Origin of the sequence: Methylobacterium iners (assembly GCF_022179305.1) — a bacterium.
GTDB lineage: Bacteria > Pseudomonadota > Alphaproteobacteria > Rhizobiales > Beijerinckiaceae > Methylobacterium > Methylobacterium iners.
This window is the reverse complement of record NZ_BPQP01000020.1, coordinates 1-112,006: the sequence shown is the minus strand read 5'-3', so window position 1 is coordinate 112,006 and position 112,006 is coordinate 1. Positions and strand designations below refer to the sequence as shown.

The 112,006-nt window shown below is 68.8% G+C and carries 100 protein-coding genes, 1 other RNA gene and 5 pseudogenes (1 of these 106 cut by a window edge); 45 read left to right on the top strand and 61 right to left on the bottom strand.

What is annotated here, in order from left to right; translation table 11 throughout:
* Window positions 1–95, top strand: partial view of a ubiquinol-cytochrome C chaperone family protein gene (locus MFF55_RS07495; protein ID WP_238243454.1) — the 3' end only. 463 nt of this gene lie to the left of the window's left edge; only the last 95 of its 558 coding nucleotides appear in the window; its start codon lies beyond the left edge, outside the window; the stop codon is at window positions 93–95.
* Window positions 92–598 (top strand): YceD family protein, encoded by a 507-nt coding sequence (locus MFF55_RS07490; RefSeq protein ID WP_238243453.1) that lies wholly within the window; start codon window positions 92–94, stop codon window positions 596–598. The genes MFF55_RS07495 and MFF55_RS07490 overlap by 4 nt, the downstream gene beginning before the upstream one ends.
* Window positions 599–658: 60 nt before the next feature.
* Here MFF55_RS07490 and MFF55_RS07485 read toward each other — a convergent pair whose 3' ends face one another.
* The 4 genes from MFF55_RS07485 to MFF55_RS07470 all read right to left on the bottom strand — a co-directional run bounded on the left by MFF55_RS07485 (window position 659) and on the right by MFF55_RS07470 (window position 5,538).
* Window positions 659–2,806 (bottom strand): sodium-translocating pyrophosphatase, encoded by a 2,148-nt coding sequence (locus MFF55_RS07485; protein ID WP_238243452.1) that lies wholly within the window; start codon window positions 2,804–2,806, stop codon window positions 659–661.
* Between the two features lie 413 nt (window positions 2,807–3,219).
* Window positions 3,220–5,046, bottom strand: a complete 1,827-nt coding sequence (locus MFF55_RS07480) for a DNA polymerase III subunit gamma/tau (protein WP_238243451.1) — start codon at window positions 5,044–5,046, stop codon at window positions 3,220–3,222.
* Between the two features lie 69 nt (window positions 5,047–5,115).
* Window positions 5,116–5,212, bottom strand: an RNA gene (gene ffs / locus MFF55_RS07475) — signal recognition particle sRNA small type.
* A 62-nt stretch (window positions 5,213–5,274) separates the two neighbouring features.
* Window positions 5,275–5,538, bottom strand: a complete 264-nt coding sequence (locus MFF55_RS07470; RefSeq protein ID WP_238243450.1) for a PepSY domain-containing protein — start codon at window positions 5,536–5,538, stop codon at window positions 5,275–5,277.
* A 145-nt stretch (window positions 5,539–5,683) separates the two neighbouring features.
* On the opposite strand from MFF55_RS07470, the gene MFF55_RS07465 reads away from it, so the two are divergent.
* The 3 genes from MFF55_RS07465 (at window position 5,684) to MFF55_RS07455 (ending at window position 6,649) form a co-directional block, all read left to right on the top strand.
* Window positions 5,684–5,857: a hypothetical protein gene (locus MFF55_RS07465; RefSeq protein WP_238243449.1), complete on the top strand. Its 174-nt coding sequence runs from the start codon at window positions 5,684–5,686 to the stop codon at window positions 5,855–5,857.
* Between the two features lie 27 nt (window positions 5,858–5,884).
* A complete protein-coding gene (locus MFF55_RS07460) occupies window positions 5,885–6,346 on the top strand; it encodes an Arm DNA-binding domain-containing protein (protein WP_306421393.1) in 462 nt (153 codons plus the stop codon).
* A 63-nt stretch (window positions 6,347–6,409) separates the two neighbouring features.
* On the top strand, window positions 6,410–6,649 hold the full coding sequence (locus MFF55_RS07455; protein WP_238243448.1) for a DUF6894 family protein: 240 nt from the start codon (window positions 6,410–6,412) through the stop codon (window positions 6,647–6,649).
* A 988-nt stretch (window positions 6,650–7,637) separates the two neighbouring features.
* Here MFF55_RS07455 and MFF55_RS07450 read toward each other — a convergent pair.
* Complete coding sequence (locus MFF55_RS07450; RefSeq protein ID WP_238243447.1) at window positions 7,638–7,826, bottom strand: hypothetical protein; 189 nt, start codon at window positions 7,824–7,826, stop codon at window positions 7,638–7,640.
* A gap of 127 nt (window positions 7,827–7,953) precedes the next feature.
* Between MFF55_RS07450 and MFF55_RS27100 the strand changes: the two are divergent.
* From MFF55_RS27100 to MFF55_RS07440, 3 genes and pseudogenes are all read left to right on the top strand, one after another.
* Window positions 7,954–8,181 (top strand): annotated as a pseudogene (locus tag MFF55_RS27100) (LexA family protein); the annotation flags it as partial.
* A 79-nt stretch (window positions 8,182–8,260) separates the two neighbouring features.
* Window positions 8,261–8,419, top strand: coding sequence for a hypothetical protein (locus MFF55_RS27095; protein ID WP_373874746.1), 159 nt, complete (start codon window positions 8,261–8,263; stop codon window positions 8,417–8,419).
* A gap of 48 nt (window positions 8,420–8,467) precedes the next feature.
* Window positions 8,468–8,638, top strand: a pseudogene (locus tag MFF55_RS07440) (transposase); the annotation flags it as partial.
* Window positions 8,639–8,684: 46 nt separating this feature from the next.
* Here the strand turns inward: MFF55_RS07440 and MFF55_RS07435 are convergent.
* The 3 genes from MFF55_RS07435 to MFF55_RS07425 form a co-directional block, all read right to left on the bottom strand.
* Window positions 8,685–9,932 (bottom strand): calcium-binding protein, encoded by a 1,248-nt coding sequence (locus tag MFF55_RS07435; RefSeq protein ID WP_238243446.1) that lies wholly within the window; start codon window positions 9,930–9,932, stop codon window positions 8,685–8,687.
* Between the two features lie 593 nt (window positions 9,933–10,525).
* A complete protein-coding gene (locus MFF55_RS07430) occupies window positions 10,526–10,738 on the bottom strand; it encodes a hypothetical protein (protein WP_238243445.1) in 213 nt (70 codons plus the stop codon).
* 194 nt (window positions 10,739–10,932) lie between these two features.
* Window positions 10,933–11,502: a Ros/MucR family transcriptional regulator gene (locus MFF55_RS07425; RefSeq protein ID WP_238243444.1), complete on the bottom strand. Its 570-nt coding sequence runs from the start codon at window positions 11,500–11,502 to the stop codon at window positions 10,933–10,935.
* 194 nt (window positions 11,503–11,696) lie between these two features.
* On the opposite strand from MFF55_RS07425, the gene MFF55_RS07420 reads away from it, so the two are divergent.
* On the top strand, window positions 11,697–11,972 hold the full coding sequence (locus tag MFF55_RS07420; protein WP_238243443.1) for a DUF5334 family protein: 276 nt from the start codon (window positions 11,697–11,699) through the stop codon (window positions 11,970–11,972).
* A 114-nt stretch (window positions 11,973–12,086) separates the two neighbouring features.
* Window positions 12,087–13,052, top strand: a pseudogene (locus tag MFF55_RS07415) (YifB family Mg chelatase-like AAA ATPase); the annotation flags it as partial.
* A 381-nt stretch (window positions 13,053–13,433) separates the two neighbouring features.
* On the opposite strand, the gene MFF55_RS26750 reads toward MFF55_RS07415, so the two are convergent.
* The 4 genes and pseudogenes from MFF55_RS26750 to MFF55_RS07400 form a co-directional block, all read right to left on the bottom strand.
* Entirely contained in the window at window positions 13,434–14,207 is a 774-nt protein-coding gene (locus tag MFF55_RS26750) for a sensor histidine kinase (protein ID WP_283206709.1), read from the bottom strand.
* 219 nt (window positions 14,208–14,426) lie between these two features.
* Window positions 14,427–15,893: pseudogene (locus MFF55_RS26745) on the bottom strand (PAS domain-containing protein); the annotation flags it as partial.
* 12 nt (window positions 15,894–15,905) lie between these two features.
* The gene (locus MFF55_RS07405) at window positions 15,906–16,817 is read right to left on the bottom strand and encodes a GAF and PAS domain-containing protein (RefSeq protein ID WP_238243442.1); all 912 of its coding nucleotides are present in this window, start codon (window positions 16,815–16,817) and stop codon (window positions 15,906–15,908) included.
* Between the two features lie 406 nt (window positions 16,818–17,223).
* A complete protein-coding gene (locus tag MFF55_RS07400) occupies window positions 17,224–18,807 on the bottom strand; it encodes a PAS domain-containing hybrid sensor histidine kinase/response regulator family protein (protein WP_238243441.1) in 1,584 nt (527 codons plus the stop codon).
* 245 nt (window positions 18,808–19,052) lie between these two features.
* Between MFF55_RS07400 and MFF55_RS07395 the strand changes: the two genes are divergently transcribed.
* Together MFF55_RS07395 and MFF55_RS07390 are read left to right on the top strand one after the other, a co-directional pair.
* Complete coding sequence (locus MFF55_RS07395; protein WP_238243440.1) at window positions 19,053–19,598, top strand: lipocalin-like domain-containing protein; 546 nt, start codon at window positions 19,053–19,055, stop codon at window positions 19,596–19,598.
* Window positions 19,599–19,628: 30 nt separating this feature from the next.
* Window positions 19,629–20,222, top strand: a pseudogene (locus tag MFF55_RS07390) (magnesium chelatase subunit ChlI family protein); the annotation flags it as partial.
* Between the two features lie 21 nt (window positions 20,223–20,243).
* On the opposite strand, the gene MFF55_RS07385 reads toward MFF55_RS07390, so the two are convergent.
* Complete coding sequence (locus MFF55_RS07385; protein WP_238243439.1) at window positions 20,244–21,665, bottom strand: mannose-1-phosphate guanylyltransferase/mannose-6-phosphate isomerase; 1,422 nt, start codon at window positions 21,663–21,665, stop codon at window positions 20,244–20,246.
* A gap of 31 nt (window positions 21,666–21,696) precedes the next feature.
* Window positions 21,697–23,862, bottom strand: coding sequence for a methylmalonyl-CoA mutase (gene scpA, locus MFF55_RS07380; protein WP_238243438.1), 2,166 nt, complete (start codon window positions 23,860–23,862; stop codon window positions 21,697–21,699).
* Between the two features lie 91 nt (window positions 23,863–23,953).
* On the opposite strand from scpA, the gene MFF55_RS07375 reads away from it, so the two are divergent.
* The gene (locus MFF55_RS07375; protein WP_238243437.1) at window positions 23,954–24,172 is read left to right on the top strand and encodes a hypothetical protein; all 219 of its coding nucleotides are present in this window, start codon (window positions 23,954–23,956) and stop codon (window positions 24,170–24,172) included.
* A 24-nt stretch (window positions 24,173–24,196) separates the two neighbouring features.
* Here the strand turns inward: MFF55_RS07375 and MFF55_RS07370 are convergent, their stop codons facing one another.
* Together MFF55_RS07370 and MFF55_RS07365 are read right to left on the bottom strand one after the other, a co-directional pair.
* Complete coding sequence (locus MFF55_RS07370) at window positions 24,197–25,273, bottom strand: quinone-dependent dihydroorotate dehydrogenase (protein ID WP_238243488.1); 1,077 nt, start codon at window positions 25,271–25,273, stop codon at window positions 24,197–24,199.
* Window positions 25,274–25,275: 2 nt separating this feature from the next.
* Window positions 25,276–25,632 carry a DUF952 domain-containing protein gene (locus MFF55_RS07365; RefSeq protein ID WP_238243436.1) on the bottom strand — a complete coding sequence of 119 codons (357 nt, stop codon included), beginning with the start codon at window positions 25,630–25,632 and terminating at the stop codon, window positions 25,276–25,278.
* A gap of 148 nt (window positions 25,633–25,780) precedes the next feature.
* On the opposite strand from MFF55_RS07365, the gene MFF55_RS07360 reads away from it, so the two are divergent.
* The 3 genes from MFF55_RS07360 to MFF55_RS07350 all read left to right on the top strand — a co-directional run bounded on the left by MFF55_RS07360 (window position 25,781) and on the right by MFF55_RS07350 (window position 28,721).
* On the top strand, window positions 25,781–26,413 hold the full coding sequence (locus MFF55_RS07360) for a S24 family peptidase (protein WP_238243435.1): 633 nt from the start codon (window positions 25,781–25,783) through the stop codon (window positions 26,411–26,413).
* An 84-nt stretch (window positions 26,414–26,497) separates the two neighbouring features.
* Window positions 26,498–27,616, top strand: a complete 1,119-nt coding sequence (locus tag MFF55_RS07355) for an ATP-binding protein (protein WP_238243434.1) — start codon at window positions 26,498–26,500, stop codon at window positions 27,614–27,616.
* Window positions 27,617–27,746: 130 nt separating this feature from the next.
* Window positions 27,747–28,721 carry a TIM44-like domain-containing protein gene (locus MFF55_RS07350; protein WP_238243433.1) on the top strand — a complete coding sequence of 325 codons (975 nt, stop codon included), beginning with the start codon at window positions 27,747–27,749 and terminating at the stop codon, window positions 28,719–28,721.
* 381 nt (window positions 28,722–29,102) lie between these two features.
* On the opposite strand, the gene rsmA is transcribed toward MFF55_RS07350, so the two are convergent.
* The 5 genes from rsmA to lptF form a co-directional block, all read right to left on the bottom strand.
* A complete protein-coding gene (gene rsmA / locus MFF55_RS07345; RefSeq protein ID WP_238243432.1) occupies window positions 29,103–29,936 on the bottom strand; it encodes a 16S rRNA (adenine(1518)-N(6)/adenine(1519)-N(6))-dimethyltransferase RsmA in 834 nt (277 codons plus the stop codon).
* Between the two features lie 151 nt (window positions 29,937–30,087).
* A complete protein-coding gene (gene pdxA / locus MFF55_RS07340) occupies window positions 30,088–31,107 on the bottom strand; it encodes a 4-hydroxythreonine-4-phosphate dehydrogenase PdxA (protein ID WP_238243431.1) in 1,020 nt (339 codons plus the stop codon).
* Window positions 31,108–31,139: 32 nt separating this feature from the next.
* Window positions 31,140–33,800: an LPS-assembly protein LptD gene (gene lptD, locus MFF55_RS07335; protein ID WP_238243430.1), complete on the bottom strand. Its 2,661-nt coding sequence runs from the start codon at window positions 33,798–33,800 to the stop codon at window positions 31,140–31,142.
* Window positions 33,800–34,888 carry an LPS export ABC transporter permease LptG gene (lptG, locus tag MFF55_RS07330; RefSeq protein ID WP_238243429.1) on the bottom strand — a complete coding sequence of 363 codons (1,089 nt, stop codon included), beginning with the start codon at window positions 34,886–34,888 and terminating at the stop codon, window positions 33,800–33,802. Before lptG ends, lptD begins: the two co-directional genes overlap by 1 nt.
* Window positions 34,889–34,891: 3 nt before the next feature.
* Window positions 34,892–36,061: an LPS export ABC transporter permease LptF gene (lptF, locus tag MFF55_RS07325; RefSeq protein ID WP_238243428.1), complete on the bottom strand. Its 1,170-nt coding sequence runs from the start codon at window positions 36,059–36,061 to the stop codon at window positions 34,892–34,894.
* 187 nt (window positions 36,062–36,248) lie between these two features.
* Here lptF and MFF55_RS07320 point away from each other — a divergent pair, with 187 nt between their 5' ends.
* The 4 genes from MFF55_RS07320 (at window position 36,249) to msrP (ending at window position 41,514) form a co-directional block, all read left to right on the top strand.
* A complete protein-coding gene (locus MFF55_RS07320; RefSeq protein ID WP_238243427.1) occupies window positions 36,249–37,745 on the top strand; it encodes a leucyl aminopeptidase in 1,497 nt (498 codons plus the stop codon).
* Window positions 37,746–37,950: 205 nt separating this feature from the next.
* Complete coding sequence (locus tag MFF55_RS07315) at window positions 37,951–38,682, top strand: hypothetical protein (protein WP_238243426.1); 732 nt, start codon at window positions 37,951–37,953, stop codon at window positions 38,680–38,682.
* A 62-nt stretch (window positions 38,683–38,744) separates the two neighbouring features.
* The gene (locus MFF55_RS07310; protein ID WP_238243425.1) at window positions 38,745–40,439 is read left to right on the top strand and encodes an AMP-binding protein; all 1,695 of its coding nucleotides are present in this window, start codon (window positions 38,745–38,747) and stop codon (window positions 40,437–40,439) included.
* 118 nt (window positions 40,440–40,557) lie between these two features.
* Entirely contained in the window at window positions 40,558–41,514 is a 957-nt protein-coding gene (msrP, locus tag MFF55_RS07305; RefSeq protein ID WP_238243424.1) for a protein-methionine-sulfoxide reductase catalytic subunit MsrP, read from the top strand.
* Between the two features lie 6 nt (window positions 41,515–41,520).
* On the opposite strand, the gene MFF55_RS07300 is transcribed toward msrP, so the two are convergent.
* From MFF55_RS07300 to MFF55_RS07260, 9 genes are all read right to left on the bottom strand, one after another.
* Entirely contained in the window at window positions 41,521–41,823 is a 303-nt protein-coding gene (locus tag MFF55_RS07300) for a BrnA antitoxin family protein (RefSeq protein ID WP_238243423.1), read from the bottom strand.
* On the bottom strand, window positions 41,783–42,052 hold the full coding sequence (locus tag MFF55_RS07295) for a BrnT family toxin (RefSeq protein ID WP_238243422.1): 270 nt from the start codon (window positions 42,050–42,052) through the stop codon (window positions 41,783–41,785). The genes MFF55_RS07300 and MFF55_RS07295 overlap by 41 nt, the downstream gene beginning before the upstream one ends.
* Before the next feature lie 24 nt (window positions 42,053–42,076).
* Window positions 42,077–42,967 carry a LysR family transcriptional regulator gene (locus MFF55_RS07290; protein WP_238243421.1) on the bottom strand — a complete coding sequence of 297 codons (891 nt, stop codon included), beginning with the start codon at window positions 42,965–42,967 and terminating at the stop codon, window positions 42,077–42,079.
* A gap of 141 nt (window positions 42,968–43,108) precedes the next feature.
* Window positions 43,109–44,083 (bottom strand): thioredoxin-disulfide reductase, encoded by a 975-nt coding sequence (gene trxB, locus MFF55_RS07285; protein WP_238243420.1) that lies wholly within the window; start codon window positions 44,081–44,083, stop codon window positions 43,109–43,111.
* Between the two features lie 14 nt (window positions 44,084–44,097).
* Window positions 44,098–45,087: a mitochondrial fission ELM1 family protein gene (locus tag MFF55_RS07280; RefSeq protein ID WP_238243419.1), complete on the bottom strand. Its 990-nt coding sequence runs from the start codon at window positions 45,085–45,087 to the stop codon at window positions 44,098–44,100.
* A gap of 25 nt (window positions 45,088–45,112) precedes the next feature.
* A complete protein-coding gene (locus MFF55_RS07275) occupies window positions 45,113–45,613 on the bottom strand; it encodes a hypothetical protein (RefSeq protein ID WP_238243418.1) in 501 nt (166 codons plus the stop codon).
* Between the two features lie 11 nt (window positions 45,614–45,624).
* Window positions 45,625–46,101 (bottom strand): transcription elongation factor GreA, encoded by a 477-nt coding sequence (greA, locus tag MFF55_RS07270; protein ID WP_238243487.1) that lies wholly within the window; start codon window positions 46,099–46,101, stop codon window positions 45,625–45,627.
* Between the two features lie 126 nt (window positions 46,102–46,227).
* The gene (gene carB / locus MFF55_RS07265; protein WP_238243417.1) at window positions 46,228–49,701 is read right to left on the bottom strand and encodes a carbamoyl-phosphate synthase large subunit; all 3,474 of its coding nucleotides are present in this window, start codon (window positions 49,699–49,701) and stop codon (window positions 46,228–46,230) included.
* 149 nt (window positions 49,702–49,850) lie between these two features.
* The gene (locus tag MFF55_RS07260; RefSeq protein ID WP_238243416.1) at window positions 49,851–50,759 is read right to left on the bottom strand and encodes a DMT family transporter; all 909 of its coding nucleotides are present in this window, start codon (window positions 50,757–50,759) and stop codon (window positions 49,851–49,853) included.
* Window positions 50,760–51,053: 294 nt separating this feature from the next.
* Between MFF55_RS07260 and MFF55_RS07255 the strand changes: the two genes are divergently transcribed.
* The 4 genes from MFF55_RS07255 to MFF55_RS07240 are packed head-to-tail and all read left to right on the top strand — an operon-like array spanning window position 51,054 to window position 53,815.
* Window positions 51,054–51,644 carry a DUF1285 domain-containing protein gene (locus MFF55_RS07255; RefSeq protein ID WP_238243415.1) on the top strand — a complete coding sequence of 197 codons (591 nt, stop codon included), beginning with the start codon at window positions 51,054–51,056 and terminating at the stop codon, window positions 51,642–51,644.
* Window positions 51,641–52,267, top strand: a complete 627-nt coding sequence (locus tag MFF55_RS07250) for a CoA pyrophosphatase (protein ID WP_238243414.1) — start codon at window positions 51,641–51,643, stop codon at window positions 52,265–52,267. The genes MFF55_RS07255 and MFF55_RS07250 overlap by 4 nt, the downstream gene beginning before the upstream one ends.
* A 31-nt stretch (window positions 52,268–52,298) precedes the next feature.
* Window positions 52,299–52,556: a DUF6111 family protein gene (locus tag MFF55_RS07245; RefSeq protein ID WP_238243413.1), complete on the top strand. Its 258-nt coding sequence runs from the start codon at window positions 52,299–52,301 to the stop codon at window positions 52,554–52,556.
* Window positions 52,553–53,815 carry a CCA tRNA nucleotidyltransferase gene (locus tag MFF55_RS07240; RefSeq protein ID WP_238243412.1) on the top strand — a complete coding sequence of 421 codons (1,263 nt, stop codon included), beginning with the start codon at window positions 52,553–52,555 and terminating at the stop codon, window positions 53,813–53,815. Before MFF55_RS07245 ends, MFF55_RS07240 begins: the two co-directional genes overlap by 4 nt.
* An 11-nt stretch (window positions 53,816–53,826) precedes the next feature.
* Here MFF55_RS07240 and MFF55_RS07235 read toward each other — a convergent pair whose 3' ends face one another.
* From MFF55_RS07235 to MFF55_RS07210, 6 genes are all read right to left on the bottom strand, one after another.
* Window positions 53,827–54,783 carry a DMT family transporter gene (locus MFF55_RS07235; RefSeq protein WP_373874744.1) on the bottom strand — a complete coding sequence of 319 codons (957 nt, stop codon included), beginning with the start codon at window positions 54,781–54,783 and terminating at the stop codon, window positions 53,827–53,829.
* Window positions 54,784–54,934: 151 nt separating this feature from the next.
* Window positions 54,935–55,336: an ATP synthase F1 subunit epsilon gene (atpC, locus tag MFF55_RS07230; RefSeq protein WP_238243411.1), complete on the bottom strand. Its 402-nt coding sequence runs from the start codon at window positions 55,334–55,336 to the stop codon at window positions 54,935–54,937.
* 73 nt (window positions 55,337–55,409) lie between these two features.
* Window positions 55,410–56,870 (bottom strand): F0F1 ATP synthase subunit beta, encoded by a 1,461-nt coding sequence (atpD, locus tag MFF55_RS07225; protein ID WP_238243410.1) that lies wholly within the window; start codon window positions 56,868–56,870, stop codon window positions 55,410–55,412.
* A gap of 23 nt (window positions 56,871–56,893) precedes the next feature.
* Entirely contained in the window at window positions 56,894–57,781 is an 888-nt protein-coding gene (locus MFF55_RS07220; RefSeq protein ID WP_238243409.1) for a F0F1 ATP synthase subunit gamma, read from the bottom strand.
* 153 nt (window positions 57,782–57,934) lie between these two features.
* Window positions 57,935–59,464, bottom strand: a complete 1,530-nt coding sequence (gene atpA / locus MFF55_RS07215) for a F0F1 ATP synthase subunit alpha (protein ID WP_238243408.1) — start codon at window positions 59,462–59,464, stop codon at window positions 57,935–57,937.
* Between the two features lie 69 nt (window positions 59,465–59,533).
* The gene (locus MFF55_RS07210; RefSeq protein WP_238243407.1) at window positions 59,534–60,106 is read right to left on the bottom strand and encodes a F0F1 ATP synthase subunit delta; all 573 of its coding nucleotides are present in this window, start codon (window positions 60,104–60,106) and stop codon (window positions 59,534–59,536) included.
* 769 nt (window positions 60,107–60,875) lie between these two features.
* Here MFF55_RS07210 and MFF55_RS07205 point away from each other — a divergent pair.
* Together MFF55_RS07205 and MFF55_RS07200 are read left to right on the top strand one after the other, a co-directional pair.
* Window positions 60,876–63,611, top strand: a complete 2,736-nt coding sequence (locus tag MFF55_RS07205; RefSeq protein WP_238243406.1) for an Rne/Rng family ribonuclease — start codon at window positions 60,876–60,878, stop codon at window positions 63,609–63,611.
* Between the two features lie 439 nt (window positions 63,612–64,050).
* A complete protein-coding gene (locus MFF55_RS07200; RefSeq protein ID WP_238243405.1) occupies window positions 64,051–65,034 on the top strand; it encodes a TorF family putative porin in 984 nt (327 codons plus the stop codon).
* Between the two features lie 54 nt (window positions 65,035–65,088).
* On the opposite strand, the gene MFF55_RS07195 is transcribed toward MFF55_RS07200, so the two are convergent.
* Window positions 65,089–66,285, bottom strand: coding sequence for a pyridoxal phosphate-dependent aminotransferase (locus MFF55_RS07195; RefSeq protein ID WP_238243404.1), 1,197 nt, complete (start codon window positions 66,283–66,285; stop codon window positions 65,089–65,091).
* A 167-nt stretch (window positions 66,286–66,452) separates the two neighbouring features.
* On the opposite strand from MFF55_RS07195, the gene MFF55_RS07190 reads away from it, so the two are divergent.
* From MFF55_RS07190 to aat, 7 genes are all read left to right on the top strand, one after another.
* On the top strand, window positions 66,453–66,761 hold the full coding sequence (locus MFF55_RS07190) for a hypothetical protein (RefSeq protein ID WP_238243403.1): 309 nt from the start codon (window positions 66,453–66,455) through the stop codon (window positions 66,759–66,761).
* A 159-nt stretch (window positions 66,762–66,920) separates the two neighbouring features.
* Window positions 66,921–67,706, top strand: coding sequence for a DsbA family protein (locus MFF55_RS07185; RefSeq protein ID WP_238243402.1), 786 nt, complete (start codon window positions 66,921–66,923; stop codon window positions 67,704–67,706).
* Between the two features lie 64 nt (window positions 67,707–67,770).
* The gene (gene aroQ, locus MFF55_RS07180) at window positions 67,771–68,256 is read left to right on the top strand and encodes a type II 3-dehydroquinate dehydratase (RefSeq protein ID WP_238243401.1); all 486 of its coding nucleotides are present in this window, start codon (window positions 67,771–67,773) and stop codon (window positions 68,254–68,256) included.
* A gap of 4 nt (window positions 68,257–68,260) precedes the next feature.
* On the top strand, window positions 68,261–68,743 hold the full coding sequence (gene accB / locus MFF55_RS07175) for an acetyl-CoA carboxylase biotin carboxyl carrier protein (protein WP_238243400.1): 483 nt from the start codon (window positions 68,261–68,263) through the stop codon (window positions 68,741–68,743).
* A gap of 10 nt (window positions 68,744–68,753) precedes the next feature.
* Window positions 68,754–70,109, top strand: coding sequence for an acetyl-CoA carboxylase biotin carboxylase subunit (gene accC / locus MFF55_RS07170; protein ID WP_238243399.1), 1,356 nt, complete (start codon window positions 68,754–68,756; stop codon window positions 70,107–70,109).
* Between the two features lie 130 nt (window positions 70,110–70,239).
* Entirely contained in the window at window positions 70,240–70,539 is a 300-nt protein-coding gene (locus MFF55_RS07165) for a hypothetical protein (protein ID WP_238243398.1), read from the top strand.
* 133 nt (window positions 70,540–70,672) lie between these two features.
* On the top strand, window positions 70,673–71,356 hold the full coding sequence (gene aat, locus MFF55_RS07160; protein ID WP_238243397.1) for a leucyl/phenylalanyl-tRNA--protein transferase: 684 nt from the start codon (window positions 70,673–70,675) through the stop codon (window positions 71,354–71,356).
* Between the two features lie 6 nt (window positions 71,357–71,362).
* Here the strand turns inward: aat and MFF55_RS07155 are convergent, their stop codons facing one another.
* The 3 genes from MFF55_RS07155 to MFF55_RS07145 form a co-directional block, all read right to left on the bottom strand.
* Entirely contained in the window at window positions 71,363–71,995 is a 633-nt protein-coding gene (locus MFF55_RS07155; RefSeq protein WP_238243396.1) for a LysE family translocator, read from the bottom strand.
* An 8-nt stretch (window positions 71,996–72,003) separates the two neighbouring features.
* Complete coding sequence (locus MFF55_RS07150; RefSeq protein ID WP_238243395.1) at window positions 72,004–72,663, bottom strand: DUF2155 domain-containing protein; 660 nt, start codon at window positions 72,661–72,663, stop codon at window positions 72,004–72,006.
* 92 nt (window positions 72,664–72,755) lie between these two features.
* A complete protein-coding gene (locus tag MFF55_RS07145; protein ID WP_238243394.1) occupies window positions 72,756–73,661 on the bottom strand; it encodes a LysR family transcriptional regulator in 906 nt (301 codons plus the stop codon).
* 122 nt (window positions 73,662–73,783) lie between these two features.
* Here MFF55_RS07145 and MFF55_RS07140 point away from each other — a divergent pair, with 122 nt between their 5' ends.
* On the top strand, window positions 73,784–74,755 hold the full coding sequence (locus MFF55_RS07140) for an alpha/beta fold hydrolase (protein WP_238243393.1): 972 nt from the start codon (window positions 73,784–73,786) through the stop codon (window positions 74,753–74,755).
* Between the two features lie 26 nt (window positions 74,756–74,781).
* Window positions 74,782–75,333 (top strand): pyridoxamine 5'-phosphate oxidase family protein, encoded by a 552-nt coding sequence (locus MFF55_RS07135; protein WP_238243392.1) that lies wholly within the window; start codon window positions 74,782–74,784, stop codon window positions 75,331–75,333.
* On the opposite strand, the gene MFF55_RS07130 is transcribed toward MFF55_RS07135, so the two are convergent.
* Window positions 75,334–75,747, bottom strand: a complete 414-nt coding sequence (locus tag MFF55_RS07130) for an NADH:ubiquinone oxidoreductase subunit NDUFA12 (RefSeq protein ID WP_238243391.1) — start codon at window positions 75,745–75,747, stop codon at window positions 75,334–75,336.
* 511 nt (window positions 75,748–76,258) lie between these two features.
* On the opposite strand from MFF55_RS07130, the gene MFF55_RS07125 reads away from it, so the two are divergent.
* Window positions 76,259–79,972, top strand: a complete 3,714-nt coding sequence (locus tag MFF55_RS07125) for a vitamin B12-dependent ribonucleotide reductase (RefSeq protein WP_238243390.1) — start codon at window positions 76,259–76,261, stop codon at window positions 79,970–79,972.
* Between the two features lie 64 nt (window positions 79,973–80,036).
* On the opposite strand, the gene MFF55_RS07120 is transcribed toward MFF55_RS07125, so the two are convergent.
* Entirely contained in the window at window positions 80,037–80,777 is a 741-nt protein-coding gene (locus MFF55_RS07120) for a superoxide dismutase (RefSeq protein WP_238243389.1), read from the bottom strand.
* A gap of 193 nt (window positions 80,778–80,970) precedes the next feature.
* On the bottom strand, window positions 80,971–82,137 hold the full coding sequence (locus MFF55_RS07115) for a hypothetical protein (protein WP_238243388.1): 1,167 nt from the start codon (window positions 82,135–82,137) through the stop codon (window positions 80,971–80,973).
* 93 nt (window positions 82,138–82,230) lie between these two features.
* Here MFF55_RS07115 and MFF55_RS07110 point away from each other — a divergent pair, with 93 nt between their 5' ends.
* The 3 genes from MFF55_RS07110 (at window position 82,231) to der (ending at window position 85,004) form a co-directional block, all read left to right on the top strand.
* On the top strand, window positions 82,231–82,839 hold the full coding sequence (locus MFF55_RS07110) for an NnrU family protein (RefSeq protein ID WP_238243387.1): 609 nt from the start codon (window positions 82,231–82,233) through the stop codon (window positions 82,837–82,839).
* Between the two features lie 87 nt (window positions 82,840–82,926).
* On the top strand, window positions 82,927–83,637 hold the full coding sequence (locus MFF55_RS07105; RefSeq protein ID WP_238243386.1) for a tetratricopeptide repeat protein: 711 nt from the start codon (window positions 82,927–82,929) through the stop codon (window positions 83,635–83,637).
* 23 nt (window positions 83,638–83,660) lie between these two features.
* Window positions 83,661–85,004: a ribosome biogenesis GTPase Der gene (gene der, locus MFF55_RS07100; RefSeq protein ID WP_238243385.1), complete on the top strand. Its 1,344-nt coding sequence runs from the start codon at window positions 83,661–83,663 to the stop codon at window positions 85,002–85,004.
* 1 nt (window position 85,005) lies between these two features.
* Here the strand turns inward: der and MFF55_RS07095 are convergent, their stop codons facing one another.
* From MFF55_RS07095 to MFF55_RS07075, 5 genes are all read right to left on the bottom strand, one after another.
* Window positions 85,006–86,130: a carboxylate-amine ligase gene (locus tag MFF55_RS07095; RefSeq protein WP_238243384.1), complete on the bottom strand. Its 1,125-nt coding sequence runs from the start codon at window positions 86,128–86,130 to the stop codon at window positions 85,006–85,008.
* An 84-nt stretch (window positions 86,131–86,214) separates the two neighbouring features.
* Window positions 86,215–86,625 (bottom strand): dihydrofolate reductase, encoded by a 411-nt coding sequence (locus MFF55_RS07090; protein WP_238243383.1) that lies wholly within the window; start codon window positions 86,623–86,625, stop codon window positions 86,215–86,217.
* Window positions 86,622–87,416 carry an SDR family NAD(P)-dependent oxidoreductase gene (locus MFF55_RS07085; protein ID WP_238243382.1) on the bottom strand — a complete coding sequence of 265 codons (795 nt, stop codon included), beginning with the start codon at window positions 87,414–87,416 and terminating at the stop codon, window positions 86,622–86,624. Before MFF55_RS07085 ends, MFF55_RS07090 begins: the two co-directional genes overlap by 4 nt.
* Window positions 87,417–87,423: 7 nt before the next feature.
* On the bottom strand, window positions 87,424–88,908 hold the full coding sequence (gene purF, locus MFF55_RS07080; RefSeq protein ID WP_238243381.1) for an amidophosphoribosyltransferase: 1,485 nt from the start codon (window positions 88,906–88,908) through the stop codon (window positions 87,424–87,426).
* A gap of 102 nt (window positions 88,909–89,010) precedes the next feature.
* Complete coding sequence (locus MFF55_RS07075) at window positions 89,011–89,625, bottom strand: CvpA family protein (protein WP_238243380.1); 615 nt, start codon at window positions 89,623–89,625, stop codon at window positions 89,011–89,013.
* A gap of 176 nt (window positions 89,626–89,801) precedes the next feature.
* On the opposite strand from MFF55_RS07075, the gene MFF55_RS07070 reads away from it, so the two are divergent.
* Window positions 89,802–90,488, top strand: a complete 687-nt coding sequence (locus tag MFF55_RS07070) for a queuosine precursor transporter (protein WP_238243379.1) — start codon at window positions 89,802–89,804, stop codon at window positions 90,486–90,488.
* 6 nt (window positions 90,489–90,494) lie between these two features.
* Here MFF55_RS07070 and radA read toward each other — a convergent pair whose 3' ends face one another.
* The 8 genes from radA to MFF55_RS07030 all read right to left on the bottom strand — a co-directional run bounded on the left by radA (window position 90,495) and on the right by MFF55_RS07030 (window position 99,336).
* Entirely contained in the window at window positions 90,495–91,922 is a 1,428-nt protein-coding gene (gene radA / locus MFF55_RS07065; RefSeq protein WP_238243378.1) for a DNA repair protein RadA, read from the bottom strand.
* Window positions 91,923–91,956: 34 nt separating this feature from the next.
* Window positions 91,957–93,069, bottom strand: a complete 1,113-nt coding sequence (gene alr, locus MFF55_RS07060) for an alanine racemase (protein WP_238243485.1) — start codon at window positions 93,067–93,069, stop codon at window positions 91,957–91,959.
* A 152-nt stretch (window positions 93,070–93,221) separates the two neighbouring features.
* Window positions 93,222–94,709, bottom strand: a complete 1,488-nt coding sequence (locus MFF55_RS07055; RefSeq protein WP_238243377.1) for a replicative DNA helicase — start codon at window positions 94,707–94,709, stop codon at window positions 93,222–93,224.
* Between the two features lie 249 nt (window positions 94,710–94,958).
* Window positions 94,959–95,525, bottom strand: a complete 567-nt coding sequence (rplI, locus tag MFF55_RS07050; RefSeq protein ID WP_238243376.1) for a 50S ribosomal protein L9 — start codon at window positions 95,523–95,525, stop codon at window positions 94,959–94,961.
* Between the two features lie 61 nt (window positions 95,526–95,586).
* Window positions 95,587–96,609 (bottom strand): DUF2232 domain-containing protein, encoded by a 1,023-nt coding sequence (locus tag MFF55_RS07045; RefSeq protein ID WP_238243375.1) that lies wholly within the window; start codon window positions 96,607–96,609, stop codon window positions 95,587–95,589.
* A gap of 239 nt (window positions 96,610–96,848) precedes the next feature.
* Window positions 96,849–97,136 carry a 30S ribosomal protein S18 gene (gene rpsR, locus MFF55_RS07040; protein WP_056173092.1) on the bottom strand — a complete coding sequence of 96 codons (288 nt, stop codon included), beginning with the start codon at window positions 97,134–97,136 and terminating at the stop codon, window positions 96,849–96,851.
* A 3-nt stretch (window positions 97,137–97,139) separates the two neighbouring features.
* Entirely contained in the window at window positions 97,140–97,589 is a 450-nt protein-coding gene (rpsF, locus tag MFF55_RS07035) for a 30S ribosomal protein S6 (protein WP_238243374.1), read from the bottom strand.
* Window positions 97,590–98,034: 445 nt separating this feature from the next.
* A complete protein-coding gene (locus MFF55_RS07030; protein ID WP_238243373.1) occupies window positions 98,035–99,336 on the bottom strand; it encodes an MFS transporter in 1,302 nt (433 codons plus the stop codon).
* 235 nt (window positions 99,337–99,571) lie between these two features.
* Between MFF55_RS07030 and MFF55_RS07025 the strand changes: the two genes are divergently transcribed.
* The 3 genes from MFF55_RS07025 (at window position 99,572) to MFF55_RS07015 (ending at window position 104,360) form a co-directional block, all read left to right on the top strand.
* Entirely contained in the window at window positions 99,572–101,590 is a 2,019-nt protein-coding gene (locus MFF55_RS07025) for a pseudouridine synthase (RefSeq protein ID WP_238243372.1), read from the top strand.
* On the top strand, window positions 101,587–102,150 hold the full coding sequence (gene rsmD / locus MFF55_RS07020) for a 16S rRNA (guanine(966)-N(2))-methyltransferase RsmD (RefSeq protein ID WP_238243371.1): 564 nt from the start codon (window positions 101,587–101,589) through the stop codon (window positions 102,148–102,150). Before MFF55_RS07025 ends, rsmD begins: the two co-directional genes overlap by 4 nt.
* 77 nt (window positions 102,151–102,227) lie before the next feature.
* Entirely contained in the window at window positions 102,228–104,360 is a 2,133-nt protein-coding gene (locus MFF55_RS07015) for a molybdopterin-containing oxidoreductase family protein (RefSeq protein ID WP_238243370.1), read from the top strand.
* 83 nt (window positions 104,361–104,443) lie between these two features.
* On the opposite strand, the gene mutL is transcribed toward MFF55_RS07015, so the two are convergent.
* Window positions 104,444–106,342, bottom strand: coding sequence for a DNA mismatch repair endonuclease MutL (mutL, locus tag MFF55_RS07010; RefSeq protein ID WP_238243369.1), 1,899 nt, complete (start codon window positions 106,340–106,342; stop codon window positions 104,444–104,446).
* A gap of 220 nt (window positions 106,343–106,562) precedes the next feature.
* On the opposite strand from mutL, the gene MFF55_RS07005 reads away from it, so the two are divergent.
* Window positions 106,563–107,636, top strand: a complete 1,074-nt coding sequence (locus tag MFF55_RS07005) for a glycosyltransferase family 61 protein (RefSeq protein ID WP_238243368.1) — start codon at window positions 106,563–106,565, stop codon at window positions 107,634–107,636.
* On the opposite strand, the gene MFF55_RS07000 is transcribed toward MFF55_RS07005, so the two are convergent.
* A complete protein-coding gene (locus MFF55_RS07000) occupies window positions 107,613–108,620 on the bottom strand; it encodes a KpsF/GutQ family sugar-phosphate isomerase (RefSeq protein WP_238243484.1) in 1,008 nt (335 codons plus the stop codon). The genes MFF55_RS07005 and MFF55_RS07000 overlap by 24 nt on opposite strands.
* Window positions 108,621–108,848: 228 nt before the next feature.
* On the opposite strand from MFF55_RS07000, the gene MFF55_RS06995 reads away from it, so the two are divergent.
* A complete protein-coding gene (locus MFF55_RS06995) occupies window positions 108,849–110,552 on the top strand; it encodes an outer membrane beta-barrel protein (RefSeq protein ID WP_238243367.1) in 1,704 nt (567 codons plus the stop codon).
* Between the two features lie 46 nt (window positions 110,553–110,598).
* On the opposite strand, the gene MFF55_RS06990 is transcribed toward MFF55_RS06995, so the two are convergent.
* The 3 genes from MFF55_RS06990 to MFF55_RS06980 form a co-directional block, all read right to left on the bottom strand.
* Window positions 110,599–111,177 (bottom strand): AprI/Inh family metalloprotease inhibitor, encoded by a 579-nt coding sequence (locus MFF55_RS06990; protein ID WP_238243366.1) that lies wholly within the window; start codon window positions 111,175–111,177, stop codon window positions 110,599–110,601.
* 160 nt (window positions 111,178–111,337) lie between these two features.
* On the bottom strand, window positions 111,338–111,712 hold the full coding sequence (locus MFF55_RS06985; protein ID WP_238243365.1) for a helix-turn-helix domain-containing protein: 375 nt from the start codon (window positions 111,710–111,712) through the stop codon (window positions 111,338–111,340).
* A 31-nt stretch (window positions 111,713–111,743) separates the two neighbouring features.
* On the bottom strand, window positions 111,744–112,006 hold a 263-nt coding region (locus MFF55_RS06980), incomplete at its 5' end, for a type II toxin-antitoxin system RelE family toxin (protein WP_306421390.1).

Here is a 112,006-nt window from a genome sequence, read left to right as displayed (position 1 = left end):
CGAGCCTTGCCGGGGCCGATCTCGATCGATTGTTGGGGGAGGGGCCGCGCTTCCCCGCACCCGAAGCCTTCGCCGAACCGGAGGTCCGACCATGAGGACGAACGAAACCTTCCCCCTGTCGCGGCCGATTAGCGTCGAGCGCCTGCGCCGCGACGGCACGCCGGTGACCGTCGAGGCGACGCCGGCCGAGTGCGCGGCGCTGGCCGCGGACTTCAAGATTCCTGCGGTGCGCGACCTCGTCGGCCGCTTCACGGCGCAAGGCTCCTCGACCCGGCTCGAGGTCACCGGCACGGTCAGCGCCGTGGTGACGCAGATCTGCACGGTCACGCTCGAGCCCTTCGAAAGCGAGCTCGTCGAGCCCGTGGAGGCCGCGTTCACGGATACGGACGTGCTCGAGGGCACCGATGCCGAGGAGGCCGACGTGCCCGACCCCATCGTCGGCGGCCGCATCGATTTCGGGGCGCTGACCGCGGAGTTCCTGTCGCTGGGGCTCGACCCCTATCCGCGCAAGCCCGGCGTTGCCTTCGAGCCCCTGATCGAGGATGCCGAGGAGCCGCCGCTCGCCGTGTTGCGCAAGCTCAGGCCGGATGAGGGGTAGCGCCCCTCTCCCCGCATGCGGGGAGATGGGGATGTGCACAAAACGATCGGCCGGTCGGTCTCAGCTATGGGCCAGCACCGCCAGCAGCAGCAGGGCGATGATGTTGGTGATCTTGATCGCCGGGTTCACGGCGGGGCCCGCCGTGTCCTTGTAGGGGTCGCCGACGGTGTCGCCGGTCACGGCCGCCTTGTGGGCCTCCGAGCCCTTGCCGCCGTGGTGGCCGTCCTCGATGTACTTCTTGGCGTTGTCCCAGGCGCCGCCGCCCGAGGTCATCGAGATCGCGACGTAGAGACCCGTCAGGATGACGCCGAGCAGCATCGCGCCGACGGCGGCGAAGGCCTGGCCCTTGCCCGCGATCGGCAGGATCACGAAGAACAGCACGATCGGCGAGAGCACCGGCAGCAGCGAGGGCACGATCATCTCCTTGATCGCGGCCCGGGTCAGCATGTCGACGGCCCGGGCGTAGTTCGGCCGCACGGTCCCCTTCATGATGCCCGGCTCCTCGCGGAACTGGCGCCGGACCTCCTCGACGACGGCGCCCGCCGCCCGGCCGACCGCCGTCATGGCCATGCCGCCGAACAGGAACGGGATCAGGCCGCCGAGTATCAGACCGACCACGACGTAGGGGTTCATCAGCGAGAAATCGACGGTGACGCCCTGGAAGAAGCGGTACTGCGTCGGGCTCGCGTTGGTGATGAAGTAGCTCAGGTCCGAGGTGTAGGCGGCGAACAGCACCAGGGCGCCGAGGCCCGCCGAGCCGATGGCGTAGCCCTTGGTGACGGCCTTGGTGGTGTTGCCCACCGCGTCCAGCGCGTCCGTGGACTTGCGGACCTCCGAGGGCAGACCCGCCATCTCGGCGATGCCGCCCGCGTTGTCGGTCACCGGGCCGAAGGCGTCGAGGGCCACGATGAAGCCCGCGAGCGCCAGCATGGCCGTCACCGCGATGGCGATGCCGAACAGCCCCGCCAGCGCGTAGGTGGAGATGATGCCGGCCACGATCACCAGGGCCGGGAGCGCCGTCGATTCCAGCGAGATCGCCAGGCCCTGGATCACGTTGGTGCCGTGGCCGGTCACCGAGGCGTCGGCGATGGACTTCACCGGCCGGAAGTTCGTGCCGGTGTAGTACTCGGTGATCACCACGATGAGCGCCGTGATCACGAGGCCGATGACGGCGCAGCCGAGCAGGCCGGCCGAGGTGAAGCTGACCCCGGCATTGGTCTTGAACACGGTGTCGAAGCCGCCGAACAGGGCGTAGTTGACGGCGGCGATGGCACCCACCGAGAGCACGCCCGCGGTGATGAGCCCCTTGTAGAGCGCGCCCATGATCGACTGGTTGGCCCCGAGCCGGACGGCGTAGGTGCCGGCGATCGAGGTGAGGATGCAGGCCGAGCCGATGGCCAGCGGGTAGAGCAGCATCGCTTCGAGCACGTTGCGCCCGCCGACCTCGGTCTGGCCGGCGAAGAAGATCGCGGCGAGCACCATCGTGGCGACCACGGTCACGGCGTAGGTCTCGAACAGGTCGGCCGCCATGCCGGCGCAATCGCCGACATTGTCGCCCACGTTGTCGGCGATGGTGGCGGGGTTGCGCGGGTCGTCCTCCGGAATCCCGGCCTCGACCTTGCCGACGAGGTCGCCGCCGACATCCGCGCCCTTGGTGAAGATGCCGCCGCCGAGACGGGCGAAGATCGAGATCAGCGAGGCGCCGAAGCCGAGCGCCACGAGGGCGTCGATGACGTCGCGGCTCGCGGGCGCGAGGCCGGCGACCCGGGTGAGATAGGCGTAGTAGAGGGCGACGCCGAGCAGCGCGAGACCGGCGACCAGCATCCCGGTCACGGCACCGGACTTGAAGGCGACGTCGAGGCCGGCGCCGAGCGAGGTCGAGGCGGCCTGGGCGGTGCGGACGTTGGCGCGCACCGAGACGTTCATGCCGATGAAGCCGGCCATGCCGGAGAGCACCGCGCCGATCAGGAAGCCGATCGCGACCTTGACCCCGAGGAAGTAGGCGAGAGCGGCGAACAGCACCACGCCGACGACGCCGATGGTGATGTATTGCCGGCGCAGATAGGCCTGGGCGCCCTCGGCGATCGCGCCCGCGATCTCCTGCATGCGGGCGGTCCCGGCGTCGCGTTTCATCACGTCGCGGATCGTGACGATTCCGTAGGCGACGGCGCAGAGCCCGCCCAGGACAATCAACAACAATGCGGTCATTCTACCGTCCTTGGGCTGTTTCGTGATTATCGAGCTCGGCCGGACGGCCGCTGGCGGCCGCCGGTCATGGGACGAAGCGCTCGGCTTTGGCATTCCTCCCCGGAAATGCGTGCTCTGATTGCCAAACTTCCGTTCCCAGCGCAAACGTTCATGGGAACTGCCAACCGCGAATATTTCCGCATTGCAGCATAGACGGCCGGCAAGCCTTTCGCCTTCTTCCCATCCGGTCCTTCCCCGGACGGGTGGAGCGCCAGCGGAACCCGATCCGGGGCCCAGCATAGGAAGCCGCGAAGCGCCCGCACCCTGATGTCATTCATTCCGAGCCGCTGACGCGGCAGGCCGGTGGCCGGGTCCCGGATCGCCTTCCGCTGATGCTGCAGGCGTCCGGGAAAGGGCGGCGGAGACAGCCTGGTTCAGGCGTCCTCTTCGCTCGTCGGCTCGGTGCCGGGCACCGCCTCGGCCGCATCCGCGCCGGCGGCCTTGTCGCGGACGTCCACGATCTGGGCACCGGGAAAGCGCTGCAGCACTTCCCTCACCAGGGGATGCGCCGCCGCGTCCTCGTGCCGGCTCGCCTGCGCGGCGCGGGACGTCGCCTCGAGAGTCGGCGCGCCGTGCTCCTGCGACAGGGCGACGATCCAGCGACGCCCGGTCCAGGCGTCGAGCGCTCGGGCGAGGTCGTTGGCGAGGCTGGGGCGCCCGCTCTCCGCGAGCCGAAGCTCGATGTGGCCCTCCTCGAAGCGGACGAGGTGGACCTCGCGCTCCAGCGCCATCTTCAGGCCGATGTCGCGACGGGCGTCGGCGAGCGCCACCACGTCCGCAAACTGCGTCAGCCGCGGGCCGGCCGCCTCCACGGGCGCCGGCGCCACGCTCGGCTGCGGAGGGCCGCCGCTCGTCCGGACGAGGGCGGGGCGGGGCGGCGGGACGGTGGCTTGAGGCGCGGCGGCGGGGTCGGGCAGCGCGCCGACGGGGAGGGCCGGGGCGGAGACCAGCGCCGGCGCGCCGGCGGTCGCCAAGGCCTCGCCCTTCAGCTGCCGCAGGGCCTCGTCGGGCGTGGGCAGGTCGGCGGCGTAGGCGAGGCGAACGAAAACCATCTCGGCGGCGGCGAGCGGCCGCGTCGCGGTCTGCACCTCCGGGATCGCCTTGAGCAGGATCTGCCAGGCCCGCGACAGGACGCGAACCGAGAGCTTGCCGGCGAACTCGGCTCCCCGCCGACGCTCGGCCTCGCTCAAGGTGGGATCGGCCGCGGCCGCCTCCGGCACCAGCTTCAGCCGCGTCACGAGGTGGCAGAACCCGGCGAGGTCCGAGAGGATGACGGCCGGGTCGGCCCCGGATTCGTACTGGCTGCGCAGCTCCGCGAAGGCCTTGGGGATGTCACCCCGCATCGCCGCCTCGAACAGGTCGACGATGCGCCCCCGATCGGCGAGGCCCAGCATGTCGCGCACGCTGGCGGCGCTGACGAGGCCAGCGCCGTGGGCGATGGCCTGATCGAGGAGCGAGAGCGCGTCGCGCACCGACCCTTCCGCCGCGCGCACGATGGCGGCGAGCGCCTCGTCCTCGGCGCTCACGCCTTCGGCCGCGCAGATGCGGGCAAGGTGGGCCGACAGCGTCGCGGCCTCGACCCGGCGCAGGTCGAAGCGCTGGCAGCGCGACAGGATCGTCACCGGAACCTTCCGGATCTCGGTGGTCGCGAACACGAACTTCGCGTGGGGGGGCGGCTCCTCCAGCGTCTTCAGGAAGGCGTTGAAGGCCTTCTCCGAGAGCATGTGGACCTCGTCGACGATGTAGACCTTGTAGCGAGCCGAGACCGGCGAGTAGCGGATGCCGTCGATGATGGCCCGGACGTCCTCGATGCCGGTATGGGAGGCCGCATCCATCTCCAGCACGTCCATGTGCCGGGACTCGATGATCGCCTGGCAGTGTCGCCCGAGCTCGGGCATCGCGATGGTCGGGCCGGTATCGGGATGCCCGTCGCGGGCGTAGTTGAGGCCGCGGGCCAGGATGCGCGCCGTCGTGGTCTTGCCGACCCCGCGCACGCCCGTGAGCATCCAGGCCTGGGGAATCCGATTGGCGGCGAACGCGTTGGCCAGTGTCCGCACCATCGCGGACTGGCCGATCAGGTCGTCGAAATCCTTGGGCCGGTACTTGCGGGCGAGCACGCGATAGGGCGTCGCCGCATCGGGTGGCGGGGCAAAGCCGGGAAGGCCCGGCGCGTCGCTGGGAGTGCCGGTGCTCGCGTCCATGCCGCCCTGGATGCCGGTCCGCTGCCCTGTCCGGGCGTCGTCCCCTCGCCGGCCCGGTGGCGCGATCGAGGTGGGAGGCTGGACGAAGACCCGTTCGGTCTCGTTAGGGCTGCTTCCTTCCGGACCTGACCCGGTTGGCGAGTGAAACGTCCCTCGCCAACCTCCCGCGGGTTATATGGCCGGCGCGTCCGGCGAACGCAAGCGCCGACCTCGCGGCCTGTCCGGGCGCTACTCGGCCTTGCGCTTGGTGATGGCGAAGGTCTTCGGGTCGAGCTCGAGGTCGAACTGCTTGCCGCTCGCGTCGATGGCGTCCTCGATCTCGATCTCGTCGGATTCCACCTCGATCGACTTCCACTTGGTGAAGCCCTCCTTCTTGAGGGCGGCCTCGATCTTGGTCTGCTCGTCGGGCGTCGGAGCGCGGTCGGCGAAGGCGGAACCGGTGAGGGCGAGGCCGAGGGCGAGGGCCGAGAGGCCGATCTTGGCGATGGTCATGGAAATCTCCTGTGCGGGACGTCGCGGCGACCGAACGGGCGGAAGCGCGCAGGGTTCCCGCAGCCTTATCGGCGAGACGCACGCCTCGGTTGTCAGGATTAGGGCTACGCTTTACCCTCGATGGCGGCTGGGAGTCGGAACGTCGATGGTCACGCGCGTCGCCACCGTCGCCTTCGAGGGGATAGGGGAAGCACATTACCGCGATTTTCCCGGCTGCGCTGCTGTTTACAAGCGTCTGAAAAACCAGCAGTTTCGAGTTGCTCGGCTGCGATCGAGGTTCCTGGTGAATGGCCGGGTTTCCCTCCTGCTGCTTCCGTAGTGCTTCCGCGGAAGCGGGGAGGGCAGATTGGCGAAGCTGACGAAGCGGGTTGTCGAAGCGGCTGAGCCGCAGGGCAAGGACTACTTCCTGTGGTGTGACGAGCTCCCTGGCTTCGGTCTGCGTGTATTCGCGTCCGGCCGGCGCAGCTACCTTGTCCAATACCGCAATGCCGGTCGGACCCGCCGCGTCACGATCGGCCTGCACGGTCCCGTCACGGCTGAGCAAGCCCGCAAGGATGCGCTCTCGCTGCTCGGGCAGGTCGCGAGGGGCGATGATCCCGCGGAGGATAAAGCGACTCGGCGCAAATCGCTTACGGTTGAACAGCTCTGCGACCAGTACCTCGAGGCGGCGGACGCCGGCCTCGTGCTGGGCCGCGGACGCAAGCCCAAGAGCTCCCATCTCAGCCTGCCCGGCACTGACACGAAGGAATGCTTCCGTTCAATGGCCCCGCAGGCCATGCCCCCTACTAAAGTTCAATGTCGGACGTGAGTCCGCATCTGCGACTACTTAGAGGCTGTCAGATATTAGCCGATATGCCCTGGGGAGCCACGGGTGTCGCAGCGCTTCTATTTCGATCTTGAGAAGGGTCTTCAGACCATTCGAGACTACAAGGGCGTCGAGGCCCGCGACCGCTATGAGGCGATCAACGAAGCTACAGCGGTGCTCGAAAAGATGCGCAAGATTGGCGTGCTTCCTAGGAATGAGGAAGGCTGGCTCTTGTCTATCAAGGACACCAGCAGGGTCACGCTGATTAGGCTGCCGGTGATGCCGCGCGTCCCGGCAACGGCGTGATGTCTAAGACCGCCCGGCTCGCGCCGCGGCGGGCTTTTTGCTCTTTTGTCGCCCAGGCATGTCATCGCGCGGAGTTGATCCGCCTCAACTATGAGGCGGCTCACAATCCAATTGCCCTCGATTATCCTATGTGAAACTACTTAGGTAATCCCACCGGAGCGTGGGGTGGAAACGCTTCTCACGTGAGGGTCTGATGCTCGTCGGCATCGCCTATTTGGCATGTTTTGCCCTCGTTCTCGAGCTGGTGCATCGCGCGCCCGAGGCTCCAACGGACGAATCCAGCTAGCCAAACAGGTAGCTGACTAGGCTCACGACACCCCAGACTAGCAGCCCACACCATGCTGCCGTGAGAATGCCGCCGCTCAGGAGCACGAGTGGTGTAACAAGATCGCGCTTGGGACGTGGGACATGTTCCATGTCACCGTGAACTTGGACGGCTTCGTCGCGCTGCATGACGAGTGCCTCCACTGTGATGCCGGGCAGGAATACCAAACGCCAGCACAGGGTTCCGTGCAATCCAACACACTGAGCAGATGCGGTGGGAAGGTCTCAAGCTGCCTTCGCCATCGTCATCTTGGAAAATTTCTGGTAGCAGCCTGAGGCTTGGCCGCAACTGGGAGGATTGCTACGCGTTGGTAGTCGATCAGCACAAGCCGAAGGGCCGGAGCATGATCATCGCCTACCTACCTGTCACGTTCCTAGGCGCACTTGGTAGCGCTGCGCTGATGTGGCCGAATGGAGTGCTACAGGCGGCGGTTGCTGCTCCACTCGGTGGGAGTTTAGCTACAGTCGCCCTTGCAGCTTGGTTCGTTTTGCGCAGCTCCGCTCCACCAATTCGGCGAGCCCCAAATCGGAATATCAGAGCGCACTTCTCACCGACGTGGACGGCTGTAGCCCACCGCTGATCCTTCTCAGCCGTCTGCTCTCGCGCCAGAGCACACCCGGCCTCCGACAGGAACCATGCGGTCTCTCCCGGCCGATGCCACTTTCAGCGCGCCGGCCCTTCTTCAACGAGGCCGCGCGCGACCAGCACCGGCATCGCAGACGGATAGGCGCCGCGGCGCAGGCCGAGCGGGTGAAGGGCGCAGGCGCGCAACGCCTCGAGGTGTCGGCCCCGGACGGGCCCCTGCTCGACGTCCGGCGCCCCTCCTCGAAACCGGTGCCGTGCTCTGGCCATCCACAACTCTTCACATGGTCGGAAATCCAGAGCCAGGCGCATCGTTGACCGGAGCGCGGCTTACAGTCTGTTCTCTCTCTCTCTCTCTCTCTCTCTCTCTCTCTCCGTTCTATAAGAGGGAGATGTCATGGGCATCCATCAGGTCAGGGAATTGGTCGTGGACAGCGGCGGTCTCGTCCGCATCCCGATCGTTGGTCATGCGGTCTGCGCCGACTTTCCGTCACCGGCCGATGACTTCCTGGAAGGCGCGCTTGATCTACCGCGCTGGCTCGCGCCGAACCCGCCGGCCTCGTTCCTGCTGAACGTCTCCGGCGAATCGATGATCGACGTCGGCATCCACGATCGCGACGTCATGCTGGTCGACCACAGCCTCAAGACCAGGCCTGGGAGCTTCTTGGTGGTGTGTCGATGGTCAGTTCAGCCTCAAGCGGCTGGTGCTGGACGGCAACCGGCTGAAGCTCGCCTTCGCAAACCGCACGATGCCGGCCTACGCCGTCGAGGAGTACGCCGAGGTCGATCTCTGGGGCGTGGTCCGCTTCAACATGCGCTGGCACGTGGCGCGTGGCGCTCGTGACAAGTTCGCGAGAGGATGAGGGTGGCTGTTGTTTACTCCTTCACCAGCTGGGCCAGCAGGATTCCCGGTGGACGGCTTCATCTACGGGCTACGAAACAGGATCGAACGCGGCATCGGTCAGCTCAAGAGCGCACGACGCGTCGCGACGCGCTACAACAAGACCGCGTCGAGCTTCCTCGGCTTCGTCCAACTCACCGCCATCCGCCTCTCGCTTAGACACTACGTCAACATAGCCTAATCGACATTCCAATTCACTTCAAGTGCTTGAAATGTTGGGCACACTCTTAGAAAAGAAGACCTGAGGAGGATTGCAAATCGTTCAGTGTAGCATAGCTGTAGAAGGTCACGCCTTGCTCTGTCTGTTCGTCTACAAGCTGAAGATGCGAGAAGACACCGGTATTTGAGAAGACCTTCAGGCTGCTCGTAGGTCCAGCATCCGTCTCACCCTCAAAGGTCGGCAACACAAATCGATCACTACTGTCAGCTCTGATCCGCCCGTCTCCATTGGGATCGCTTATGAGCGAGGTTGTAATAATTCGATCTCCAATACCGAACCCACGGATGACATCGGCACCAGCCGGAATGCCAAGTGCAGTGTCAAAGAAAAATGAGTCTGCTCCGGCTGTTCCAATAAAGAGATTATTGGCACCAGTACCTTGGATGGACCCAGCAGGAGCTAGATTTCCTCCTGCAAACTCAATCACCTCAATGTTTCTGAGCTGATCGACGCCATCTGATAGCCCCGTCGTCGTATGAGCGACAGAAACAGCAGCCTCTGCTACCGACGTTCCGGGTTGACGGGTAAAGACATAGTCAGCACGTGAACCACTTAAGACGAAAGTGTCAACACCGGACCCACCATCTACCTTATCATTTCCGCCTCCACCGATCAGACGATCATTTCCGGCCTCGCCTCGCAGGTTATTGCTTGTGCTATCGCCGGTAATGACGTTGGCAAGTTCATTGCCAGTTCCAAGTACAGGTCCGACGAGCGTAAGATTCTCAATATAATCGGGCAACGTGTAAGCAACTGAAGAAATTACAACATCAATTCCGCCAGCGTCTCGATCAAAATTCACAAAAGGACCATCAGGATCGTTAGGCCCGGGTATAATGATCAAGCCTTCGCTCACATCGGTGTTGGCGTTGGTAACGTAGTACGTGTCATCGCCTGCACCGCCCCGGAAGCGATCCGGACCCTTGTCGTAGAACACGTCGTCACCAGCACTTCCGAACACGTAGTCGAAGAGGTCGGATCCCTTGACTGTAAATCCATCTTGCGCAAAACCAAATACTCTATTCTCGAAAATGACGTTACGTAGTGTGCTGATCTCCTCGAGAGTCTTACCTAGAAGCTCGTCATACTGAAAGTAAGTTCTAACCTCTCTATAAAGAACACTATAATCCGGCAAATCAAAACGTATCAATCCGTCTTCTGGAAATGCATCTTGTGTGTATGGCTCACTTCCATCAATAAGCACCAAATTATCTAGATTTAATGGCTTACTGTCGTCTAGCAGATTCAAAATCATGGCAATTACCCCATATCTGCTGCATCGAGCCGGCCGCATTATCGGCGCCACAGAAGATAGCCGTTAATCGACCATTAAGAAAGGCTTATCTCCTATCACGAGCACGGCAAAGCTTTCGGTATGAACAGTCTCGGCAGGATCATTGGCCCAACTCTCAAGCAAAAGCCACGACCTGTCCCGCCGTTGCGGGTTGATCCGCTTCGTGCGCGAGGGTTCGCTAGGGTTTGCCTCTGAGGGTCGTTCAGGCGGCGTGATGCTGCACGTAATGAAGCTGCCATCCACCTCTGGATCAGACACTTCGTCAACAGTGCCTAGGAAAAGCTCATCACTTCACCGGCCGGGCCAGCAGGATCGCCGAACGCACGGCAGCGCGGCGCGAGGCAAGCTTTCTCTCCGGCTCGGCTGCCATCTCGCTCGCGAACAGGCTGGCAGTGACGGTTGCTACGACATCGACACCGTTGCCTTCTCCTATCAAGACCAGGGGGTCGTGGGGTCCGCAAAGTTGGCATCGATCGCTGCATCGAGGTCGGCGTCAGTGATGCTCTTCGCCTTGTAGAGCTCGCCGAAGGTCGCCCCGGACTTCTCGGCCATCGCTACTGCATCCCCTGCAACCTGCCCATCAGCCCCGTATCCCAAGCCAGTGCCACGACACCGCCGAAGGTCACTGGCGGCCCACCGTCGATGCTGTAGGTGTCGGCAGGATCCGCGAGCTTCTGGACGATCCGGCCGGCGATGCGCAGCGCGCTGATCGCCTCGGCAAGGAGGGAGCGGGCGGCATGGGGTAGAGGAAGGTTGTCCGGCAGCATAGCCGGGCGAAACTAACGTGGGTTTATGAGCACGAAGTGAAGGCGCGAAGCAGCCCCTGCTCCTGAACGCTCAGATTGGGATGCCCTCAGGCACACCCGGCACGTCGCGCCGATAGTGCGTCCGCTGGAACAGGATGCGGTTGCGCACACTCGATTTCGAGTGCGGGTCAGGCAGGAAGCCTGACCCGACAACCTCACTCGGCAGCAACAGCCTTGCTCGCTCGACCGCGCTTCTTCGGTGCTGAAGCCGAAGGGCTAGCAACATTGGTTGTGCGCCGACCGCCGCGTGCCTTGGGCGCGTCAGTCACAGTCTCAGCCACGTCAGCACTCTTCGGCGCAGCCTCCTGACGCGCACGACCAAGCCCAATGCTGCGAGCGAGCTCGGAGCGTCGCGCCGAGTAGCCGGGAGCTGACATAGGGTAGTCGTTCGGCAAACCATACTTGATCCGATAGTCGTGCGGCGTGAGACCTCGCCCCGTGAGATGGCGCTTCAGCGACTTGTAGGACTTGCCATCCTCGAAGCTGATCAGCCCCTCATCGCTGATCGACTTCTTGATCTGCGCTGGGGTGGCCTTCGTCACGGGCTCCTGAGCAGGCGCGCTCGGCTTGCCGAGGCCGAGCAACCCTGAGTGAACGGACACGATGAGGTCGGCCAGACCTGAGGCAGGGACCGAGTTGTTGGAGACGTAAGCAGCGACGATCTGAGTTGTTAGCTCGACCGTGTCATCCTGCTCAACGGGTTGCGTTTCGATAGTGTCTGTCATCTAGGCCTTCCTTTGCTGACTGTCTAAAGCAGTCAGCGCGGCGCCATCCAAGATCAAGTACCCTGCTCAATTTTATCTTCAGCAAACTTGTCGCAGGTATCGGAGGTAGCATTTTCACTGAACACTCAGGAAAACTTGAGGTGTTCAATTCATGAGATCTGGCGCGGCGGCTCTGCAGCCGATAGCTTGCCCAGATGACCCGCATTGCTTCCACACTCGCATTAGCGCTTCTCACATGGCCGGCAGCGGCCTGGGATGGCACCGACGGTTCGACGGGCAATACGGTCGAGATCGAAAAGGGCCAGACTGTTCGGCGGGGTCGCGAAGTCGAGTTCTTTGACTACGGGGCTGGGGCCTACCGAAGCATCGACGTAGACAGCATACGCCAACGCGGTCGGAGCGTTGAGATCGAAGGCACCGACAGCGCGGGCAACTCGGTTACTCTCGAGATGGACGGTAATGGCGATTGAGCCACACGGAAGTGTCGCAGCTAGCGCTTCCGCTTCGCTTCCGCAGTAACTCATTATCCACCTAAGATATTGATAACTAACACTTAATCAAAGAACACCGTCGCCTTCGAGGGGATCGAGGCGCGCGCCGTCGACGTCCAGGTGCAGATCGCGCCGGGCGCCGTCGCCTTCATGCTGGTCGGGCTGCCGGACAAGGCGGTGGCGGAGTCGCGCGAGCGGGTCCGCGCGGCCCTGATCGCCTCCGGGCTGGCCCTGCCGGCCAAGCGCATCACCGTGAACCTGGCGCCGGCCGACCTGCCCAAGGAAGGCTCGCATTACGACCTTCCTATCGCGCTCGCGGTGATGGGGGCGATCGGGGCGCTGCCGGCCGACGCGCTCGCCGGCTATTGCGTGCTCGGCGAACTCGCCCTCGACGGCACCATCACGCCCGTCGCCGGCGTGCTGCCGGCCGCGATGGCAGCCAACGCCCGGGGCCTCGGCCTGATCTGCCCCGCCGCGACGGGGCCGGAGGCGGCCTGGGCGGGCGGCGACATGGACGTGCTCGCGCCCCGCTCGCTCATCCAACTCGCCAATCACTTCAAGGGCAGCCAGGTCATGGCCCGGCCCGAGCCCGCCGTCGCGGCCGCTACCGGTCCCCTGCCGGACCTGCGCGACATCAAGGGTCAGGAGGGCGCCAAGCGCGCCCTCGAGATCGCGGCGGCCGGCGGTCACAATCTCCTCTTCAACGGCCCGCCCGGTGCCGGCAAATCGATGCTGGCGGCCCGCCTCCCGTCGATCCTGCCACCCTTGAGCCCGCGCGAGCTCCTCGAGGTCTCGATGATCCAGTCGGTGGCGGGCGAGCTCAAGGAGGGGGCGCTCTCGAACCGGCGACCCTTCCGCCAGCCGCACCATTCCGCCTCGATGGCCGCCCTCGTCGGCGGCGGCATCAATGCGCGGCCGGGCGAGGCCTCACTGGCCCATGGCGGCGTGCTCTTCCTCGACGAGCTGCCGGAATTCTCAGCCCAGGTGCTCGATTCCCTGCGCCAGCCGATGGAAACGGGCGAGGTCATGATCGCCCGGGCCAATCCGAGAAAGACCTACTGAGGCGTAACAAGTCTTTGATCTTGAATATGAATTCATCGACTGCGTTGTGAGGCCGGGAGCACCTCCCCGCACCTGCAACGTCCTTTTGAACGTCCCTACGACGATCCCGGCATACGTCTGCCCCGAGACGATCCATCCTGATGATCGGGCCTCAGGAGGGAAGAGCAGGTTCGCACCCACGATGAGCCAGGGAATCGGCCCAAGTGGCCAGTGATGGCGTTAGGTCCGAAGTCATCGGCGAGCGTCGGACTGCGAGGAGCCGAAGCGTACGCGAGGATCAGAGCAGGCCAGCGACGCCGATAGGATGACCATCGCAGATGGGAAGCCTCGGGGTAGTTGGTCAGACCAATAAACGAACGTCCGGCCGAGCTACCTTCTTCAATGTGTTTGCGGCATCAAGGCTGTTAGGCGCACACGAACGCCTTCCTCCGCATAGGTCACCTCGACCTGTCCACCCAATTGCCGACCAAGCACTCGCTGCAACAGCACCGAACCAAACCCCTTCCGCGTCGGTTCTTGCACAAGCGGACCGTCGTGCTCCTCCCAAATCAGCGTCAGCAACCGCTCTCCGCTGGTGGCCCGGTCTAGCGTCCAAGCCACATGGACATGACCGGTCGGCAACGAGAAAGCCCCGTACTTGGCCGCGTTGGTGGTGAGTTCATGCGCAGCCATGCTGATTGCCAATGCCGCTTCGGAGGGCAGGTGAAGGTCAGGCCCCTCAAGCCTCACCCTGTGTCCGATCTCGTCGTCGTAAGGTGACAACTCTGCCAGGAGGATGTCCCTGAGCGCAGCCCCTCCCCACTGATCGTCAATTAGTAGCGTGTGAGTTTTTGCCAGAGAAGCGATCCGGTCCATCACGGACTGCTGAAACTCAGCGATAGTGGTCGCGTAGCGTGCGGTGGACGAAACCAGCGCCTGCACAATGGCGAGGGTGTTCTTGACCCGGTGGTGGAGTTCGCGTGTGACGAGCACCTGTTGCTCCTCCAACCGCTTACGCTCGCTGATGTCCAATGACACCAATGCAAGTCGTGGCCGGTTAGATGATCCTCGTGGCAACGGGGTATAGGTGCCAAGATAGTGGTGGACCACTCCGTCTCTCTCAAATGGATACTCTAAGACAGTGGGCTCGGGTTTGGCGTAGCACTCGCGCATGAAACCAAGCCAATGCGCGACAGCCTCAGGGTTCGTGCCGAGTTCGCTGAGGCGCGTACCTTGCATCTCAGTCACGCTACGTCCGAAGAGTCCAGCGTTGCGCGCGTTGGCCATGACATAGAGCACATCGTCGCCCAGCAGTTCGACAACGCCTGTGTACAAGCCCGCAGACTGGAAGATGCCTGACAGTAGAGCTTCGCGGTCACGCAAGTCGGCCTCGGCCTGCTTCAGCGCCGTCAGGTCTACGACATAAGCAGCGGCATCCTCACCGCTCGCCCCGACGCGCTTCACCATCGATGCCCCGATCAGGATCGGGACACGGCGGCCGTCCTTGGCGATGTACTCCTTCTCGAACTGCTCAGCGACACCAAGCGTGGTCAGTTGGTGTACCGCCTCATCGTCCTTGCCTGTCCACTCGGGCGGAGTCATGCCCCGCCACGGAACCTTTCCTTGCGCAAACTCATCCGCGCTGTAGCCAAGCAGGCGCTGAATCGCTGGGTTGCCGTAGGAGTAGCCACCTTCCAGATCGCCAATGGCAATACCGATAGGGCTGGCCTCGATCAGCTTGCGGAAACGCGCTTCGCCCTGACGTGCTGCCTCTTCCGCCCGCTTCTCCTTGTCGATGTCCACGATGGCGACCAAACCGCCCGTGATCTGTCCTTCAGCATTTCGGATCGGAGCACCGGTAATCCTGACCCAGGCATACGTGCCGTCGCCCCGCTGATACAGGTACTCATCCCCCGCTGTGACCTCGCCCGAGGTCAAGGCACGCGACAGCGGGTACTCGTGACCCTCGACCTGCCGACCATCCGGGTGGAAGGCGACCCATTCCTTGTAGCTTGCCATATCCGGTGATGGCAGGACCGGGTGACGGAAGATCGTCTCCACCTGCGGGTTCCCATCCAGAATACGACCGGAAGGGGCCTCGGCAATGACAATACCTACGGGCACCGTCTTGAAGATGGCATCCAGTCGAGCGCGTTCTGCGGCAAGGGCGCGTTCTGTCTGCTTGCGGGCGGTTATGTCCCGGAAGATGCCCGCTACACCGAGTGCCCGCCCATCGGGAGCCGTGATCCATGTAGCCGTGATCGACACATCCAGAAGGCGGCCGTCCTTGGAGCGGCGGACGCTCTCGACTTCGGCTTTGCCATTTGCTTTGACGAGATCGAAAACCCCGGTCTGGTTCTCTAGCGCGGCCAGTCCGTCCTGCGGCAAGAGCAGATCGACCGGAGCGCCTATGACCTCGCCGCGCGTGTAGCCGAACAGCGTTTCGGCACCTTCATTCCATGTCTGGATACGACCACCCTCTGGGTCGAAACTGATGATGGCATCGGTTGACGAGGATACGATGGCCGCCAGACGTGCGCTTGCCTCTTCAGCTTGCTTGCGTTCGTGGATGTCGAGAGCGATGCCCACCCACTGCTCAACGCGACCCTCTGCGCTCCTGATCGGCAGGGCGCGTGAGATGAACCAGCGATAAGCGCCATCAGACGCACGGCGAAAGGGTATCTCGCACTCAAATGTCTCGTCATGCTGCGCCGCATGCTTCCAGACGGCAAGGACCTGCTCGCGATGGTCAGGGTGGACCACCGCTACCCAACCATCCCCGTTTGTGTCGCCCGGCTCCAAGCCGGTGTAATCGTGCCAATACGCATTGCAGTACGTGATCGCGCCCCTGGCATCGCTGAACCAGACAGCTTATGGGGAGACATCGATCAGAGTGTCGAAGCGTGCTTCGCTTTCGCTCAGCGCACCCTGTGCTGATTTGAGATCATGGATGTCTGTACAGGTGCCGTACCACCGTGTGACATGTCCAAGGCTATCGCGCACGGGCTGGGCTCGTCCAAGTACCCATCGGTACTCACCGGAGCGATGCCGCAGACGATACTCGATGTGGTAAGGCTCACCTGAGGCCAAGCAGTGCCGCCAGACGCTCCAAGCCTTCTCCTGATCGTCAGGGTGGAACATGCCGTTCCACGCCTCGCCATCCGTTGAGCCTTCCGGGACCCCCGTGAACTCATACCAGCGTTGATTGTAGAAGTCGTGGAAGCCATCCGGGCGGGTTGACCAGACCATCTGGTCGATGCTGTCGGAGATGGCACGGAATTTCTGCTCACTCTCGGCAAGTTCAGCCTCGCGCATCGCCAAGCGGCGAACGAGCCGCTTCTGCTCAAGCTGCGCCATCACCTGTCTAGCTAGGGAGAGCAACCCCTCACCCTGTGCCTCCGTTAGACCTTCTGCTCGGGGTCGATGGTCGAGGACACAGACGGTGCCGAGGGGCAGGCCTTCAGAGGTCTCCAGAAGTGCGCCTGCATAGAAGCGCAGATGCGGCTTGCCTGTAACGAGCGGATTGGACGCGAAGCGTTCATCCTGCGTTGTATCAGGGATGACGAACAGGTCCTTCTGAAGCAATGCATGGGCACAAATAGAGAGGTCGATAGGCGTCTCGCGAAGACCCAGACCTACTTCATCTTTGAACCATTGCCGGGTGCTCTCGACAAAGTTGATGACTGCTATAGGCGCAGCGCAAACCTGAGCAGCAAGCTTGGCGAGATCGTCGAAGGCAAGCTCAGGCGGGGTGTCGAGGATGTTATAGTCACGCAGGGCCATGAGGCGGTCCGCCTGTAGCCAAGTTGCTTCAGTGCTACACCTCTGCGGGGGATGCCCAGCGATACTCATTTCGTTTACTGCCGTAGAAGGTGCCGAGTGGTGTCGGCCTGAAGCGATTCGCGCGAGCGCAGCATATGTTAAATCGTATCGCGAGGATTGGGGCGCAATTAAGTTGCGCAAAACACGAAAGGTCCGCGCTTGGCGGCGCTGAGCGACCGCGCAAATACAACCAGTGGCTGAGGCTATTGTTTTGAGGGTACGCCGCCATAGTTTTCGATGCGAGCGAAGGTGGGAAATCCGAAAAAGAGCCAGGGCGCGGAAGACCTATTGGATGTCGGTAAGTGGTTGATGTTAAAGGCGAGCCTATGCCTTTATTGCCCCATTCTGAATTTAACCAGCTACTCGGTCATGAAACTGGTCGAGTGAGCGGGACGACATTGCCCTGCGAGGGAGAGCGGGTCGCTGGTAAAGCGGTTCGCTCGACAGCGAGCATGAGCGCTGCGGGCTCGTAAGGCTTCGAGATCAGCGGGAAGCCTTCCTTCAACGCAATCGCCGCCTGATCGCTATAGCCTGTTGCCAGGAGTACAGGCAGCGTAGGCCAACGGCTCCGCACGCGCTTGGCGAGATCGTACCCGTTCATGCCCCCCGGCATCACAAGATCGGACAAGATCAGATCGAACGGCTCTCCCGAGTCGAGCACGTGAAGAGCCTCCGATGCGTTGCCCGCACTCACGACCGTATGGCGGCGCTCGGCCATCATGGAGGCAGCGACTTCCGCGACCTCGGCGTTGTCCTCGACCAGTAGAACATGAAGCGGATGCACGACCTCGCTGGGCTGGCGGCCAGTCTCGGCAGCCTCGGTGCCTTGCGCGCTCGTGCGAGGCAGCGAGATCGTGAAGGTCGTGCCGTGACCGACCTCGCTCGTCACGCGCACTGATCCATCCGACTGCTGGGCGAACGCGTAGACCTGCGGCAGACCCAGCCCGGTGCCTTTCCCCACATCCTTCGTGCTGAAGAATGGCTCGAAGGCGCGGGCGAGAACGTCTGGCGGCATGCCGTGTCCGGTATCGCTCACCGCAATCGCCACGCACTGTGCATGGTCGCCAACGGGTGCGGTGACGTTCTCCGTCCGAATGCGAAATTGCCCACCTTTGGGCATGGCGTCACGCGCGTTCACTGCGAGGTTAATGAGCGCGATTTGCAACTGCGATGGATCGACCTCGACGGGCCAGAGTCCTTCCGCAAGGTCGAACATGATATGGATGTCGCCTCGCAGCGACTGCTTCAGCATATCGTCCATCCCAAGGATCAGCCGGTTCACGTCCACCACCTCGGGCTGAAGGGTGTGGCGGCGGCCGAAGGCGAGTAGTTGCTGCGTGAGCTTACGCCCCTGCTCGACGGCTCGCATTGCGTTGTCGATCAGTCTCGGCCGACGCTCCTCGGGTGCGCGACGCAGGAGATCGAGATTGCCGAGCACGACAGTCAGCAGGTTGTTGAAGTCGTGCGCGATCCCGGAACTCAAGCCCCCAAGCGCCTCCATCTTCTGCGCCTGGAACAAAGAGGCGCGCGCCTTCTCCAGGGCCTGCTGCCCATTCTGGCGCTCGGTGATGTCCCGCGTGATCTTGGCAAAACCGACAAGCTCGCCGGTCTCGCTGCGGATCGCATCGATCACGACGCTGGCCCAGAAGCGAGTGCCGTCCTTGCGCACTCGCCAACCTTCTGCCTCGTACTTGCCCTCCCGCACCGCTGTCTCAAGCGCTCGGCCCGGAACACCTGTGGCGCGATCCTCTTCGGTGTAGAAGCGCGAGAAGTGCTGTCCGAGAATTTCCGCCTCGACGTAGCCTTTGAACCGTTCAGCGCCTGGGTTCCAGCTTGTGACGATGCCCGTGGGATCGAGCATGTAGATGGCGTAATCCGTGACCGCCTGGACCAAGAGCCGGAATCGTTGTTCGTCCATATGGCCGACTTGGAGTCGGGTGTCTGAAGACATGCCTGTCCCTCTTATTGCTGCTCGACTGTAGCAGAGGACGGCCCGATGAAGTCGCCTTAATCGTCGTGTTCGTCAGCATAGCGAACTCTTTGGAGGAGACGAATCAAATATCCTCGGGATGACAAGCGCTGGCAGAGTTTTCGCCAAATGACGGTGGGCATTAGCGAAGAATTCAGTGGCAACAATCCGCGATCTGCGCTCAGATTCCCCTCTGAGATTCATCCTGCGAATCAGAGGAGGCCCATATGAGAGTATTGGCAGCATTTATCGCGTTCTGCATGGCGGTACCCTCGGCCTACGCAATCGAGACGAAGGACTTGATCGGCAATTGGCGACTTGTAACTGCCACTCGACTGCTCGTGGATTCCAACGAAGTGATCAATGCTTATGGTGGTCCGAAACCAACCGGCTGGCTGAATTACAGTCCAGATGGCCGAGTGATGGTAGTTATTGCTCATGAAGGGCGAAAGAAGCCGGTATCGAATGATAAAATGACTGATGAAGATCGTATTGGATTGCACAAAAGCTTAGTCGCATATGCTGGAACATTCTCATTCGATGGTAAAAATGTAACACACAATATTGATACGTCTTGGAATGAAGTTTGGTCAGGAACTTCTCAAGTAAGAAATGCAGAGTATAAAGATAACAAGCTAATTATTTCGACTCCTCCATTTCGTTTTAACGTCGACGGCAAAATGAGCGTTGTCACTCTGACTTATGAAAAAACATCCGTGAATACTGAGCTAGGAGGCTGGCCGCGTTCTGTAGGATCACCTCCGAACATGTAGGGACGACAGAAGAGCGTCGCGGTAGGACTACCCCTGAGGAACCGAAGGTGGGAAATCGAAAAAACAGTCAACCACCGGATCACCTATCCGGCCCGGCTCCAGCTGGTGGCCGCGATGAATCCCTGCCGCTGCGGCCAGGCGCTCGAACCCGGCTATGCCTGCCGGCGCGGGCCGAACGAGCGCTGCGTGGCGCAGTACGGCGCCCGGATCTCAGGGCCGCTCCTCGACCGGATCGACCTGCGCATCGAGGTCGGCGCGGTGACCGCGGCCGACCTCATCCTGCCGCCGCCGACGGAAGGGTCGGCCGAGACGGCGGCGCGGGTGGCCGCGGCGCGCGAGATCCAGACCCGGCGCTTCGCCGCCCGCGGCCTCACGGGCGTGATCACCAACGCGACCTGTCCGGCCACCGTGATCGAGGAGGTCGCGGCACCCGATGCCGACGGCACGCGGCTCATCCGCGACGCGGCCGAGGCGATGCGGCTCTCGGCGCGCGGCTTCCACCGCACCCTGCGGGTCGCACGCACGCTGGCCGATCTCGACGGGACGGAGCGGGTCGGGCGCCTCCACCTCGCCGAGGCCCTGTCCTATCGCGGACGCGCGGAGCGGCCCGTCGCGATGGTCTGAGGCGCCGCGCCCGCCGTCCGCCTAGCGTCCGTAGATATCTTCGGTTCGGACGATGTCGTCCTCGCCGGTGTAGGAGCCGACCTGGACCTCGATCAGCTCGAGCGGGATCCGGCCCGGGTTGGCGAGCCGGTGCATCGACCCGATCGGCAGGTAGATCGCCTCGTTCTCGTGCACCAGCGACACGGCACCGTCCAGCGTCACCTCGGCGGTGCCCCGCACCACCACCCAGTGCTCGGCCCGGTGGAAGTGCTTCTGCAGCGACAAGCGCCCGCCCGGCGTGACCTGGATGCGCTTGACCTGGAAGCGCTCGCCGAGGTCGATGCGTTGGTACCAGCCCCAGGGGCGGTACATGCGCCGATGCGCGTCCGCCTCCGGGTGCCCGGCCGCGCGCAGCTGCGCCACCAGCTCCTTGACCTGGCCCGAGCGCGCCTTGGAGGCCACCAGCACCGCGTCGGGCGTGGTCACCACCACCACGTCGTCCAGCCCCACCACCGTGGTCAGCCCCTCGCCCTCGCTGTGCACCAGGCTGTTCGTCGTCTCCACAAGCTCGACCCGGCCGCGCACGGCGTTGCCCTGCGCGTCTCGCCCCAGCACGCCCCAGACCGCGTCCCAGGTGCCGACATCCGACCAGGCGAAGGAGACCGGCAGCACGCCGGCGAGCTCGGTCCGCTCCATGACGGCGTAGTCGATCGAGGTCTTGGGCGCCTGCCCGAACGCAGCCGCGTCGAGCCGCACGAAGTCGAGGTCGCGCGTGGCATGCTCCAGCGCGGCCTCAGCGGCGTCGAGCACCGCGGGGACGTGGCGGCGCAGCTCCGCGAGCATCACGTCGGCGCGAAACAGGAAGTAGCCGGCGTTCCACAGCGCGCCCTCGGCGATCAGGTCGTGAGCGCCCTCAGCATTCGGCTTCTCGACGAAGCGCGCGACGGCGTAGGCGCCGGGCACGCCCTCGAGGGCGGGCCCGCGCCGGATGTAGCCGTAATCGGTGGCGGGCTTGGTCGGCGCGATGCCCAGCGTCATGATCTGACCGGCCCGCGCGCCGATCGCGGCGGCGCGTGCGGCGGCGGCGAAGGCGGGCGCGTCCTCGATGACGTGGTCGGCGGCCAGGATCAGGACCACGGCCTGGGGGTCGCGAGCGGCCGCGTGCAGGGCGGCGACCGCCACGGCGGCGGCCGAGTCGCGCCGCTCGGGCTCGAGCAGGATGTCGGCGCCGACGCCGACCTGGGCGAGTTGCTCGGCGACGATGAAGCGGGCGTCCGCTGCCGTGATCACGGTGGGACGGGCGAAGGTGGAGGCGTCCGTGACCCGCTCCACCGTCGCCTGGAAGGTTGAGCCTCTCGCATCCACCAGCGCCGTGAACTGCTTGGGCATGCTCTCCCGCGACGCAGGCCACAGCCGCGTGCCCGACCCACCACACAAGATGATCGGATAGATCTGATCCGCCACGCTGCTATGCTCCATCTCTTCGCCGACGGCTCTATTCCGCCGCTTGGCGGGCGACGTAGCCCAGGCGCTCGTTGAGCTCGCCGATGAGCCTCACCGCGGCCTCCGCGATCACCGTGCCGGGCGGGAAGATCGCCGAGGCGCCGGCCTCGTACAGCGCCGGGTAGTCGCCCGGCGGAATGACGCCGCCGATCACGATCATCACGTCGTCGCGGCCGGCCTCGGTCAGGGCCGCCTTCAGCTCCGGCACCAGGGTGAGATGGCCGGCGGCCAGGGACGAGACGCCGACGATGTGGACGTCGTTCTCCACCGCCTGGCGCGCCGCCTCCGCCGGCGTGGCGAAGAGCGGCCCGATATCGACGTCGAAGCCGAGATCGGCGAAGGCCGAGGCGATCACCTTCTGGCCGCGATCGTGCCCGTCCTGGCCCATCTTGGCGACGAGGATGCGCGGGCGCCGGCCATCGGCCTCCTCGAACGCCTCCACGAGCTTGCGCACGGTCTCGACCACCGGGGACATGCCGCCCACCTCCCGCTTGTACACGCCCGAGATCGAGCGGATCTCGGCCCGGTGCCGGCCCCAGGCCCGCTCCAGCGCCTCGGAAATCTCGCCGACCGTGGCCTTGGCCCGAGCAGCGTTCACGGCCAGCTCCAGGAGGTTGCCCTCGCCGTCGGCGGCCTTGGTCAGGGCGGCCAGCGCCGCGTCGACGTCGGCCTGGCTGCGCTCAGCGCGCAGGCGCTTGAGCTTGTCGATCTGGAGCGTCCGCACGTTGCCGTTGTCGACCCGCATCAGCTCGACGATGCGGTCGTCCTCCGGCTTGAACTTGTTGACGCCGACGATGGTCTGGCGGCCGGAATCGATCCGGGCCTGGGCGCGGGCCGCCGCCTCCTCGATCCGGAGCTTCGGGATGCCGGCCTCGATGGCCTTGGCCATGCCGCCGAGCTCGTTGACCTCGCGGATGTGCTCCCAGGCGCGGGTCGCGATGTCCTGCGTCAGGCGCTCGACGTAGTAGGAGCCGCCCCAAGGGTCGACGATGCGGGTGGTGCCGCTCTCCTGCTGCAGGAAGAGCTGGGTGTTGCGGGCGATCCGGGCCGAGAAGTCGGTGGGTAGCGCCAGCGCCTCGTCCAGCGCGTTGGTGTGGAGCGACTGTGTCCCGCCCTGCGTCGCCGCCATCGCTTCGATGCAGGTGCGAGTGACGTTGTTGAACACGTCCTGCGCGGTCAGCGACCAGCCGCTCGTCTGCGAGTGGGTGCGCAGCGGCAGCGACTTGTCGGATTTCGGGTCGAACTCCTTGACGAGGCCGGCCCAGATCAGGCGCGCCGCCCGCATCTTGGCGATCTCCATGAAGAAGTTCATGCCGATCGCCCAGAAGAACGACAGCCGCGGCGCGAACTGATCAATGGTGAGGCCGGCGCCCTGGCCCGCCTTGATGTACTCGACGCCGTCGGCCAGCGTGTAGGCGAGCTCGAGGTCCTGCGTCGCGCCGGCCTCCTGCATGTGGTAGCCGGAGATCGAGATCGAGTTGAACTTCGGCATGTGGGCCGAGGTGTAGGCGAAGATGTCGCCGATGATCCGCATCGAGCCCTTGGGCGGGTAGATGTAGGTGTTGCGGACCATGAACTCCTTGAGGATGTCGTTCTGGATCGTGCCCGCGAGCCTCGAGGGCGGCACGCCCTGCTCCTCGGCCGCCACGATGTAGAGGGCGAGAATGGGGAGCACCGCGCCGTTCATGGTCATCGACACGGTCATCTCGTCGAGGGGGATCCCCGAGAAGAGCGTCCGCATGTCGTAGATCGAGTCGATGGCCACGCCCGCCATGCCGACGTCACCCGAGACGCGGGGATGGTCGGAATCGTAGCCGCGGTGGGTGGCGAGGTCGAAGGCGACCGAGAGGCCCTTCTGCCCGGCGGCGAGGTTGCGTCGGTAGAAGGCGTTCGAATCCTCGGCCGTGGAGAAGCCGGCATATTGCCGGATCGTCCAGGGCTGGGTGACGTACATCGTCGGGTAGGGGCCGCGGAGATACGGCGCGAGGCCCGGATAGGTGTGCAGGAAGGGAATGCCCTCGCGATCGGCCGGGCCGTAATGCCCCTTCACGGGAATGCCCTCGGGTGTCATCCAGGGCTCGCCGACCGGCGGGGGCGGCGCCTGGACGGCGTCGGCCGCGTAAGGCAGCGTCGTGAAGTCGGGAATGCGGGACGTCATGGGGGCGTGCTCGTCGGCGGGCAATCCGCGGCATTATAGGGATGACGGGGGGCGGTGCCACTCGTAATCGCCCGAGCCGGAGAGAGCAGGCATGCGCACCCGCACCCGACTCCTCGCCGCCGTGATCGCTTCCCTCGTGGTCGGGATCGGCGCGACGGGCCACGATCGCTGGAGCGCCGGGCGGGCGGCGGAGACCGGGGCCGTCTCGCAGATGGGGCCGGTCCGATCGATCCTGCTCGGCCTCGCCGCGGGGTTCGTCGTCCTCGCCGGCACCGGCCTGCGCCGGCCACCATCTGGCAGGCGGCCGTAATCCGGAGGCGGGGAGGTCCGCTTCCTACCCGTCGATCCGTGCGAGTGCGGCCGCATCGCGTCCCACGATGCCCGCGAGTCCGGCTCCTTCCTTCCGCAGCCGATCGAGCAGCCCCGCCTTGATGCGGTCGACGAGTCCGGGTCCCTCGTAGACGAGCGCCGAGTAGAGCTGGACGAGGCTCGCGCCGGCCCGGATCTTGGTCCAGGCGGCCTCGGCCGAGTCGATGCCGCCGACGCCGACGAGCGGGATCTTGCCCTCGACCCGCAGGTAGGTCTCCGCGAGCAGCCGGGTCGAGGCCGCGAAGAGGGGCCGACCGGAGAGGCCGCCGGCTTCACCGCTCACCCGCGTCTCCGCCAGGGTCGCGGGTCGCGCCACGGTGGTGTTCGAGACGACGAGGGCCTGGACGCCCCGGCGGAGCGCCGTCGCCACGATCGCGTCGAGGGCGCCGAGGCCGATATCAGGAGCGATCTTCAGGAGGATGGCGGTGGCGGGCTGGACGTCGTCGCGGGCGGCCACGACCCGGGCGAGCAACTCGTCGAGGAAGGCCTCGCCCTGGAGGTCGCGCAGGCCCGGCGTGTTCGGCGAGGAGACGTTGACGGTCACGAAATCCACGACGGGCGCCAGCGCCTGAGTGCAGGCGACGTAATCGGCCAGCCGATCCGCGGAATCCTTGTTCGCGCCGATATTGACGCCGACGAGGCCCGGGCGCCCGCGGCGGGCGGTCAAGCGTGCGCCCACCACGTCGAGGCCCTCGCTGTTGAGGCCGAAGCGGTTGATGATTCCACCGTCGCGAGGGAGCCGGAAGACACGGGGACGCGGATTGCCCGGCTGGGGCCTGGGCACGACGCCGCCGACCTCGACGAAGCCGAAGCCGAGCCCGAGCAGGGCGTCGGGCACCCGCGCGCCCTTGTCGAACCCCGCCGCGAGGCCGACCGGGTTCGGAAAGCGCCGCCCCAGCACCTCGACGGCGAGGCGGGGATCGTCCGGCGCGGGGCGCAGCGGCGGCAGCAGGGAGAGGCCGCGGATGGTGAGGTCGTGCGCGGCCTCCGGGTCGAGCCCGTGCAGGACTGGCTTGGCGAGGGGAAAGAGCGCGCCGATCATGCTCATGACCCTGCCGACAGGACGCGCGGTGGGAAGACGTGCCGCCCGTCCGGCCCAAGCGGCAGATCATGGACCGCGCGCACCGCGTCGAGGGGAAGGTCGCCGTAGAGGTGGGGGAAGAGGGCGCCACCGCGGGAGGGCTCGAAGCGCAGGGCCGCGCCGAGCGTTTCGGCCTCCACTGCGACGAGCACGAGGTCCTCCACTCCTGCGAAGTGGCGGGCGGCGGTTTCCGCCACCTGCGCGGCGGTGGAGAAGTGGATGAACCCGTCGGCTACGTCGACGGGCGCGCCGGTGAAGCGGCCCGCCGCCTCGGCTTCGCGCCAGAGGGGGCGGGGGCAGATCTTATAGAGGATGGGCATCCTTCTGCGATAGAATGCGGGCTCCCCCGCCGCAACCGGGTCGCGGGGCCGCGGCAGGCGTTCCAACCGTTGCTTTCCCCAGGCGTTAGTTCTACTTTCCTACAGCTAGGCTGGCGGTCTTAGCCGGCGCCATCGCCAGGAGCCCGTGATGCTGTCCCACGAGCAGATCTGGACCGCCATCGATCGCTTGGCCGAGCGCTACGGCTTCTCCGCCTCGGGCCTCGCCCGGCGCGCGGGGCTCGACGCGACGAGCTTCAACCGCTCGAAGCGGATCGGCCCTGACGGGCGCAAGCGCTGGCCGTCGACCGAATCGGTCTCGAAGGTGCTGGCCGCCACGGGCGCCAGCCTCGACGACTTCCTGCGCCTGATCGAGGCCCGCGAAGGCCCCCCCCGGACAACGGTGCCGCTGATCGGCATGACCCAGGCGGGATCGGGCCGCCTGTTCACCGACGAGGGCATGCCCACCGGCGGCCCGGGCTGGGAGGAAATCGACTTCCCCGACCTCGGCGAGGAGCGCGCCTTCGCCCTGGAGGTCCAGGGCGATTCGATGCAGCCGCTCTACCGCGACGGCGACGTGCTCATCGTCTCGCCGAGCGCCGGCGTCCGCAAGGGCGACCGCGTCGTGGTCCGGCTCAGCGCGGGAGAGGTGCTCGCCAAGGAGCTCAAGCGCAAGACGGCCCGCACCATCGAGCTCGCCTCCCTGAACCCGGAGCACCCGGACCGCACCGTCAATGTCGGCGAGATCGCCTGGATCGCGCGGGTGATGTGGGTGCGGCAGTAGGCGAGCAGGTTGGCCATCACGCCGGATGCGTCTATCGCTGGGCCTCGGCGGGAGAGCGACTTTCCAAGGGCGCGAAGGCATATCATGGCGCTGCCTGACCTGGACGTTCGATCCGACGAGGCCCCGGGGCCGGAGACCGTCGCCCTGCTGACGGCCTGCGCTGTTCCCGCCTTCCTGAGCGATGCCCGCCGGCCGGGCGCGCCGATCGTCTTCGCCAATCCCGCCTTCCTGGCGCTCACCGGCTACACGTCCGAGGAGGTGATCGGCCGCGACGGGCGCTTCCTGCATGGCGAGCGGGCGGATCGGGAGGCGCGCGCCGCCTGGGCGGAGGCGCTCGGCGGGACGCCGGGGACCGAGCTGCTCGCTTCCCGCAAGGACGGCGCAACCTTCTGGGCCTGCCTCTCCGTCGCCCCCGTGCCAGGGCCGGACGGCCCGCCCGCCTATCGCCTCGGCCAGATCGTCGACGTGACCCGGCGGCGCGATGCCGAGGGGGCGCTCGTTCTCTCCCGGCGGCGCGAGGCGCTGGGGCTTCTCACCAACAGCGTGGCGCACGAGTTCAACAACTTCCTCCAGATCCTGATCGGCTACATCGACGGGCTGAAGCGGCGCCTCGGCGACCGGCCCGAACCCTTCATCCAGCGGGCGATTGTGCGATCCACCGACGCCGCGGAGCGGGCGACGATCCTGACCCGGCAGCTCCTCGCCTTCTCCCGCCGGATCGCGCCGGACGTGCGGCCCGTCGACCTGAACGCGCTGATCACGGACTTCGCCAAGGGCTCTCGGCCGAGCCTGCCGGCCCGCATCGCCCTCAGGATCGAGACCACGCCGGGCCTCAGCCCCTCCTTGAGCAACCCGACCCAGGTCGAGTTCGCCCTCACCCACATCCTCGCCAATGCCTGCGAGGCCATGCCGAACCCGGGCACCATCACGGTCGCCACCTTCGCGGTCGCGCCGGGCGATCACGGCATGCAGCGCCCCGCCGACGGGGCGGTGGGCATCGCCGTGACCGACACGGGCCAGGGCATGTCGCCCGAGATGGCGGCCCGGGCGCTCGCCCCCTTCGCGACGAGCCGGGAGGCCGGGCGCGGCACGGGGCTCGCCATCGTTCACGGCCTCATGAAGCGGCAGAACGGAACCGTCGCCCTCGACAGCCGCCCCGGAGAAGGTACCATCGTGCGGCTGATCTTCCCCGCCGCGGTCTGAGGATGCGTCGGATTTTAACCGCACCCGACATCAAACGCTCATCGGCGATGGACTAAAACTTCGCCCCACACGTCACCATATGAGTTCAGGCGATCCCGCCAGGACTTTCCAATTCGTCAGAGGCGATTTCATGCTCACCTCCCTCACGCGTCGCAAGCGCGCTGCCGCCATCCTCGCGGTCGCCGCGTCGCTGGCGATGGCCGCGCCCGTCGTCGAGGCCCGTCCGGGCGGCGGCGGTGGCATGGGCTCGCGCGGTTCCAAGACCTACGCGCCGCCCTCCGCCACCACGACCGCGCCCGGCAACGCCGCGCCGATCCAGCGCACGCAGACGCAGCCAGGCCCGACCAATCCGGGCATGAACCCGGCGGCCCAGCAGCGACCCCGCTTCGGCGGCGGCTTCATGGCCGGTCTCCTCGGGGCGGGCCTGCTCGGCGCCCTCTTCGGCGCCGGCTTCTTCGGCGGCCTCGGCGGCCTCGCCTCGATGATCGGCTTGCTGCTGCAGGTCGGCCTGCTCGTCCTCGTCGTCGCCCTCGCGGTGCGCTGGTTCCGCCGGCGTCAGGAGGGACCGGTCGCGGCCGGTCATGCGCGCACGGGCCTCGATCAGGGTCCCGGCCCGCAGGGTCCGGCTCGCAACGGGCTCGGCGGCGGTCTCGGCATGAACGCCGCGCCAGCGGCGGCTCCCGCCGTGGCGCCCGTCGCGGTTGGCAAGGTCAATGTCGGCCCCGGCGACTTCGAGAGCTTCGAGATCGCCCTCAACGACGTGCAGGCCGCCTATGGCCGCGAGGATGTCGCGTCCCTGCGCAACCTCGCGACGCCGGAGATGGCCGGCTACTTCGAGGAGGAGCTGCGCGCCAACGCCGCCCGCGGCGTGGTCAACCGCATCTCCGACGTGAAGCTCCTCCAGGGCGACCTCTCGGAGGCCTGGAGCGAGGGCCGCAACGAGTACGCCACGGTGGCCATGCGCTACGCCATCAAGGACGTCACCCTCGACCGCCGCACCAACGCGGTCGTCGAGACCGGCGAGCCCGAGGCCGTCGAGCTCTGGACCTTCGTGCGCGAGCGCGGCGGTCGCTGGATCCTCTCGGCGATCCAGCAGGGTCGCTGATCCGTCGATCTTCCTGAGGTAATTGTTGAGAGGGCCGCGCGGGACCATCGCGCGGCCCCTTCTCTTTGGGCGACGTCCCGTGAGTCTCCGAGTGATCGGAACGATCGTGCGGCACTCTCCTCCCTCTTACGGGGAGGGCGATCGCGGATGGGGTTGGTCAATTCCCTTTGTCATTCCGGGGCTGCGAAGCAGAGCCCGGAAGCCAGAGCCGCTGACGAGGCAGGCTGGATCGCCACCTGCGGTTCTGGGTTCCGGGCTCGCCTGACGGCGCCCCGGAATGACAAAGGGGGTAGAAGGCACCCCCACGGCTGGAGGACGATCTCATCGGCGCTCGCCCAAATACGAGAGGAGAGACGCGCGAACGATCTGCCGATGCCGCCCTCAGAGCGCCTGCGCCATGGCGACGAAGCCTGCCACCGGCACCTCCTCCGCCCGCGCCGTCTCAGGGATGCCGGCAGCCGCGCAGAGGCGGGCCGGGTCGGGTGTCGCCGCCTTCAGGCTCTGGCGCAGCATCTTGCGGCGCTGCCCGAAGGCGGCGCGGGTGACGCGCTCCAGCGCGTCGACGGCGCAGGGCAGGGGAGCGGTCCGCGGCGTCAGCCGGACCACGCTCGAGGTCACCTTGGGCGGCGGCACGAAGGCCGAGGGCACGACGTCGAACAGGATCGAAGCCTCGGTGCGCCAGCCGCAGAGCACCCCGAGCCGTCCGTAATTCGCGCGGTCGGTTTCGTCGGCCCCGATGCGCTCGGCGACCTCGCGCTGGAACATCAGGGTCAGCGAGTCCCACCAGGGCGGCCAGAGCCCGGCCGTGAGCCAGCCCGTCAGCAGCGGCGTGCCGATATTGTAGGGGAGGTTGGCCACGATGCGGGCCGGGCCTGCGCCGACGAGAGGCAGGGGATCGAAGGCGAGGGCATCGGCATCGACGATGTCCAACCGGCCGGGATAACGCGCGGCGATCTCGGCCAGTGCCGGCAGGGCGCGCGGGTCCCGCTCGATCGCCACGACGCGGGCGGCGCCGGCCGCGAGCAGCGCCCGCGTGAGCCCGCCCGGCCCGGGGCCGATCTCGACCACCGTCACCCCTTCGAGGGGGCCGGCGGCGCGGGCGATGCGCCCGGTGAGGTTGAGGTCGAACAGGAAGTTCTGGCCGAGCGCCTTCTTCGGCTCGAGGCCGTGGCGACGCACGACCTCGCGCAGGGGCGGAAGACCGTCGTCGGTCATGGGCGCCATCCGCCGCACTCCCTTCCCGCCTGAAGGCCGTGCGCGAGAGCCGTGTCGGGCTCCCTCCCCCAGGGGGAGAGGGTTGGGGTGAGGGGCCTGCGTTGCCCGGAGGGGGCACGCCTCTCACCCTCTAGGAGCGGGGACCCGCGCCTCACCCGCATCGCGCCGCCATCCTGGCCGCGAGGCGTAGCGCCGCCATCAGGCTGTCCGCGCCGGCGATGCCCCGGCCGGCGATGTCGAAGGCGGTGCCGTGGTCCGGCGAGGTGCGCACGAAGGGCAGGCCGAGCGTGACGTTGACGCCCTCGTCGAAGGCCAGGGTCTTGATCGGGATCAGGGCCTGGTCGTGGGTCGGGCACAGGGCCACGTCGTAGGTCGCCCGGGCGCGCTCGTGGAACAGGGTGTCGGCGGGCAGCGGCCCGCGGATGTCGATGCCCTCGTTCTGCAGGGCCAGGACGGCGGGTTCCAGCACGTCGCGATCCTCCGTGCCCATCGTGCCGGCCTCCCCGGCATGGGGGTTGAGGCCGGACAGGACGAGGCGGGGCCTCTCGATTCCGAAGCAGCGGGTGAGGTCGGCCGCGACGATCCGGGCCGTGCGCGTCACGAGGTCCCCGGTCAGCAGCTCCGGCACCTGCCGCAGGGCCACGTGGATCGTGACCGGCACCACCGCGAGCGTCTCGCTCCAGAGCAGCATCACCGGCAGCGGCACGGGCTCGCCCGGCGGCACGGCGAGGGCGGCCAGGAACTCGGTGTGGCCCGGATAGGCGAAGCCGACCTGCGTCAGCACGTATTTGGCGATGGGGTTCGTGACGAGGGCGGCGGCCGTACCGGATCGGACAAGATCGACCGCGGTCGTGATCGATTCGAGCGTCGCCCCGGCATTGGCCGGGTCGGGCCGTCCCGCGATCGCCGCGACGCGGGCGCCGCTCGGCAGCGGCATCACGGGAAGCGCGCGGGGAAATACCTCGACCGCCCAGTCCGGGCCGACCTCCGCCACCGGGACCTGCAGCCCGATCTCGCTCGCGCGTCGCTCGATGAAGTCAGGGTCGCCGACGAGGAAGAAGGGCGGCAGGCCGGGACCCGCGTCGCGGGCGCGCCAGGCGGCGAGCGCGATCTCGGGGCCGATCCCGGCAGGATCGCCGAGGGTCAGGGCGATGGGGCGATGGGCGTTCATGGGATCGCGCTCCGGCGAGGGGCGGACCCTCCTTACCGCACCGTGGCGATGCCGTCCGCGGTCGTCGCGTTGCCGACGTTCTGGCGCAGGTCCGCCTCGCCCAGCGTCTTCAGCTCGACGCGCAGGAGGACCGTCTGGTTGCGCTCGCGGGTGCCGAGCGCCGTGGCGATCGGCGAGACGATGTAGTTCACCGAGACCGTGGTGCACTCGTCCTGGTAGCCGGCGCCGAGGCTCATGCCCGAGAAGTAGAACCGGCCGGGATTCTCGTAGATCGGCGCGGTGCCGATGGGATTGGCGAGGTAGGTCTTGAGGGCGTCGGTGTAGATGTCGCGCACGTCGAGGTAGTGGGTGAGGTCGACGAGCGCCGAGCCGGACAGGAACCAGTTCGGCGTGATGTGATAGGTCGCCGACGCCGTCAGGCCCTCGCGGCGATGGCTGAAGCCGAGCGCCGGCTGCGCCTCGTAGAAGGAGTAGAACAGCGACAGGTCAACCGGCGCGAAGGGCGCGAGGCGGGCGATCGCGCCGGTCTCGAAGCGGTTGACGGACAGGTCCGTGTTGTCGAAGCGCGCGCGGCTGATCAGGCTGATGTTCTGGTTGGGCGAGAGCTGGAAGCGCCCGACGAAGTCGGAGGCCCGGCTCTCGAGCCCTGAGTTCAGGCCGACATTGGCGATGTCGCCCCGCCGGAACGAGTTGACGCCCGCGACCTGGATCGACTGGCCGAACAGGACGTTGGCGTACCAGCCGGCCGGCGTGACCACCGAATATTGCGCGCCGAGATTGGTGCGCACGCCGCCCTCGACCCGGTCGTAGCCGGAGAACTTGTCCCACTCGAACAGCGAGGTGTCGTCGAAGACCAGGCTCTGGGCGTCCTCGTTGGGCAGCCGGCCGATCTGGGTCTCGCTCGGCCGCGCGATCACCTGGGCGATCGGCTCGAAGGTGTGGACGCCGAGCGGCCCGAAATTGCTGACGAACGGGTAGCGGTAATCGATTCCGATCGCCGGCATGACGCGGCCGGAGAAGTCCCCATCCTGCGTGGTGATGTTCTGGACGAGCGCGTTCTGGTAGCCGGAATTGCGCGGATCGACGAAGAACGCGTCCGTGCGCAGGTAGGCGAAGGGCGTGATCACCTGGCCGGCATCGTCGATGAAGGTCCGCCGCCAGGAGGCCTGGGCGGACAGGCGGGTGTTGGTGCCGGCAAGTCCGCGGATCAGGCAGGCGCCCCGGGCGAAGATCGTGCAGGTGTCGTAGAGCGGGTAGCTGATGCCGTTGGCGCTCGGGCTCAGCAGGTAGGTCCCGGTGCGCGGGATGCCCTGGAAGTCCGTGGCCTCGCGGGTCAGGCTGGTGACGTTCGACTCGAAGCGGACCTCGCCGCCGAGCGGGTCCGGCCCGTTGAGGCGCTTGTCGTAGTCGATGACGGGCGCGACGATCGGCTGTTCCTTCTGCCAGTCGAAGCTCGACAGGCTCTTGAAGTAATAGGCCCGGGCCTCGAACCAGGAGCGGTCGCCCTGTCCGATCAGGTAGGCCGTCGACACCGCCTCGCGGAAGTAGTCCGTGACGATGCTCTGGTTGCGGATGCGGTAATTGTCGAGGAACCACTTGTCGGTGACGCCGACGAGGTCCCAGCCCGCCCGCCAGTTCTCGTTGATGTAGAACTGGCCCTTGGACTCGACCGAGCCGCGGAAGTCGCGGTCGCCGGCGCCCAGCGGGCCTGGCAGGAAGGCGCTCGGCGTCGTCTGGAAGATGCCCGAGAGCCGAAGGTTGTAGAAGCCGGTGTCGAGCCGGTGCCGGAACTCGCCCTGGCCGAGCACGCCCTGGTTGCTCAGGAAGGCGGGTGAGAGGGTCAGGTCGTAGTTCGGCGCCAGGTTGATGAAGAAGGGCGTGGCGACGCCCTGGCCGAGCGCCGTCGAGGAGATGAAGCGCGGCGTCAGGAAGCCGGTCTTGCGCTTCACCGTCGGGTCGGCGGCCTCGAAATAGGGCAGGTAGGCGACCGGGATGCCGGCGATCTCGAGGGTCGATTCCTCGAAGGCGACGACGTGGGTCACGTTGTCGTGGACGATCTTGGTGGCGCGGATCTGCCAGAGCGGCGGGTTCTCCGGCCGGGTCTTGCAGGGCTCGCAGGCGGTGTAGGTGCCGTAGTCGAAGCTCGTCTGGTCGCCCTCGATCCGCTCGGCGCGCGGCGCCGAGAAGCGCACCCGCACGGGCTGGCCCTTGGCCTCGACGGTCTGCTGGATGCGAAGCGCATCAATGAAGCCGTTCTTGAAGTCGTCGGTCAGCTCCATCCGCTCGCCGGTCAGCACCGCGCCGGTCTCGTCGGTGAGCCGAACGTTGCCCTCGGCGAAGACGCGGCTCGTCTTGCGGTCGTAGCGGACGCGGTCGGCCTGGAGCGTGCGCGGGCCGTAGGTCAGCTCGGCATTGCCGCGGGCGGTGACCGTGTTGTTGTCGTTGTCGTAGATGAGCTCCTGCGCCTCGACGAGCAGGCGCTCGGCGGGCTTGGCCGAGGGCTTGGCGGAAGGCGTGGCTTGTGCGGGCCTGCGGGCCGTCTGCGCAGCCGCCTCCGACACCAGCGCCGTGGGCACGGCGGCCGAGAGCAGCGCCGGCAGACCGGCGGCAACCGCGATGGTGGCGACCCTACGCAACGCGCGTCCCAACTCCTGCCGCAGCCCCGTCGCGCCGTCCTGCCAGGTCACCGGCATCAGCCGTCCTCCTGGTAGAGAAGCGTGAGCGTACCGAGAAGACCCCCTACCACGGCGGGGAACCATGCCGCCACCGTCGGCGCGACGATCCCGGCCGCACCGAGACCCTCCATGACCTGCCGGGCGACGTAGAGCAGGAAGCCCGCCGCCACCCCGCCGAGCACCAGCCGGCCCACTCCACCAAAGCGGAAGAACCTTAAGGAAACGGTCGCCGCCACGAGCACCATGGCGACGAAGAGCAGCGGCCTCGCCATCAGGACATCGTACTGGAGTCGGTAGCGGGTGGCATCCAACCCCGCCCGCTCGGTCCGTGCGATGGTGGGGGCCAGTTGCCAGAAAGGCACAGATTCCGGGGGGGTGAAGCGCTGGCGGACCTGGCCGGGGTCGAGGGTCGAGGCGATCAGGTAGGTGTCGAAGCTCTCGGGCGGCTCGCCCTGCCGCAGCAGGCGGGTGTCCTGCAGCTCCCAGTAGCCGTCGTGCAGCCTCGCCCGGGCCGCCTCGATCTGGGACTGGAAGGCACCCGCGTCGTCGAAGGTGAAGACGGAGACGCCGGCCAGCGTCGTCGTGCCCTCGATGGCCGTCTCGGCGCGGATGATGGCCTGCCCGTCGAGGCTGCGCTGCCGGATCCAGAGGTCCTTGCCCGAGCTCGCCTTGGTGGATCGGGCGAAGATCTTGGCCTCGATCTCGGTCGAGCGCTGCTTCAGGAGGGCCGAGACGGGGTTGTAGATCCCGACCGTGAAGAGCCCGAGGGCCAGGGCCACGAACACGCCCGGCTGCAGGAACTGCCAGGCCGAGATGCCGGCGGCGCGGGCCACCACGAGTTCGAGCTTGCGCGAGAGCTGGAGCAGGGCGGCCATCGATCCGAACAGGATCGCGAAGGGCAGGACGCCCTCGGCCACCGCCGGCGTGCGGTAGAGGGCGAGCTGCGCCATCAGGCCCGCGGAGGCGCCTTCGGCATCGCCGGCCCGGCGCAGCAGCTCAACGAAGTCGAGCGTGTAGACCAGCGCGAACACGGTGGTGAACACGCCGAGCACCGTGCGCAGGAAGCGCAGCGCGAAGTAGCGCCCGAGGGTCGCGCCGATCAGCATGGCTCAGCCGGCGCCGAGGCGCGGGCGGCCCGCGAGCGAGGCGACGAGCCCGCCGATCCCGGCCGCGAGCCGGGCGCGGGCCGCCCGCATGGCCGGCCCGTGGAAGATGATCAGGCTCGAGAACCCGATGGTCAGCAGCGGCACGGCGTAGACCGCGATCACGGCGCCGGGACTGCGGGCCGCCGCGCTCGTCGCGGCGAAGCCCGCGATGCGCGCGGCGACCACCGCGAGGATGGCGCCCGCCACCGCGAGGCCGCGGCCCTGCCGGGTGGTCCGTGGATCGCCCAACGCCGCGAAGGCGATGAAGGTGAAGGCCAGCGGATAGAGCCAGGAGGAGAGCCGGTCGTGGAACTCGGCCCGGAAGCGGCCCTTCTGGAGCTGGTAGTAGCCCTCCGTCTTGTCGGGGAACAGGAGCTGGGCCGTCGAGCGCTCGCGGGGCTTGTAGATCACGTCCCCGTCCGGCGGCGTGAAGGCCGCGAGGTCGACGGTGTAGCGCTCGAACGTGATGATCGAGGAATCGCGGCTGTCCTTCTGTTGCCGGTGGATGCTGCCCTTCTCCAGCGCGAGGTAGCTCTGGCCGTCATACTCGGTCGCGACGCCCCGCTCGGCGAGGTAGACCACCGATTTGCCCGGCTCGCGCTTGTCCTGGATGAACAGGCCGAGCAGGGCGCCGCCGGGGCCGCGCTCGCGGAAATGGAAGGTGAGCCCGCTGTCGAGGCTCGTGAACTGGCCCTCCTTGACGACGTTGGCGATGAAATCGCCCCGCACCCGGGTGACGACGTCGCGCAGCTCCTGGAAGCTCGAGGGCATCACCTGGATCGTCAGGAAGGCCACCGCGAAGCTCACGGCGAGGCCGAGCGTCGCGAAGGGCCGCAGGATGCGCCGCGGCTGCATCCCGGCCGCCGACATCACGATGAGCTCGGAATCCCCGTTGAGCTTGTTGAGAGCGTAGACCACCGCGATGAACAGGGCGGCGGGCGCGATCACGGTGATGAGCGTCGGGATCGAGAGGCCGGTGATCAGGAGGAAGATGAGGAGCGTCTGACCCTTGGCCGTGATCAGGTCGAGCTCGCGCAGGGCCTGCGTCACCCAGATCGTGCCGGTCAGGCCGATCAGGCAGGCGAGGAAGGCCCCGAGCGCGATTCTGAAGATGTAGCGCTCGATCTGGCTCATCGGCTCTCACGGGTCGTGCGGTCGCCCCCCACACTGCCGTCATCCCATTCTCGGCGCGTTAATTCGGGCCGTTTCACGGCGACCCGGAGCGCGTTGCGTTCTACGGCTCAACGGGTACACAGGAGGCTCGGGCGCCGCGGCCCCAGGGCGGCGCAGCCGAAAACGAAGCTATGTGGAAAGTCAGGTCATGGCGGACGGTATCACGATCGCGTTCGAACCGCTCGGGCGCGTCGGCCGAGGCGATCTCGTCCTGTTCGTGGGCGACGACCTCGCCCTGGCGCCGGGCATCGTCGAGACGATCGGCCAGGCCGGCGCGGACCTCGTCGCCCGCGCCTCGGCGAGCGAGCGTTTCAAAGGCAAGTCCCTCTCCGCCTTGAGCCTTCCGGCGCCCACGGGCCTCGACGTCGACCGCCTCGTCGTGGTCGGGCTCGGCTCCGAGAAGGACCGCGCCAAGATCGACTGGCCGGCGCTCGGCGGCTTCACGGCGAGCAAGGTCCAGGGCCGCCAGGCCCATGTCGCCCTGGCTGCCACCGGCCTCACCCTCACGCCCGAGAACGCCGCGGACTTCGCGCTGGGCGCGCGGCTGCGGCACTACAGCTTCGATCGCTACAAGACCAAGAAGAAGCCCGAGGGCGAGGAGGCGGGCGGCACCGCGCTGACCCTGATGGTGGCGGACCCCGTCGCGGCCCGGAACGCCGCGCGCGAGGCGGACGCGGTGACGGAGGGCGTCATCATCGCCCGCGAACTCGTGAACGAGCCGCCGAACATCCTCTACCCGGAGGAGTTCGCCCGCCGGGCCGAGGAATTGCGGACGCTCGGCGTCGAGGTCGAGGTGCTCGATCCGGCCCGGCTCGCCGAGCTCGGCATGGGCGCGCTGCTCGCGGTGGCGCAGGGCTCGTCCCGCGAGGCGCGGGTGGTGATCCTGCGCTGGAACGGCGCCGCCGATCCGGCCGAGGCGCCGCTCGCCTTCATCGGCAAGGGCGTCTGCTTCGATTCCGGCGGCATCTCGATCAAGTCGGCCGGCGGCATGGAGGACATGAAGGGCGACATGGGCGGCGCCGCCTGCGTCGTCGGGACCCTGCACGCCCTGGCCTCCCGCAAGGCCAAGGTGAACGTGGTCGGCGCCATCGGCCTCGTCGAGAACATGCCCGACGGCAACGCCCAGCGCCCCGGCGACATCGTCACCTCGATGTCCGGCCAGACCATCGAGATCATCAACACCGACGCGGAAGGCCGTCTCGTGCTGGCCGACGTGATCTGGCACGTGCAGGGCGCCTACAAGCCGCGCTTCATGATCGACCTCGCGACGCTCACCGGCGCGATCATCGTGGCGCTCGGCCAGGACATCGCCGGCCTGTACTCGAACGACGACGAGCTCTCGGCCAAGCTCGCCGCCGCCGGCGAGGCCACGGGCGAGACGGTCTGGCGGATGCCGCTGATCCCGGCCTACGACAAGGCGATCGACTCGAAATTCGCCGACATGAAGAATTCCGGCGGCCGCCACGGCGGCGCGGCCACGGCGGCCTCGTTCATCAAGCGCTACGTCAACGACGTGCCCTGGGCACATCTCGACATCGCCGGCGTGGCGATGTCGTCCTCGTCGAGCGAGATCAACCGGAGCTGGGGTGCGGGCTGGGGCGTGCGCCTGCTCGACCGGCTCGTGCGCGACAATTACGAGGGATGAGCCCGGGTTCCATCATCCCACTTTGTCATTCCGGGGCGCCGCAGGCGAGCCCGGAACCCATAGCCGCCGACGTAGACAGGCTGGATCGCGACCTGCGGTTCTGGGTCCCGGGCTCTACTTCGCAGCCCCGGGATGACAAAGGTGGTGGGACTGCCTTCCCGAGCGAAACCAGCATAAAGCCTGCGAGACTGGCGGGCGCCGGGACATGAGTCCCCGCGTCTCCGCCCTCCTGCCGCTGGCAGCAGCGCTCCTGGCTCTCGGCCTGACGGCGGCCACGAGTTTCGACCAGCGCGCGTCCCTGCCGGCATGGGCCGAGGCCTACCGCTACGGCTTCTTCCTCGACCGCTATCCGCTCTTCGCCTTCGCGATCGTGTACGGTCTCGCCTGGCTCGTCGTCGCGGCCACCGCCCCCGGGCCGGCCTCGCTCGCGCGGCGAGGGCTCGGCGGCCTCATCGGTGCGGGGCTGCTCCTCGCCCTCAGCCTTTATCCGACCTTCGGCGGGCTCGTGCTGCGCGGCGGTTTCGGCAGCGGCAGCCTCGTCTTCCTCGCCCAGCAGCCGATGATCCTGGCCTACGCCATCGGCGCGGCCGTGGCGGCCCTCGTCTTCGGCACGGGGCTCGGCCTCGGGAGCCTGCTGATCGGGCGGCCGGCTGGGCCGAAGCGCGGCGTCCCGCGTGCCTTCCTGGCCGGCGCGGGCGGGCTCGGCGTGCGTCTCCTCGCGCTCTGGTTTGCCGCGGCTGTCCTCGGGCTGGCCCGCGAGGCGGGGTTCGGCGCTTGGCCGCGCCGGCCGCTGACCGGCCAGGACCTCGCCGTTGCCGCCGCGCTCCTCCTCGTCGCCTTCCTCCCCCACACGCTCCTGACGGCTTTGCGCAAGAGCGGTGGATCGCGGGAAGCCGCGCACCCTCATGGGTTGATCCCGCAGCCGGGTTACGGATAGATGGTTTAGATGTGAACGAAGGCGGCACCAAGCCGTCGCGTCGCATGCAAGGGAGGAACGACATGGCTAAGGACCGAGGCGCCGCGCGCCCGTGGCTGTCCTCCTATCCGCCGGGGGTTCCGGCAAAGATCGACGCGGGCAGTGTCGGCACGCTGGTCGACCTCTTCGACGACAGCGTGAAGCGCTTCGCCGAGCGCCCGGCGGTCCAGTGCTTCGGCTCGCTCCTCACCTACGCCTCCATCGGCGCCTCGGCCGAGGCGCTCGCGGCTTGGCTCGCGACGCAGAACGTCGCCAAGGGCGACCGCGTCGCCCTGATGATGCCGAACGTGCCGGCCTATCCGGTCGCCATCTTCGGCGTTCTGCTCGCCGGCTGCACAGTCGTGAACGTCAACCCGCTCTACACCCCGCGGGAACTGACGGCGCAGCTCAACGATTCCGGCGCCCGCATCCTCCTGGTACTCGAGAACTTCGCCCACACCGTCGCCGAGGCCCTGCCGAACGTGAGCCTGGACCGGGTCGTCGTCGTCGGCCCCGGCGATTGCCTCGGCCTCAAGGGCCGCGTCCTCGGCCTCGCCTCCCGTTACATCAAGAAGGCGGTGCCGGCCTACGCGCTGCCGGGCAAGCTGGGGACCACGTTCGAGGCGGTCCTGCGCCAGGGCCGCGCCCTGCCGCGCAAGCGCTTGCCCGTCTCGCCCGACGACCTCGCCTTCCTGCAATACACGGGCGGCACCACCGGCGTCGCCAAGGCGGCGATGCTGACCCACCGCAACATCATGACGAACGTCACCCAGTCCCAGGTCTGGTTCGGCGTCACGCCGCAGGACAGTCAGCAGCGGGTGATGGTGACGGCGCTGCCGCTCTATCACATCTTCGCGCTGACCTGCTGCTTCTTCTTCTTTATGAGAATTGGAGGCTGCTGCCTCCTGATCCCGAATCCGCGCGACGCCGACGGCTTCATCAAGACCCTGAAGGCCAACCGCTTCACCCACCTTTCGGGGGTGAACACGCTGTTCAACCTCCTGCTCAACCATCCCAAGATCGGCGAGGTCGACTTCTCGCAGATCGAGTTCACCATCGCCGGCGGCATGGCGATCCAGGGGCCGGTCGCCGCGAAGTGGAAGGCGGTCGCCGGCCACGCCATCGTCGAGGGCTACGGGCTCTCGGAGACCTCGCCGGTGGTCTGCGTCAACCCGGCCGGCGTCACGGACTGGACCGGCACGATCGGGTACCCGCTCCCCTCGACGGACGTCTCGATCCGGGCGCTGGACGGATCGGTCGCGCCGGTGGGCGAGCCGGGCGAGCTCTGCGTGAAGGGCCCTCAGGTGATGGCGGGCTACTGGAAGCGCCCGGATGAGACGGAGCGGGCGACCACGGCGGACGGCTATTTCCGCACCGGCGACGTCGCCGTCCAACAGGCGGACGGGCAGTTCAAGATCGTCGACCGGATGAAGGACATGATCCTGGTCTCGGGCTTCAACGTCTACCCGAACGAGATCGAGGAGGTCCTGGCCGGGCATCCGGGGATCCTCGAATGCGCCGTCGTCGGCGCCGAGAACGAAGAGACCGGGGAGATGGTCGTCGCCCACGTCGTCAAGCGCGAGGACGAGGTGACCGCCGACGCGATCCGCACCTATGCCCGCTCGCAGCTCACGGGCTACAAGGTGCCGCGCAAGGTCGTGTTCCACGACAGCCTGCCCAAGACCAATGTCGGCAAGGTACTGCGCCGGGCGCTCAGGGACGACCAGCCGGCGGCGTGACGCCGCGGCCTGTAACCGGACGACCCCTCCGCTCGTATGGTGAGCGACGGCCGGCTTGCGCGCGTGGCGACGCGTGCCAATGTCGTTGCCACGCGTTCGCACGATCCGAGGGTTCGACATGCATATCAGGCGCAAGCGCGGCTGGGAGATTCCGGAGCATCTCGCCACGCCGGAGGCCGTTTTCCTCGACCGCCGGGCCCTGCTCGGCGGTGCCGCCGGTCTCGCGGCGGTCTCGCTCCTCGACGGCCGCGCCGCCCACGCGGCTGCCGACCCGACGACGGATCTCTACCCGGCCAAGCGCAACGAGGCCTTCGTCCTCGACCGCGAGGTGACGCCGGAGCGCTACAGCGCGGATTACAACAACTTCTACGAGTTCGGCACGTCGAAGACCGTGCGGCCGGCCTCCGATGCCCTCAAGACGCGGCCCTGGACCATCAAGATCGATGGGCTCGTGGAAAAACCCTTTGAGATCGGGATCGACGACCTGATCCGGAAGATGAGCCTGGAGGAGCGGCTCTACCGCCATCGCTGCGTCGAGGCCTGGTCGATGTCGGTGCCCTGGACCGGCTTCCCCATGTCGAAGCTCGTCGCGCTGGCCAAGCCCACGTCCGGCGCGAAGTACATCCAGATGCAGACCTTCCTCGACAAGGCCGTGGCCAAGGAGCAGCGCAGTTTCCTCTATCCCTGGCCCTACACGGAAGGGCTGACCATGGCCGAGGCCAACAACGACCTCGCCTTCCTGGTGACCGGCGTCTACGGCAAGCCGCTCGCCAACCAGTTCGGTGCGCCGATCCGGCTCGCCGTGCCGTGGAAGTACGGCTTCAAGTCGGTGAAATCGATCACGAAGATCTCCTTCGTCGCCGAGCGACCCAAAACCTTCTGGGAAGGCCTGCAATCGGCCGAGTACGGCTTCTGGGCGAACGTGAACCCGGCCGTGGCACATCCGCGCTGGAGCCAGGCCACGGAGCGCGTGCTCGGCACCGACAATCGTGTCCCGACCCTGATTTACAACGGCTACGGCGAGCAGGTGGCCGAGCTCTACAAGGGCCTGGAGAAGGAGCGGCTGTTCGTGTGACGGACGTCAGCCCAGAGCCTCGCGCAGGATCTCGTTCACCCGGTCCTGCCAGCCCGTGCCCAAGGCGCGGAAGCGCGCAATGACGTCGGCGTCAAGGTCGAGCATCACCTGCTCCTTCAGTGGACCGGTGGCGTGGGGAACGGGTTCGCCTCCAAGCATGCAGACGGCGCGGTTCATCATCTCGTCCGTCAATTCGGGGAGCTCCTCGTACTCCTCCGCAGTAATCACATGCGCATCGACCTTCGCGAAATCGGTCTTGCCGAACCGCTCAGCGGAGAAGCGAGGCATATCGCGCTTGCTCTCGGGCATTAGCCTTCCTCATCGAGAAGACGTGGCGATCCGCACCACGCGGGGTCCAACCGACGATGACCATGCGACCGGCCAACAGCCCGACCGTGATGATGCGGGTCTCACCATAGTTGGTGCGAAGGTCCTCGAATTCGTAGACCGGACCTGAGAAGACGGATTCCGCCGCCTGGAAATCAAGCCCTCGCTTGACGAGGGCCCTGTCCCGTTTCGCCGGATCGAACGTGATCATCGTCGGCGATAGGTCAACAGCGCCTCAGTACGTCCAGCGCTGCGCCTTCGCCACCAGGAAGTCGCGGAAGGCTTGCACGCGGGCCACCGTGCGCATCTCCTCGGCATAGACGAGGTAGCTCTCCATGTGCGGCATCTCGCTGTCGCGCATCACCTGGACGAGGCCCGTCTGCCCATCCACGGCGTAGTCCGGCAGGATGCCAATGCCGGCCCCCGTCTGCATCGCCTGCTGCAGGGCGGCGATGTTGTTGACCGTGAAGTGGATGGTGCGCCGCTCACCCCCCTCGCGCCCGACGGTGGCGAGCCAGTGGGTGGCGAGCAGGTAGGACGGCTCGTTGCCGCCGAAGGAGACGAGGCGGTGCTTGTCGAGGTCGTCGATCGATCGCGGCTCGCCGAAAAGCTTGACGTAATCGTGCGAGGCGTAGGCGTGGTAGTGGACGGTGAAGAGCCGGCGCTGGATCAGGTCGGGCTGGGCCGGGCGTCGCATCCGGATCGCCACGTCGGCCTCGCGCATGGCGAGGTCGAGTTCCTCATTGGTCAGGATGAGCTGGACGCGGACATCCGGGTAGAGGTCGAGGAACTCCGCGATCCGCTGGGCCAGCCACGAGGTGCCGAGCCCCACCGTCGTCGTCACCTTGAGGTCGCCGGTCGGGCGCTCGCTCGTCTCGACGAGGCGGGCCCGGGTGTTCTCCAGGCGCTGCTTCATGTCGCGCGCGGCGCGGAACAGGAGGTCGCCCTGCTCGGTCAGGATCAGGCCGCGGGCGTGGCGGTGGAAGAGCGGCGCCTTCAGGTCGCGCTCCAGCGCGCTGATCTGACGGCTCACCGCCGATTGGCTCAGGCCGATATCGTCGCCCGCCTTGGTGAAGCTGCCAGCCTCCGCGACGTTGAGGAAGATGCGGATCTTGTCCCAGTCCAAGGCGAGAACTCCCGAACGCGCCCTCTCGCAGGGCGTGTCGCGCCAGGAGAGCGGAGCCGGTCGATCCGGCCCCGCTCTCCTTAGGACTACGATCTTGCGATTTTGTTGTGCCCCGGCGCAAGGCGAGGCGGAAACATTTCGCTACTCGGCGGCGGCCTGCTGCGGAGTCTCGCCGATTTCGAGGGCCGCAAGATACTTTTCCGCCTCGAGCGCGGCCATGCAGCCCATGCCGGCAGCCGTGATCGCCTGGCGGAAGACGTCGTCGGTGACGTCGCCCGCCGCATAGACGCCGGGGATGGCGGTGGCCGTCGAGCCGGGCGTGGTCTCGATGTAGCCGCCGTGGCGCATGGGCAGCTGGCCCTCGAAGATCGCGGTCGCGGGCTGGTGGCCGATGGCGACGAAGATCCCGTCGGCCTTGCGCTCCGTGATCGCGCCGGTGCGCACGTCCTTCAGGCGCAGATGCGTGACCGAGGGCGGCGTCTGGCTCCCGCAGATCTCCTCGACGGCGTGGTTCCAGACCACCTCGACATTCGCGTGCTTGAACAGGCGCTCCTGCAGGATGCGCTCGGCCCGGAAGCTGTCCCGGCGATGCACCACGGTGACCTTGGCGGCGAGGTTGGCGAGGTAGAGCGCCTCCTCCACGGCGGTGTTGCCGCCGCCGACCACGACGACCTCCTTGCCGCGGAAGAAGAACCCGTCGCAGGTGGCGCAGGCCGAGACGCCGAAGCCCTGGAACTTGGCTTCCGAGGGCAGCCCGAGCCACTTCGCCTGGGCGCCCGTGGCGATGATCAGCGCATCGCAGGAGAAGGTCTCGCCGGAATCCGCTTCAAGCTGGAACGGCCGGGCCTTGAGGTCGACCTTGGTGATGTATTCCGAGACGATCTCGGTGCCGACATGCTCGGCCTGGAGGCGCATCTGCTCCATCAGCCAGGGACCCTGGATCGCTTCCGCGAAGCCCGGATAGTTCTCGACATCCGTCGTGATCATGAGCTGGCCGCCGGGCTGGAAGCCGGAGATCATGAGCGGCTTCACCATGGCGCGGGCCGCGTAGATCGCGGCGGTGTAGCCGGCCGGCCCCGAGCCGACGATCACGAGCTTGGCATGACGGTGCGCCATGGATGCGGGTCTCCTCAAGGCCGGTCGCCGCGCGTTGCGCGATGCCGAAGGTAGGCGTGGGCGAGGGCGTCCGCGATCGCGGGCGTCGCGTCGATGGGTTCGTGGCGCGCTACTTCGAGGCGGCCGGCGAACGGCGTCAAGGCCCCCGCCGCCGCCAAGCCGGCGAAGAAGCGCCTATGCCGGATATAGGTGTTGGGAAGCTCGAACAACATCACCGGCGCGCCGGTGCTCACGGCTTCCCCGACCATGTTGGCCGAATCGGCGGTGACGACGATCGCCTCCGCGAGCGCGAGCATCGCCACGTAGGGGTTCTCGCCGCTGCCGTCCCAAAAGAAGCCGCCGCGTCGCTCCACGAGGTTCCGCAGGGCGGCGCGCAGGGACGGCGGCGTGCGTCGCGAGACCGTCAGCATCAGCGAGGCGCCGCCGCCCGCCAGCGCGGTCAGGTCCGCCAGGAGGCGGTCCATGTCCGCGCGGCGGAAGCGCAGATGCCGGCTGTCCCCGCCGATCAGCACGGCGACGCGCGGACCGGCCAGGGCGGCGAGGCGCGGATCGGGCGCGGCCCGCGCCGCCGCGAGCCGGGCCGCGCTCACGCGGTGGGGCGGCGTCGGCGTCGTGAGGACGTTGTCGCCGCGCAGGTCGTCGTAGTCCGGAACCCAGATGAAATCCGCGGTGGCGGCGCCCGTGCGCGGGTCCTTGAGGAAGGCCGTGAAGACGGAGCGTCCCAGGGCCCGGCGCAGGGCTCGCAGATAGGGAACGGCGCGACGCCCGGAGGCGATCAGGATCTCAGGGGGATGACCGGCGAGGGCGCCGCGCCCGGGCCGGTCGCGCGGGTCGACGGGTCCCCAGGGCGCGAGCCAGAAGAAGGGCGCTCTGGGTGCGACGCGCCGGGTCTCGAAGTTCAGGCCCAGGGTCTCGGCAAGCCCCAGGCACTGGTTCTCGTCGCCGGCCTTGCCGTCGGTGACGATCCAGGCGCGCGCGCCGCGAAGGGCTTCGCGGGCTGCCATCCCGGCCGGCATCGTCCCGGACACGTCAGTCGGACGGCAGGGATCGGGCCAGCCAGGCGGCGTAATGCTCGGCGATGGCGGCGAGGCGCCGCCGCTCGGATTCCGGATCGTACCAGGCGCCGCCGAAGCTCGCCGGCGTCGCCGAGAGCTGCGGATGCCGGCGCAAGATTTCTCCGCGAGGCCCCACGATCAGCGCCTCGCCGTCGAGGTAGTCGGACTGGCCGCCGCCCCCGAAGCCGCTGCGGCCGCTGCCGCTGCCGGCGTACGGGTTGATGGAGAGGCCGCGCACCCGCACGACAAGGGTCGGTCCGCGTCCGTCGAGCCGGTCGGCGAAGCTGCGGCGGAGCGCGGCGGTGAGATCCGCGCGCAGGGCCTCGGCCTGGAGCCCGCCGCCCTGTGCGAGCAGCGGGCCGACATCGACGCGCAAAGCGGAGAAGTTCTCGGCGCGCAAGGGCGTCAGCGCGGCCGACCCGACGAGCAGCGCGAAGCCGAAGCCGCCGATCGAGGACAGGCGCCGGAACGACATCCGCACCGACCTCAGCCGCCGTACTGGACGCCGACGACCTCGTAGGACTTGCCGCCGCCGGGAGTCGTCACCTCGACCGTATCGCCGACGCCCTTGCCGATGAGAGCACGGGCGATGGGCGAGGTGATCGAAACGAGGCCCGAACGCACGTCCGCCTCCGGCTCGCCGACGAGCTGGTAGGTCTTCTCCTCCTCGGTGTCCTCGTCGACGAGCTTCACCGTGGCGCCGAACTTGATCTTGGTGCCGGACAGCTTCGTGACGTCGATCACCTCGGCGCGCGCGATCATGCTTTCGAGTTCCATCACCCGGCCCTCGTTGTGAGACTGGGCCTCCTTGGCGGCGTGGTACTCGGCGTTCTCAGACAGGTCGCCGAGGGCGCGAGCCTCGGCGATCGCCTGGATGATGCGCTGACGCTCCACCTGCTGGCGATGGCGCAACTCCGCCTCGAGGGCTGCAAAACCGCGCACCGTCATGGGAACTTTGTCTATCGTCATCGTCTCGCGCCACAATGAATAGGCCCGGCCGGGAACGGCATCGCTCCCTCCGGGCCAGCATACGTTAATCCCGAACCGTCATCGCCGCGGCATCCGTCAAGACGGACGCCAGGGTATGATTCAGGCCGCAAAGTATTCCTGCAAGGCGCGAACCTGAAGATCGCCTTCGAGATAGGCCTTGATTCCCTCGGCCGCCGCCATCGCGCCCGATAGAGTGGTATAGTACGGCACTTTATGCAAGAGGGCCGCCCGGCGCAGCGAGCGCGAGTCCGAGAGCGCGCCGGCCCCTTCCGTGGTGTTGAACACGAGCTGGATGTCGCCGTTCTTGATCGAATCGACGACGTGCGGCCGGCCTTCGAGCACCTTGTTGATCCGATCCGTCGGCACGCTGTTGTCGACGAGGAAGCGCTGCGTCCCGGAGGTCGCCAGCACCGCGAAGCCGAGCTCGGAGAGCAACCGGATCGCGGGCAGGATGCGGGCCTTGTCGGCGTCGCGCACCGACACGAAGACCGTGCCGCTCTTGGGCACCAGGGTGCCCGAGCCGAGCTGGCTCTTGGCGAAGGCCACCCCGAAGCTGGCGTCGAGACCGATGACCTCGCCGGTGGAGCGCATCTCGGGCCCGAGCAGCACGTCGACGCCGGGGAAGCGCGCGAAGGGGAACACCGCCTCCTTGACCGCGATGTGATCGAGCACCTTCGGCCTGAGGCCGAAGCTCGCCAGCGACTCGCCCGCCATGATCCGCGCGGCGATCTTGGCGATCGGCTCGCCGATCACCTTGGCGACGAAGGGCACGGTGCGCGAGGCGCGCGGATTCACCTCCAGCACGTAGATCGTGCCGTCCTTGATCGCGTACTGGACGTTCATCAGGCCGCCGACCTTGAGCGCGAGCGCCATGGCCCTCGTCTGCCGCTCCAGCTCCGCGATGATCTCGGGGGAGAGCGAGCGCGGCGGCAGGGAGCAGGCCGAGTCGCCGGAATGGATGCCGGCCTCCTCGATATGCTCCATGATGCCCGCGACGTAGACGTCCTTGCCGTCGCAGAGCGCGTCGACGTCGACCTCCGTGGCGTCGGACAGGTAGCGATCGAACAGGAGCGGGTTCTTGCCCAGCACCGTGTTGATCTGGCCGGTCTTGTCGTTGGGGTAGCGGCTCTTGACCTCCGAGGGGATCAGACTCGGCAGGGTGTCGAGAAGGTAGTCGGCAAACTGCACCTCGTCGCGGATGATCGCCATGGCGCGGCCGCCGAGCACGTAGGAGGGCCGCACCACGAAGGGCAGGCCGAGATCGGAGGCGACGAGCCGGCTCTGCTCGACCGAATAGGCGATGCCGTTCTTGGGCTGCTTCATCCCGAGCTTGTCGAGGAGGCGCTTGAACTGGTCGCGGTCCTCCGCGAGGTCGATGGCGTCGGGCGAGGTGCCGAGGATCGGCACGCCGGCGGCCTCCAGGGCGCGAGCCAGCTTCAGAGGCGTCTGGCCGCCGAACTGGACAATCACCCCGTGCAGGGTACCGGCCTGACGCTCCGTCTCGATGATCTCGAGCACGTCCTCCTGGGTCAGGGGCTCGAAGTAGAGCCGGTCGGAGGTGTCGTAGTCGGTCGAGACCGTCTCGGGGTTGCAATTGACCATGATGGTCTCGTAGCCGGCCTCCGTCAGCGCGTAGCAGGCGTGGCAGCAGCAATAGTCGAACTCGATGCCCTGGCCGATCCGGTTCGGGCCGCCCCCGAGGATCACGACCTTCTTGGCCTCGCTCGGCCGCGCCTCGTCGACCACCGTGCCGGCGAAGGGGGCGACGTAGGTCGAGTACATGTAGGCGGTGGGCGAGGCGAACTCGGCGGCGCAGGTGTCGATGCGCTTGAAGACCGGGCGGACGCCCAGGTCCCGACGGTGCCGGCGCACGCTGTCCTCGTCGGTCCTGGCCAGCACCGCGAGGCGCGCATCCGAGAAGCCGGCGGCCTTGAGCTGGCGGAGAGCCCCGGGCGTTGTCGGCAGGCCGTGCGCCTTCACGCGGTTCTCGAGATCGACGATGGCTTGCAGCTGCTCCAGGAACCAGGGGTCGATCTTGCAGGAGGCGTAGACCTCGGCGTGGCTGACCCCGAGGCGCAGCGCCTGGGCGACCTTGAGAAGGCGATCGGGGGTCGGCGTGCCGAGCGCCGCCTTGATGGCGTTGTGGTCGTCGCCCTTGCCCAGGCCCTCGATCTCGATCTCGTCGAGGCCGGTGAGCCCGGTCTCGAGCGAGCGCAGGGCCTTCTGGAGGGACTCCGCGAAGCAGCGACCGATCGCCATGGCCTCGCCGACCGACTTCATGGCGGTGGTCAGCGTCGGCTCGGCGCCCGGGAACTTCTCGAAGGCGAAGCGCGGGATCTTGGTGACGACGTAGTCGATCGTGGGCTCGAAGGAGGCCGGCGTCGCCCCGCCCGTGATGTCGTTGGCGATCTCGTCCAGGGTGTAGCCGACCGCGAGCTTGGCCGCGACCTTGGCGATGGGGAAGCCCGTCGCCTTCGAGGCCAGTGCCGAGGAGCGCGAGACGCGCGGGTTCATCTCGATGACGATCATCCGGCCCGTCGCCGGGTCGATGGCGAACTGGACGTTCGAGCCGCCGGTCTCGACGCCGATCTCGCGGAGCACCGCGAGGGAGGCGTCGCGCATCACCTGATACTCCTTGTCGGTGAGCGTGAGGGCGGGGGCGACCGTGATGGAATCGCCCGTATGCACGCCCATCGGGTCGATGTTCTCGATGGAGCAGACGATGATGCAGTTGTCGTTCCTGTCGCGGACGACCTCCATCTCGTACTCTTTCCAGCCGAGGACGCTCTCCTCGATCAGGACCTCGTTGGTCGGCGAAGCGTCGATGCCGCGCTCGACGATGTCCAGGAACTCCTCGCGGTTGTAGGCGATGCCGCCGCCGGTGCCGCCCATGGTGAAGGAGGGCCGGATGATCGCGGGCAGGCCGACCTCGGCGAGCGCGATGAGCGCCTGGCCGATGGCATGCTCGCCGTAGCGCTTGCGCCGCTCGGATTCGCCCGCGTGCCACTTCTTCTCGAAGGCGGCGAGCGCCGCCCTGCGGGCATCGGGATCGGCGTTGGCGGCCTCGATGGCCGCGACCTCGGCGAGGTACTTCTCCCGGTCGGCCCGCTTGGCGGCCGAGGCGTTGGCGAGCGCCGATTTCGGCGTCTCCAATCCGATCTTGGTCATGGCGTCGCGAAAGAGGCTGCGGTCTTCGGCCTTGTCGATGGCTTCCGCCGTCGCGCCGATCATCTGCACGCCGAACTTTTCGAGCACGCCCATCTTCTTGAGCGAGAGGGCGCAGTTCAGCGCGGTCTGGCCGCCCATGGTGGGCAGGAGCGCATCGGGACGCTCCTTCTCGATGATCTTGGCGACGATCTCGGGCGTGATCGGCTCGACATAGGTGGCGTCGGCCATGTCCGGGTCGGTCATGATCGTCGCCGGGTTCGAGTTGACCAGGACGATCCGGTAGCCCTCCTCGCGGAGCGCCTTGCAGGCCTGGGTGCCGGAATAATCGAACTCGCAGGCCTGGCCGATCACGATGGGGCCGGCACCGATGATGAGGATGGAGTGGATGTCGGTGCGCTTCGGCATCGTCGGCCTTGGGATGCGGCCGCGCACGAACGGCCCCCGCCCGGCGAGGGGGGCGAAGGCTTGCGTCGGGCGGCGGGAATTTCGCTAGACCCGGCACTTACACGCACGCGGGACGGTTTGGAAGGGCGCCCCGGTCTTGGTCGGTGCGCTCAGGGTCGCGCGGGGCGTCCGAGCCGCTCGGCGACGAAGATGCCGCCGAGAACGAGGGCGAGCGCGACGGCGCTGTCGAGGCGGAAGGGCTCGCCCACGAGAACCACCGCCAGGAGCGCACCGAAGACCGGAACCAGGTTGACGAACACGCCCGCCCGGTTCGGACCGATCAGCTCGACGCCGCGCATGAAGAGGAGCTGCGAGAGCAGGGAGGGGCCGAGGCCCACGAAGACGACGATCAGCCAGCCGCGGCCCGAGGGCCAGATGGCGCGGCCGGCCGCCCATTCCATGGCGAGCAGCGGCAGCGAGGTGAGGAGGGCGGCACTCGCCATCGCCGCGAAGAAGGTCAGCCCCGACACGGCCGGCCGGTTGCGCAGGGCCACCGTGTAGCCGGCGTAGAACAGGCAGGCGGCGAGCATGAAGAGATCGCCCCGGTTGAAGTCGAGGCTGCGCAGGACCGCCAGATCCCCGTGCGTGGCGGCGACCGCGACGCCGAGCAGGGTGATGGTCACGCCCAGGATCTGGATCGGCCCGACCCGCGTCCGGTAGAGGACGAAGCTCGCTGTGAGCACCAGGACCGGGATGGCACCCTGGAACAGGGCGAGGTTGGTGGCGGTCGTGTAGGTGCCGGCCAGGTAGAACAGGGCGTTGAAGATCGTGTAGCCGCAGGCGCCCATGAGGAGGGTTCGGCGCCAGGACGGCAGCAGGAATCGCCACTCGCGCGCCACGCCCCGCCCGGCCAGCGGCACGAGGACCGCGCAGGCGACGACCCAGCGCAGCGTCGTCAGAACCAGGGGCGAGACCTCGCCGGCCGCCCACTTGCCGGCGACGGCATTGCAGGCCCAGATCAGGGCCGTGAGCGTCAGGAGGACGTAGGCGCGGGGGGCGGGGACGGTCGAGACTTGCACGGGCTCCGAATGCGGGTTGAAGGCGGCGACCTTGGCTCGTGTCGAACATCGTCGTTCAGCCCAAGCTTGTCATTCCGGGGCCGCATCGCGGAGCCCGGAACCCAGAACCGCCGACATGGCAAGCTGAAGCATCGTCAGCGGCTATGGGTTCCGGGCTCGCCCATGGCGACCCGGAATGACAAACGGGGTTGGCCGTTCGTGAATCGAACCGGCCAACGCGAATTCTGGCGCTTGGTGGCGGGGCGACGGGGTTTCGCGTGCCCTTCCCTCGCCACCGCCTTATCTACTCCCGGCATGACGACCGCCGACCCCGCCCCGACAGACCCGACCCTGGCCCGCCTCCGCGCGGCCCTCGGCGACGCGCCCCGGCGCGGCCCGCCGCCGGTGGAGCGCTGGAACCCGCCCTATTGCGGCGCGATCGACATGCGCATCGCCGCCGACGGGACCTGGTTCCACGACGGCGCGCCGATCCGCCGCCCCGCCCTCGTGAAGCTGTTCGCCTCGATCCTGAGGCGGGAACCGGACGGACGCTTCGTCCTGGTGACCCCCGTCGAGAGCGTGGGGATCGAGGTCGAGGACGCGCCCTTCCTCGCCGTCGAGATGGCGGTCGAGGGGGAGGGCGAAGCCCGTCGGGTCGCCTTCCGCACCAATGTCGACGACCTCGTCTCCCTGGGGCCCGAGCACGCCCTGCGCTTCGAGGAGGACGGGTCCGGCGGCCTGCGGCCCTACATCCACGTCCGGCGGGACCTCTGGGCCCTGTGCACGCGGGCGCTGACCTACGACCTCGTCGCGCTCGCCGAGGAACGGGCGGTGGACGGGGCGCCCTGGCTCGGTATCGCGGCGAATGGCGGCTTCCACCCCATCGCGCCCGCCGGCGACGCATGATCCTGTCGGATCTCCTCGACCGTGCCGCGCGCCTCTCGGCGGAGCCGCCCGGCCCCGGCGACCCCCTCTCCAACCCGCGCGGCGACCACGACCTCGATCCGGAAGGGATCGCCGTGGCGCCGGCCCACCCTCATCGCCTCGCCGCCGTTCTCGTGCCCATCGTCGCGCGGCAGGAGGGCCTCTCGGTGCTCTTCACCCTTCGCACGGCGCATCTGCGCGACCATTCCGGCCAGATCGCCTTCCCGGGCGGCAAGATCGATCCTGCGGATGTCGACCCGGCTGCGGCTGCCTTGCGCGAGGCATGGGAGGAGATCGGGCTCGGCGCGGACGCGGTCCGGGTGCTCGGCTACCTCGACCCCTATCTCTCGGCGACGGGCTTCCTCGTGATTCCCGTCGTCGGCCTCGTCGATCCCGAGGCGGCGCTGCGTCCCAACCCGGACGAGGTCGCCGAGATCTTCGAGGTGTCGCTCGCCTTCCTCATGGACCCCACGCGCCACGAGCGCGGCACGGGCACCTGGCGGGGGCGGACCCGGCACTACTACGCGATCCGCCACGAGGCGCGCCTGATCTGGGGTGTGACGGCGGGGATCGTGCACAATCTGCAGGAACGCTTATGTCCGTGAGATCATCCCTCCGGCGCGAACCGACCCATTCATGATCCGCAAGCTCGTCGAGGAACTGCTGCTCTTCCTGCTGCCGTTCCTGCTGTTCTACGGCTACCTCGCCGTGCTGGGCCGCAAGCCGCACGCGCGGGCGAGCTGGGAAGGATACATCTTCCGCCTCACGATGACCGGCATCGCGCTGGTGATCGCCTCGCTCGTCTATGCCGGGCTAACGGGCGAGAGCCACCGCGGCGGCTACGTCCCGCCGCGCCTGGAGAACGGCCGGGTGGTGCCGGGGCACTTCCAGTGAGCACCCTCGACCCCGAGGGACCGCGCCGGCTGCTGGCGCAGCCCGAGATCCGGCGCGTGCTCGCAGCCCTCGCGGTTCCGGGCGAGGAGACACGCCTCGTCGGCGGATGCGTCCGCGACGCGCTCCTCGGCGGCGCCGGCTCCGACATCGATCTGACCACGACGCTCCTCCCGGAGGCGACCATGGCCCGCGCGGCCGCGGCGGGGCTGAAGGCGGTGCCGACCGGGTACGATCACGGCACGGTCACGGTCGTTGCCTCGGGACGGCCCTTCGAGGTGACGACGTTGCGCGAGGACATCGAGACGGACGGGCGCCATGCCGTGGTCCGCTTCGGCCGCGACTTCGCGCGCGATGCGGAGCGGAGAGACTTCACCATCAACGCGCTCTCCCTGCGGGCGGACGGCGCCGTCGCCGACACGACAGGGGGCCTCGACGACCTCGCGGCCGGCCGCGTCCGCTTCATCGGCGAGGCCGCGACCCGGATCGCCGAGGATGCCTTGCGCATCCTGCGCTTCTTCCGCTTCCACGCCCGCTTCGGGCGCGGCGCGCCGGACGAGACCGGTCTCCGGGCCTGCGTCGCGGCGCAGGGCGCGATCGAGGGCCTGTCCCGCGAGCGGGTTCGGACGGAGCTTCTCAAGCTCCTCCTCGCCCCCGGCGCGGTTGAGGCCGTCGCGGTGATGGAGCGGACGGGCATCCTCGCGCGCCTCCTTCGCGGCCCGGCCGATGTCGGTCGCCTGGCGCGCCTCGTTGCCGCGCGCCCGGGCGCCGACGAGATGGCACGGCTGGCGGCCCTGGCCCTCCACGCGGAATCCGACATCGACCGCCTTCAGGACGCCCTGCGGCTCTCGAAGACCGAGGCCGCCGCGCTGTCCGGATCCGCGGCAGCTCGGGCGAGCCTGTCCGCGCCGGCAACGATCGATCCCGGCGCCATGCGGGGCCTGATCGCCTGCCATGACGCGGGACCGATCGCCGATGCGCTGGCGGCCGCGGGGGAGGGCGAGCGACCGGACATCGCGCCCGATGCGCGCGCGCTCCTCGATGCGGTCGAGGCCGGGCTGGTCCCGCGCCCCGCCTTTCCGCTCACCGGCGCCGATCTCGTCGCGCGCGGCGTGCCCCCGGGCCCGACGGTCGGCCAGGGCCTCGCCGCCGCACGGGCGCGCTGGCTGGCGGACGGGTGCCCCGACGATGCGAGCGCGGTCGAGACCCTGCTCGCCCACGGGGTGAGCGCGGCGGGGGAGGGGAGTGGCCGGACGCGCTGACGCCGTCAGGCTCAAGCCTCGTGGCGCCCCGCCCCCATTCGGTCCGGCGCGCTGGGACGCGGCCGCCCTTTCGTGAGGAGCCCGCCGTCGATGGCCGCGAGCCCGCCGCCGATCAGGGCCATGCCGAGATAGCTGCGCGGATCGAGATGCTCGCCGAGCACCGCCCATCCCAGCAGGATGGCGGAGACGGGGATCAGGAAGGTGACGAGCAGGAGGTTCGTCGCGCCCGCGCTCGCCAGGATGCGGAAGTAGAGGACGTAGGCCAGCGCCGTGGAGAGAACCGCAATGCCTGCGACGGCGCCCAGGACCGGAAGGCTCGGCACGGCGATTGTCCAGGGGCGGTCCATGAAGAGGGCGAGGGGCAGGAGCATAAGTGCGGAGGCGCTGACCTGGCCGGCCGCCGTGACGAGCGGCGAGACGCCCATCGCGCGGAAGCGCCGCCCGTAGACCCCTGCGCAGGCATAGGACAGCGCTGCGCAGAGAACGGCGAGTTGCCTGAGCGCATCGACCTCGGTCCCCAAGGCCGGGCTGAGCATGACCGCGACGCCGGCGAGCCCGACGAGGACGCCCACCAGGCGGTGACCCGTCATCTTCTCGTCGGAGGTGACGACGTGCGCGACGATCACTGTCCAGAGCGGCGTCGTGGCGTTCAGGATGGCAGCGAGGCCCGATGCGATGTGCGTCTGGCTCCAGGCGATGAGGCCAAACGGCACGGCGTTGTTGAGCAGCCCCATGCAGAGGAAGGCACCCCAGGTTTGGTGGTCACGCGGCATCCGAAGCGTCCGGACCCGCAGGACGAGATGAAGGACGAGCGCAGCCAAGCCGAAACGCAGCACGACGAGGGTGAGCGGCGGCAGGGCCTGCAGGGCGACGCTCGTGAAGAAGAAGGAACCGCCCCAGAGGAGGGAAAGGCTGACCAGCATCAGCCATTCGCGGGGCGTCATCGTGCGGTTGATGGGATCGGGCACGGCATCGGGGCTCCGGTCGGCGGAAGACCCCTGTCTGGACCCATCCGGGTCTTCGCGCGCCCCGTTCCTTGCTTCCCAATCCGGCGCCGTCCGCAAACGAAAACGGCGGCCCCGAGGGCCGCCGTCGAACTGCCATGCGCGTGAGCGCGCCTCAGTAGGTAAGGGCGACCTTGGCGTCGCGGATCTGGGTGATCTGACCCTCAATCTCGTCGCGCTTGGCATAATCCTCGGTGGCGTCGCGCTGGAGCTCCAGGGCCGCGATGTCGCGGTCGAGGCTCTCCTGGCTGATCTCCTCGAAGGGGTTGGCCCGCTCGGCGATCACGGTGACCGCATCCGGTCCGATATCGGCGAATCCGCCTCGCACCAGCACGCGCTTGCCCGTATGGCCGGCCTCGGCGATCGTGATGACCCCGACCTTGAGCGCCGTCAGCACGGGGGCGTGGCCGGCGAGCACGGTCATCTCACCCTCGATTCCGGGCAGCTGCACCGCGTCGACCTGACCGGAATACAGCGTCCGCTCGGGGCCGACGAAGTCGAACTGGAAGGTGGCCATCGCGTCGGGGATCCAGGTTCAGCGTTTCACGTCGATGGCGCCCGGCCGGGTGGGCCGGGCGCCGAATATGGGCTCAGGCCGCGGCCGCGAGCTTCTTGGCCTTGGCCTTGGCGTCCTCGATGGTGCCGACCATGTAGAAGGCGGCCTCCGGCAGGTCGTCGTAATCGCCGTTCACGAGGCCCTTGAAGCCCTTGATCGTGTCCTCCAGCGGCACCTGGATGCCGGGCGAGCCCGTGAACACCTCGGCCACCGAGAAGGGCTGGGAGAAGAAGCGCTCGATCTTGCGGGCGCGGGCGACCGTCAGCTTGTCCTCTTCCGAGAGCTCGTCCATCCCGAGGATCGCGATGATGTCCTGCAGCGCCTTGTATCGCTGGAGCGTCTGCTGGACCTTGCGGGCCACCTCGTAATGCTCCTGGCCGAGAACGACGGGGTTCAGCATGCGCGAGGTCGAGTCGAGCGGGTCCACCGCCGGGTAGATGCCCTTCTCGGCGATCGAGCGCGAGAGCACGGTCGTGGCATCCAAGTGGGCGAAGGAGGTGGCGGGCGCCGGGTCGGTCAGATCGTCGGCCGGCACGTAGATCGCCTGGACGGACGTGATCGAGCCCTTGTTCGTCGTGGTGATGCGCTCTTGCAGGGCGCCCATGTCGGTCGCGAGCGTCGGCTGGTAGCCCACCGCCGAGGGGATGCGGCCGAGCAGCGCCGACACTTCCGAGCCGGCCTGGGTGAAGCGGAAGATGTTGTCCACGAAGAACAGCACGTCCTGGCCCTGATCGCGAAAGTCCTCGGCGATGGTGAGGCCGGTGAGCGCGACGCGCGAGCGGGCGCCGGGCGACTCGTTCATCTGGCCGTAGACCAGCGCGCACTTGGAGCCCTCGGCCGAGCCGTTGTTCTCCTTCGGGTCCTTGTTGACCTTGGACTCGATCATCTCGTGGTAGAGGTCGTTGCCCTCGCGGGTACGCTCGCCCACCCCCGCGAACACCGAATAACCACTATGCACCTTCGCGATGTTGTTGATCAGCTCCATGATCAGCACGGTCTTGCCCACGCCGGCGCCGCCGAACAGGCCGATCTTGCCGCCCTTGGCGTAGGGGGCGAGGAGATCCACGACCTTGATGCCGGTCACGAGGATCTGCGCCTCGGTCGACTGGTCGGCGTAGCTCGGGGCCGGCTGGTGGATGGCGCGCAGCGTGTCCGACTGGATCGGGCCGGCCTCGTCGATCGGCTCGCCGATGACGTTCATAATGCGGCCGAGCGTGTTGAAGCCGACCGGCACCTTGATCGCCTCGCCGGTATCCGTGACCTCCTGGCCGCGGACGAGGCCCTCGGAGGTGTCCATCGCCACGCAGCGGACGGTGTTCTCGCCGAGCTGCTGGGCGACCTCGAGGACGAGGCGGGCGCCGTTGTTCTTGGTCTCGAGCGCGTTCAGGATCTCGGGCAGGTGGCCCTCGAAGGACACGTCGACCACAGGGCCGATGACCTGGGTGATGCGGCCGACCTTGTTGGAGCCGGCGCCGGGGGTAGCGGTGTTCGCCATGATAGGGTCCTTGTGCGTGACGGTCAGAGCGCTTCCGCGCCCGAGATGATCTCGATGAGTTCCTTGGTGATCATGGCCTGACGCGTGCGGTTGTAGATCTGCGTCTGCTTCTTGATCATCTCGCCCGCGTTGCGCGTGGCGGAATCCATGGCGCCCATGCGCGCGCCCTGCTCGGAGGCCGCGTTCTCCAGGAGCGCCCGGTAGACCTGGACGGTGAGGTTGCGCGGCAGGAGCGTCGTGAGGATCGCTTCCTCGCTCGGCTCGAACTCCATCACGGCGCCGTCGCCCGCGCCGGCCGGGCGCTCGCCGGCGGTCGGCAGCTCGGCCGGGATCAGCTGCTGCGCCGTCGGGATCTGCGAGATGACAGAGCGGAAGCGCGAGTAGAACAGCGTCGCCACGTCGAACTCGCCGGCGTCGAAGCGCGCGATGATCGAATCGGCGATTTCCGAGGCGAAATCGTAATCGACGGGTCGGGTGCCGCGGATGTCCCGGTTCTCGATGATCAGGTCGCGGAACTCGCGGCGGAGCAGGTCGTAGCCCTTCTTGCCGACGGTGACGATCTTGACCGTCCTGCCCTCGGCCAGGAGGCGACGGGCATGGTCGCGCGCCATGCGGCCGATCGAGGAGTTGAAGGCGCCGCACAGGCCGCGGTCGGCCGTGCAGACGACGAGGAGGTGGGTCCGGTCCGAGCCGGTGCCCGACAGGAGCCGCGGCCCCTCGGTGCCCTGGACGAGGTTCGCGGCGAGGTTGCCGAGCACCGTCGCCATCTTCTCGGCGTAGGGGCGCCCGCTCTCGGCGGCGGTCTGGGCCCGCCGCAGCTTGGCGGCGGCGACCATCTGCATCGCCTTGGTGATCTTCTGCGTCCCCTTCACCGAAGCGATGCGGTTGCGCAGGTCCTTCAAGCTCGGCATCGGGTGACTTTCAGATCTCTAGAACGTCCGCGAGCATCGCTCCTCCCCCTTGTGGGGAGGAGTTGGAGGTGGGGGTGGCCGGGTGACCCCGGCGCTCGCCAGGCGGACCACCCTCGCCCTCGATCCCTCCCCGCAAGGGGAGAGGGACGTGGGTCACGCCAGCGATTTCGCCACGCTCTCGACGACGCTCTTCAGCTTGCCGGCGTTCTCGTCGGAGAGGTCCTTCGAGGTGCCGATGGCGGTGAGCAGGTCGGCGTGCTTGGAGCGGAGCGTCGAGAGCAGCCCGTCCTCGAAGGCGCGCACCTTGCTGAGCGGGAGCGCGTCGAGGTAGCCGTTGACGCCGGCATAGATCACCGCGACCTGTTCCTCCATCTTCAGCGGCGAGAATTGCGGCTGCTTCAGGAGCTCGGTCAGCCGCGAGCCGCGGTTCAGGAGCTTCTGCGTCGAGGCGTCGAGATCCGAGCCGAACTGCGCGAAGGCGGCCATCTCGCGGTACTGGGCGAGCTCGCCCTTGATCTTGCCGGCGACCTTCTTCATCGCCTTGGTCTGGGCGGAGGAGCCCACCCGCGACACCGAGAGGCCGACGTTCACCGCCGGGCGGATGCCCTGGTAGAACAGGTCGGTCTCGAGGAAGATCTGGCCGTCGGTGATCGAGATGACGTTGGTCGGGATATAGGCCGAGACGTCGTTGGCCTGGGTCTCGATGACGGGGAGCGCGGTGAGCGAGCCGTTGCCGGCGGCATCCCCCATCTTGGCGGCGCGCTCGAGGAGCCGCGAGTGCAGGTAGAAGACGTCGCCGGGATAGGCCTCGCGGCCCGGCGGACGGCGCAGCAGCAGCGACATCTGGCGATAGGCGACGGCCTGCTTGGAGAGGTCGTCGTACACGATCACGGCGTGCATGCCGTTGTCGCGGAAATACTCGCCCATGGCGCAGCCGGCGAAGGGCGCGATGAACTGCATCGGCGCGGCGTCCGACGCGGTCGCAGCGATGATGATCGAGTATTCGAGGGCGCCGTTGTCCTCGAGCGCCTTCACGAACTGCGCCACCGTCGAGCGCTTCTGGCCGATCGCGACGTAGACGCAGTAGAGCTTGGCGTTCTCGTCCGTCCCGGCATGGGCCGGCTTCTGATTGAGGATCGTGTCGAGCGCGATCGCGGTCTTGCCGGTCTGGCGGTCGCCGATGATGAGCTCGCGCTGGCCGCGGCCGACGGGGATGAGGGCGTCGATGGCCTTCAGGCCGGTTGCCATCGGCTCGTGCACGGACTTGCGCGGGATGATGCCCGGCGCCTTCACGTCGACGCGGCGGCGCTCGGTCGTGGCGATCGGGCCCTTGCCGTCGATCGGGTTGCCGAGGCCGTCGACCACGCGGCCGAGCAGCGCCTTGCCGACCGGAACGTCCACGATGGCGCCGGTGCGCTTGACGGTCTGGCCTTCCTTGATGTCGCGGTCGGATCCGAAGATCACGATGCCGACGTTGTCCTGCTCGAGGTTGAGCGCCATGCCGCGCACGCCCGATTCGAACTCGACCATCTCGCCGGCCTGGACGCTGTCGAGGCCGTAGGCGCGGGCGATGCCGTCGCCGACCGACAGGATCTGTCCGACCTCGGTGACCTCGGCCTCCTCGCCGAAGTTCTTGATCTGCTCTTTCAGGATCGCGGAGATCTCGGCAGCGCGGATGTCCATCGTCTAGCCTCTTTGTCGAATGGTGTGTGTCTAAGGTCGCGGGCGGAAGCGGTCGGGTGCTCGAAGCCCCTACCGGGCTTCCCGCATCGCGAGGCGAATACCGTTGAGCTTGGTCCTGAGGGACGCATCGACCATGCGTGAACCGATCTTGACGACGAGGCCGCCGATTAGGCTCGGGTCGACGGTGAGGTCGAGGTCGACCTCGGAGCGGGCCACGTCGCGCAGGGACGCCTTGATCTCCTCGATCACGGCGTCCGAGGGCCGCTCCGCGACGCGGACCTCGGCACGCACGATGCCCTTCGAGGTGCGGACCAGGGAGCGGAACGAGCGGATCATGTCGGGCAGGGCGAACAGGCGGCGGTTGGCGGCCGTCAGCTTGATGAAGTTGGCGGCCAATCCCGTGATTCCCGCCCGGTCGAGGATGGCGCCGACCGCGGCGGCCTGCTCCGTGCCCGAGAAGACGGGACTGCGCACAAGGCGGCGGAGATCGGCGCTCTCCTTGAGAAGGCCGTCGAACCGCTCCAGATTCCCGGAGACTTCATCCAGGGCGCGCTCGTCGCGCGCCAGCTCGAACAGGGCTGACGCGTAGCGGGCCGCCACGCCGGCAACCGGGGAACCCGCCTCGGAACTGGTCTGCGCCACGCGCCGCTCTCTCTCATCATCCGGCCCGCGGGTTCCGGCCGGATCGCACCGCCTTCGGTGTCGGCTCTGGAACCGTCGGGATTGGGAACGTGCCGGGTCCTGCGGGCACGAAAGCCCCGCCCTTCCGGCGCGGCGCGGGCCTAGCATGCGGTCCAGGGGGTGCGCAAGACGATCCGGGCGGCTGCCTCCCAACCCCAGAGGCCGCCGCTTTGCGCCCAACTTCCACCTTGCCAAATTCCCGCGACACTCTGTAATGGTAAGGTCCCCCACCCGGTGCCTTGCGGTTTCATCCGCGGCCCGCGGGCGCGCCCGAGCCTTTCGCCTGGTCGCCTTCGCAGTCGGTTCACCGCGCCGAGATCGTCGGCTTCCTCAAGACCGGGCGGGTGTCGGTACATGCGGCGACCTCATGCGTCGTCGCCCCGTTTCTCGGAATCCGCGGCCGGTCATCACCGGTCCGGATGCCTTCGCGAGGTCAGGGAAAGGATGATCGGAGACACAGCATCGGTTGCCGCTGCTCGTGTTGAAAGCGCCCGCGTTCCGCGTGGTGCCCGCCCGTCGTCAGCCCTGGTCAGATTCAACCCCACGCGCGCCGAAGACCGGCGCCCAGCGGCGGTTGGCGGCAATTCCTTTCCCTTAGCCCCCGCGACCTGGTCCCCCGGGTCGACACGAGCCCTCCCGTTCCCGGCCGACAGGCCCGGACCGGGACGCGCTCCACCGGGACCGCTCGGTCCGAGGAGAACGACGTCGGCCGCCATGTCGAAAGTTCGTCATGGCCAACAACAAGATGCTCATCGATGCGATGCACCCGGAGGAGACCCGGGTCGTCACGGTCCACGGATCTAGGGTCGAGGAATTCGACTTCGAAGCCGCCAACAGGCGCCAGCTGCGCGGCAACATCTATCTCGCCAAGGTGACGCGGGTGGAGCCTTCGCTCCAGGCGGCCTTCATCGAGTACGGCGGCAACCGCCACGGCTTCCTCGCCTTCAGCGAGATCCATCCCGACTACTACCAGATCCCGCTGGCCGACCGGCAGGCGCTGCTCGAGGACGAGGCGCGCGAGGCCGAGGAGCACAGCGAGCGCGAGGAGCGGAAGCCCCGCCGCCGCTCGCGCGGGCGCCGGGCCGAACCTGCGGCCGCGCGCAATGCCGAGACGGTGAGCGCCGAGGACATCCCGGCGACCGACGATGCCGCCGAGGCGGCCGGGGCCGGTGACGAGGCCGTTCCTGCGGCCGTTGCCGAGGAGGTTTCCGGGACGGAGACCGCGGTGCCGACGGCCATCGAGGCGACGGCGCAATCCGACGTCGCGGGTGAGGAGCCCGTCGCGACCGAGGCCGCCGCGCCGGCCGACGACGCGCCCGAGCCCGTCGCCGAGGGCCATCCTGAGGCGGCCCTGGACGAGTCGGGCGAGGATGAGGACGAGGAATCCGACGACGAGGACGAGTCCGACGAAGACGACGAGGATGAGGACGACGAGCAGGAAGGCGAAGAGGGCGAGGATGCCGAGCCCAGGATCGCCCAGGTCGGCGGCGACGCGCTCGCCGAGATCCCGGAGCGGCCCCGGGTCTATCGCCGCCACTACAAGATCCAGGAGGTGATCAAGCGCCGCCAGATCATCCTGGTCCAAGTCGTCAAGGAGGAGCGCGGCACCAAGGGCGCGGCGCTCACCACCTACCTGTCGCTGGCCGGCCGCTACTCGGTGCTGATGCCCAATACCGGGCGTGGCGGCGGCATCTCGCGCAAGATCACCAGCGCCGCCGACCGCAAGCGCCTCAAGGAAGTCGCGCAGGACCTGGAGGTGCCGGACGGCATGGGCGTGATCCTGCGCACGGCCGGGGCCTCGCGCACCAAGCCCGAGATCAAGCGCGACTTCGAGTACCTGATGCGCCTGTGGGAGAGCGTGCGCGAGCTGACGCTGTCCTCCTCCGCGCCAGCCCTGGTCTACGAGGAGGGCTCGCTGATCAAGCGCGCCATCCGCGACCTCTACGGCAAGGAGATCGACGAGATCCTGGTGGCGGGCGACGAGGCCTACCGCGAGGCCAAGGACTTCATGCGGATGCTGATGCCCGGCCAGTCCAAGGTCGTGCAGCCCTACCGCGACCCGACCCCGATCTTCGCCCGCTACGGCGTCGAGCAGCAGCTCGACGCGATGTTCTCGACGCACGTCACGCTGAAGTCCGGCGGCTACCTCGTCATCAACCCGACGGAAGCCCTGGTCTCGATCGACGTGAACTCGGGCCGCTCGACCCGCGAGCACGATATCGAAGACACGGCTTTGCGCACCAATCTCGAGGCGGCCGACGAGGTCGCCCGGCAGCTGCGCCTGCGCGACCTCGCCGGCCTCGTCGTCATCGACTTCATCGACATGGAGGAGAAGCGCAACAACCGCGCCGTCGAGAAGCGCCTGAACGAGGCCCTCAAGAACGATCGCGCCCGCATCCAGGTCGGGCGGATCTCACCCTTCGGCCTCCTCGAGATGAGCCGCCAGCGCATCCGCACCGGCATGCTGGAGAGCTCGTCGCTGCCCTGCGTGCATTGCGGCGGCTCGGGCTACGTCCGCGCCACGGCCTCCGTCGCGCTCCAGATCCTGCGCTCGATCGAGGAGTCGCTGCTCAAGAGCGCGACCCACAACCTCATCCTGCGCACCCGCACCGAGGTGGCGCTCTACATCCTCAACCAGAAGCGCGCGCACCTGCGCGAACTCGAGGTCCGCTTCGGCGTGACCGTGACGATCGCCGCCGACGAGCGACTCGCGGCGACTTCCGCCTTCCAGCTCGATCGCGGCGAGCCCGCCGTGCGGGCGGCGGGTCCCGTGACCGGCATCCGCGCCGTCGCGGTCGACTCGATGATGGATGCGGAGGACGACGCCGACCTTGAGGCGGAGGACGAGGAGGTGGTCGAGGCCGTCGCCGAGGCAGCCGAGACGGAGGAGCACCGCGAGGAGGGTGGCGAAGGCCGCGGCCGTGGTCGCCGCCGTCGCCGTCGCCGTCGCGGCGGCCGGTCCGAGGGTGGCGAGGCCGGTGGCGTCGAGCACCAGGCCGGGCCGGACGACGAGGATGCGGAGGCGGACGGCGCCGAGGCGACGGCCTCCGAGGACGGCGAAGCCGCCCCCGAGCCTGAGACCCGCGCCGGGACGGAGTCCGAGGAGGACGGCGCGGTGCGCCGCCGTCGCCGCGGTCGCCGCGGCGGGCGGGGACGTGAGCGCGGTGAGGGCCGCCCCCGGGAGGAAGCGGCATCGGACGAGACATCGGCTGAAAGCGTCTCCGAGGCCGACGAGCCCGCAGCGGTCGAGCTCAGGGAGACGGCTCCGCCTCCGGTCCCGGATCCCGTCGACATCGAGTTGCCCGTGGCCGCCGCACCGCCGGAGGCACCCGCGCCCAGCGAGCCCCTGCCCCCGGCTCGGCCTGCGCCGGAGCCCGTGGCCGTCGTCCTCACGCCTCCCGATCCCGACCGGCCGAAGCGGGCAGGCTGGTGGTCGCGCACCAAGGCGGCGCTCACCGGCGAGTGACCCTCGCCGGAGGACCTGACTCGTCCTCGAAGGAGCTGAACCTCACGAGCCCGGCGCCGCCAGCGCCGGGCTCGTTCATTCGCACGCCGGGAGTCGATACCGTCGGGGACCTCGACCCAGAGGTCGAGCCGAGCGAAGGGCGTCCTCTCAGGTATAGGCGTTCCGCCGGAGGGCCTTTCCCAAGCATGAAACCATCCTAGGGCGCGATTTTTTCGGCGCCTGTTGCCTTTTCTCTTCATCTCTCAAGGTTTGGCGCAAATTTCAGCGCCCGCTGCATCGAAATGATGCGCTCCTGCCCCCTCCGGTGCTTGGCGCCTCGGCCGACCTCCCCTACGCTCAAGCTCGCCGTTCGAAGCTGCGGGGCCAGGGTCATGCCACCGCGGCCACGGCCGGGCTGGGGCGAACCCCGGGTCCGACGGAGCTCTGGGGGACAGGTGAGATGGCAAGCGTTTGGAAGTCGGCGGTCGCCGCCCTTTGCGGCCTGACGGCAGGCGTCGCGGCTCAGGTTCAGGCGGCGGATCTTGCGGCGCCGAAGGTTCTGCCCGTCGAGGCGCGGGCGCCCGACCCGCTGATCGGCTTCTCGTTCGGCTCGCGCTACCAGTCGGACTACAATTTCCGCGGCATCTCGCAATCGAACCTGCAGGGCAGCTACCAGACCTTCTTCGAGGCGCAGTTCTTCAACAACTTCGCGTACGCCGGCTTTGCCACCTACCAGACCCGCCTGCCGACCCGGGGAGACATGGAGTTCGACCTCGTCGCCGGTATCCGTCCGACCTTCGGCAAGTTCACCTTTGATCTCGGCATCCTGTATTACTTCTACCCCAGGGAACAGCGGCTGTTCCTCGCCGACGGGGTGACGCCGTTCACGCAGGCCAACACGGATTATTACGAAGCCGCCTTCAAGGGCGTCTACGCGGCGACCGACGCGCTGACGCTGGGCGCGAACGTGTTCTACTCGCCGAGCTTCCTCGGCACGAAAGCCGAGAGCACCTACGTCTCGGGCACGGCCGCCTACACCTTGCCGGCGACGCTGTTCCCCTGGCTTCCCGAGGCCTATGCCGGCGGCTTCTCGCTCTCGAGCGAGGTCGGCTACTTCTTCCTCGGCGCCGCCCGCTCGTCGGCCTACACGGCCTTCGACCAGTCGATCGGACGCTTCGCCTCATTCGACCTGCCGAGCTACCTCTACGGCAACGTCGGCCTGTCCTACACCTACAAGAACATCGTCCTCGACGTCCGCTTCCACGACACCGACCTGACGCGCCGCCAATGCGCGGTGATCACCGGCGACTTCCGGCAGCTCACCAACGGCGGCTTCTCGAAATGGTGCGGCGACGCCATCATCGGCTCGATCACCTTCCAGACCTCGACGGCCTCGCCCGGCATCTATGCCGAACCCGGCGGCCTGATGAACCTGTTCCGCTGAGCCCCGCAGGCAGACCCGGAGCGCTCCGGATCCTCCGGGATCACGGGGGCGAGATCAGAGCAGCCAGGCCCGCAGGCGTCGGATCGCCTCGCCGCAATCGCCCTGCGAACCTGCGAACGAGAAGCGGACGTGGTGTCCGCCCTCCGTCGCGTCGAAGTCGAGGCCGGGCGTCGCCGCCACGCCCGCCTCGTCGAGCATCCGCCGGCAGAAGGCCGTGGCGTCGTTCGTGAGGCCGGAGACGTCGGCGTAGAGGTAGAACGCGCCGTCGGCCGGGTGCATCCGGCCGAGGCCGAGGCTCGGAAAGGCGTCGAGCAGCAGGTCGCGATTCGCCGCGTAGCCGAGCCGAATCGCCTCGATCTCCTCGACCGCGTCGAAGGCTGCGAGCGCGGCCACCTGCGACAGGTAGGGTGCCGAGATGTAGAGGTTCTGCGCCAGCCGCTCGATCGGGCGCAGGAGCGCGTCCGGCACCACCATCCAGCCGACGCGCCAGCCGGTCATGCAATAGGTCTTCGAGAACGAGTTGATGACGACCGCGTCCGGATCGTAGCGCAGGGCCGTGTCCGTGGGCACGCCGTACCCGAGCCCATGATAGATCTCATCGGAGATGAAGGGGAGGCTCAGGCCCTGCGCCGTCCGGCACAATTCGCCTAAGCGCTCCGGCTCGATCACGGTGCCCGAGGGGTTGGCCGGGCTCATCACCAGGATGCCCGACAGGGGCTGCGCGGCGTGGAGCGCGCGGATCCCTGCTCCGGTGGGGGCGTAGCGGTCGGCCGCGCGAAGGACGAGCGGCGTCGGCACGAGATCGAGGGCGTTCAGGATGCTGCGATAGGCCGGGTAGCCCGGCTGCGGTACCGCGACCCGGTCGCCGGCATCGAACAGGCTGAGAAAGGCGAGGACGAAGCCGGCCGAGGAGCCCGTGGTGATCACCACCCGGCGGGCCGGCACCGCGACGCCGTAGGTCTCGGCATAGTGCCGGGCGATCCGCTCGCGCAACGCCGGCAGGCCGAGGGCCTCCGTGTAGGGGAGCCGCCCGTCGTCGAGGGCGGCGCGGGCCGCGGCGATCACGGCGCGCGGCGCGGGCGCCGAGGGCTGGCCGACCTCCATGCGCACCACGCCCTCGCCCCGCCGCTCCTTGGCGGCCGCGGCAGCCATGACGTCCATCGCGAGGAAGGGCGCGACACGCTCCGCCCGGCGCGAGACCGAAGGGTGCGGAGCGGGTGTGCCGTCGGGGCCGGATGCGGGGCGGATCATGCCGCCTTCATCGCCGCATTCACCGGCAGAGCCAAGCCTTCGTCCGAGAGAGGCGCCGCGGCGGGCGGCGATCCGCCGCGACCGGCGCCACAGGTTCGTCCGGTAAGCTTGTGATTATTGCTTAAGCTTTCTCGGGCAGACTTTCAGAAGGGGTCAAAGGTCACCTGATGCTCAAGCGGTTCTCGGCCACCAAAAGGGATGGCACCCAGAGTGATCTGGACGCGCAGAAGGGTGGAATCGACGAGCTCGTCCTTCGCATCAGGCAATTGATCCGGCATCGCGGCTATGACCGGGCCAAGATCACGAGCGAGTACCTGAAGCGCTACTTGCCGGGGGAGAACGATCGCACCTGGCAGGGCGAGACCATCCTGCGCAAGCACCATGCGACGGCACAGATCGACAGCGGGACCCTCACCTATCTCGTCGAGAACGTGCACATCGAATTGCAGATGGCCCACGAGCGCCTGACCGGCTGAGGCATCTCAGGCCGACCGGCGGACATGCGCCGTGGCGCGCCCGGCATCGGCACGTTCATTTGACCCGCCGCCGCGAAAACGCCTAACCCGGCCGCTAGCGCGTTCTCGGAATTCCGGGCAGTCCTGTCCGGTCCGCCCGCGACGAGAGCCGAGAACCGCATGCTCCCCTTCCGCCTGCCCCTCACGATCGCCGCCCTGGGCACGGCCCTGGCGCTCGGCGGGACCGCGTCCCTCGCCCAGACGACGCCGGCCGCTCCCTTCACCGACGTGCAGCGCCAGGCGATCGAGGCGATCGTGAAGGACTACCTCGTCAAGAACCCGGACGTGCTCCAGGAGGCCATCGCCGAGGGCGAGCGGCGCGCCCAGGAGACGCAGAAGCTCGCGCAGGTCGCGGCTCTGAAGGAGGCGCGCGAAGCGCTGATCAACTCGCCCCACGGCGTCGTGGTCGGCAACCCCACCGGCGACGTCACCCTCGTCGAGTTCTACGACTACAATTGCGGCTATTGCCGCAAGGCGCTCACCGACATCCAGGCGCTGATCAAGTCCGACCCGAAGCTCAGGGTCGTGCTCAAGGATTTCCCGGTGCTCGGCGCCGAGTCGCTCGAGGCCAGCAAGCTCTCGCTCGCGGCCAAGCAACAGCTCAAAAGCGAGAAGCTGTTCGAGTTCCACACCAAGCTCCTGGAGAGCAAGGGCCGCGTGAACACCGAGAAGGCGCTCGCGGTCGCCAAGGAAATGGGCCTCGACGTCGCGAAGCTTCAGCGGGACGCGCAGGGTCCCGAGGTGAAGGCGGCGCTCGCGGAGAATATGGGGCTCGGCGACAAGCTCGGCCTCTCGGGCACCCCGGCCTTCGTCATCGGCGAGGAGATCATCCCCGGCGCGGTCGGCGTCGAGCCGATCCGCAAGACCATCGGCGACGTGCGCCGCTGCGGCAGCGCCAGCTGCTGAAATCCTCGGTGTCGCTCGTCCTCACGTTCCGCCGCGACGCCGCGGACCTCGCGAAATTCGGCCCATGATCCCGATCCACGCCCTCAATGGGCCGAACCTCAACCTGCTCGGAACCCGGGAGCCGGGCATCTATGGTTCGGCGACGCTCGCCGACATCGAGCGCGACCTTCATGCGCGTGCCGAGCTGCTGAGCGTCGGCCTCACCTTCCGCCAGACCAATCACGAGGGCGAACTCGTGGAGCTGGTCCAGGCGGCGGGCGCGTCCGGCGCCGGCATCCTGATCAACGCGGCGGCCTACACTCACACCTCCGTCGCCCTTCGCGACGCCATCGTGGGCAGCGGCGCCGTCGCGGTGGAGGTCCACCTCTCCAACGTCCATGCCCGCGAAGCCTTCCGGCACGTCTCCCTGATCGCCCCCGTCTGCGCCGGGGTGATCTGCGGGTTCGGGCCGTATTCCTACGTTCTCGGCCTCGATGCGCTGGCGCAACGGCTTCGCGGCCGTCTTCCGCCGCCCGATCTCGGCACCCTCCTTCCCGCCTCTCAAGACTGATCCGATGGCCAAGCCAGAACCCTTCGATCCCGAGCTCGTGCGCTCGCTCGCCCAGCTCGTCACCGAGACCGACCTCACCGAGATCGAGGTGGAGAAGGGCGATTTGCGCATCCGCGTCGTGCGTCGGATCGAGCCCGTCCAGCTTCAGGTCGCGGCGCCGGCACCGGTGCTCGCGCCGAGCCCGGTCCCGGTGCCCGTCGCGGCCCTGGCCCCGGGTCCCGGCACCGAAAAGGCCAAGGCCGGCGCGGGGCATCCCGGCGCCGTGCCCTCGCCGATGGTCGGCACCGCCTATCGCCGTCCCTCGCCCGAGGCCAAGACCTTCGTCGAGGTCGGCGCCAAGGTCGCGAGCGGCGAGAAACTGCTCCTCATTGAGGCGATGAAGACCTTCAACGAGATCGTCGCCCCCCGTTCCGGCACCGTGACCGCGATCTTCGTCGAGGACGGCCAGCCGGTCGAGTTCGGCGAGCCCCTCCTCGTCATCGAGTGATCCGGACTCCATGTTTCAGAAAATCCTGATCGCGAACCGGGGCGAGATCGCGCTGCGCGTGCTGCGGGCCGCGAAGGACCTCGGCGTGGCGACGGTCGCCGTCCATTCGACGGCGGATGCCGACGCCATGCACGTGCGGCTCGCCGACGAGAGCGTCTGCATCGGGCCGCCGACGGCGCGCGACAGCTACCTCAACATCCCCTCGCTCATCGCCGCCTGCGAGATCACCGGCGCCGATGCGGTCCATCCGGGCTACGGCTTCCTGTCGGAGAATGCCGGCTTCGCCGAGGTGCTCGCCCATCACGAGATCGGCTTCATCGGTCCCAAGGCCGAGCACATCCGCATCATGGGCGACAAGATCGAGGCCAAGCGCACCGCCAAGCGCCTCGGCATCCCCTGCGTGCCGGGCTCGGAGGGCGGCATCGAGGAGGCGGACGAGGCCAAGCGCGTCGCGGCCGAGATCGGCTATCCCGTGCTCGTCAAGGCTGCCTCCGGCGGCGGCGGGCGCGGCATGAAGGTGGCCCGCTCGGAGGCCGAGCTGGAGCAGGCGCTCGGCATGGCGCGGACCGAGGCCAAGGCGGCCTTCGGCGACGACGCGGTCTATCTGGAAAAATACCTGACGAAGCCGCGCCACATCGAGGTGCAGGTGCTCGGCGACGGGAAGGGCGGGGCGGTGCACCTCGCCGAGCGCGACTGCTCCCTGCAGCGCCGTCACCAGAAGGTCTGGGAGGAGGGCGGCTCGCCCGCCCTCGACGCCGCCATGCGCGCCGAGATCGGCGGGATCTGCGCGCGGGCGATGCAGGAGCTGAACTACCTCGGCGCCGGCACGGTCGAGTTCCTCTACGAGGACGGCCGCTTCTACTTCATCGAGATGAACACCCGCATCCAGGTCGAGCATCCAGTGACCGAGATGATCACGGGTGTCGATCTCGTGATCGAGCAGATCCGCGTGGCGGCCGGCGCGCCGCTCTCGGTCCGGCAGGAGGACATCGCGGTCAACGGCCACGCCATCGAGTGCCGGATCAATGCCGAACACCCGGCGACCTTCCGGCCCTCGCCGGGCCTGATCACCTCGTTCCACCCGCCGGGCGGCCCCGGCGTGCGCGTCGATTCGGCCGCCTTCCAGGGCTACCGCATCCCGCCGCACTACGATTCGCTGATCGGCAAGCTCATCGTCCACGGCCGCACCCGGGACGAGTGCCTGATGCGCCTTCGCCGGGCGCTCGACGAGTTCGTGGTCGACGGCATCGACACGACGCTGCCGCTGTTCCGGACGCTGGTGCGCAACGAAGCGGTGCTGGCGGGGGATTACGACATCCACTGGCTGGAAACTTTTCTCGCCGATGGCGGGTTGACCGCCGGCTAGGCTTTTCCTCCGCGCGGGCCTGGAACGCCGCGAAGCTTCGTTCGTTCTGTGGTGCATGCAGCCGCGGCGGCCGAGCTCGACCGAGATCCGGTCGAGCCGCCGTTCCGGCATGGACAGCCCGAAGGAACGAATGATGATCCGCACGACCGCCATCCTGCTCGCTGGCGCCCTGCTCGCCGCGCCCGCCCTCGCGCAATCGCCCTCGGGCAATGTCGGTCAGCCCGAGCGGGGCGTGCCCCAGGCCGGCGAGACCACACGCGGGCCCATCGATAACCCCTCGAGCCGCGACATGGCGCCGGCCCCCGGCGTCACCGCGGCGCCGGTCGGCGGCAGCACCGGCTCGGTCGAATCCGCCAAGGGCGGCAACGCCGATCAGAACAACAAGCCGGCCGGCAACACCGGCAACACCTCGGGCGGCCCGGCCCGCTGACGGCCGACGACCCCGGCACATCCATCAAGGCCGACCCGGAGCGGGTCGGCCTTCGTCGTCTTCGAGGCGGCAGGGCCGCACGAGGGTACGGCCGTCCCTGGCACTCGGTCGAGGATCGCGCCACACTCGCCCCATGCACGACAGCGACCGCGTCGAGATCACGCCCGAGATCCTTCTCAAGGCCTACGCCGCTGGCATCTTCCCGATGGCGGAGGACGCGGACGACCCGACCATCTACTGGGTCGAGCCGCGCGCCCGCGGCCTCCTTCCCCTCGACGGGTTCCACGTCTCCAAGCGCCTGGCGCGCACCGTGCGCAGCGACGTCTTCGAGGTGCGCACCGACCGCGACTTCGACGGCGTGATCGCGGGCTGCGCCGCCCCGCGCCGCGACGCCGAGCGCACCTGGATCAACGGCCGCATCCGTGAGCTCTACGGCGCCCTGTTCGACCAGGGCTACGCCCACACCGTCGAGGTCTATGCGGGCGAGCCGCGCCGCCTCGTCGGCGGGCTCTACGGCGTCTCGCTCGGCGCGGCCTTCTTCGGGGAGAGCATGTTCCACACCGTGCGGGACGCCTCGAAGGTGGCCCTCGTCCACCTCGTCGCGCGGCTGCGAGCGGGCGGGTACCGGCTCGCCGACACGCAGTTCGTCACCGACCATCTCACCCAGTTCGGCGCCGAGGAGGTGCCGCGCCATGCCTACAAGCGGCGCCTCGCCGAGGCGCTGTCGGTGGGGGCCGATTGGAACGTCTGGCCCGGCGACGGGTCGGTGGGCGGCGCCGACGCGCTCGCCGCCCTTGGCGTGGCGCGATCGGTCTGATCGGCGTCAGCGTCCCCGGTCGAGGGCCATGCGCAGGGCGAGCGCGCCCAGCACGCCGCCCATGATCCAGCGCTGCGCCCTGGTCCAGGCGGGATGCCGGCCGAGGAAGCCGGCAATCGAGCCCGCCGCGATCGCGATGGTCGCATTGACGGCGACGCTCACCGCGATCTGCACGCTGCCGAGCGCCAGCGTGTGCCCGAGCACGTTGCCCGCCTCCGGCTGCACGAAATGCGGCAGCAGGGCGAGGTAGAGCATCGCGATCTTCGGGTTGAGCAGGTTGGTGACGAAGCCCATCGCGAAGAGCCGCGCCGGGCTGTCGGCCGGCAGGCTCCGGACCTCGAAGGGCGAGCGCCGGCCCGGCCGCAGGTAGGACCAGGCGAGCCAGCCGAGATAGAGCGCCCCCGTCAGCCGCAGCGCGTCGTAGGCGTAGGGCACCGCGAGCACGAGGGCGGTGATGCCGAAGGCCGCGCAGAGCATGTAGAACACGAAGCCGAGCGCCACGCCGCCGAGCGAGATGAGCCCCGCCATTCGGCCCTGACAGAGCGAGCGCGAGATCAGGTAGATCATGTTGGGCCCGGGGGTCAGCACCATCCCGAGCGCCAGGGCGGCGAAGGCGAGGAGGGTGCCGGATTCGGGCATCGGGATTCCTATCGGAAGATCTGGTCGAAGATCGATTGCGGCTGCTGGGGCGCCGGGGCCGGGCCCTCGTTCGTCGGGAAGAACTTTCGCGAGGGCTTCTGCTTCGGCTGCACCGGGACGCCGCGGGGCGCCTCCACGTCGAGCTGGCCGGCCGGGTTGACCTGCTGGGCGGTGCGCTGCGCGTCCTGTCCGCGGTTGCCGCGCTGCTTCTTCTCGGGGCGGGAGGCCATGACCGGCACGTCCTCCTGCTCCTTGGCCTCGGCGATGATGTCGCTGCCGCCCTTACAATCGACGAGCCAGACGTCGTAGATCGAGTGCTCGATGGCGTGCAGGCCCGGGCTCGCCGCGAATTGCCAGCCCGTGAAGATGCGCCGGTACTTGTTGTCGAGGGTGACCTCGTCGACCTCAAGGAAGGCCGTCGTCTTTGGGCTCTCGGTCGGCGGGCGGCTGTAGCAGACCCGCGGCGTCAGCTGCAGGGCGCCGAACTGCACGGTCTCGTCGACGGCGACCTCGAAGGAGACGATGCGCCCGGTGATCTTGTCGAGGCCGGAGAACACCGCGGTCGGGTTCTTGATCTTGTCGGCCTGAGCGGAGCCTGCCGCGACCAAGGCGAGGGCTGCCGCGAGAGCGAGCGACAGGGCCGGTTGAAGGCGGACGGCGAGGCGCATGCGGTCGGGCTCGGGCGTGGGACGAAGCGCGGCTTCGACGACGGCCGCTCCCGAAGCCCTAGACACCGCAACGATGTTGAAAAAGGGGCGATTCACGCCAGGAACTGCCAGGAGGTGGTCTCAGCGGCGAGGTCGACGAAGGCGCGGACCTTGGCGGGCAGCCAGCGGGCGCTCGGATAGACGGCGTGGATCGGCAGGGGCGGCGGCTCGTGCTCGGTGAGGACCAGGACGAGACCGCCCGCCGCGACATCGCGGGTGACCTGATAGAGCAGCGGCCGGACGAGACCGGCCCCGCTTCGGGCGAAGTCCAGCGCCGCGTCGCCGCTATTCGTCGTGAGGCGGGGCGTGATGGAGACCCGAACGTCGCGGCCGCCCTGCGAGGGATCGGCGAACGTCCAGGCCGGCGCGTTCTCGAAGGCTCCGAAACCGATGGTGTCGTGGCCCTGCAGCTCGCCGGGATGCTGGGGCGTTCCTCGGCGCGCGAGGTAGTCCGGGCTCGCGACGACGACGCGCCGGGTCGTCCCGAGGCGGCGCGCCACCAACCCGGACGCGTCGAGGGGACCGATCCGGACGGCGACGTCCACGCCCTCCTCGACCAGTCCGACATTGCGGTCGTTGAGCTGGAGCTCGGCCGTCATATCCGGATGGCGCGCCATGTAGCGCGCCAGCAGGGATGCGACGTGGGTTCGCCCGAAGATGACCGGAGCGGCGACGGCCAGGCGGCCGCGCGGCGAGGTTCGCGCGCCTCTCGCGATCTCCTCGGATTCCGCGACCGCCCCCAGGATGTTCCGCGCCTGGGCGAGGTAGCGCTCGCCGGCCTCGGTGAGATGCAGGGAACGGGTCGTGCGCTGGAGAAGGCGGGTCCCCAGCCGATCCTCCAGGCCCGCGATCAGCCGCGTCGCCGCGGACGGCGAGATGCCGAGCCGACGCGCGGCGGGCGCGAAGCCGCGGGCATCGCAAACGGCGACGAAGGCAGCGATGGCGTCGAGTCGATCCATGGGATCATTGCACCATGAGCAACAATGAACTCCCAAGAGGGCCTATTATCATCCTGGAAGCAATGGATCACTTTCCTCGCATGACGCCGCCGTTTCCGCGCGGCCGCCAGAGGAGAGACGTTATGAACCGCCGACACCTGCTTGCGCTGGCCGCCACGCCAGCCCTCCTGCCGACCGCCGGGCTTGGTCCGGATGCGGCGCTCGCCGGTTCCGAGCCCGCCTCCGACGCGACCCGCCATCGCAGCCTGACCGTGGACGGCGTGGAGATCTTCTACCGGGAGGCGGGGCCAGCCGACGCGCCGGCCCTCCTGCTCCTGCACGGATACCCGACCTCCTCGCACATGTTCCGCAACCTGATCCCCGCGCTCGCCGAGCGCTACCGGGTCGTGGCGCCGGATTACCCGGGCTTCGGCTACAGCGCCGCGCCCGGGCGGGACCGCTTCACCTACAGCTTCGACACCTTCGCCCGGCTCATCGAGCGGTTCACCGAAATCGTCGGCCTGACCCGCTACGCGCTGTACGTGATGGATTACGGCGCGCCGGTCGGCTTTCGCCTGGCGACGGCGCATCCGGAGCGGGTGACCGCCCTCGTCGTCCAGAACGGGAACGCCTATGCGGAGGGTCTCGAATCCCCGTTCTGGGATCCGATCCGGGCCTATTGGAAGACGGGCGCCGCGGCCGAGCGGGAGGCGCTGCGCCAGTTCACGACGCCCGCGGCGACGCGCTGGCAATACACCGACGGCGTCGCGGACCCGTCGCGGCTCAGTCCCGATGCCTGGACCCTCGATCAGCTCGGGCTGGACCGCCCCGGCAACGCCGAGATCCAGCTCGACCTGTTCTACGATTACCGCACCAACGCACCGCTCTACCCGGCGTGGCAGGCCTATTTCCGCCGGCATCGGCCGCCGACCCTCGTGGTCTGGGGACGGAACGACACCATCTTCCCGGCCGCCGGCGCGCAGGCCTACCGGCGGGACAACCCGGAGGCGGAGCTTCACCTCCTGGATACGGGGCATTTCGCCCTGGAGACCCACGGCGCCGAGATCGCGGCGCTGATGCGCGACTTCCTCGCCCGCAAGCTGCGCGCCGGCTGACCGGGCGCGACGAAGGAGATCCGCCGATGGCCCATGCCTATCTCGACATCGCCCGGACCCCGCGCGTGCGGGCGGCCGAGGAGCGCCAGGGGAGCCTCGGCGCCTATGCCCGGACCGAGGTCGGGGACCCCTACCACGACCGCCTCGGCCCGGAGGAGGCCGCCTTCATCGCCGCGCGCGACGGCTTCTACCTCGGCACCGTGTCGGAGACGGGCTGGCCCTACATCCAGTATCGCGGCGGCCCGCCCGGCTTCCTGCGGGTGCTCGACGAGACCACGCTCGGCTTCGCGGATTTCCGCGGCAACCGGCAATACATCAGCGTCGGCAACCTCGCGGGCGAGGCGCGGGTCTCGCTGTTCCTGATGGATTACGCGAACCGGCGCCGGCTGAAGATCTTCGGGCAGGCCAGGGTGGTCGAGGCCGGGGAGGACCCCTCGCTGGCCGGGTCGCTCGCCGTGCCGGGCTATCGGGGCCTGGTGGAGCGCTCCGTCGTCGTGACGGTCGCCGGCTTCGACTGGAACTGCCCTCAGCACATCACGCCGCGCTTCACGGCCGCCGAGTGGGAGAGGGCGGATTGATCAGTCCGGGATCCAGGGCACGTATTCCCCGCTCGCCGCGGAGCGGGCGCCCTGGTTGAGCTGCGAGCCCTTGGGGCGGTAGGCCCCCGCCGTTCCCGTCAGGTTCTCGACATGCGGCTTCTGCCACTCGCGCGGCTTGTAGCTCTCCTCGCTCGGGGGCACCGAAGCGTTGTGGCAGAGCCAGGCGCGCCAGCCCGGCGGCACCTTCGAGGCGTCGGCGTAGCCGTTATAGACGACCCAGCGCCGCTCCGAGCCGACGGAGCGGTCGATCAGCGCCCCTTGCGCCCGGTAATAGGCATTGCCGTGCTCGTCGTTCCCGACGAACTGGCCGCTGCGCGCCGTGTAGACGGCGAGCGACATCGTCGACCCGTTCCACCAAGTGAAGATCCGCAGCAGCGTGTCCTTGAGAGCCATCGCATTCGCTCGAGAAGGGGGTTCCGGGCCCGTGGCTCGGGGTCGGCGGGACTATGGTGAGGCACTCACCCGAAGTCCAGCCGGGACCCCGTGCCGGGCCGCCGCCGGGGTTGCGGCGAAAATCACACAGGCGCAATCGCATTAACCAAATAGTGACGCTGCCGCGGCGGGCGGACCTGTGGGGGAGAGATTTTTCGCAGCCAAATCCGGCAGGCCCAAAGAGCACTTATCGGCGGCCCCGCGATATCCACAGGTTTTGAGGAGCCGACACAACATCTAGTCCGGAACATAGCCGGCGCACACTAGTTGTTGACGTGAATGGGGTCGTCGGACTAGCTTTGAACCGTCGCCGATCGGGTTGCGCCGGGCGTCAGTTCCGAGTTTTCCAGTCTTCGAACATGGCACCCCGCGAGCCATCGCGGGCGCCTGCAACCACCCCGTTCGACATTCATGCACGATCCCGCGCTGCCAGCGGGACGGTCGCCGATTCCGGCGAGGGAGAAACGGATTCATGCGGTTCGAGCGTCGCTACACCACGGCCGGACAATCGCCCTACGCCAGCATCGCCTTCCGCAAGGCGCTGAGCGAGATCCGCAACCCGGACGGCTCCACCGTCTTCCGGCTGGAGGGCATCGAGGTGCCCGAGAGCTGGAGCCAGGTCGCGAGCGACGTGCTCGCGCAGAAGTACTTCCGCAAGGCCGGCGTGCCGGCGCGCCTCAAGCGCGTCGAGGAGAACGACGTGCCGTCCTTCCTCTGGCGCTCGGTCCCCGACGAGGCGGCGCTGGCCGAGCTTCCCGAGGAGGAGCGCACCGGCTCCGAGATCTCCTCGACGCAAGTCTTTGATCGGCTGGCCGGCTGTTGGACCTATTGGGGCTGGAAGGGCGGCTACTTCTCCTCGGAAGAGGACGCCTCCGCCTTCCTCGACGAGCTGCGCTTCATGCTCGCCCGCCAGATGGTGGCGCCGAACTCGCCGCAATGGTTCAACACCGGCCTGCACTGGGCCTACGGCATCGATGGTCCGGCCCAGGGCCACTATTACTGCGACTACCGCACCGGCGAGCTGACGCGCTCGGTCTCGTCCTACGAGCACCCGCAGCCCCATGCCTGCTTCATCCAGGGCGTCCAGGACGACCTCGTGAACGAGGGCGGCATCATGGACCTCTGGGTCCGCGAGGCGCGCCTGTTCAAGTACGGCTCCGGCACCGGCTCCAACTTCTCGATGCTGCGCGGCGAGAACGAGAAGCTCGGCGGCGGCGGCAAGTCCTCGGGCCTGATGTCCTTCCTCAAGATCGGCGACCGGGCCGCGGGCGCGATCAAGTCCGGCGGCACGACGCGGCGCGCGGCCAAGATGGTCATCGTCGACATCGACCACCCGGATATCGAGCAGTACATCGACTGGAAGGTGAAGGAGGAGCAGAAGGTCGCCGCCCTCGTCACCGGCTCCAAGATCGTCTCGAAGCATCTCACCGCCGTGATGAAGGCCTGCACCCAGTGCGAGGCCGAAGGCGACGCCTGCTTCGATCCCGAGCGCAACCCGGCCCTGAAGCGCGCCGTGAAGGCCGCCCGCAAGGAGAGCGTGCCGGACGCCTACACCAAGCGCGTCATCCAGTTTGCCCGCCAGGGCTTCACCAAGATCGACTTCCCCGTCTACGACACCGACTGGGACTCGGAGGCCTACCTCACGGTTGCCGGCCAGAATTCCAACAACTCCGTGTCGCTCACCGACGACTTCCTGCGCGCGGTGGATGCCGACGCCGATTGGGAGCTGAAGGCCCGCACCACGGGCAAGACCACGAAGTCCCTCAAGGCCCGCGAGCTGTGGGACAAGATCGGCGAGGCGGCCTGGGCCTCCGCCGATCCCGGCCTGCACTTCAACACGACCATGAACGACTGGCACACCTGCCCGTCGGGCGGCCGGATCCGGGCCTCGAACCCGTGCTCCGAGTACATGTTCCTCGACGACACCGCCTGCAACCTGGCCTCCGCCAACCTGCTGACGATGTACGATCGGGAGACGCGCCACTTCGACGTCGCGGCCTTCGAGCACCTCAACCGGCTCTGGACGGTGGTGCTCGAGATCTCGGTGATGATGGCGCAGTTTCCCTCGCGCGAGATCGCCGAGCTCTCCTACAAGTACCGCACGCTCGGCCTGGGCTACGCCAATATCGGCGGCCTCCTGATGAGCATGGGCCTGCCCTACGACTCGGCCGAAGGCCGGGCGCTGGCCGGCAGCCTCACGGCGATCATGACGGGCGTCGCCTACGCGACCTCGGCTGAGATGGCCGGCGAGCTCGGTCCGTTCCCGGCCTACGAGGAGAATGCCGACGCGATGCTCAAGGTCATCCGCAACCATCGCCGCGCGGCGCATGGCGAGGCGGAGGGCTACGAGTTCCTGAGCATCAACCCGGTGCCCCTCGACATCGAGAACGTGCCGCAGGCCGACCTCGTCGAGCGCGCGCGCTTCGCCTGGGACCGGGCGCTGGAGCTCGGCGAGGAGCACGGCTATCGCAACGCCCAGGCGACCGTGATCGCCCCGACGGGGACGATCGGCCTCGTCATGGATTGCGACACGACGGGCATCGAGCCGGACTTCGCGCTCGTGAAGTTCAAGAAGCTCGCGGGCGGCGGCTACTTCAAGATCATCAACCGGGCGGTGCCCGACGCGCTCCGCGCCCTCGGCTACCGCGAGGCCGAGATCGCCGAGATCGAGGCCTATGCCGTCGGCCACGGCTCTATGGGCCAGGCCCCGGCGATCAATCCTGGTTCGCTGCGGGCGAAGGGCTTCACCGACGAGAAGATCGCCGCGATCGAGGCAGGCCTGAAGTCGGCCTTCGACGTCAAGTTCGTCTTCAATCGCTGGACGTTGGGTGACGATTTCCTCAAGGACGTGCTCAAGGTTCCCGAGGAAAAACTCGCCGACCCGACCTTCGAGATCCTGCCCTTCCTCGGCTACTCGAAGAAGGACATCGAGGCCGCCAACACCCATATCTGCGGGGCGATGACCCTCGAGGGCGCGCCCTTCCTCAAGACCGAGCATTACGCGGTCTTCGACTGCGCCAATCCCTGCGGCCGCATCGGCAAGCGCTACCTCTCGGTGGAGAGCCACATCCGCATGATGGCGGCGGCGCAGCCCTTCATCTCGGGGGCGATCTCCAAGACCATCAACATGCCCAACGACGCCACCGTCGAGGATTGCAAGAACGCCTACCGCCTGTCCTGGACGCTGGCGCTCAAGGCCAACGCCCTCTACCGCGACGGCTCCAAGCTCTCGCAGCCCCTGAACTCGGCCCTCATCGCCGACGAGGACGAGGATGCGGAGGAGGTCGTCGAGGCGCTGGCCGCGGCGCCCGCGGCGGTCAAGGCGGCCCAGCTCTCCGAGCGGGTGGTGGAGCGCGTGATCGAGCGGATCGAGCGCATCCGCTCGCGGGAGAAGCTGCCGGACCGGCGCAAGGGCTACACCCAGAAGGCGGTGGTCGGCGGCCACAAGGTCTACCTGCGCACCGGCGAGTACGAGGACGGCCGCATCGGCGAGATCTTCATCGACATGCACAAGGAGGGCGCCGCCTTCCGGAGCCTGATGAACAACTTCGCAATCGCGATCTCGATCGGCCTGCAATACGGCGTGCCGATGGAGGAATACGTCGATGCCTTCACCTTCACGCGCTTCGAGCCCTCGGGCTTCGTGCAGGGCAACGACGCGATCAAGAACGCCACCTCGATCCTCGACTACGTCTTCCGCGAGCTCGCCGTCTCCTATCTCGGCCGCATGGACCTCGCCCATGTCGATCCTTCCGAGATCGGCAACACCGTGATGGGCAAGGGCGAGGGCGACACGGCGCGCCTGAAACCCGAGCAGACGGCCTCGACGATCGTCTCGCGCGGCCTCGTGCGCGGCTCGGCCGATCGGCTGACCCTGATCCAGGGCGGCCCTGCCGGGGGCGCCACCTCGACGGGCGGCGCTCCGGCACCGACCGGCGGCGTGATCCACGCCATGCGCGGCTCGGTGGCGCTGAAGGCGGAGCCGGCCCTCGCGGGCCATGCCGAGACCCTGGCGGAGAGCCTGCCCTTCGCCAAGCCCGAGCGCAGCGTCGCGGACAAGCGGGCCGAGGCGAAGATGAAGGGCTATGTCGGCGAGGCCTGCCCCGAATGCGCGAACTTCACGCTAGTCCGCAACGGGACCTGCCTGAAATGCGACACCTGCGGCAGCACGACCGGCTGTTCGTGATCGTCGCCTGAGCGCGTCGGCCAGGGGCGCAACCCTGGCCGACGGCATGATGTCGTCGGAAGTCTCAAATCGCCAGCGTGCCGGCCTTGGCCGCGGCGTAGCGGTCGGCGACCTTCGACCAGTCGACCACGTTCCACCACGCCTTGAGGTAGTCGGCGCGCCGGTTGCGGTAGGTCAGGTAATAGGCGTGCTCCCAGACGTCGTTGCCGAACAGGACCGGGGTGCCGTCCATCCAGGGCGAGTCCTGGTTCGGGCGGCTGTTGAGCGCGAGCTTGCCGTCCTTGCCGAGCACCACGAAGACCCAGCCCGAGCCGAAGATCCGCGTGCCGGCGGCGTTGAAGTCGGTCTGGAGCTTGGCGAACCCGCCGAGGTCCTTGTCGATCGCGGCCTTGAGGTCGCCGGTGGGCTCGCCGCCCTTGCCGCCCATGATCGTCCAGAACATCGTGTGGTTGGCGTGGCCGCCGCCGCTGTTCTTCACGACCGGACGCAGCGCCTCCGGCAGGGAGGACAGGTTGGCGAGTATCTCCGCCAGGGGCTTCTTGGCGAGGTCGGGCTCCTTGGCGAAGGCCGTGTTCAGGTTCGTGACGAAGGCCTGATGGTGCTTGCCGTGGTGGAGTTCCATCGTCTCGGCGTCGATGGTGGGCGCGTTGCGGTCGGCCGGGTAGGGCAGGGGATCGAGCTTGAAGGGGCCGGTGGGCGCCGCCGGCGTCGCGGCCGGGGCCTGGGCGAAGGCGGTGCCGGCGCTGAGCGCCACGAGTCCGCCGCCCAGCGAGGCGAGGGCGGTACGGCGATTGAGATGAAGCATGGTGATCGTCCGTTCTCCGGGTCGACCCTGACAGCGCGGGTCGCCCCAGCCATACACATGGCGGAGCCTTTCGGTTTCAGCGAGTCAATGAAACATCTCGCGACCGAAGCGCCGCAGGCCGTTTCGCGAGACGCAGGAATCCATCCCGTCGCTTCCGCGGCACAACCAGAGGCGAGCGCGGGACGGACCGGGCTCACGGCCAGACCTTGAGCGCCACCGGCCGGCGCAGGAGGTCGCGGTCGGAGGTGATCGTGCAGCCCTCGACGCGTAGCGTCACATAGGCGAGGAGCGCGGTGTCGCCGGCGTCGTCGAAATTGCGCGACGGCGAGGCGGGATCGATGAGCGAGGGATAGGCGATGAGTCCCTTCGCCCCGCAAGGATCGTCGTAGAGGGTGCGGCCCGCGATCAGGAGGCGGGGGACGTCCCAGGATTGGAGGTCGCGCGAGGCCGTCCAGTAGAAGCCCGATTGCGGGAAGCCCTCGCCCTGCCGCGCCATGAAGACCGCGATCCAGGCTCCCGTCGAGCGATGGCGGACCACCGCGCCCACTGGCGTCGGAAACGGCGCCACCGGCTTGCAGGTCTCCGGACGGATCGCCGGCTTGCGATAGGGATCGGGGAAGGCAGCGGTGAAGCCCGTCCCCGTCCAGGCTCGCCAGCTAGTCGGGTCGGCGGGATCGTCCGAGCGAAACAGGCAGACGCCGGCCGGCTGGTCGCTGCCTGGTCCGTCCCAGCCCGTGGTCGAGGCGAAGAAGTAGCGCCAGCGCCCGTCGGCGAAGATGTTGGAGGGGTTGAAGAAGCCGCGGTGCCGCCCCTGGCCGACCTCCTGGCGGAAGGGCGCGGCGGCCACCACCGCCGGCGGCGCCGCGCGGATGAAGCTGCGGCCGCCATCAGTGGATGAGGCCGCGACCACCGTATTGTACCAGCACTCCATGTAGACCTTCGAGCGGCAGCGGCCGGGATGCTCGTTGGCCTGGTACTCGTGGTGGACCAGTGCCGCGACCGCCCTGCCGTCCTCGGTCCAGGCCGCGGTGATCCAGGAGCGGTCGTCGTAGAGGGCCGGATCAGGCTTCTCGCCCGAATCGAGAACCACCGTGCAATCGAGCTTGAGCCGGTCGAAATCCGGGCCCCGCAGCGCCCGGTTGCGGTAATGCATCCCGAACAGCGCCAACGCGCCCGAGGCGTCGCGAAACGCCCGCGCGGAGGCATCGGGCACGTCGGCCCCGTCGCAGGCGTCGCGCGTCGCCTTGAACATTACGCTCGGCGGCCCGACCAGTGTCAGGGCGGAGAGCGGCGGCTCCGGTGCGGCGGCCGCGGGGCCGACCGTCCCGAGCAGGAGAAGCAACGCGGTGCGGCGGATCATGGCTCGGCCCTGGACTCCGCCGCGAGATTGCGTTTTGAACCCTTACAATCCGCTTGCGCCCAAGCCTCACCTCGCTGCGCACGAAAGCCCCCCATGCTGATCCTCATTCTCGGCCTCGTGCTGTTCCTCGGCACGCACTCCTTCTCGATGCTGCGGGCGCGCCGCGCCGGCCTGATCGGGGAGGTGGGCGAGGGACGCTACAAGCTCGGCTACACCCTGCTCTCGCTCGCCGGCCTTGTGCTCATCGGCTACGGCTTCGGCCTCTACCGGCAGGAGGGCTACATCACCCTATGGAACCCGCCGGTCTGGACGCGGCACCTCTCGCTGCTCCTCACGGTGCTCGCCTTCATCGTGCTGGCCTCCGCCTACCTGCCAGGCCGCATCCGGTCCTTCGCCAAGCATCCGATGCTGCTCGCAGTGAAGATCTGGGCGACGGCCCATCTCCTCGCCAACGGCGACCTCGGCTCGATCCTGCTCTTCGGCGGCTTCCTGGCCTGGGCGGTGATCGCCCGGATCAGCGCCAAGCGCCGGGCGCTCACCGCGGGGCAGGTCGTCTCGCAGCACGGGGGCGAGGTCGCGGCCCCCGCCGGCTGGCGCAACGACGCCATCGCCATCGTCGTCGGCACGGTCGTCTGGTTCGCCTTCGCGCGCTACCTGCATCCGCTCCTGATCGGCGTTGCGGCTTGGCCGGGACAGGCCTGAGCGGGTCGCCAAGCCCGCCGCTCTGTGCTAGGCGCGGCCTTCATTTCTTGAGGCCGCCGCCCGTTGCCGGGCCGGCGCGAGACGGCAATGGCTGAGAACAACGAGTTCATCCGCGAGGTCAACGAGGAGTATCGCCGCGATCAGGTCGCGGAGATCTGGCGCCGTTACAGCGGCGTGATCATCGCGCTCGCAGTGCTCATCGTCGCCGGGATCGGCGGCTGGCGCTACTGGCAGAGCGCCGAGCGGACGCGCGCCGAGGCAGCCTCCGAGCGGTTCGAGACGGCGACCCGGCTCGCCCGCGACGGCAAGTCGACCGAGGCCGAGAAGGCCTTCGAGGCCATCGAAAGCGAGGGCCCGGCGGGCTACCGCCTGCTCGCCCGCTTCCGCTCCGCCACCGAGACCGCCAAGCGCGATCCCGTTGCCGGCGCTTCCGAGTACGACGCGCTCGCCAGGGATTCCGGCCTTTCGGAGGGCCTGCGCGACCTCGCCCGCCTTCGCGCCGCGCTCCTGCGCCTCGACGCGCCGGACCCGGCGTCGGCGCTGACCAGCCTCCAGGGCCTCGCCGCGCCGACCGCCGCGTTCCGGCACACGGCCCGTGAGATGCTCGGCCTCGTCGCCCTCAAGCGCGGCGAGTACGACGCGGCCGGGCGCTGGTTCGACCAGATCAACGCCGATCCCCAGACGCCCCAGCCCCTGCGCCAGCGCATCGAGGTCTATTCCGCCCTCGTCGCCGGCGGCCCCGTCACGGTGACCGAGGCCGCTCCGGCTCCGGCCGCGCCCCCGCCCGTGACGCGCTGACGAAAATCGAATCGAGACACCCCATGGACATGCCGACCGTCGCGATCGTCGGACGGCCGAATGTCGGCAAGTCGACGCTGTTCAACCGCCTCGTGGGCAAGAAGCTCGCGCTCGTGGACGATCGCCCCGGCGTGACCCGCGACCGGCGCGAGGGCGACGTCAATTTCGGCGGCCTCGTCTTCCGCATCATCGACACCGCCGGTCTCGAGGAGGCCGATGCCGGCTCGCTCCTCGCCCGCATGCGGATGCAGACCGAGGCCGCGATCCTCGAGGCGGACGTGGTGCTGTTCGTGATCGACGCCCGCGCCGGCGTGCTGCCGGCCGACCAGCCCTTCGCCGAGATGGTCCGTCGCGCCGGCTGCCCCGTCATCCTCATCGCCAACAAGGCGGAGGGCGGAGCTGGGATGGCGGGCGCCTACGAGGCCTTCTCGCTGGGCCTCGGCGACCCGATCCCGTTCTCGGCCGAGCACGGCGAGGGCATCGGCGAGCTGCACGACGCGCTCATCGCGGCCCTGCCGAAGCAGGACGAGGAGGACGAGGACGAAGATCCCGAGGACCGCTCCCTCAAGGTCGCCATCGTCGGCCGCCCGAACGCGGGCAAGTCGACCCTCATCAACCGGATGCTGGGCGAGGAGCGCCTCCTCGTCGGGCCCGAGGCCGGGATCACCCGCGATTCCATCTCCCTCGACTGGGTCTGGCGAGGCCGGAAGATCAAGCTCCACGACACCGCCGGCATGCGACGCCGCGCCCGGATCGACGACAAGCTGGAGAAGCTCGCGGTCTCGGACGGGTTGCGCGCCGTGCGCTTCGCCGAGGTGGTGGTGGTGCTCCTCGACGCGACGATCCCGTTCGAGAAGCAGGACCTCACCATCGTCGACCTCGTCGAGAGCGAGGGCCGCTCGCTGGTCATCGGCCTCAACAAGTGGGACCTCGTGGCCGACCAGCCCGGCCTCCTAAAGACGCTGCGCGAGGATTGTACCCGCCTGCTGCCGCAGGTGCGGGGCGTCTCCGTGGTGCCGCTCTCGGGGCTCGCCGGCGAGGGCATCGACAAGCTGATGCAGGCGGTCACCGGCGCCGCCGAGGTCTGGAACCGCCGCGTCTCCACCTCGCGGATCAACGACTGGCTCAACGAGGCCACGCAGCGCAACCCGCCGCCCGCCGTCTCGGGGCGGCGCATCAAGATCCGCTACGCCACCCAGGTGAAGAGCCGCCCGCCGCACTTCGCCCTGTTCGGCAACCAGCTCGACGCCCTGCCGAAATCCTACACCCGCTACCTCGTCAACGCCCTGCGCGAGGCCTTCGACCTGCCCGGCACGCCGATCCGGCTGTCACTGCGGACCTCGAAGAACCCCTTCGATAAGGGCTGAGTTACGCACCCCGCGTCGTCTCGGCCAGCCAATCGACCACCCGGTCGAGAGCCTGCCGGTTGCTCAGCCCCGCCTCCCGCCCGGCCTCGAAGACGGCGATCTGGCGGTCGGCGCTGGTGCCCTCGCGGGCGATGAGGCGGGCGTGCTCCACCTCCGCTCCGCAGCCGAGCGCATCCGCGTCCTCCTCGACGAGGGCGAGGACGCGGTCCAGGGCGTCGGCATAGGGCAGTGCCGCCTCGCTCGCCTCGTCGATCAGTTCCGCCTCGATCCCGCTGCGCTGGGTCCGCCACAGGTTCTCCTCGGCGAGCGCCCGCGAGACGCCGTCGAGGCCGGCATGGAGGTCCGGACGCCGCACCGCGAGGCGCACGAGGCAGCGGTAGAGGGCGGCGATGGCCAGCGCGTCCTCGAGGCGGGTGCAGGAATCCGCGATGCGCAGCTCCAGCGTCGGGAAGCGCATCGAGGGGCGCAGGGACCACCAGAGATAGCTCGCGTCCTGGATCGAGCCCGCCTTCGTCATGATCCGCAGGTAGCGCTCGTAATCCTCGGGGGTGCGGAACAGCTCGGGCAGGCCGGTGCGGGGCAATTCGCCGAAGGCGCTGAGACGGTACGCAATGAGGCCCGTCGGTTTGCCCTGCCAGAAGGGCGAGGAGGCGGAGAGCGCGAACAGCAGCGGCTGGAACGGCAGCAGCCGGTTCATCAGATCGACGCGGGCGTCGGGATCCGGCACCTCGACATGGACATGCATCCCGCAGATCAGGCTGCGCCGCCCGGCGAGGCCGACGTCGCGCAGGATGCCGCGATAGCGCTCGCCCTTCGTGGGCAATTGGCGCGACCAATCGGCGATGGGGTGCGTGCCGGCGGCGAAGAGGACGAGTTCGTGCACCCGAGCGATCTCGGCGAGCGCCCGGCGCTGCCGGGTGAGGCTGTCGCGGGCCTGCGCAAAATCCGTCGAGGGCGGCGTGCAGACCTCGACCTGGCACTGCAGCATCTCCCGCCCGATCTCGGGCAGCTCCGCGCCGGCCTGATCGTGGAACGGCTTCACCGAGCGGCGCGGGGTGCCGCGGGTCTCGGCATCGGCCAGGAAGTATTCCTCCTCGATGCCGAAGCGGTAGCTGTGGGCGGTCATGGCGACTCTCTGCGCGGGCGCGTGCGCCTCAACTCGCGAGGGTGCGCTTTGTGCCGCGGCAGAACCGCCGGCCTGTCCCGCCGATCAGGCGCTTCGCAGCGCCCCGCCCACCAGCCAAGCCGGATCGAACCAACGGTCGGCGTCGCCGTCATAGGGGAGCCGCGTGATGTCCCAATGCTGGATGTACCTGGCGTAGACGTTCCAGACCGCGATGCCGCCGCCGACGAAGATCCGGCGGCCGGGATAGCGGGCAAGCACGGCGTCCGGGTCCTCGTGGCTCCGGATCACGTCGATGGTACGGTCCTTGAAGGCGAAGGCCGGCACGGAAGCGATCGTCTTCGGGCCGGCGATGAGCACGTGGCCCATAGTCAGGGCGAAGAACCGGGTCACGTCCTCGACGAAGAGGGGATCGGTGTTGCCCTCCCAGGGCAGCTGCCCATGGAGCCCGAGCTGGCCGCGCTGGCCGATGGCGCAGATGCAGCGGACGTCGATCATGAGGAGCCTCGGTCGATCCCGGTTGTGACCGGCCCGATCCACTCCGCCGCCCGGAATGCGTGAACCCGCCCTGTCGGGAAATCGTAGATCTTGCCCGTATCGGTCCAGTCCCGGCCGGCGAGCCGCACGAAATCCGGCGCCAAGTCCTCCGGCGTCCGCAGCGTCTCGGGGTCCTCGCCGGGCATCGCGGCGGCGCGCATGCGCGTGCGCAGGGGGCCGGGATTGAGGAGCATCGCCCGGACGTTCGTCGCCTCGGTTTCGGCCGCGTAGGTGCGAACGAGGGCGTCGAGGGCGGCCTTCGAGACCGAGTAGGGCCCCCAATAGGCCCGGCACTTCTGGGCGGCGCCCGAGGTCACGAAGATGGCGCGCCCCGCCTCCGAGGCCCGCAGCAGAGGGTCGAAGGACCGGATCAGGCGCCAGTTCGCGGTGACGTTGATGTCCATCACCTGCGCCCACGCCTTCGGCGTCGCATGCCCGAGCGGCGTCAGGTTACCGAGGATGCCGGCATTGCCGACCAGGATATCGAGGCGCTTCCAGCGCTCGTGGACGGCCGCGCCAAGGCGATCGATCCCGTCGTAATCGGTGAGGTCGAGGGGAACGAGCGTCGCGCTGGAGCCGGCGCTCCGGATCGCGTCGTCCAGTTCCTCCAGGGCGCCCTGGGTCCGGCCGACTGCGACGACGTGGGCGCCAGCCCCGGCCAGCGCGAGCGCAGCGGCGCGGCCGATGCCGCGCGAGGCGCCGGTGACGAGCGCGATGCGGCCGTCGAGCGGCTTTTCGGAGAGCGTGGTCATCCCCGGATCAATCCGCCTCGGCGAGCATGGCCAGGCGCTTGGGCCCGGCGATGGCGAGGTCGGTCAGGCAGGTCGGGTAGTCGCCGGTGAAGCAATGATCGGTGTATTGCGGGTGCTCGGCGTCGCGCCGTTCCTCGCCCATCGCGTGGTAGAGGCCATCGATCGAGAGGAAGGCGAGGGAATCCGCGCCGATATAGCGGCGCATGCCCTCGAGATCGTGGGTCGCGGCGAGCAGCTTCTCGCGCTCGGGCGTGTCGATCCCGTAGAAGTCGGGATAGGTGATCGGCGGCGAGGCGATCCGGAAATGGACCTCCTTGGCCCCGGCCTCCCGCATCATCCGCACGATCTTCACCGAGGTCGTGCCGCGGACCAAGCTGTCGTCGACGAGAACGATGCGTTTGCCCTGCACCGCGGCGCGGTTGGCCGAATGCTTCATGCGCACGCCGAGCTCGCGCACCGACTGAGTCGGCTGGATGAAGGTGCGGCCGACGTAATGGTTGCGGATGATGCCCATCTCGAAGGGCAGGCCGGTCTCCTGCGCGAAGCCGAGCGCGGCCGGCACGCCGGAATCCGGTACCGGGATCACGATGTCGGCGTCGGCCGGCGCCTCGCGGGCGAGCTCGTGGCCGATGTTCTTGCGCACCGCGTAGACGCTCTTGCCGTTCACCACCGAGTCGGGCCGTGCGAAGTAGATGTACTCGAAGATGCAGGGCCGCATCGGCTGACGCGGCGCGAAGCGGATCGATTCGAGGCCCTCTTCCGAGATCACGACGATCTCGCCGTTCTCCACGTCGCGGATGAACTTCGCGCCGATGATGTCCAGCGCACAGGTTTCGGAGGCCAGGATGTAGCGCCCGTCGAGCTCGCCGATGACGAGCGGGCGGATACCCAGCGGATCGCGGGCGCCAATGAGCTTCTTGTTGGTCAGCGCCACGAGGGCGTAGGCGCCCTCGATCGTCCGCAGGGCCTCCGTGAAGCGCTCGATGATGCGCGGCGCGCGCGACCGGGCGGCGAGGTGGAGGATCACCTCGGTGTCGGAGGTCGATTGGGTGATGGCGCCGTCGCGCACGAGGTCGCGGCGGATGGACAGCGCGTTCGTCAGGTTGCCGTTGTGGGCGACCGCCAGCCCGCCGCTGGCGAGCTCGGCGAAGAGCGGCTGGACGTTGCGCAGGATGGTCCCGCCCGTCGTCGAGTAGCGCACGTGGCCGATGGCGGACCGGCCCTCCAAGTGCTCGATGGTCGAGCGGTCGGAGAAGGAATCGCCGACGAGGCCGGGTCGGCGCTCGGAATGGAAGACGTGCCCGTCGAAGGAGACGATGCCCGCCGCCTCCTGGCCGCGATGCTGGAGGGCGTGCAGGCCGAGCGCAACGATCGCCGAGGCGTCGGGATGGCCGAAGATGCCGAAGACGCCGCATTCCTCGCGCAGCGTGTCGCCGTCGCGATCAAGCCCGTCCGCGACCGGGGCCATGGCGGGCGCGGTGCGTGCTGACATGCTGCTCTCGATCCCTCGTCGCCGGAAGGTTCCCGGCCCTAGTGTCACGTGGGCGTCATCTAACCATCGGCTGCGACGTCACCAAGCGGCTTTGCGCGCAGGTCAGGGTCGCGGCGCGGGAACGGCTTGCGCGGGCTTCGCCCCGGCGTCGCTGCGACGCTGGGCCGGAACCTCGCCCTCCGCCGGGGGCTCCGCGGCGTCGCCCGGCTTGGGCTTCTTGAACTGCTTGAGGAGCCCTTCCGGGTTCTCGGGGAGCTGCGCGACCAGCGCCTCGCCGGATTTCTCCAGCATCGGACGGCTGCGCGCCTGGGCGGCCCATTCCGGCATCTTCCCCTGCACCAGCCAGGCCAGGAACACCCAGCCGATCACGCAGATCAGGAAGCCGCGGGCGGCGCCGAACAGGAAGCCGAGGGAACGGTCGATCGCGCCGATCCGCGAATCGAGGATCATGTCCGACACCTTCACGGTGATGATCGAGACGATGATCAGCGTGCCGAGAAAGATCGCGGCGATCGAGGCGACGAGGGCCACGGTGGCGTTCGAGACGTGCTGACCGACCGTCGGCAGGAGCAAGGGATAGAACTGCCAGGCGATCGCGGCCGCGGCGACCCAGGCGATGATCGCGAGCACCTCGCGGGTGGCGCCGCGAACGGCCGCGAGCAGGGCGGAGAGCACGACGACGCCGAGCACGACGAGATCAAGAATGGAGAACGGCATCGTGGGCGGATGTCACACGGGGCGGAGCGGCGATCAGCGGAATCTGCGGCTTCCCCTGGCCGCCGGGGCTGTATATCGCGCCGGACCCCGCCCGTCACCCTCCGCACGGCCTGCCTTCCCCTCGCGGGCTTGGACAAGCCTGGACGCGGCTCTACAAGGAGGCGAACGGGACGCGCATGCCACCGACGGTCGAGCCCCAGCGAAAGCACCTCGTTCCCATTGCCGGCCTGTTCAGCGCCGTCCTCATCATCTCGCTGATCCTGGCCGGCAAGATCGTGGCGCTCGGCGGCCTTACCTTCAGCGCCGCCGTCATCGTCTTCCCGCTCTCCTACGTGTTCGGAGACGTGCTGACCGAGGTCTACGGCTACGCGAGCGCCCGGCGAGTCGTGTGGGCGGGCCTCACGGCACAGGTCGTCTGGATCGCCGCCTACACTCTCGCCGCCGCCCTGCCACCGGCGCCGTTCTGGCCGCATCAGGCCGCCTTCGAGACGGTGCTCGGCGCGACGCCGCGGTTCGCGGTGGCCGGCATGGCGGCCTATCTCGCCGGCGAGTTCCTGAACGCCTACGTGCTGGCGAAGCTGAAGCTGCGCTTGGCCGGCCGCCGGCTCGCCCTGCGCCTCGTGGCGTCCACGATGGTCGGCCAGGGCGTCGACACGCTGATCTTCGTCGGGATCGCCTTCGGCGGCGTGTTCGGGACGGCAGAGCTCGTGCGGATCGGGCTCGGCGCCTGGGCGCTCAAGGTGGCCTGGGAGATCGTGGCGCTGCCGCTGACCCTGCCCCTCATCGCCTGGCTCAAGCGCGAGGAGGGCGAGGACCATTTCGACCGCGATACGGACTTCAGTCCGTTCCGACTTCGGGAGTAATCCGCCTCAGGCCTCCTCGTAATGGTCCCGGTTGCGGTTGCTGCGACCCTTCCTCGGGGCGCCGCTCGCGATCCCGGCCACGAGGTCGGCGATGTGGCGCAAGGCCTCCGTCGCCAGCGCGCCGTCGCCGGTCTCGCCCCGCGCCTGAGGCATCACCGCGCGCGCGAAGCCGAGCTTGAGCGCCTCCTTCAGGCGAGCCGGGCCTTGCGCGACGGGCCGGACCGCGCCCGATAGGCCGATCTCGCCGAAATAGACCGTCTCGGGCGGCAGCGCCGCCCCGGACAGCGATGAGACGAGGGCGGCCGCCACGGCGAGATCGGCGGCCGGCTCGGTGATGCGCAGGCCCCCCGCGACGTTGAGATAGACGTCGTGGCTCCCGAGCCTGATGCCGCCATGGGCCTCGAGCACGGCGAGCACCATCGAGAGCCGGTTCGGGTCCCAGCCCACCACGGCGCGGCGCGGCATCCCGAGGGAGGAGGGGGCGACCAGCGCCTGGATCTCGACCAGCAGCGGCCGCGTCCCCTCTATCCCGGCGAAGACCGCCGTGCCGGGCGCGGCGTGGTCGCGACCGGCGAGGAAGAGGGCCGAGGGGTTGGGCACCTCCTTCAGCCCGCCGTCGGTCATCTCGAACACGCCGATCTCGTCGGTGGGCCCGAAGCGGTTCTTCACCGCGCGCAAGATCCGGAAGTGGTGGCCCTGGTCGCCCTCGAAGGAGGCGACCGCGTCGACCATGTGCTCGACGACGCGGGGACCCGCGATCTGGCCGTCCTTGGTGACGTGGCCGACGAGGATCACCGCCGTCCCCGTCGTCTTGGCGAAGCGGATCAGCGACTGCGCCGAGCCGCGCACCTGCGTGACCGTGCCCGGTGCCGATTCCACGGTCTCGGTCCACATGGTCTGGATCGAATCGATGATGGCGAGCGCCGGCGGGCGGCCCTGGGAGAGCGTCTCGACGATGTCCTCGACATTCGTCTCTGCGGCGAGCTCGACGGGCATCCCCGAGAGGCCGAGGCGCTCGGCGCGCAGGCGGACTTGGCCCACCGCCTCCTCGCCGGAGATGTAGACGACGCGCTCGCCGGTGCGCGCCATCGCAGCGGTCGCCTGCATCAGCAGCGTCGACTTGCCGATGCCGGGATCGCCGCCGAGCAGGATCACCGAGCCGCGGACGAAGCCTCCGCCGGTGACGCGGTCGAGCTCGCCGATCCCGGAAGGCACGCGCGGCGCCTCACGCGCCTCTCCGGTCAGACCTTCGAGCGAAAACACCCGGCCACGCGCCCGCCCGGGACGGGTCGCGACGGGCCCTGCCTGGGGACCGGAGGCGCCGGTCTCCTCGACGATCGTGTTCCAGCCGTTGCAGGCCTCGCAGCGCCCGCGCCAGCGATTGTAGACCGCCCCGCAGGACTGGCAGACGAAGGTCTGTTGGATCTTGGCCATCGGGGGTTCCGGAGGGCCGGAGCGCCGGCCGGGATCACTCTACATAGTTGCGAACATAACGGGAACCCAGGCTCGTCAGGATCTCGTAGCCAATGGTGCCGGCGGCGCGACCGACCGTGTCGATGTCGAGCCCATCGCCGATCAGGACCGCCGGCGCGCCGCGCGCCGCCGCCGGCGCTTCCGTGACGTCGATGGAGATCAGGTCCATCGAGATGAGGCCGAGGATCGGGCAGGGCACGCCGCCGACGAGCGCATGACCTTTGCCGCTGGCCGAACGAGGATAGCCGTCGGCATAGCCGAGCGAGAGGGTGGCGAGGCGGCGCGGACCCGGCGCGGTCCAGCGCCCATTATAGCCGACGCTCTCGCCCCGGCCCACTTCGCGGACCTGCGCGATCACCGCCTCCAGCCGCACCACCGGCCGCATCGGGTTCTCCCGCCCCGGCGTCGGGTTGCCGCCGAACAGAGCGTAGCCCGGCCGCAGGAGATCGTGGTGGGCGGCCGAACCGAGGAAGCAACCCGAGGAATTCGCGAGCGATGCGGGCAGATCGGAATAAGCTTGCCGCACCATCGCGAAGGCCGCGACCTGCCGCTCGTTCACCGCTTCGTCCGGCCGCTCGGCGCTTACGAGATGGCTCATGATGAGGGCGATCCCGGCCTGTGCGATCACCGGATCGCCCGCCAGCGCCAGGGCCTCCGGCACGCGAAGGCCGAGTCGGTTCATGCCGGTGTCGACGTGAAGCGCGGCCGGCATCGGCCGGCCCGCCGAGAAGGCGGCCCATGCGGTCAGCTCTTCCCGAGAGCTTAGCACGGGGCGGAGATCGTGGGCTGCGAACGCGGCCTCCGTGCCGGGCAGAAGGCCGTTGAGGACGTAGATGACGGCCTCCGGCAGGAGCGCACGAGCCACGATCGCCTCGCTCAGATGAGCGACGAAGAAGGTCCGGCAGCCGGCCCGGTGCAGGGCGGGGGCGACGGCCTGGAGCCCGCAGCCATAGGCGTCGGCCTTCACGACGGCCGCGCATTCGGTCCCCAGGCCTTGAGCCCCAAGGCGCCGCCAGTTCTCGCCGATGGCCGAGAGATCAATCGTGAGCCGGGCGCCGTGCTCCCCGAGCGACCGGGTCACATCCGCTTGGGCGAAAGGTAGCCCCATCTCAGTCTCCGCAGCACCGGGCTTGGACAGGATCAACCCGCCGGGTCGCCATTCGGTCTCGAACGCGTCCTTCGCTCGATCCGTGCTGATCGATGCGGCACGCTCGCGCAGCATCACCTCGCATCCCTGATCGATCGCGGAGATCGATGCGATCAGATCCGCGCGGGCATCCGATCCTCTGCCGCCAGGTTCGAGAAGCGCGTGATGTTGGCGTCGAACTGCAGCTCCACCGTGCCCGTCGGGCCGTGGCGCTGCTTGCCGAGGATCACCTCCGCCTTGCCGTGGACGCGGTTCATCTCCGCCTCCCAGGCGAAGAACTCTTCCGTGCCTTCGCGGGGCTTCTTGTTGTTGACGTAGTATTCCTCGCGGAACACGAACATCACCACGTCGGCGTCCTGCTCGATCGAGCCGGATTCGCGCAGGTCCGAGAGCTGGGGCCGCTTGTCGTCGCGGTTCTCGACTTGGCGGGAGAGCTGCGAGAGCGCGATGATCGGCACCGCGAGCTCCTTGGCCAGCGCCTTCATGCCGGTGGTGATCTCGGTCATCTCCTGCACGCGATTGTCGCCGCGCTTCGACGAGCCCGAGAGCAGCTGCAGGTAGTCGACCACGAGGACGTCGAGGCCCTTCTGGCGCTTGAGGCGGCGGGCCCGCGCGGCGAGCTGGGCGATGGAGATGCCGCCGGTCTGGTCGATGTAGAAGGGGATCGCCTGCATCTCGCGGGCGGCGTCGGTGATCTTGTAGAAATCCTCGGGCCGGATGTCGCCGCGGCGGATCTTGTAGGAGGGCACGCCCGATTGCTCGGCGATGATGCGGGTGGCGAGCTGCTCGGCCGACATCTCGAGGGAGAAGAAGCCGACGATGCCGCCGTTCTTGGTCTCGATCCGCCCGTCCGGCTGCTTCTCGCCCTGGTAGGCGCGGGCGATGTTGAAGGCGATGTTGGTGGCAAGCGAGGTCTTGCCCATGCCGGGGCGGCCCGCGAGGATGATGAGGTCGGAGGATTGCAGCCCGCCCATCTTGGCGTCGAGGTCGGACAGGCCCGTGGCGATGCCCGAGAGCTTGCCGTCGCGCTGGTAGGCCTTGGCCGCCATGTCGACGGCCGCCGTGAGCGCCTCGGAGAATTTCTGGAAGCCGCCGTCGTACTTCCCCGACTCGGCGAGCTCGTAGAGCCGGCGCTCGGTCCCTTCGATCTGGTCGCGGGGGGAGGACTCGACCGGCGCCTCGTAGGCGCCGTTGACGAGGTCCTCGCCGATGGTGATGAGCCGGCGCCGGATCGCGAGGTCGTAGATGGTACGGCCATAATCGGCGGCGTTGATGACGGTCGTCGCCTCCGCCGCCAGGCGGGCGAGGTACTGCATCACGGTCTGGCCGCCGAGGTCGGCGTCGCCGAGATAGGTCTTGAGCGTGATCGGCGTCGCGAGCTTGCCGGCCTTGATCAGCGACGAGGCCACCTCGAAGATCTTGCGGTGGACGTCCTCCATGAAGTGCTCGGGCAGGAGGAAGTCCGAGATCCGGTAGAAGGCGTCGTTGTTGACCAGAATGGCGCCCAGCAGCGCCTGCTCCGCATCGATGTTGTGCGGCGCGACCCGGAATTCCTGGGTGACCGCCTGGAGGTTCGCCGTCAGGGCATTGGGCAGGGCCATGGGCGAAGCTCCGAGAGGCGGCGGGCGCCGCCGTGATCCACGAACGTTCGGCCGAGCATGGCACCGCTTTGGTTAGCCAATGATTGCGCCGGAGCCCCGCGCGATCCCGATCCCGGATGCGCGAACGCCCGCGGCCCTTTCGAGCCGCGGGCGTCCATGCTGGAACGGATGAGGAACCAGTCAACCCTTTCGGGCCGCATTCCCCCGTGATCCACTGTTTCTCGGGCGCGGATGCACCAGATTGCGGCCTTAGCGGTCGTCGCCCTCGCCGGCTTCCGCCAGCGCCGCGCCGACTTCGAGGCCGAGGTCGTCGAGGTTGAACTGCTCGCGCTCGGTCGTCGATTCGCCGCGGGCCTGGCGCTCGGCCTCCTCGGGGCTCCGGGCGACGTTGACCGTCACCGTGACCTCGACCTCGGGGTGGAGGACGACGGGGACCGTGTGCAGGCCCAGCGTCTTGATGGGCTGGTTCAGGGCGAACTGGTCGCGCGAGACGGAGAAGCCCTCCGAGGTGACGACCTCGGCGAGGTCGCGGGTCGAGACGGAGCCGTAGAGCACGCCGGTCTCGCCGGACTGGCGGATCAGCACGAAGCTCTTGCCCTCCAGCGTCTCGGCGACGCTCGAGGCCTCCGACTTGCGCTCGAGGTTGCGGGCCTCGAGCTGGGCGCGCTGCCCCTCGAAATGCTTCTTGTTGCCTTCCGTCGCGCGCAGGGCCTTGCCGCGGGCGAGGAGGTAGTTGCGGGCGTAGCCGGGCTTGACGTTCACGGTCTCGCCCATCTGGCCGAGCTTGGCCACGCGCTCGAGCAGGATCACTTCCATGGGTTTATCCTCTTTCTCTCTTGGTCGAAGAAATCCGCTGCCCTGAGGGCGGCGGGGTGTCTCAGGTTCGGCCGGGCTCGTCCCTGGGACGTCGCCGGTCGAGGGCGGAATCGGCGATGCCGAAGACGATCAGCGCGACGAGGGCGATGCCCTGGGTCGCGAACAGGATGAGGTAGAGGCCGAACAGCATCGCACCCCGGGCGGTGCGCCCGCGGCTGCGGTCGTGGAAGGCCGCGAGCCCCTGCAGGGCGAAGGCGGCGCTCATGGCGCCCGCGAGCGCGATGCCGAGCATGCCGGGATATCCGGGTACCAGGGCGAGGACGAAGGCGAGCCCGAACAGGGCCAGCGCCCGGCGCGGCATCACCGTCGAGGGGATGTCGGGCCAGGGGCGGGGAAGGCGGCCGGAGATCTGGACGATGCGGGCGGCCGCCCAGAGATAGAAGGTGAGGAGCAGGGCGAGGCCCTGCGCGGCGAGCCCCGGCGCGATGGTCGCGAGGGCGTTGGCGACCTCGATCTGCGCCTCGGTGGCGTTCTGCGCGGGATCACTGGGCGGCGTCCCGGTCTGGCCGCCCGCTTCCGCCGACGCGGGGGGCTGTGTCTGAGGTGCCGGGGGCGTCCCGCCCCGCATCTGCCCCTGGAGCACCACCAGCGAGCGGGTCATGCCGCGCAGGCGCCCCTCGAAGGTCTCGTATTTCGGCGAGGCGATCACCGCGATCGCGACGAAGGCGAGGGCGGCGGTCGCCGCCGTCCAGGTGAGCAGGCGCCCGGTCGGGTACCATTCCATCACGCCGTCTTCCCGCGGACGCCCGAGCAGGGCGAGGTAGGCGAGCCACCAGGCGGGCAGGGCGAGATAGGCGAGATAGCCGAGGCCGAGATAGGGGCTCACCGCGACGGAGAGGGCGAGGGCTCCCGTCACCGCCGCGACGAGGCCGGCTCTGTGGCTCCAGCCGAGGCCGACGATGAGGATGGGCAGCGGCGCCAGCAGGTAGAGCACGATGGCGAGCGCTGTCGCCTTCAGAAGCACCCCGAACAGGAGTGCCGAGACGAGGCCCGCGCCGATGCCGATGGCAAGATACTGTGTCATCGATCCCGCTGTCCCGCTGTCCCCGTGAGGATCAGGGTTAGAGGCGCGGAAGCGCGCCCCAACGACTCCCGGCCACATCAGCGGCCGGTACGCCTGTCATAAGCCACTTCGTCATCCCGGGGCTGCGGAGCAGAACCCGGGATCCATAACCGCTGACGGGGCAAGCTAGAGGGCTGCCGGCGGTTCTAGATTCCGGGTTCTCGCTCTGCAGCGAGCCCCGGAATGACAAGCGACCGGGCCTACTTGATAACGTAGGGCAGGAAGCCGAGGAAGCGGGCGCGCTTGATCGCCTGGGCGAGCTCGCGCTGCTTCTTGGCCGAGACCGCCGTGATCCGCGAGGGCACGATCTTGCCGCGCTCCGAGACGTAGCGGGAGAGCAGCTTGACGTCCTTGTAGTCGATCTTGGGCGCGTTCGCGCCCGAGAACGGGCAGGTCTTGCGACGGCGGAAGAAGGGACGGCGACCGCCGCCCGCGCCACCACCGGCTCCGCCAGCGGCGGGCGCACCAGGTCCAGCACCGAATGCCATGGTTTAAGCCTCCCCGCCGAAGCTGCGCTCGGGCCGGTCACCCCGGTCGCGGTCGCCGCCGAATCCACCACCGCCGAAGCCGTCCTCGTCACGGCGACGGCCACGCTCACGATCCTTGCGATCGTCGCGGTCGCGCTTCTGCATCATCGCGGACGGCTCGGACTCGAGCGCCTCCACGCGGACGGTCATGAAGCGCAGCACGTCCTCGGAAATCTGCATCTGGCGCTCCATCTCGCTCAGCGCCGCCGGGGGGGCGTCGATGTTCAGCAGCGTGAAATGGGCCTTGCGGTTCTTCTTGATGCGGTAGGCGAGGGACTTCACGCCCCACATCTCGATCTTCTCGACCTTGCCGCCGTTCTGCTCGATGACGCCCTTGTAGGTCTCGACCATGGTCTCGACCTGCTGGGCCGTCACGTCCTGGCGCGCCAGGAAGACGTGTTCGTAGAGAGGCATTTCGGGCCCTTCCTGTCCAAAGGGGCTCGACGGCACGGATGTGCTGGGAAAACGTCGGGCCGGTTCAACGCATCTCGCCCGGCGCCAAGCCCTTCGAGCCGTTTGAGGGCCCGAGCGGTTGATCGAAGGCGGAGACACGGGACGACGGGAAAGACCCCTGTGCCGCGAGCGGCACCGTCCGTTCAGCCCCCAGCCGGAGCGAACGCGAGGGGCGGCGCATAAACGAGTTTGATGGGCGTGGCAAGGATGAAGCCCAATTACCGCAGCAGCATGGGGCTCGGCGGCATCAGGCGGGTAGTTCGCCGAGTTGCAGGGGAACGCGACCAGCAGCCCGAAGACGGCAGGCCGGCGATCATCCAAGTTGCGAGCGCGGGCGAAAGGAAGGGCATGCGGCAAGAGTCCCTCGCGGCCGCCCGATCTGCCGGCAGCGGGCGTTCGCACCCGGTCAGACGGCCGCGACGGGTTTGGGGCCGCCCTCGGCCGGCGACTCGGCGGAGGCGTAGCGCGAGGTCTCGGGCATCGCCACGAGGTAGAGCGCGAAGCCCGCTGCCGCGATGCCCGCGAGCACCAGGAAGGCCGCCGCATAGCCCGATGCGACGATGATCAGACCGGCCAAGGTCGCCGAGAACGAGGCCCCGAGCCCCTGCGCCGTCGCCACCGCCCCTTGCAAGACGTTGAAGCGGCCGGTGCCCCGGGTGAGGTCGGCCACCACGATCGGGAACAGCGCGCCGTAGATGCCGGCGCCGACCCCGTCGAGGAGCTGCACCCCGACCAGCCAGAGGGGATTGTCGGAGAGGGTGTAGAGCAGCCCGCGGACCGTCAGCACCCCGAAGGCCGCGAGGAAGATCGGCTTGCGGCCGATGGCATCGGCCTTGGCGCCGACGAAGATCGCCACCGGCACCATGACGAGCTGCGCGGCCACGATGCAGACCGCGATCAGCGAGGTGGCGCTCTCCTTGCCGGCGAGCTTGGTCAGGAGCTGGCCCACCGAGGTCAGCATGGCGGCGTTGGAGAGGTGGAAGATCGCCGCCAGCAGCGCGAACAGCATCAGGTCGCGGTTCTGCAGGAGGGCCGAGAGGCCGGAGGGCTGCTCGTCCTTGTCCTCGGCCCCGTCGTCGAGGCCGCGGGCGAGGTCGTCGTCGATGGCGTCGGCCGGCACCATCAGCATCGCGCCGATGCTGAGCGCGGCGAGCGCCGCCCTCAGCCAGAACATGACGACGGGCCCGAAGACGTAGGCCGTCGCGCCGGCGATCGCCGCCGAGACCGCGTTGCCGGCGTGGTTGAAGCCCTCGTTGCGGCCGATCCGCTTGGCGAACAGCTTGGGGCCGACCACGCCCAGCGTGATCGCAGCGAGCGCCGGCGGGAACACGGCGCCCGCGATGCCAGCGAGCGACTGGGTGGCGGCCACCACGTAGAAGTTCGAGACGAAGGGCAGGAGGAGGCAGCTTCCCGTCACGGCAAGCGCGCCCGCGATGACGGCGGCCCGCTTGCGATGCGTCCGGTCGATCAGGGCGCCGGCCGGCGTCTGCGCGATCAGGCCGGCGATGCCGGCGATGGTCATGATCAGGCCCGTGGTCGCCTCGTTCCAGCCCTGTTCGGGCCCGCGCACCGCGATGAGGTAGATCGCCAGATAGGGTCCGAGGCCGTCGCGGACGTCGGCGAGGAAGAAGTTGAGCGCGTCGAGGCCGCGCAGGGAGCGTCGGGAGGGCGCGCGCGTCCTCGCACCGGAAACCTCCAGCGCGTTCATCCTCCGACCGGCCCTCAAGGTTCAGCGATGCATGAAGAACACCGGCATCGCGCCTCCTCGAAAGGCTAAGCTCTGTGCCGACCGGATTGCCAACAGCACCAGAGGTTGATGGTTCCTCGCCTGCGGTTGAAATGCCCGTGAGCGCGCCGCCCTGTGGCTTGATCCCGGTCGCTTCGGAACCGGTGGCGCGGCTCCGCACCTCGCAACGGCCGACCCGCTCTGTTATGGGGCAGGCATGAGCGACAACAGCGACGAGACGACGGGCGGGTCCGAGGACACGCCCGCGGAGACGGTATCTCCTCAAGCCGGACCGGAAGCCGCGCCCTGGGCCCCGGCCACCGATGCCGGCGTGCCCGGGAACGATCCGGCCGAGACGGCGAAGCCCCGCCGAGCGCCGCCCGACCGAGCCTCGTCGGCCAGAAGCCCGGCCGCGCGCGGCGGCGATGCCCCCTTGCGCCGGAAACCGGCACCGGCCGCGGCCGAGGCGCCGAAGGGCGATGCCGAAACGCCCGAGGGCGACCGCATCGCCAAGGCGATCGCCCGGGCCGGCATCGCCTCGCGCCGCGATGCCGAGGCCATGATCGCCGAGGGACGGGTGACGCTGAACGGAAAGGTCCTGACCTCGCCCGCCATCAACGTCACGGACGCGGATGCGATCACGGTCGACGGCGAACCCCTGCCCGCCCGCGAGCGCACCCGGCTCTGGATCTTCCACAAGCCGCGCGGCCTCGTCACCACGGCCCGCGACCCGGAGGGGCGCCAGACCGTGTTCGAGGCCCTGCCCGAGGACCTGCCCCGCGTCGTCGCGATCGGCCGGCTCGACATCAACACGGAAGGGCTGCTCCTTCTCACCAATGACGGTGGGCTCGCCAAAGTGATCGCCCATCCCGATACGGGCTGGCTGCGCCGCTACCGGGTGCGGGCGCACGGCGACACGAACCAGGCCGAGCTCGACCGACTGCGCAAGGGCGTCACCATCGACGGCATGGATTATGGGCCGGTCGAGGCCGTGCTCGACCGCGCCTCCGGCGACAATCTCTGGCTGACGCTCGGCCTGCGCGAGGGCAAGAACCGCGAGGTCAAGCGCATCCTCGAACATCTGGGGTTGGCCGTGAACCGGCTGATCCGGCTCTCCTTCGGCCCCTTCCAGCTCGGCGACCTCGAGCCCGGGCTCGTCGAGGAGGTCCGCACCAAGGTGCTCAAGGAGCAACTCGGGCCGGCGCTCGCGGAGCAGGCCGGCGTCGATTTCGCGAGCCCCGTGCGCGAGCCCATCGCGCCCTTCGGCTCGCCGAAGACGCCCGCCGGCCAGCAGGCCAAGCAGCCCGCGCGCAGCGCCGCGGCGGCCCGCACCCGGGAAGCCGGCGACGCCCGGCCCGCCCGAGCGCCCGCCGATCGCCCCTCCCATCGCGGCGACCGCCCGATGCAGCGTCCCGCGGCACCGGCCCGCGTGCCCACGGGCGGCACGGGCGCGGGGCCGCGGCGCTCCGTCTGGCGCGCCGACGACGCCGTTCCCGATGGTCCCCGCGCCGTGAAGGTGCCGCGCCGCGGCGCCGATCCGAGGGCCGAGCGCGAGGCCGCCGCCGCCCGCGGCCGCGAGCGCGTCGGTGCCATCAAGACCGGCGAGCGCCGCGTCGTCGTCGAGCGCCTCAAGGCGAGCCCGGAGGGTCCGGCGCCCGAACCCCATCGCCGCGACCGCGCCGCGCGCGGTGCCCCGGCCGCCGACGAGCGTCCCGTGCGTGCGAGGCCCGAGCCGCGTCCCGTACGCAGCGACGTCCGTGACGCCCGGCCGCCCCGTCGCGGCGAGGACGAGGCGAGACCGCCGCGTCGCGAGCAGGGCCAGCGCCCGCCCCGCCGCGAGGAGCCGCCCACCGGCAGCTTCCGTCCGGACCGGGCCGGCGCCCCCGAGCGGCGTCCTCCCCGCGATGAAGCTGAGCGCCCGCGCTCGTTCAAGCCCCCGGGCCGGGACGAGGCAGGCGCTCGCGGCCGCGGCGACAAGCCAGCGGGCGGCCCTCGCGGCGATCGTCCGGGCGGCGCGGCGCGCGGATTCAAGGCCGGCGGGAAGCCGGCTGGCGAACGGCCTGGCAGCGGACGGACCGAGTCCGGCCGGCCGGAGCGCGGCGGCTTCAAGGGCGGCGGCAAGCCCGGCGGATTTGGAGCCAAGCCGGGCGGCTTCGGCGGAAAGCCGGGTGGCCGCCCCGGCGGCGCGGGTGCCCGGCCCGCCGGCGGGCGACCGCCGCGCGGCGGGAAGCGGTGAGGATCGTCGGTGGCGCCTTCCGCGGCCGCCGCCTCGCCACCCCGAAGACCGACGCGATCCGCCCGACCTCCGACCGCCTGCGCGAGGCGCTGTTCAACGTTCTCGCCCATGCCTACGACGACGCGGTCTCAGACGCGCGGGTGCTCGACCTCTTCGCCGGCACGGGCGCCCTGAGCTTCGAGGCGCTGTCCAGAGGCGCGGCCTACGCCCTCCTCGTCGACGAGGGCGCCGAGGCGCGAGGCCTGATCCGCCAGAACATCGAGGCGCTGGGCTGCGAGGGCGTCACCCGCCTGTTCCGGCGAGACGCCACCCGGCTCGGACCCGCCGGCACCAGCGGGCGCTTCTCCCTCGTCTTCTGCGACCCGCCCTACGGCCGCGATCTCGCCCCGGCCGCCCTCGCTGCCGCGGCCGAGGGCGGCTGGCTGGAGCCCGGCGCCCTGGTGGTGGTGGAGGAGGCGGCCGGCGCAAGCCTCGCCTTGCCGAGCGCCTTCGTCAGCCGGGAGCGTCGGGATTACGGCGAGACGGCCGTGGTGCTCGCCCGGTTCACGCCCGCAGATTGAACCGATTCCAGAAATTTAATTGACTTGGCCGTGGCCGAGCGGAAAACTCCTGCATCAAATTGCCGGAGCCTCACGCCATGCTCGACACCGCCACGACAAAGCTCGGGGCCTGCCCGCACGACTGCCCCGACACCTGTGCGATGATCTACAGCGTCGAGAATGGTCGCCTGACGGGGGTGCGCGGCAATCCCGATCATCCGATGACCCGCGGCGCGCTCTGCGTGAAGGTCAAGGATTTCGAGGCGCATCACTACAATCCGGACCGCGTCCTCTACCCGATGCGCCGCACCGGCCCGAAGGGCTCCGGCCAGTTCACCCGCATCTCCTGGGAGGAGGCGCTCTCCGAGATCCATAGCCGGTTCACGAAAGTGATCGAGACCCACGGTCGGGAGGCGATCCTGCCCTACAACTACCTCGGCAACGAGGGCGTGGTGCAGGGGCTCACCGTCGGCGACGCCTTCTTCAACAAGCTCGGGGCGAGCGTCGCTGAGAAGACCTTCTGCGGCTCGGGCTCCTCGACGGCCTGGCTCCTCACCGTCGGGCCGACTAACGGCACCGACCCGATGAGCTTCGCGCAGTCGAAGCACATCATCATCTGGGGTTGCAACTCGATCTCCACGAACATCCACCATTGGCACGTGGTGAAGGAGGCGCAGCGCAACGGCGCCAAGGTGGTGGTGATCGATCCTTACCGCTCGCGCACCGCCAAGGAGGCCGACTGGCACCTGATGCCGAAGCCCGGCACCGACGGTGCGCTGGCCATGGCGATGATCCACTGCATCATCAACGGCAACCTGATCGATGCCGATTACGTCGAGCGCCACACGGTCGGTTTCGACGCGCTGAAGGAGCGGGCCGAGCTCTTTACGCCCGAATACGCGGCGGAGATCTGCGGCGTGTCGGCGGAAGACATCCGGATGCTGGCCCACGAATACGCGACGACCCGCAATGCCGCGATCCGGCCCGGCGTCGCCGTGGAGCGCAGCGCGGGTGGTGCCCAGGCCTTGCGCGCGATCTTCTCGCTGCCGGCTCTCACCGGCTCGTGGAAGGACCCCGGCGGCGGCATCTACCAGATGCCGCTCTGGGAATTCCCGGTGCATTGGGACCGGGTCTGCCGCCCGGACTGGATCCCGGAGGGGACGCGGGCCGTCAACGTGCTGCAGCTCGGCGCGGTGCTCAACGGCGAGACCGATCTCAACCCCGGCATCCACGCCCTGATGGTCTACAACGCCAACCCCGTGTCGAACTCGGCCGAGACGGCGAGCATCAAGCGGGGCCTGGCGCGCGAGGACCTGTTCACGGTGGTGAGCGAGCACTTCGTCACGGACACCGCCCGCTACGCCGACATCCTGCTTCCCGCGACCATGGCGGCCGAGCACGACGACATGATGTTCTCGTGGGGGCATTTCTTCTTCACCCTCAACGAGAAGGCGATCGAGCCGCCCGGCGAAACGGTGTCGAACGCGGAGCTCTTCCGGCGCCTGGCCAAGACCTTCGGCTTCACCGATCCGCAATTCTCCATGAGCGAGGCCGAGCTGATCGAGTGGTACCTCGACTGGGATTCGCCGAAGCTCGGCGGCATCGACATGAGCCACTTCCGGCAGCACGGCTATTACCGCCTGAATATCGGCGACCCCGAGACCCGCACGCCGCATGCCGAGGGCAACTTCCCCACGCCGTCCGGCAAGTGCGAGTTCTTCTCACAGGCCGCGATCGACGGCGGCAACTTCGTCGCGCCGCCCTTCCGGCAGATGTACGAGGCCAAGCAGGGCGGCGAGCCCCTCGACCCGCTGCCCGGCTACGTGCCGGCGCGAGAACGCCCGGAGACCAATCCGGCCCAGGCCGCCCGCTTCCCGCTCAACATCGTCTCGCCCAAGAGCCACGGCTTCCTGAACTCGCAATACGCCAACGAGCCCCGCAAGATCCGCATCCAGGGCGAGCAGGCGATCCTGATCAATCCGGCCGATGCCTCGGGCCGCGCGATCACCGAGGGCGCGCTGGTGCGGGTCTACAACGACCGAGGCACCTTCCACGGCCAGGCGAGCGTGACCGAGGACGTGCCGCCCGGCATGGTGGTCGCCTCGCTGGGCTACTGGCACGCGCTCAACCGCGACGGCGCGGTGAACGTGATCTCCTCCTCCGCCTATGGCGGCATGGGCCACTCGCCGACCTTCAGCGACAACCTCGTGGAGGTGGGGTTGGCGGGGTAGGCCCCCGGAAACCCGGCCGTCGGGTCGCGTCGGCACCGCAGCCTGACGCGGACCAACCTCCGCGCCGGGAAGATGGAGCAGCCTCACCGCCGCCCGAACAGCCGCTCGATATCGGCAAGCTTCAGTTCGACGAAGGTCGGGCGGCCGTGGTTGCAGGAGCCGGAGAGGGGCGTCGCCTCCATCTCGCGCAGCAGCGCGTTCATCTCCTCCGGGCGCAGGCGCCGACCGGCGCGGATCGAGCCGTGGCAGCTCATGCGGGAGAGGATCGCGTCGAGGCGCCGGCCGAGGGGGCCGCCCTCGGTCCCGTCCGGGCTGTCGTCCTCCAGGCCGCTCGCGTCGAGGGCGTCGAGGATGTCGGTGAGAAGCGCCCGCGCCGGGCCGCCGGCCAGCGCCGCCGGCACGGCACGGACGAGCACCGCGCCCGGCCCGAAGGCCTCGATCGACAGGCCGAGCCGGTCGAGGTCGGCGGCCGCGGCCAGCAGGCGGGCTACATCGGGCGCGGCCATCTCCACGACGTCGGGGATGAGGAGGCCCTGGCGGGCGATGCCGCCATTCGCCCGCTCGCGCTTCAGCCGTTCGTAGACGAGACGCTCATGCGCCGCGTGCTGATCGACGAGGACCATGCCGTCCGTGGTCTGAGCCACGATGTAGGTCTCGTGGAGCTGGGCGCGGGCGGCGCCCAGTGGCGCATCGAGCGGCTCCGCCTCCGCCGACGCCGTCCTAGCCTCGGCGACGGGCGGGGCGAGGTCGTGGCTGAACAGCGCCTGCGGCGCCTCGCCGAAACCGGCCTCCGCGAGGACCGACGCCGCCTGCGCCCGTGAGGCCTGGCGGTAGCCGGGCGGCGCGCCGACGGAGGGAAGGACCGGGCTGAAGGTGGTACGGCCGGAGCGGATCCCGGAGCCGGGATGACCGCCCATCGGGCGCAGCGCCTCGAGCGTCCGGCTGGCCGCGGTGGTCGAGGCCCGCGCCCCGGCGCGGCGCAGGGTCTCGTGGATCGCGCTCACGATCAGCGCCCGCACGAGGCCGGGATCGCGAAACCGCACCTCGGTCTTGGCCGGATGCACGTTCACGTCGACGAGGGCCGGATCGCAGGCGATGGCGAGCGCCAGGACCGGGTGCCGGTCGCTGCGCATGGTGTCGGCATAGGCGCCGCGCACGGCCCCGAGCAGGAGCCGGTCGCGCACGGGCCTCCCGTTGACCGTGAAGTGGATCTGGCTCGCGGCGCCGCGGTGGTAGGTGGGCAGCCCGATATGGCCTTCGAGCGCGAAGCCCTCGCGCTCCATCGACAGCGGCACCGCGTTCGGCCCGAACTCGGACCCCAGCACCGCCACGAGGCGCCGCAGGGACGCGGCGGGGCCGGGCTCGCGCTCGGCGGGGAAGACGAGCGGCGTGGTCCCCTCCGACCGCAGAGTGAAGCGGATGCCGCTCTGGGCCACCGCGAGCCGGCGCAACCCATCGGCCACGGCCGCCGCCTCGGCCCGGTCGGATTTGAGGAACTTGAGGCGCGCGGGTGTCGCCGCGAACAGGTCGGTGACCTCGATGCGGGTGCCCTTCGCCGCCGGCGCCGGCCGGACCGCGCCCTTGAGCCCGGCCTCGACGGTAAGGGTGGAGCCGGTCTCGGCTTCGGCCGTGCGGGTCGTGATGGCGAGCCGCGCCACCGCGCCGATCGAGGGCAGGGCCTCGCCTCGAAAGCCCAGCGTCCCGATCCGCGTCAGGTCGCCGTCCGGCAGCTTCGAGGTGGCGTGGCGCTCGACCGCCAGCGCCAAGTCCTCGGCGCCCATGCCCGCTCCATCGTCGACGACCCGGATCAGGCGGCGTCCGCCCGCCTCGATCGTCACCTCGATGCTGGTGGCGCCGGCGTCGATGGCGTTCTCGACGAGTTCCTTGACGGCGGAGGCGGGCCGCTCGACGACCTCGCCCGCGGCGATGCGGTCGACGAGGATCGGGTCGAGGCGGCGCACCGGGCGGGATGGCGTGGGCATGGTCGCCGGATTATAGGTCCGGTGCGATCCGGGCGGAAGGCGCGGCCGCCCTGAGCTCCTCTCCTCGCAAGGGTTCGATGTCGCTGCGAGTGGCCGATCCGATGATCCTCCGGTCCCGCGGAGAGGAGCTCCGCCCTGTTCCCGCCCAGGGCTCATCTCGATGACCGCTCCGCTCCAGCGCTGTCGGTTCATATGGGGCTCCTGCGAGCGGATCGCGGCCGTGCCTCGTCTCAGCGTCGTGACGGACGCCGACTACCTGCCGGCGGGCGCGGGCGCGCCTTGGGCGCTGCGGGCGGCCGACGGGCGGATCATCGAGGCGGGCGGCGATCCGGAGGCGCTTCCACCCTCGCGCCAACAGGCGGCGGCGCCTACGGCCGAGTACCTCTATATCGGCCCGCTGATCACGCATTACGGTCACTTCCTGATCGGCACCCTGGCGCGGCTCTGGCCCCTCCTGAGCTGGCAGGGACCGCCGCCGACCCTGCTCTGCCACGCGGCCGGACCGCAATCGGACTGGGCCGGCCTCGACGTGCTCACGGCAACCCTCGACCGCTTCGGCCTCACAGCAGCCGACATCGTCGCCTTCGATCGCCCCCTCCGCCTCGGGCGCGTGGCGATCCCCGAGCTGAGCCTCAAGGAGCAGACCTTCGTCCATGACGTGCACGGTGCGCTCTGCCGAGAGATCGGTCGGCCGTTCTGGCACGCAGCGGAGGTCGATGAAGCCGCGCAGCCGGTCTACCTGTCCAAGGATCGGCTCACCTCCGGCATCGCCCGGATGCAGGGTGAGGCCGCGCTCTGCGAGGCGCTGGCGCGGCGCGGCGTCGCCATCGTCCACCCCGAGACCCTGCGCTCTGGCGAGCAGGTCCGGCTGTTCTCGCGGCACCGGATCGTGCTCGGCTCGGTGGGCTCGGCGTTCCACACGGCGGCTTTCGCGGCCCCGGGTCGGCGCGTGATCGGCCTGAATTTCGCGGCGCATCTGAAGGCGAACTTCCCGCTCCTCGACGGGCTGAAAGGCACGCAGGCCAAGTACTACCACCCCGCCGGCTCGCAATCCGGCCCCGAGCCCGGCTTTCAGTTCGGTTGGAGCCTACCTGACCCAGACGGCGTCGCGGAGGAACTGCTCGCCCGTGCGGCGCGGTTCGAGCGCCTGGATGCCGAGGATGCGGCGGCGGATGCCGCGCGGCGTCGAGCCTCCGAGAGCCTGATCAGGCGGCTTCGCCGGCTGCTGGTCCGACCGGTTCGCGCGGCTGCGCGACGCCTGCGGAACGCCTCAGGCAGCGCCGGCCCGCAATAGGTCGTGGTAATGCACGATGCCGACCGGGCGGTCGTGCTCGACGACGATCAGCGCGGTGATCTTCATCGATTCCTGGATTTCGAGGGCCTTGGCGAGCAGGGTCTCCGGGTTCACGGTGCGGGGCTTGCCGCTCATCAGCGCCTCGACGGCGAGACCGTCGAGGTCGGTCCGGAAGACGTTGCGGCGGAGATCTCCGTCGGTGACGATGCCGGCCAGCCGCCCGTCCGCCTCGACGACGACGACCGAGCCGAAGCCCTTGGCGTCGATCTCGGCGATGGCCGCGCGCATCGGCGTGCCGCGCGGGACGACGGGCAGCTGCGCGCCCGTATGCATGACCTCGCGGACCTGGCGGAGGGACGCGCCGAGGCGGCCGCCGGGATGATAGATACCGAATTCCCGGGCCGAGAAGCCGCGCGCCTCCAGGAGCGCGATGGCGAGGGCGTCGCCGAGGGCGAGCTGCATCGCCGTCGAGGTAGTGGGCGCCAAGCCGTTGGGGCAGGCCTCGCGGGCCTTCGGCAGGGTGAGGCAGACATCCGCCTCGCGGGCCAGCGTCGAGCCCGGATTGGAGGTGATCGCGATGAGCCCGACCCGGTAGCGCCGGGCGTAGCCGATGATGTCGGCGAGCTCCGTGGTCTCGCCTGACCAGGACAGGGCCACGACCACGTCCTCGGGCTGGACCATACCGAGGTCGCCGTGACTCGCCTCGGCCGGGTGGACGTAGAGGGCCGGCGTGCCGGTGGAGGCGAGCGTCGCGGCGATCTTGCGGCCGATATGGCCGGACTTACCCATCCCCGTGAGGATCGCCCGGCCCCGCGCCCGCGCGATCAGCGCCACCGCCGCCGTGAAGGCGTCGCCCAGACCGTTGCCGATGGCGCCCATCAGGCAGTCGAGGCCGTCGCGCTCGGTCTCGATGGTGCGCAAGGCCGAGGCGATCGCGGGCGAGGCCGCGGGCGGCTCGTCGGCCACGCTCTGCACCAAGGCCATCTCCGCTGGCGCCATCGTCGTCCGACCCTCCGCGTCGCCCCAGGGGGGGCGAAAGCGGTCATATTGCCGGCGAATGTGGTCGGATGGCGGCCTCCGAGCGCGGCCGCGGCGCGCGTTGACGGGGCATTAACCGCAACCGTTGTAGCCCGGTTAACCATGTTCCGCGCGGATCCCACCCGGCCTTCGGATGCGGCTGGCGCGCGGTCACCGGAGAGACATCCGCCCGTGATGCGCGCGTGGCCGACCGCAGGATGGCGAAGCTGGAGCCTCGGCGTGCTCGGGCTCGCGGCTGCCCTGCTCGGGCACGAGGCAGCGGCACAGACCCGTGCGACGCCCCCAACGGCCGCTCCCGCCGATGCCGATGCGGCACCGACCGCCTCGGGCGCCGACGACGGCCTGCCCACCCTGCGTCGCGCCCGCCCGTCCGCCGCTCCGATCGCCGGAGCCCCGACGACGGGCGAGGAGACCGGCCGCTCCCGCAATCCGACCGACGCGCTTGGCATCCGCACCGGATCGGGCGGGAACCGGACTTCGGGTGCTACCGCCCGCCCCGATCCCCGGGCGCTCACGAACCTCCTGCGCCAGCGCGCGGCGCCGCCGCGCCGGACCGGCTCGGCGACAGCCCGGATCGTGCGGCCGCAGATCCAGGTGCCGCCGCCCGACCTGCGGCTGACCCCCGTGGTCCAGAACCCCGTGGTCGGCGTGCCGCTGCCCACGACCCTGCCGCTCGCCGGCTTGCAGACGCCGGGCTCGCTCCTGAACGCCACCCTGCGCCGGGCCCCGCTCGTCGACGAGGCCTACGCCCCACTCGGGCTGCGGCTCGGCACCTTCACGATCCTGCCCTCGATCCAGCAGAGCATCGGCTACGACACCAACCCGGAGCAGGTTACCCGCCAGCGGGCCAGGGGCTCGGTGGCGCTGCGCACGGAAGCCGAGCTGAACTTCCGCAGCGACTGGTCGGCGAGCGAACTCGCGGGCGAGTTGCGCGGCGGCTACCTCGACTTCCCCGACAACCAGGCCGCCAGCCGCCCGAACGGCGCCGGCAACGTCCGGCTGCGGCTCGACGCGAACCGCGACACCCGCGTGGACGTCGAGGGCCGATTCCTGCTCGAGACGCAGCGCGCCGGCAGCCCGGACCTCAACGCCACGGTGTCCAGCCGGCCGCTGATCGCGAGCTACGGCACCACGGTCGGGGTCACCGAGAACTTCAACCGGCTGCAGCTCTCGCTGCGCGGCCTCGTCGACCGTTCCGAGTTCGAGGATGCCCGCCTCTCGAACGGCACGGTGCTCAGCCAGGCCGATCGCAACCTGAACCAATTCGGCCTGCGGGTGCGGGCGGCCTACGAGATCTCGCCCGTCATCTCGCCCTTCATCGACATCCTCGCCGACACACGCGTCTACGACCGGCGCGTCGATTCGAACGGGATCCGTCGGGATTCGGATGGGGTCACGCCCACCTTCGGCGCGACCTTCGCGCTGACCCGCTTCGTCGCCGGCGAGATCTCGGCGGGGTTCCAGCGCCGCGACTACGTCGATCCGGCCCTGCGCGGCCTGACCGCGCCCGTCGTCAACGCGGCGCTCATCTGGACGGCGAGCCCGCTCACCACGGTGCGGGTCAACGCGGCCACGAGCCTGATCGAGACGTCGATCGCGAATTCGAGCGGCGTGTTCACCCAGGCCGCGACGGTCGAGGTTCAGCACGACCTCCTGCGCAACCTCTCGATCACGCTGGGCGCCGGCTATCTCGCCAGCGACTACGACCGCGTCAACATCACTGAGCAGGGCTTCTCGGCCACCGCCCGCCTCGATTACCGCTTCAACCGCTGGCTCACCATGCGCGGCAGCTACATCTACCAGCAGATCGACTCGTCGAGCGCCGGTGCGAGCTTCAGCGCCAACACCTGGCTGCTCGGTTTGCGGGTGAACCCATAGCGGTAGCAGATGCCCGCCGCCGCGAGGCCCCCGTCGCGAAGTGGCCTCAGCGCGCCAGCGCGAGGGCGGCGCCAGATTTCGAGAGGGCGCCGTCGAGGCCGCCGCCGCCCTGCCGGAGGCGGGCCGTCACGGTGCCGCCGGGCTGGTAGAGGTAGACCTCGCCATCGCGAAAATCCCAGGCGCTGACCTTGGCGAGATCCTTGTTGGCGCAGCCGGCGGCGGAAGCCTTGTAGAGGTCGAGTGCCGGCGCACTCGACAGCGAGACCCGGCAGGTCGCGCCGGTGGCGTCCTTGGCGGTCCAGCTTCCGACCACTGCGGAGCGACCGCTCGCCACCACCGGGGGGGCGGGAGGCGGCACGTAGGTGGGCTCGGCGATCACGGGCGTGCCGGGCGCGACTGCGACGGCGGGCGGCGGCTCGTCCGAGGGCGCCGCGCTGGCACCCGGGGGCGGGGCCAGGGGCGCCGAGGTGACGGGGCTAGAGGGCATCGCCGGCACGGCGGGCTCCAGGGCCGCCTGGGGCCCGGGCCGGCCGCGGCTCTGGCCTTCCAGGCGCGAGGAGGCGCAGGCCCCGAGCGTCGCCGTGAGGGCGAGGAGGGCAGCCATCGAGAGGAGCGGACGCGGCATCGATCGTGATTCCCAGGCGGGCTTCAAGCAACGGCCGGCTGCCTCACCGCCAAATGCGCTGCCCGCAAGGCAGTCGACGCGAGTGCCAACGCGAAAGCGGGCGGGCGGCGTCTTTTCGGGATTGGTGTGGCGGGCGCGCCTCAGTGCTCAGGCGCGGCCCTCAGCCGACGAGGTCGTCGATCGTGACGGAGAGGGCTGCCGCGATCTTCCGCAGGGTTTCGATCGTGCCCTCGCGCTTTCCAGTCTCGATCTGGGAGAGGAAACCCTGAGCGATGCCGGACCGCTCGGCCAGCGCCTTGGCGGACAGGCAGCGATGTTCGCGCCAGACGCGGATTCTGTTCTCGCCGCCGAGCAGGCGGTCCACCACCTCGGACGGGATCATCTCCTCCTCGCCAGACGCCAGCCTCGCGCGAAAGCAGCCGAGCGCCGCGCGATCCTCCGCGTCCTCTCCCGCCTCAACGAGGGCGGCATAATCCGCTTCTGAAAGCACCACGAGCCGCTCACCGCCCGGCGTCACGATGGTCTGCACGGTCATGGGCTTTCGGGCTCCTTCATCCAGGGAACGATCAACAAACGCTCCCACGTGCCGCAATCCTGACGATGGCGATGACCTCGCCGTCTTCCGAGAAAAGCACCCGCCAATCACCCACGCGAAGCCTGTAAACGCCGGCTGCCCCTTTGAGGGCCTTGACGTTGTTCGCCAGCGCCTCAGGCTTCGTCGCGTAGAGCGTAATTTTCGATCGAATGAGTTCCGACACGTTGGCCGGAAGGCGGCTGAGGGTCCTCAGCGCATCTTTGCTGTAGGAAATGCGCTTCATCGCTTGATTTT

Excerpts from the sequence above, each read along its gene's own strand:
- MFF55_RS07420 (WP_238243443.1), top strand. The coding sequence starts at position 11,697 with ATGACCCGCATTGCTTCCACACTCGCATTAGCGCTTCTCACATGGCCG.
- MFF55_RS07450 (WP_238243447.1), bottom strand. The coding sequence starts at position 7,826 with ATGGCCAGAGCACGGCACCGGTTTCGAGGAGGGGCGCCGGACGTCGAG.
- MFF55_RS06985 (WP_238243365.1), bottom strand. The coding sequence starts at position 111,712 with ATGACCGTGCAGACCATCGTGACGCCGGGCGGTGAGCGGCTCGTGGTG.
- MFF55_RS07310 (WP_238243425.1), top strand. The coding sequence starts at position 38,745 with ATGGCTAAGGACCGAGGCGCCGCGCGCCCGTGGCTGTCCTCCTATCCG.
- atpA (WP_238243408.1), bottom strand. The coding sequence starts at position 59,464 with ATGGACATCCGCGCTGCCGAGATCTCCGCGATCCTGAAAGAGCAGATC.
- MFF55_RS07375 (WP_238243437.1), top strand. The coding sequence starts at position 23,954 with ATGCGCACCCGCACCCGACTCCTCGCCGCCGTGATCGCTTCCCTCGTG.
- MFF55_RS07425 (WP_238243444.1), bottom strand. The coding sequence starts at position 11,502 with ATGACAGACACTATCGAAACGCAACCCGTTGAGCAGGATGACACGGTC.
- MFF55_RS07435 (WP_238243446.1), bottom strand. The coding sequence starts at position 9,932 with ATGATTTTGAATCTGCTAGACGACAGTAAGCCATTAAATCTAGATAAT.
- MFF55_RS07220 (WP_238243409.1), bottom strand. The coding sequence starts at position 57,781 with ATGCCGAGCTTGAAGGACCTGCGCAACCGCATCGCTTCGGTGAAGGGG.
- MFF55_RS06990 (WP_238243366.1), bottom strand. The coding sequence starts at position 111,177 with ATGCCGCGTCCGCTCCTCTCGATGGCTGCCCTCCTCGCCCTCACGGCG.
- MFF55_RS07075 (WP_238243380.1), bottom strand. The coding sequence starts at position 89,625 with ATGCCGTTCTCCATTCTTGATCTCGTCGTGCTCGGCGTCGTCGTGCTC.
- MFF55_RS07405 (WP_238243442.1), bottom strand. The coding sequence starts at position 16,817 with ATGGCCCTGCGTGACTATAACATCCTCGACACCCCGCCTGAGCTTGCC.
- MFF55_RS07370 (WP_238243488.1), bottom strand. The coding sequence starts at position 25,273 with ATGATCGGCGCGCTCTTTCCCCTCGCCAAGCCAGTCCTGCACGGGCTC.
- MFF55_RS07140 (WP_238243393.1), top strand. The coding sequence starts at position 73,784 with ATGAACCGCCGACACCTGCTTGCGCTGGCCGCCACGCCAGCCCTCCTG.
- MFF55_RS07030 (WP_238243373.1), bottom strand. The coding sequence starts at position 99,336 with ATGAACGCGCTGGAGGTTTCCGGTGCGAGGACGCGCGCGCCCTCCCGA.
- rpsF (WP_238243374.1), bottom strand. The coding sequence starts at position 97,589 with ATGCCTCTCTACGAACACGTCTTCCTGGCGCGCCAGGACGTGACGGCC.
- MFF55_RS07115 (WP_238243388.1), bottom strand. The coding sequence starts at position 82,137 with ATGATCCGCCGCACCGCGTTGCTTCTCCTGCTCGGGACGGTCGGCCCC.
- der (WP_238243385.1), top strand. The coding sequence starts at position 83,661 with ATGGACATGCCGACCGTCGCGATCGTCGGACGGCCGAATGTCGGCAAG.
- atpD (WP_238243410.1), bottom strand. The coding sequence starts at position 56,870 with ATGGCGAACACCGCTACCCCCGGCGCCGGCTCCAACAAGGTCGGCCGC.
- mutL (WP_238243369.1), bottom strand. The coding sequence starts at position 106,342 with ATGCCCACGCCATCCCGCCCGGTGCGCCGCCTCGACCCGATCCTCGTC.
- MFF55_RS07190 (WP_238243403.1), top strand. The coding sequence starts at position 66,453 with ATGCTCAAGCGGTTCTCGGCCACCAAAAGGGATGGCACCCAGAGTGAT.
- rsmA (WP_238243432.1), bottom strand. The coding sequence starts at position 29,936 with ATGACCGACGACGGTCTTCCGCCCCTGCGCGAGGTCGTGCGTCGCCAC.
- lptD (WP_238243430.1), bottom strand. The coding sequence starts at position 33,800 with ATGCCGGTGACCTGGCAGGACGGCGCGACGGGGCTGCGGCAGGAGTTG.
- MFF55_RS07365 (WP_238243436.1), bottom strand. The coding sequence starts at position 25,632 with ATGCCCATCCTCTATAAGATCTGCCCCCGCCCCCTCTGGCGCGAAGCC.
- MFF55_RS07105 (WP_238243386.1), top strand. The coding sequence starts at position 82,927 with ATGGCTGAGAACAACGAGTTCATCCGCGAGGTCAACGAGGAGTATCGC.
- MFF55_RS26750 (WP_283206709.1), bottom strand. The coding sequence starts at position 14,207 with ATGCGCGAGTGCTACGCCAAACCCGAGCCCACTGTCTTAGAGTATCCA.
- radA (WP_238243378.1), bottom strand. The coding sequence starts at position 91,922 with ATGGCCAAGATCCAACAGACCTTCGTCTGCCAGTCCTGCGGGGCGGTC.
- atpC (WP_238243411.1), bottom strand. The coding sequence starts at position 55,336 with ATGGCCACCTTCCAGTTCGACTTCGTCGGCCCCGAGCGGACGCTGTAT.
- MFF55_RS07205 (WP_238243406.1), top strand. The coding sequence starts at position 60,876 with ATGGCCAACAACAAGATGCTCATCGATGCGATGCACCCGGAGGAGACC.
- rplI (WP_238243376.1), bottom strand. The coding sequence starts at position 95,525 with ATGGAAGTGATCCTGCTCGAGCGCGTGGCCAAGCTCGGCCAGATGGGC.
- MFF55_RS07355 (WP_238243434.1), top strand. The coding sequence starts at position 26,498 with ATGGCGCTGCCTGACCTGGACGTTCGATCCGACGAGGCCCCGGGGCCG.
- MFF55_RS07490 (WP_238243453.1), top strand. The coding sequence starts at position 92 with ATGAGGACGAACGAAACCTTCCCCCTGTCGCGGCCGATTAGCGTCGAG.
- MFF55_RS07200 (WP_238243405.1), top strand. The coding sequence starts at position 64,051 with ATGGCAAGCGTTTGGAAGTCGGCGGTCGCCGCCCTTTGCGGCCTGACG.
- MFF55_RS07090 (WP_238243383.1), bottom strand. The coding sequence starts at position 86,625 with ATGATCGACGTCCGCTGCATCTGCGCCATCGGCCAGCGCGGCCAGCTC.
- MFF55_RS07300 (WP_238243423.1), bottom strand. The coding sequence starts at position 41,823 with ATGCCCGAGAGCAAGCGCGATATGCCTCGCTTCTCCGCTGAGCGGTTC.
- MFF55_RS07280 (WP_238243419.1), bottom strand. The coding sequence starts at position 45,087 with ATGGCAGCCCGCGAAGCCCTTCGCGGCGCGCGCGCCTGGATCGTCACC.
- purF (WP_238243381.1), bottom strand. The coding sequence starts at position 88,908 with ATGTCAGCACGCACCGCGCCCGCCATGGCCCCGGTCGCGGACGGGCTT.
- MFF55_RS07055 (WP_238243377.1), bottom strand. The coding sequence starts at position 94,709 with ATGGCCCTGCCCAATGCCCTGACGGCGAACCTCCAGGCGGTCACCCAG.
- MFF55_RS07150 (WP_238243395.1), bottom strand. The coding sequence starts at position 72,663 with ATGCGCCTCGCCGTCCGCCTTCAACCGGCCCTGTCGCTCGCTCTCGCG.
- MFF55_RS07320 (WP_238243427.1), top strand. The coding sequence starts at position 36,249 with ATGGCGGACGGTATCACGATCGCGTTCGAACCGCTCGGGCGCGTCGGC.
- aroQ (WP_238243401.1), top strand. The coding sequence starts at position 67,771 with ATGATCCCGATCCACGCCCTCAATGGGCCGAACCTCAACCTGCTCGGA.
- MFF55_RS07070 (WP_238243379.1), top strand. The coding sequence starts at position 89,802 with ATGCCACCGACGGTCGAGCCCCAGCGAAAGCACCTCGTTCCCATTGCC.
- MFF55_RS07350 (WP_238243433.1), top strand. The coding sequence starts at position 27,747 with ATGCTCACCTCCCTCACGCGTCGCAAGCGCGCTGCCGCCATCCTCGCG.
- MFF55_RS07095 (WP_238243384.1), bottom strand. The coding sequence starts at position 86,130 with ATGACCGCCCACAGCTACCGCTTCGGCATCGAGGAGGAATACTTCCTG.
- MFF55_RS07465 (WP_238243449.1), top strand. The coding sequence starts at position 5,684 with ATGGTCACGCGCGTCGCCACCGTCGCCTTCGAGGGGATAGGGGAAGCA.
- pdxA (WP_238243431.1), bottom strand. The coding sequence starts at position 31,107 with ATGAACGCCCATCGCCCCATCGCCCTGACCCTCGGCGATCCTGCCGGG.
- MFF55_RS07470 (WP_238243450.1), bottom strand. The coding sequence starts at position 5,538 with ATGACCATCGCCAAGATCGGCCTCTCGGCCCTCGCCCTCGGCCTCGCC.
- trxB (WP_238243420.1), bottom strand. The coding sequence starts at position 44,083 with ATGGCGCACCGTCATGCCAAGCTCGTGATCGTCGGCTCGGGGCCGGCC.
- MFF55_RS07110 (WP_238243387.1), top strand. The coding sequence starts at position 82,231 with ATGCTGATCCTCATTCTCGGCCTCGTGCTGTTCCTCGGCACGCACTCC.
- MFF55_RS07195 (WP_238243404.1), bottom strand. The coding sequence starts at position 66,285 with ATGATCCGCCCCGCATCCGGCCCCGACGGCACACCCGCTCCGCACCCT.
- MFF55_RS07085 (WP_238243382.1), bottom strand. The coding sequence starts at position 87,416 with ATGACCACGCTCTCCGAAAAGCCGCTCGACGGCCGCATCGCGCTCGTC.
- MFF55_RS06995 (WP_238243367.1), top strand. The coding sequence starts at position 108,849 with ATGCGCGCGTGGCCGACCGCAGGATGGCGAAGCTGGAGCCTCGGCGTG.
- MFF55_RS07155 (WP_238243396.1), bottom strand. The coding sequence starts at position 71,995 with ATGCCCGAATCCGGCACCCTCCTCGCCTTCGCCGCCCTGGCGCTCGGG.
- MFF55_RS07480 (WP_238243451.1), bottom strand. The coding sequence starts at position 5,046 with ATGGACGCGAGCACCGGCACTCCCAGCGACGCGCCGGGCCTTCCCGGC.
- MFF55_RS07120 (WP_238243389.1), bottom strand. The coding sequence starts at position 80,777 with ATGCTTCATCTCAATCGCCGTACCGCCCTCGCCTCGCTGGGCGGCGGA.
- aat (WP_238243397.1), top strand. The coding sequence starts at position 70,673 with ATGCACGACAGCGACCGCGTCGAGATCACGCCCGAGATCCTTCTCAAG.
- lptG (WP_238243429.1), bottom strand. The coding sequence starts at position 34,888 with ATGCTGATCGGCGCGACCCTCGGGCGCTACTTCGCGCTGCGCTTCCTG.
- MFF55_RS07025 (WP_238243372.1), top strand. The coding sequence starts at position 99,572 with ATGAGCGACAACAGCGACGAGACGACGGGCGGGTCCGAGGACACGCCC.
- MFF55_RS07185 (WP_238243402.1), top strand. The coding sequence starts at position 66,921 with ATGCTCCCCTTCCGCCTGCCCCTCACGATCGCCGCCCTGGGCACGGCC.
- MFF55_RS07400 (WP_238243441.1), bottom strand. The coding sequence starts at position 18,807 with ATGTCTTCAGACACCCGACTCCAAGTCGGCCATATGGACGAACAACGA.
- rpsR (WP_056173092.1), bottom strand. The coding sequence starts at position 97,136 with ATGGCATTCGGTGCTGGACCTGGTGCGCCCGCCGCTGGCGGAGCCGGT.
- MFF55_RS07315 (WP_238243426.1), top strand. The coding sequence starts at position 37,951 with ATGAGTCCCCGCGTCTCCGCCCTCCTGCCGCTGGCAGCAGCGCTCCTG.
- MFF55_RS07430 (WP_238243445.1), bottom strand. The coding sequence starts at position 10,738 with ATGCTGCCGGACAACCTTCCTCTACCCCATGCCGCCCGCTCCCTCCTT.
- MFF55_RS07045 (WP_238243375.1), bottom strand. The coding sequence starts at position 96,609 with ATGACACAGTATCTTGCCATCGGCATCGGCGCGGGCCTCGTCTCGGCA.
- MFF55_RS07245 (WP_238243413.1), top strand. The coding sequence starts at position 52,299 with ATGATCCGCAAGCTCGTCGAGGAACTGCTGCTCTTCCTGCTGCCGTTC.
- scpA (WP_238243438.1), bottom strand. The coding sequence starts at position 23,862 with ATGACGTCCCGCATTCCCGACTTCACGACGCTGCCTTACGCGGCCGAC.
- carB (WP_238243417.1), bottom strand. The coding sequence starts at position 49,701 with ATGCCGAAGCGCACCGACATCCACTCCATCCTCATCATCGGTGCCGGC.
- MFF55_RS07295 (WP_238243422.1), bottom strand. The coding sequence starts at position 42,052 with ATGATCACGTTCGATCCGGCGAAACGGGACAGGGCCCTCGTCAAGCGA.
- MFF55_RS07130 (WP_238243391.1), bottom strand. The coding sequence starts at position 75,747 with ATGGCTCTCAAGGACACGCTGCTGCGGATCTTCACTTGGTGGAACGGG.
- MFF55_RS07125 (WP_238243390.1), top strand. The coding sequence starts at position 76,259 with ATGCGGTTCGAGCGTCGCTACACCACGGCCGGACAATCGCCCTACGCC.
- MFF55_RS07015 (WP_238243370.1), top strand. The coding sequence starts at position 102,228 with ATGCTCGACACCGCCACGACAAAGCTCGGGGCCTGCCCGCACGACTGC.
- MFF55_RS07135 (WP_238243392.1), top strand. The coding sequence starts at position 74,782 with ATGGCCCATGCCTATCTCGACATCGCCCGGACCCCGCGCGTGCGGGCG.
- MFF55_RS07360 (WP_238243435.1), top strand. The coding sequence starts at position 25,781 with ATGCTGTCCCACGAGCAGATCTGGACCGCCATCGATCGCTTGGCCGAG.
- accC (WP_238243399.1), top strand. The coding sequence starts at position 68,754 with ATGTTTCAGAAAATCCTGATCGCGAACCGGGGCGAGATCGCGCTGCGC.
- MFF55_RS07275 (WP_238243418.1), bottom strand. The coding sequence starts at position 45,613 with ATGTCGTTCCGGCGCCTGTCCTCGATCGGCGGCTTCGGCTTCGCGCTG.
- msrP (WP_238243424.1), top strand. The coding sequence starts at position 40,558 with ATGCATATCAGGCGCAAGCGCGGCTGGGAGATTCCGGAGCATCTCGCC.
- alr (WP_238243485.1), bottom strand. The coding sequence starts at position 93,069 with ATGGGGCTACCTTTCGCCCAAGCGGATGTGACCCGGTCGCTCGGGGAG.
- MFF55_RS07000 (WP_238243484.1), bottom strand. The coding sequence starts at position 108,620 with ATGGCCTTGGTGCAGAGCGTGGCCGACGAGCCGCCCGCGGCCTCGCCC.
- MFF55_RS07255 (WP_238243415.1), top strand. The coding sequence starts at position 51,054 with ATGACGACCGCCGACCCCGCCCCGACAGACCCGACCCTGGCCCGCCTC.
- MFF55_RS07485 (WP_238243452.1), bottom strand. The coding sequence starts at position 2,806 with ATGACCGCATTGTTGTTGATTGTCCTGGGCGGGCTCTGCGCCGTCGCC.
- accB (WP_238243400.1), top strand. The coding sequence starts at position 68,261 with ATGGCCAAGCCAGAACCCTTCGATCCCGAGCTCGTGCGCTCGCTCGCC.
- MFF55_RS07250 (WP_238243414.1), top strand. The coding sequence starts at position 51,641 with ATGATCCTGTCGGATCTCCTCGACCGTGCCGCGCGCCTCTCGGCGGAG.
- lptF (WP_238243428.1), bottom strand. The coding sequence starts at position 36,061 with ATGAGCCAGATCGAGCGCTACATCTTCAGAATCGCGCTCGGGGCCTTC.
- MFF55_RS07145 (WP_238243394.1), bottom strand. The coding sequence starts at position 73,661 with ATGGATCGACTCGACGCCATCGCTGCCTTCGTCGCCGTTTGCGATGCC.
- MFF55_RS07165 (WP_238243398.1), top strand. The coding sequence starts at position 70,240 with ATGATGATCCGCACGACCGCCATCCTGCTCGCTGGCGCCCTGCTCGCC.
- MFF55_RS07395 (WP_238243440.1), top strand. The coding sequence starts at position 19,053 with ATGAGAGTATTGGCAGCATTTATCGCGTTCTGCATGGCGGTACCCTCG.